The organism is Mycoplasma sp. 2248 (genome assembly GCF_034863245.1).
Classification (GTDB): domain Bacteria; phylum Bacillota_I; class Bacilli_A; order Mycoplasmatales; family Metamycoplasmataceae; genus Mycoplasmopsis.
Genome location: NZ_JAYFFC010000001.1, coordinates 1 through 115,343, shown reverse-complemented (window position 1 = coordinate 115,343; position 115,343 = coordinate 1). Strand labels below are relative to the sequence as shown.

Genomic DNA, 115,343 nt, shown 5'->3' with positions numbered 1-115,343 from the left:
TCAGTAGATGACTTTGAAAATCAAGTTTCTAGATTTGATAAACTTGCAAAATATCTTGAAAATAAAGTAAAGAATGAAAACCAAACTGAGTTATTCTACTTACTAAAAGCTGTGCAAAATGCAAATGATTCATATAAAGTTGTCAAAGAAAGATTGGCTAAAAAAAGAGATGAGGGTGAAACGTTTGCTGCTATTGAATATGAAAAATGAACAGCTACAATTAAAGCTAAAATTAATCAAATTAACGTACAAGCAGATCTTTTTAGAAAGCAACCAACTTCAGCAAGATCTGATGAATTTCCTGTTCTAGGACTTTATTTATATATTTATGGTATAAATCCAAGAGAATGAAACTATGTTACTGAAGTTAGTGATTTAATAAATGAATATGTAAATACAAATATTGAAGGTTCAAAAGCGACAGAGTTAATTAATAACATTGCAAATAACCTTTATGTTGTTTCTAAATTTTTAAATAATCAAGAGAACATTGATGCAGTTTTTGCTAATAATCCTGAAAACAAAGCTCAATTTGATCGAATTAATGAAGAAATTAAGCAAAAGAAATATTCACACAAAATTCTAAAAGACTTACAAAAGAAAGATGAACAAGAAAAATTTAATGAATATAACAATATGTTATTAAGTCAAACCAATTTATATTCGGCTTCATTAATTAATAATCCAAAAGAGGCTGAATATGCACCTATTATTGAAAAGATTAAATTCATTCTGAACTACAACTTAAATATGATTGCAGTTGTAAATTATTCAATTAATGATATTGTTAGAAAAATTTATTCTTCATTCTACAAGACATATGAATTCAATGAGTTGTTAGATGGTGAACATACAAATATCATTAAGGATAACATCATCAAAAAACCTTTAGATACATATAGGGAAATGAGTGTTCAATTATCTAAAGTTTCACTTAAAGAGATTGATTTAACTCCATACTATGATGGTAGAATCGATTTTGAAACTAATGAATATGTTCATCAAATAGATAATTACTTAGATAACAAAATCAATGAATTAGTTGCAAAAAGAGAAGAAGAGGAACGTAAAAAGCAACAAGCTTCAAACTCATCTTCAAACGAAATAACTGTTCCAGCAAATTAATAATAATTCAAAGTCCTGCACAATTTTATTGCGCAGGTTTTTTATTAAAAATTAAAAAATACGAACTTAAACTTTCTTTTTTAAACTTTTTCAAAGAGTTATTTATGATTCATTTAAAACAAGTTAAATTCATTGAGAAAATCGAGCAAATTATCAGAATTTTTTTCAATTTTCGATGAAAATCACGACTTATTATTAAGCTGAATATTTTTTTCTTAAAACTCCTCCCACTAATTGTTTAAATATTTGCAAATTTTGACTAATTTTCATCAATTTTGCTTAATTAATTTAATTTATTAAATTAGTAAAAAATGGAAAAAGAGCACTTTTTCCATAAAAACTATCAAAAATTAAAAAATCAGATTTGTGTAAGTCTGATTTTTTTGAATTTTTCACATTTATGAAAAATCTAAAAAATTTTGCTAAAAAAATAAATATTTTTTAAATGCTTGTCTAATTTGGTGTAGAATTATGGTGGATAGTGGGAGGAAGTGGTAAATATGTACGGCGAATACTCAAGAAACATAGATGATAAGAACCGTGTGGTCATTCCACCGGTCTTCAGAGATGAACTCGGTTCGAAAGTTTTTGTTACCATCGGTTTTGATGGTAATGCTGAAATTAGATCAATCGAAGAATACAAAGCTTACATCAGAATGATTGAAGAAAATAATCGTTTTGATAGAAATGCACGTATTCTTGCAAGATACATTTTAGGAAACACTTACGAAATCGACCTTGATAATCAAAACCGTATCTCATTACCAAAAATTATCATTGACAAACTATCCATCAAAAAAGAAGTTATTTTCATTGGTGTAGGTTCAATTGCTGAACTATGATCAAAAGAAAAATACGATGAATTCAACAACCAATACTCTCTTGATGATATAGCAAATATCGCTCAAACTCTTTCAGGTCATGGAACAAAGTAAATTACATTATTCAGTTCTATTGAACGAAACAGTAGATTCACTGGATATAAAACCAGATGGAATTTATGTTGATTTAACTGTAGGAATGGGTGGTCACTCATCAGAGATATTAAAAAAACTTACAACAGGTCACTTATACGCTTTTGATAAAGATGATTATGCTTTAGAACAATCAAAAGGAAGACTTGAAAAAATAAGTAATAATTTCACACTTATTAAAAGCGACTTTAAAGATTTTGTTTCAAAATTACACGAACAAAATGTCTTTAAAGTCAATGGAATTATTGCTGACTTAGGAATTTCATCACCACAAATCGATCAAGCAGAACGTGGATTCTCATATAACAAGGACGCAAAACTTGATATGCGTATGAATCAAGCACAAGAACTTGATGCTTATTATGTAGTTAACTACTATGATGAAGATAAATTGGCTGAGATATTATGAAAATACGCTGATGTAAAACTTAATAAAAAAGTTGCGAAAGCCATTTGTAATAATCGTCCAATTAATACTACTTTAGAGTTAGTTAATGTCATAAAAAGTGCATATCCAGCTGCATTACTTAGAGAAAAAAATCCAGCTAAAGCAATTTTTCAAGCAATCAGAATTGAAGTTAACAATGAACTTGATTCATTAAAACAATTACTTGAAAATGCACTTGGTATGTTAGATACAAATGGAACTTTAAGCATTATTACATTCCATTCTATCGAAGATAAAATGGTAAAAAATGCATTTGCAGAAGTTACCAAATCTAAAATACCATCAAAAATGCCAATTCAAGAACAAAAAGAATTTATAACTAAATCAATCAAAGCTTCTAGACAAGAAATTGAAGAAAACAATAGATCAAGAAGTGCGAAACTAAGAATTATTAAAAAATTAAAATAAAGGAGTAATTATGAGCAAGTACATAGCAAACTATCATATAACAGATACAAATGCAGAATTTGTACTTGTTAAATATCAAAATGATAATTACTTCAATGTTTTAAGTCGTACTTCAGAATATAACTCATTTGACATTATAACTTTTGATGCGTGATATCAGCAAGCTGCTGTAGCAACAAAAACAGTTGTAAATGATAGTGAGCTAGAGCTAAATGTAATTTTTGATGACAATTTATTTGAAAACTTATCATTTTCAAGATTTATCAATCAATTAGATAATAACAACAATCTAATTAACTCTTCAGAGGTTGAAAAATCACTTGAGAACTTAATGCAAAAACACATTAAATTCTCAAACTTAGAGAATTTCATCTCTTCACCAACAATTAACTGAACAACAGTTAAAGGTGATATTAGCAAAGAATATGCAAATGTACCTACAGATAGAGAGTACACAAAAATTAGTCAAGTATTTTCATTATTTGACACAGGTTTAGATAGAACAAACTTAGAAACATTAAAAGAAATGTTCACTAAACCTTATTCAGGAACAAACTTAAGAGTTACTTTCTATCTTAAGTCACAATTAATTGCAAGTAGAATTGCAGATACAGCTGTTCAAAGTATTGCTGTAGATTTAAACAAAAATTATTTATCACTTTTTGTAGTTAAAAATGGAAAAATTTTCAACTACAAAAAATATGACAATATTTCATTAAATTACTTAGTTAATAAATTAGCAAATAATCTTAAGGTAAATAATCAACTAGTTGCCAATATGATTGATTACCACACAAGATTAGATGAATTTTCAAATGGATTTGATGAAGATGCTGAAGTTTACAAATTTGTTGTAGCAAAATACAATGAATTTAAAAAACACTTATCAAACTTAGTTTTAGATTTTTACAATCTAAATAGAAAACATTTAGATTTACCAAACTTAAAAAGCTTAATTGTAAATTCAGAAAATGAATTTATCGCAAATGATTTAAAAGAATCATTTAGCAACAATTTCAATCAGCTACGTGTTCAAAATTTATTAGCTGACAACGTTTTTACTTTATTTACTTTAGAAAACAAATTAATTCAGCAAGCTATTTTACAAAGTAACAATATGCTTATTGAAAAAGATCAAAACAACACTATTATTAGTAGAATAGATTATTCAAGATCAAAAAGAAATATCTTTGCAAGAATCTTTACAAACCTTTTTAACCATAAGTAAGGAGTTAAAAAATGGATCAATTAACCCAAAATAGTCCATATAAAAAATGAGAGAACTTTAAAATCACCATCATTGGCGTTGGTGGTGCAGGAAATAATGCAGTAAATATGATGATTGATGAAAATTTGCCAAACATCAATTACATAGCTGCAAACACAGATTCTCAAGCATTAGAACACAGTAAATGTGAAAATAAATTAACTCTTGGAAAAAGTAACAATGGTTTTGGTGCAGGTTCAAATCCAGAACTTGGATTAGAACTTGCTAAAGAAAGTATTGAAGATATTAAAGAAAAATTAAGCGGTTCAAAAATTGTAATAGTAACTGCTGGATTTGGTGGTGGAACAGGTACTGGAGCAGCACCATTAATTGCTCAAATTGCCAAGGAGCAAGGCGCATTAGTATTAGGTATTGTTTCTACACCATTCACATATGAAGGTAAAGCAAGAAATAAAATAGCTACAAATGGTATTGAAAATCTTAAACAAAATACAGACGCATATTTAGTTTTATCAAACCAAAAAATCTCAGAATTGAACCCATCAGTTCCGAGTGCAGACTTATACAGATTAGCTAACGTAAGTTTAAAAAATATTGTAGTTGCAATTAATGACATTTTAAACAAAGTAGGATTTATCAATATTGACTTTGCTGATTTTAAAAATGCATTGACAAATTCAGGTAAATCAATCATTAACGTTACACAAGGTTCAGGAGAATCAAAAGTTTCAAAGGCACTTAACAAGCTTTTTGAACCAAACTATTATGATTATCCATTATTTGTACCTTCGAGATTATTAATTAACTTGCAATATGACCAGAATACGACATCAGCTCAAATTCAAGAAGCAATTATGGGTGTTTACAAAAAACTAAACATCGATGAAGCTAATGAATCAGAAGCTATCAAAATAGGTCAAGAAATTATCAATACACCACATAATGCAGGATTTTTCAAAATCACTGTAATTGGTTCAGGTGAAGATGAGCAAGTTGATAAAAACATCTATGTGCAAGAAGAAAAAGTTGAAGTTATAGAACAAATCAATGAGCTAGAAGACATCAAACAAGACACAATTATTCTTGAAGATGTCCAAAGTATTATTGAACAAGAAATCAAGTTACAAACTCAAGATACAGAAATTCTGAAAGTTGAAGAAGATGCTGCAGATGCATCAAAAGAAAATCCTTCTATAGAATTATTAAACTACTTCAATATTCCAAACGAAAACGAAGTAGATGATTCAAAAACAAAGGTATGATTTAATTAAAATAATCGATGTCTTTGAAGAATATTTTAATCACAAAATTATGCTAATTTTTCACAGTTCTAAAGAACTGTTTTTTTATGCAATTTTTGCAATTGCATAATTTAAATTTAGCTAATTTAGCTGATATCAAAATTAAAAATTAATTTGTCAATTAACTAAAACTACTTTCTGCAATGCTTATTTAACTAGTTTAAAAATTTTATTTTTAAAAAAAACAATTTAAAATTATATAAATTAAAAAAGTAAATATAAAAAGGAGTCAATATGGATAAGAAAACTAAAGAAAAAAGAAAATTCATTGACTTAGTTGAATTTAGAAAAAATGAGATAAATAACGCTCGTGTTAAAGCACAAGCAGAAAAAGAAGCGTTAGAACACAAAAAATCGCAAAAAGCTCTTCCTTGATACAAAAAAGATTTAACTTTTAACATTCTTGGAATAGTTTTCACATTACTTGTAATGGTGCTAATCATCCTAATCGCATATTTTGTTAAAGGTGCATAATGAATGTTGTTGCAATCATTTCATTAGTTATAGGTTGCTTAACTTTTATAGCGATCCTAGGGCTTTTAGGTTACTTCTTAAAACCAATGATTTCTACATTTGTTGGAAATAAAATCAGAAAATCAAAATATGAAAAATTAGGAAAAAGTAGTCAAATTCGTTTAATTAACCAATTAAGAGAAACAGTTGATTACTTATCAAAAAACAAAATTGGTGCTCTTATTACGATTGAAAACAATGACAACATTGATAACTTAAGAACTGATGGTGTTGTTGTTAATGCAAACATTTCAAGTAGTTTGCTTATTTCGATTTTTAATAAAACATCTCCATTGCACGATGGTGCTGTGGTTATTAGAGATAACAAAATCTACTATGCAGCTACATTTTACAAAATCACAAAAAGAAGTTTTGAAGCTAATTATGGCTCAAGACATAGAGCTGCTTTGGGAATTTCTGAACAATCAGATGCAACTACAATTGTAGTTTCAGAAGAAAATGGACAAATTAAAATCATCAAAAACGGAGCAATGATAGATACTGAATTAGATCATTTCCAAGAAGATTTAATTAAGTACTTAAGTGAGTAATATGAACTTCACAGAAGATCAAAAATTAGAGTTAATACAAAATTTAAGAACTCTCATTGCTGCTAAAAAAATTAAAGACGTTAGATTATTGCTTGAAAAATATCCTCTTGCAGACTTTGCTGAGGCACTTGGCGAGTTAACAATCAATGAGCAACTTTACATTTTAAGGGTGCTTAAAACTGAAGATGCTGCTGACGTTTTTGCTTATTTAGATGATGATACAAAAGTTAATTTAGCTCAATCATTCACTCAAGATTGAGGTATGGAAGTTTTACAAGAACTTCAAACTGACGAGTTAGCCGACGTTCTTGAAGAATTACCAGCTAACATTACAAAATACATTTTGTCTAAAACGGATCCAGAAAAAAGACAAAAATTAAATAACATTTTATCTTACGACGACGATAGCATCGGAAGTATTATGAGTGTTGATATGTCTATTCTTAAATCTGATTGAACAGTTAAAAAAGCTATTTCAAAAATCAAAAAAGACTATAGAAGCAACATTGAACTTACACACAACTTCTATGTTGTAGATGACCAAAAGAAATTACTTGGAGACATAACTCTTGAAGAATTAGTCTTTGCAGATGATGAAAAAGAAACTTTAGATGAACTTTACAACGTTGTTACAACAGTTCATCCAAATGATAAAAAAGAAAATGCAGCTAACATATTTGCTGACCACGATAGATCAACACTTCCGGTAACTACAGCTGATGGATACCTTATCGGTATGATTACAGCTGACGATGTTATTGATGTTATTCAAGATTCAGCAACAGAGGATATGTATAAGCTTGCCGGGATTAACCCTGAAGCGGCTGAAGAAAGTTATCTTAAAACAACAATTATGCAAATTGTTAAATCTCGTGTTTTATGATTAATTATCTTAATGATTTCAGCTACTTTATCTCAATTTATTATTCAAAAATTCACTGACGTTTCAGAAGGATTTGTTAACGGAATTAATGTTGCAATTTCTTCTGCTATCTTAGTTGGACTTATTCCGATTATTTCAGGAGCTGCTGGAAACGCAGGTTCTCAATCTTCCACAACAATTACTCGTGCAGCATCTTTAGGCGAAATTGGAACTAAAGATATGTGAAAAGTAGTTGGTCGTGAAGTATCCATTGGTGCTATTATTGGGGCAATTATGTTTGTAGTCAATGTAGCCAGACTTTATATTTACTTTGCAATTCCATCATTTAGAGAAAGTGATGGTAAAACAGCAAGTTGAGGAGTTCTTTCATTTGTTATTTTAGCAAGCTCATTATCACTATTTTTTGTAGTTATCTTTGCTAAATTCTTAGGAACAATTATTCCTCTTGTAGCTATTAAATTTAAAAAAGACCCAGCTGTTATGTCTGCTCCAATTTTAGCGACATTATCAGATGCTTTATCAACATTGATTTTCTTCGGTCTTAACATTTTAGTTCTTTTCATCGCACACAGTGCTGGTTGAATTTAAGGAGAATTTATGCAACACGAAACAATTGATATTGAAAAAATCGTTTTATTAGCAGAAAACTATGTGAATGCTAAAAAAGAAGCGAATGAAAACTTAAAATTAATCAAAGAAGAACTAAAGGATGTAGACATTGAAATTTCAAGAACACTATCAACTGGTGGAAAAATTTCATACGTGCTATATCAACCGGCTAATTCATTTGACTACAGAGGATATGGAAACTTCTTACATCAATCGATGTTAGAAGGAAGAACTTTTACACCTGAAGAATTAGAAGATTTAATCAAAGAATACGTAGTAGCAAAAGAACCTAAATGAAAATTAAAAATAACTACAAAATAGAAGGGAGATGTTATGCCTGATAATAAATTAAATATAGCAATTTGAGTTATCCTTGGTGTTGTTTTACTTGCTTTAGCATCATACATCTTATACCAGTTCATTAAGGATAAAATTGCAAAGAAAAAACAAAGACAAGCGCACTTTGAATTTACACAAGAAGCAATTGTGTATGTTTATGAACTTAACGTTATGGTTAACAAATTAATCAAACTTAACAAAGTAAAACACGATGAATTCGTACCATCAATTGGTGAATACACAATGTCAGAAATTAACAATAACACTAGAAATATTCTTGTTAAAGTGTTTAAATCACCTGAATTTAGAGAATTCTTATTCAAAAACCCTGCTCACGAAATTTTTATTAAAAACTTAGAACAACTTAGAGATTGCAACTCAAACTTATGAGCTAAAAAAATCCCTAATGTTTTAGAATACTTTAATACAAACCAAGTAAAAGCTTTCGCAGAAGTTAAAAAATACAATGAAGCTTCAATTAATCAAATTTATAAAGAAGAAGCTGAATTACACAGCAAAATGGAGGAGATTTTTAAAAATGAGTTCAACAAAGGAAAAGAAAATTAAAAAAGTAAAAGTTGTTAAAGAAAAGAAAAAAATCAGTTTACCAAACTTGCTTACATTAATCAGAATCATTTTAGTTGTTCCAATGCTTCTATTAATGTCAATTAGCATTTTATTAATTTACTTAGGAACTTCACAAGATGGTACATCATATTTTGCATTAGAATCTAGACCAAATACAGGTAGTTTTCTAGGATACAAAATCGCGCTTACAATCATTAATTTATTTATCTTAGCAATTTTCGTTGGAGCTATGGTCACAGACTACTTTGATGGAGCAATTGCAAGAAAACGTAATCTAGTATCTGTGTTTGGAAAAGTTTGAGATCCAATTGCAGATAAATTAATGGTTAACTTAACACTTGTTTATTTAGCCGTAATCAACGTTTTACCTTTCTGAACTATGGCACTTTTCTTATTAAGAGATATTATCGTAGATGGTGTTAGAGTATTTTTAGCATCAAAAGGATACGATGTATCAGCAGGTAAATGAGGAAAAATTAAAACATTTGTTTTAGCTATTGGACTTACAATCACATTAGCTGTTACAGTTGGATTACATTATGCAAGATTAAATGTAGAATCACACCAACAAATGGTTAGATACATTTTAAACATCACAATTTACGTCGCTTTAGTATTTGGAATTCTTTCAGGAATTTTCTATGTAAGAAAAGCATTTAAAGCTGTTAAATTAGTTACAACAACAGAAACAGTTACAACTACACAAACAAAAGCCGTTGAAGAAAAACAACCAGAACAAATTGAAAAATCAAAAAAAGAAGTAAATAAACAATAATTTAATTTAAATAAACTCAAATCAAATATCATTCAACATATTAAAGGTTTACAGTGGAATTTATATTAACAAAGAAGTTTTTATGAGAACTATTTGTTGCAGAGTTTTTAGCAGTTACATTTTTATCAACTATGTCACTGCTACTAACTTATGTAGGTAAAAAATATGTTAAATTAAAATTTATATTTCCATTTACATATGGTTTAGCTACATTGGCTGCTGGATTGCTTTCATACTTTATTCTCAGAGGAGTTGTTTACCAATTTGAAAATGATTTATACAATGACATTAGTAAAAACGTTCCTCCTGTTATAAACCCAGTTGTATCTCTTTTTTATGTTTTTATTTACTTATTTAACAAAAACTTAAATAATCAAACAATATTATTTCTTAACTTATTCTTGCTATTTTTAGCACATATGCTTGCTTCAATTGTTTCAGGAAACGTTTGAGGATTAATATCAAGAAAATATAAAAAACTCCAAGTTTCGAATATGAATAAGAGTTCAATAAAGACTTATTCAACTCTTAAAGATGTATCACAAATAATAATATTTGCATCAATCTTATTCGCTATTCAACATACAATAACGGAAAACTTAAACTCATATGTTATGGCTGATACAATAGCTGGATTAACAACTTATGTAGCCCTTTTAGCTTGCACACTAGTGTTTAAGGAATTTTCATTCCCGACAAACATTTATGTTTGTGCTGGTTCATTCTTTGCTTCATTACATACAAATAAAAAGAATTGACACAAAAACTTATTATATACAGGAATAGTTGCTTCAACATATATTCTGATTTCAATCATACTTTCAGGAATATATGCAATCGCAAAATAAAAATAGTCGCAAGACTATTTTTTTTCGATGAAAACAAGTGCTTCAATATGTGGTGTGTTAGGAAACATATCGAAACCTTGAATGTAAGTTATTTTATAAGAATTAGCTTTTAAAATTAATTGTAAATCTCTTATTAATGTCTTAACATCACAAGACATATAAACAATATTTTTGATTTGTTTTTCAATTATTCAATCAATGAATTCTTTACTTATTCCACTACGTGGTGGGTCTAAAATTAAAATGCTGTCCTCTAAATTAGAAACATTCTTAGTGAAATAAACATCAGAAGATATTGTTTTATATTCACCACTAACAGAGTTTAAAAGTTTGTTATTATTTGCATTTTTAATTGCACTTGAGACAATGTCAGAACCATATACATAATTATTTTTGTTTGCAACAATTTGACCAATTGTACCAACTCCACAATATGCATCTAAAATAGTTTTAATATTATTTTTGCTATTTACATACTCTTTTATCTTTGTAAACATCATTGATGCAACAATATCGTTTACTTGAAAGAAAGATTGAATGCTACAAATGAACTCTTTATCATTTAACTGCATTTTGAATTGCTCTTTTTCAAATAAGACTTGTAGACTATGCTTTTTGTTGATGCTTAGAGAAATAACTTGTGTAATTTCATTAAGTAACTTAACTAATTTATTAGGTAAATCATAATCAGAGTGAATTGACAAACAAACATCAACTTGATTTTTTGAATTTGCTCTTAATGTGATTTTTTCAAACATTTTCAAGTTTTTTAATTTGCTAGTGTTTTCCAGAAATGTTTGAATTGCATCCAAAATATGACAGATTGTTTCTTTTATGATTGGTTTAACTAAAAATAAATTATTAGCATCTGTTATTTCATTAGACTTTTGATTAATTTCATTGATAGTCAACTGATTATTTTGAACGCTTAATTTATAAGAAACTTTATTTCTATATTCAAATTGAATTAGAGATTGAGTAAATTGATAATAAACTTCATTTAAATTTATGTTTTGCAAGTTTCTTTTAAGCAAATTATAGAAATAATTATTTTTAAATTTGATTTGAGCAGGATATTTTAAAGTGACTAATGGTGCTGATGGAGTTCATTGAAATTCAGAGTTTCTATCATCAGAAAAAGTTAAATGTTTAACAATGCATCCAAATGCATAATTTTTATATAAGTTTGTTATCTTGATAATTGCTTCTTCATTAGGTAATAAATCACTTATGAAAATAGGAAAGTTATTTTCATCTCTATAAACGCCATAACCTTCGTAACTAATTTCACTACATTTAACCTTTAACTCTTGGTGTAAGGTATATTTGTTTATTTTAGACATATTTTTAAGATATAAACCTTTCCATATTTTTTTTCTTTATAAACTTGCAAATTGTCAGGTAAGACAATTAAATTAGGTTTATCAGTTTCTAAAATAATTTCACCATTTTCATTTAGTAAGCTTTTTTGTGAAATTGTTAAAAGTGAATTATTGACTAATTCATATTCAACAAATGGAGCATCAATAAAGATAAAATCATAAGTTTTGCTTGTCTTACTTAAAAAATGTAAAGCATCATCATTAAATAAACTTATTTGATTATCTGTTTTAGTTTTAGTAACATTTGCTTTAGTTACAGTAAAAACTTGTCTTTGTTTTTCAACTGCATCAACGTGTTTCGCGCCTCTGCTGATAGCCTCAATAGCTCAAGCTCCTGAACCTGAAAACAAGTCTAAACAAGTTGTGTCTTCAATTTCAAATTGAATTGATGAAAATACAGCTTCTCTGACTTTATCTCCTGTAGGTCTAGTGAATTTTGAATCTGGTTGTTCTATTATTAAGTGACGTAATTTACCTGCTATTATTCTCATTTTAGCTCCTTATAAAAATTCTTTTTAACTATTCATATAGTGATTTTTAAATTATACATTATAATAAAACCATGAGATTGAGATATGATAAAAATGCTGAAGCAAATTTAGCAAATTCTGACTTTTTAATTAAAGAATTTCCAGTTAACTTAAAAGAAAATGATGTTTTAGAAATTGGAGCAGGTAAAGGTGAAATGATTGCTCAATTAGCTCTTCAAAATCCTAATATTACATATTATGCTTTTGAAAAATACCCAACAGTAGCTAATAAAATTCTTAAGAAGATTAATGAACTTAATTTAAAAAATCTTTTCATTATCACTAAAGACGCAAGTAATTTAACTGAATTATTTACAGGTAAAATAGACACAATTTGATTAACTTTTTCAGATCCGTGACCTAAAAAAGCTCACGAAAAAAGAAGATTAACATATAAAACATTTTTAGACCAATATAAACAATTATTATCTGAAAAAGGTTGCTTGTACTTTAAAACTGATAATGATAAGTTATTTGAATTTTCAGTTGAATCATTGAACGAAAATAATTGAAATATCATTGATATGACAACTGATTTACATTCATCAAAGTATAATGAAACTAATGTTCAAACAGGATATGAGCAAAAATGATCTTCACTTGGTAAAAACATTAATTTCTTAATCACTAAGCCAAATAAATAATGTTTAAAATTATGAATACTATAATAGTATTCATTTTTTATTATTTTATTAAAGTAAGCTTTTTAGTTTGTGATTTAAATACATAAGTAATTTAAATTAAATTAGAGGTATTGATCAAGAATAATAGAAGAACAGCAAATAAAAAATAAAATTACATTTTTAATCAAGGTTAATGACAATGAATTCTACAGAGATGACAATAATTCTTATTTTTTGAATTATTTTTGGAATTTCTTTATCGTGACATAGTCAAAGATTTTTTTCAAAAATAGAAAAGGGTTATTGCTTTAGGAATATAATTTTAATAATAAATAGATAATTACTATTAAAAAAGAGGTAGAAGTGAAAAATAATTTACTTAATGCAACGATGTTATTTTCTTCAGTAACAAATGTTAATATTTCTGGAGAAAATTCAACAACATTAAATCAAATAGATATGAAAGCTGTTGAGGGGTTAAATAATGAAGTTATTAAAAAATCAGGTTTAATGAAAGTGTATGACAAGAGAAATGGTTGATATATTAAAACACTACCTAACAATAATAAAATTGATAACTTAGGTTAAAATGGACTTAATAGTGATTTGAACAATTTTTATTCTATGAATTGTTATTGGAGCTTTATTAACTCTATCTTCTCTGATTTTATTTTACTGTTTCTATTTACCAATAGGTAGAAATTTTAGCAAAGTTGAGAACTGCAGGTGAAAGCAATTAAAATATTGAAATCGCAATAATGCAACAATTAATAAAAAGTATTTAGATGGTTTTATAGCATTAAAAACCTTATACAAAAGATATGAAACATCATTGTCAATTCTTTCATTTTTTAGCTTAATTTATTTTCTAATCTCTTTATCATTCTTTTTTGCATGAATCTATCCTCCTAGTAATTTTCTTAAAAAAGAGGAGGCAGGTATCGGTTTTCCATTTCCTCTTGTATGGTTTGTTGTATCATCTATATCACTTGGAACTTCTTTCAGTTTCTCTAGAAAACGTTATTTATTCATAAAATATTCTAGTTATTGAAATGATTTTTTAAAACAAATAACCAATAATTTTAAAGATATAAATTGAACTTATGAATGTGAGTTATTCAAAAAAGATAACAATTTAAAAATAAAAAATAAAGTCGATATCAAATTAGAGAAGTTAAAAATAATTCCATCATGAGATGTAGATCTAAGTGATATTAATTTTGAAAATAAAAAGAAAACCAAGAAAAAGTATTTTTACATAAATAATACGTGACGCATTTATAAGGATGCAGAAGACATAGGTTATTTCTTGTATAACTTTGATGACGTTGAAGAATTTGTAGGAAATAAAAATAAAGAAATTTATAAAGATATCTACTATTACTACATTAATGAAATTGAACAAAAACGCAATAAAAAAATAAAGAGAAAATCTAATTCAATTTAACCTTAAACACCACAGGAGTGGTGTTTTTGCTTTTGAAAAAAGAAAACCACTTGCTTTCACAAGTGGTGTAATAGTATATAAATTAGTTTGATTTTTGAATACGTGGACGAACAACGTGGTAAGGCATTAAAGCGATGAAACGTGCTCTTTTAATTGCGTTAGCAACTTTTCTTTGGTGTTTAGCACATGTTCCAGTTGCAGCTTTAGCTTTAATTTGTCCTGTTGCTGTTACATATTTGTGTAATAAATCAACGTTTTTGTAATCAACATATGTCATTTTGTTATCACAGAATTCACATGATCTTCTTCTGTTAATAAAACCTTTTTTGTTTTTGTAAAAAGCCATTCTTATCTCCTTAATTTAAATCCTCAGGTGCTGCGAAAAGATCTTCTAAATCGTGTAATTTAGTAGCACCGGTTTTTGGATTAGTATTTTCAAATGTAGCATTCGCAGGTTTATTACGATTCACATCACTTTGTGATGCTTTATAAGTCGGAGTATACGTTTGGGGCGCAGACACCGGAGAAGGAGCTGCGTTTAAAGAACCACCACGAGCTTCTCTGACACTTTTTGACTCTAGAGCGACGATTTGATCTGCAGTAACATCTAACGTTCTTACTATTTGGTTTGTTTGGTTACTGTGATATTGATTCGAATGTAAAGACCCTTCAACTAAAACAAGAGACCCTTTATTCAAATATCTCGCTATGAACTCGGCATTTGATCTTCAAGCAACAACCGGGATAAAGTCAGTAACTTCATTTTGTTGTGCTGAAAAGTTTCTTCTATTAACTGCCACTGTGAAACGTACGTATGGAACACCTTGTGATGTATGTGCTATCGCATTATCTGATGTTATACGGCCTACTATTGTAATTTTATTAAACATAATACCCCCTGTGAATAACTAAACTTTTAAGCATTTAATTATTCAGATGCTTTTGCTTTAACTGTTCTTGTACGAGGTTTTGAAACTTTTTCTTCTGCTGATGCAGCTGATTTTCTTGTTCTACGTACTGGTTTTTTAGTTTCTTTAACAGATTCTTTTCCGTTAAGACCTTTTTCTGTGTCTAAATTAATTACTAAAGCTCTTCAGATATCTTTAATAATATTTGAACGACGTGTAAATTCAGTAATGTCTGAACCTTTAGCATTAACAAATGCTAAAACGTATTGTCCGTGTTTTGACTTGTTGATTTCGTAAGCTAATTCATTTCTTTCAAGTTTTTCAACTTTAGAAATGTTTTCTTTTCCAAAAACTTCGTTTAATAAGTCAACTAAAACTTGAACGTCTGCTTTTGGACTAACGATTGACATAATTTCGTATTTTTGCATTTTCTCTCCTTATGGTCGTTTCTGGGCTAAAAGTCTTATAGCCAAGGAGTATCTTTATATACTCTTGTATATTATACAAGAGTGTCAAAATCTAACTAAAAACTTTTAAGACTATTACACACCTTTAAAAATATTTTTTACACCTAGCAGACTAGCTAATTTAGTAAATTTTAGTTTTTTTGTGTCAAATTAAGCAAAATTTGAATTTTTAAACTATTTAAATGCAATTTTTTAATTATTTAATATAATTAAACAAATAATTTACTAAGGAGAATTTTATGATTAATGTTAATGAATTTAAACCAGGTATTACTTTCCAAGATGAAGGTGAAATTTTTGTAGTTTTAGATGCTCAACACTCAAAACAAGGACGTGGACAAGCAAACGTTAAAGCTAAAGTTAAAAACTTAAGAACAGGTTCAACAACTATAAAATCATACACAGGTGGAGATAAAGTTAAACCAGCTCACATTGATAAAAGAAAAATGAACTTCTTATATTCAGATGGAGAAAACATTATCTTAATGGACAATGAAACATATGAACAAGTTGAAATTCCTGTTACAGTAGTTGAATGAGAATTAAACTTCTTAAAAGAAGGTTCAGAAGTTCAAATTAGAAAATTTGAATCAGAAGTTTTAGATATCGAATTACCTGCTCACGTTGATTTATTAGTTACAGAAGCACCTGATGCAGTTAAAGGTAACACAACAACAAACCCTCAGAAAAAAGTAACTGTGGAAACTGGTTTTGAATTAGAAACACCTATGTTCATTAAAGAAAATGACGTTATTTCTGTTTCAACAGAAACTGGAAAATACGTTGGAAAAGCAAATAAATAATGAATTGAATTAATGTATCTTACAATTCAAATCAAAATTACATAGTTCAAGAAAGTGCAATTTTAGACGTTGTAAACATTGCGCTTAGTTCATACAAAAATATTAAAGCTTCAAACTCAATTAGATTAAGTTTTGACGATAAACATTCAAACGTTGAAATTTATGTAGATATTAAAATTAAAAACCAAAAAAATAAAGAACCATATTCAACAATTAAAGAATTAATCACACAAATTGAAAATGGTGTGAAATCTTTAATTGATAAGAAACCTAAAAACGTTCAAGTAGTGTTATTAGATTTTTATTAATGAGAAGAACTTATAAAGATTTGGATAAAAACTCTTATGCAATATACAGAAGAGTTTTTATTAACGAAGTTCGTGCTGAATTAAATAAAAAACAAAACGTCAAGTCATATGAGAAAAAAAACAAACACACTGTTGAATATTTTTTACAATTAAACAAATTACTGAAGGAATTAGAAACAGACAAAATTCCAGATCAATATTTACCTGAAAATAGATTTGTGTTCAATAAACTAAAGAAAAAATATTTAATGAACAAATATTCAAAATGATTTGTTCTTGGTGGAATTAGTTTTGTTCTAGTTATTATAGGTATTATTCTACTAGCTGCATTTAAAATAATTTAAATTTAAGGAGGTGTCGTGATTGGATTGAAAAAGTCTTTTAGAGTTTTAAAGGCAAAATTTAATTTATTTGATTGAAAAGATTGAATTACATTTTCAATAGGTTTAACTTTAATTCTTACTTATTTAGTTGTAACCTTACTTGAATGACACTTCAGAAGTATTGCAGTTGAAAAAGCATTCTTAGAAGTTAAAGGGACATTAGATGAATCTAATGTTGATAGTGCTAAACTTCAAAAATTAATTTACCCTAATGCAACCTTACTTTTCTGAGGTGGATCAACTTACTGATTTACATTTATGTCTAATGTGCTTATGGGTGTAACAATGTTCTTATATCCTTTTTATAGAACATCTAAAAAGGCACAAAGATTTTACTTTGCTTCAATGGTCTACATTATTATTGTAGTAGCAGTTTATTGAGGTGGTGTAGCAACTGATCCAACACTAATGAGTGACTCACAAACTTTTGAATGAGTTAAAACATCAATTATGCACGGTGCTGCTCCATTCTTGGGGCTTTTAACTCTTGTTGGTTGAGAAAGAAAACGTATCAGAATTTCAAATGCGTCAATTTGAAGTTTTATGATTTATCCAATTGCTTACTTATTTTTCACATTTGCAATTTATGCATTTGGGCACAAATTTATGCAATTTGGAGGAACCGAATTAGAACGTGGTGTTGCTATTTATTCAGTTGTTTCATATTTACATCCATTTAACTACAAAGGTAATTCAACATTAGTTATTGTAGTTTTAGATATTATGCTTTTACTCTTTGCTATGTTTTCAGCACCTGCCTTAGGATTCTTCTTAAGAAAAGTACTCAGAATCCTAAAACCAGGTCAAAAAGCTCTTTCTAAAATTTACTTTGTTTCTCCAAAAGTACGTGAAGCAATTAGACTTAAAAAATTACAATTAAACAAACAAAGAGAAGAATACAAAGCTAAAAAACAAAAAGTAAAACAACTAAGAAAAGAACAAAAACTTAATAAGCGAAAATAATTTAACAACAAACTATTTGTTGTAGTTTTGCTTTATTATACAGGTGGTAAAAATGCGCAAAGATAAAAAAGCATATATTGCATCTTACTTTGAAAAAACTAAACAAATCTTAGAAACTTTTAAACCTAACAACAAGATTGTTATGCAATTTTTTCAAAGAAAAGACAACTCAATTTTATGTGGAATTAATGAAGTTCTTGCTCTTTTAGAAGAACAAACGGACACATCAAAATACACAATTAAATACTTACCTGAAGGTTCAAAAATTAATAATTTAGATATTGTTTTACAATTAGAAGGGCACTATCAAGATTTTGGTATTTGAGAAGGTATGATTGATGGTATTTTAGCTAGAAATACATCAATTGCTACAAACGCTTACCACTGTGTGCAAGCTGCAAAAGATAAACAAGTCATCTTTATGGGAGACAGAGCAGACCACTACATTAATCAAGAAATGGATGGTTATGCAGTTAGAGTTGGTGGAATTAAAGCTGTTTCTACATTAGCTCAAAAAGATCAAAACGAAGTTAATGATGAAAATGTTTTTGGAAGTATGCCTCACGTTTTAATTCAAGGTTTTGCAGGTGACACAGTCGCTGCAACTAAGGCTTATCATAAACTTTTCCCTAAAAATAAACTTATAGCTCTTGTAGACTATCATAATAATATTATTAGTGAATCTCTTAAAGTTTGAAATGAACTCGGAAATCTTGTTTGAGGTGTTAGAATTGACACTTCAAAGAATATGATTGACCATATGTTTGATAATGATGAAGAAAAGCAATATGGAGTTAATCCAGAACAAATTAAAAGATTACGTGAAGCATTAGATAAAGCTGGAGCGACTAACTATAAAATAGTTGTTTCATCCGGATTTAATGCAGAAAAAATAGAATTATTTGAATCATTAAATGTCCCTGTAGACTATTATGGAGTTGGTCAAAGCATTTTCAAACTTAACAATTCTTTCTCAGCTGACGCAACTATTTTAAATGGTAATCCTGAAGCTAAAGAAGGAAGAGGGTACAGAGAAAATCCTAATTTAATAGTGTACAATTCAGATAAATAATTTATCAGCTTTTAAAGCTGATTTTTTTATACAAAAAAATATCCCTGATCAGGATATTTTAATTATCATTCTTATATGAAATTTTAACATTAGCCTTTTTAATTGTAAGTGGGTCTAAATAATCAGGTGCACCTTCATAAATAGTCTTAATGTTATTATTTGTGGCTAAGTTCACAATATTAAAACAGTTTAAAAATACCTTTGTATTGTTTAATTGTTTTGAAATCTTTTCTCCAATTACAATAGCTTGCAGTTTTGTATCGTTGATGATATTGATAAGAGATTTATCAATGGTGTCAATGTATAAAGCTGTAGGTATTTTTTTCTTGTAGTTGTTACTGATTTTTTGTCTTAAATGATATGTGTCAAATGTATTATTGTATGCATAAATAAGGCAAATTGGTTTCTTTTCTTCAAGAATGAAGTTAGATTGTAAAAATGTCTCTTGAGATATTTTTATCAATCTCTGCATATTTTTAACATTACCAGTTTCATCAAGTTTTTCAGTATTTTGTGTGATGAAGTCGTATCATTTTTTCTCATATAAGTAATTTAAATGTGGGATTTTTCGAAAGAAGTCAGTTCAATATTTGTCTTCGTCGTCTTTAGTTATTTTTTGCAATGAGTTGATTACAATGTTTGAAGCTTTTTTAGTTTCATAAACAAAAATGTTTGTACTCTTAATTGTTGCGTTTTTAGAACTTAAAGTATTGTTTCATTGCACATATTCATTTAATCTCTTAACAAATTCTGAGAATTTAGGATCTTGAGAAATTGTTGCAGGAATATTTGAATATGTTGATTTTGTTTTAGGATTAATCGTTAAATTAAATAATGAGAATTTGATTTTATTTATTAATTTAAGTCTATCAGCTTTATTATTTAGTTTATTTTCGCTAATTAATGAAGCACATAAGAAGAATTTATTAATCATCCTATTATCATTAATTTCATTAATCATTTTAAGATACTTTTTGTGTCCAAATTTTGATAATTTATTCTTAACAATAAACAAAATTCCATCAATAATATAGAAAGGCGTTTTTGATATTGAAATGTTTAAGTTATCAAAAATTGATTTAATTTGGATGCTGTCAAATTCTTTGTTTATAAAGTAAGGCTTAAACGCAAAAGCTAAAACAGAATGTTTGTTGCTTTTGAAGTTTTTTTGTTCGAATTCTTTTAATGATTGCTCTGAATTATGATGATTAAATTTGTATTTAAGTCGATTTTTTTCTCACTTAATAGTACAAATGAATTTTTTATTTTCAATAGGTTTGATTTTAAGAATATATGATGAATTAAGTCTTTTATTTGATTTATCAAGCAAGTAAGCTATTTTTTCAAATAACGTAAGGTTTGATGTGTTAAATTCTGGATTCAGTTTAATTTCAAAAGAAGTTTTAACAGAATCACTAACTAAGTCAAAGAATTCATTTAGTTTTTTTCTACTTCCTTCATCAAGGAAGCTAAAAAAGGTTTGTAATGTAATGAAATTAAATGTTCTGAAACCTAATTTTTTAGCATCAAATAAAGTTGATAATGCTTGATTTCTTTTTGAAAATCTAAGAACTTTTTTATTAACTGAATCAATTTCAAACAAAATTATTCCGGCTGTCGATCTTATGTAATATAAGTAAATAATTAATCAAAATCCCATTAATAATACAAAGAGTAATATTAATGAGATTATTGAAATTGCAATAATAGCTGTTAAATTCATTATCTTGTGATTACTTTGATTGAAGGGTGATTTTTATTAAGGGTTCTTATTTTTCTATCTTTAATGAAGTCAATAACAATTTCAGTTCCTTTAACTTCAACAACTTCACCTTCACCGAACATAACGTGAGAAATAATATCTCCAACTACAATGTTAATGTTTGTAGGTGTTTCATCATCAGGTGAGAATGTAGGATCATCAAATTTTCTTCCGTGGTAGTTGATAATAAAGTCTGAAATATCAACCCCCATTTCTCCAATAAATCTTGAAGGTTTCTTATCAATATCAGATGAAATAAGTTTTCCACGTGAGTCACTTAGGAATAAACGTTGTTTCGCTCTCGTTACTGCAACATAAGCTAAACGTCTTTCATCTTCTAATGTATCGTTGTATTTATCAATTAATGGAGATGATGATTGTTTTTTATTTTTCTCTCTATCTAAAGCACGCTTGTTAGGGAAAACTCCCTCAGACATACCGATAACAAAAACGTTATCAAATTCTAATCCTTTAGCAGAGTGAATTGTCATAAGTGAAACGTAGTTAGAAACGTTATCATATTCATCTTCAATTGATGTTAGCCCAACTTCGTTTAAGTAGTCAATAGCAGACTTATCTGGATTGTTGTTTTCTCAGTTTTGAATTGAGTTAATTAATTCCTTAACGTTATCAATAGCTGACCCTCTAAGGTTTTTATTCATTTCGATGTGTTCGTAGTATTTGATTTCTTCAAGGAATTTGTTTAAAGTTAAGCTTATTTTATTTGTTGATAAAGCTTTTTGGTATTTACGAATAGTTGATAAGAATGGGAAGATTGATTTAACAATTAATTCTTTTGAGATAGGTAGAATTTTAATATCTCTAATCATTATGTTGAATAAACTATCGTGAATGTTTTCTGCGTGGTCTTTAAGTTTTTTAAGAGTAGCAGGACCAATTCCTCTATTAGGAACATTAATAACACGTTCGAATGAAATATCATCCTTAGGGTTTGCTAAAACTTTCAAGAATGCAAGTGCATCTTTAACTTCAGCACGTTGGAAGAATTTAATTCCATTAAAGATTTTGTAGTTAATGTTTTCTGCGATAAGTGCATCTTCAATTGGTCTTGATAAGTAGTTTGCACGATATAAGATTGCAATTGATTTTAATTGTTGTTTTTGTTTTTTAAGTTCATTAATTTTTTGAACTACTCATCTAGCTTCAGCTTCTGAATTGAATCCGTGGTAGTACTCAATTTCTAAACCTTCTTCGTTTTCTGTAATTAAATTCTTATGAACGCGGTTTGAGTTATGAATAATAAGATTGTTTGCTGCATCTAAGATTTTCTTACTTGATCTGTAATTTGTATCCAGCACGATTGTTTTAACGTTTTCAAAATCTTTATCAAAGTCTAAGATTAAGTTAACATCAGCACCACGTCAGTTGTAGATTGTTTGATCAGGGTCTCCAACAATTGTAAAGTGTGTATTTGGACCAATGATTTGTTTAATAACTTCATATTGAAGTTTTGATGTATCTTGAAACTCATCAACAAGCATATATTCAAATAATTTCTTAAGTTCTTCAACTACTTCAGGATGTGTATCGAATAAAAGTTTTGTAAAGATGATTAAGTCATCAAAGTCAACAGCACCTTTTGAAGTTAATTCATTTAAGTAATCTTGATATACAACTGCAAGGATGTGTTGAGGTGACTTGTTTAGCATTTTTGCTAATTCAGGCCCTGATTGAATTTGGAAGTTTTTAGCTCAAGAAATGTACTCAATCATTGTTTTATAGCTAATATCGTGAGATGTGATTCCTCTTTTTTCATAAATACCCTGAAGTATTTGGATTTTGTCAGGGTCATCTACGATAATAAAGTTTTCTCTAAATCCAATTAATTTACTTTTTCTTCTTAATAATTTTGCACAAAATGAGTGGAATGTTGAGATTTTAAGTTGATCGCTATCAACTGATTTTGAACAATATTGTAAAACACGTTCTTTCATTTCATTTGCAGCTTTATTTGTAAATGTTAAAGCTAAAATGTTTTTGTAGCTTACACCTAAGTCATTAATTAAGTAAGCTATTTTTCTTGTAAGAACTCTAGTTTTACCTGAACCAGCACCTGCGATAATTCTTAAAGGTGAGTCAAAATATTCAACAGCTTCACGTTGCTGTTCGTTTAAGTCACTTAATAAATCAGGTTTAATTAATCCCATAAATGCTCCTCCTTATTAACGTAACGATATTTACGTCCTTTATTATAGAAAGGTAAAAGCACAATTTCTTCTTCAAGCACTTGTTGTATTTGCTTATCTTCAACAATTCTTGTATTAAACATTAAGTCAAGTAATGTTAGTTTTTTCTTGTAAAAAATTAACATTGTGTAACCTATTGTGTGAATTGCTAATCACGCAGTCATTAGTGCAGATATAAATGCACTGGATGATTTAAATTCATTTGTTTTTTCAAATTCCTTGATTGTCATTTCTTTTTGAAGACACATTGGAATAATTGTAAGTAAGAAGATAACTTGCAACATAAATATTCCTATTATGTTTCTTTTGAAAATGAGTTTATAACTAAACTGCTTTGAATTTGTATTTATGAGCTTGAGTTTAAATAGTTTCATTCCTAGCGTTTTGCCTTTTAGTGATAAAGGTAAAATCAAGAAATAAACATTCATTCAAACGCAAACTAAGACAACAGAAACAATTCTGTGAGTTAATGTTTGATTAGCGTGATCTAGCATTATCAAAAAGATAACTGCAGAAAATGCTATAAACAAAAAGTTGTCGAAGACATTTGAAAAAAATCTCTTGAAAAAAGATGCATTTTTATACATTTGTGCTTGATTACAATTTGAATTGTAAATTCTCCTTTATATATATTTTTAATATATATAAATTTTAGCACATCTATTGATAAATAAAATTTTTAGTAATTTTATGGTGCATTTTTGACTTTTTGCATTAAAAAACCATATGAGAAAGCCCATATGGAAAGTTAATTATTCAAGTCCTTTTAATAATTTATCTGCCTTTAATTTAGAAAATTTAGTTTTTAGTAATTTAGTTTCATCATTATCAAGTAGAACATAATAGTTGGTTGTTAAAAATGTTTGAAAATCTGCTGTATCTTCGATTTTCTTAATTGTTTCAGCGTGCTTATCATTTAGGAATGAACTACGTTTTTCGCTAACTTCATCATCTTGAACATTGAATAATTTGTAGAAGAAGTAGTTTGCTTTTAAAAAACCTGAAAGAAGTAATTTTAAGAAGTAGTATTTTGCATATTCTAATTCTTCATTAATCTTTAAGTTCTGATTCTTTGCTATTTGTTTAATTATGTCAAATGATTTAACATAATTTTGTGTGTTTAATCAAATATCTGATGAAATAAAATCTCTTTTAACCTTATAGTCAAGGTACTTATATTTTTTAGCATTCATTAAAAGACTGTATGTAACTTCAATACACATAATTGAATCGTTTGAAATTTGAGGTCTATATTTAATGAATTTTTTAATTAATGATTTCTTGAAAACTTTGTTGAAGATGAAAGGGAAACTATAAGCTAATGGTAATGAATTTTTAGTTAAATCAAACATTTGGCTCATTTCAGCTCTTTCTTTTGGTTTGAATCTAACTGAACCGATTAGTTTTGGTTTGAATTCTAAAACATCAACATTTCAACGTTGTGCTTGTTCTAAAATGTTTTCAACATAACTATCTCTAAATGTTGAATCTGAATTTAAAACAGTAATAAATTCACCCTTTGCAACTCTAAATGCACTAATTAAATTGTGTTGATATGAAGTGCTTTTTGTGTTGAAAATCATAATAAGTCTGTTACCGAAAAATTGGTAGTAATCTTTAGCAACTTTGAAAATTGCTTTTGAGTTTTCAGTTAAACAAAGAATAACTTCAAAATTTTGTGCACTTTGATCTTTTAATCTTTCTAAGTATTCTCTTACTTTTTCGACTGAGTTATTTTTTAATGAAATTAATGATAGTCTCATCTTACACCTTCTTGTCTTAAATTTATATTTATATAAATTTTAACACATTCAGAGAATAAAAAAACAAGGCGTTTAAGCCTTGCGCATTGGATTAAAACTAAATGATGTATCCTAATCCTAATAAGATTGTTAACACGATTAAGATTGAGTATCCTAAAACAATTAAGAAAATTGCTAAAAGACTAGCTCTTGAACGTGTTGTAACAACTTGACCTTCACCTGAAACAACACCATCTGATAATACAGATTCAAATACTAAGAAGTGTTGTCTTTGAGCTTCTTCACCTAAGAAGATTGAGTAGTCGTAGCTGTCTTTTTTAACAAATCCAACGTGTAAGTTGTTGAATAATACGTATGAAGTTTTTTGTGCTAAAGTAATGTTTCCAACTAATTCACATACTGAGTAAACTTCTGTTTCAGCGTTGAATTCGATTTCTTCGCTTCCTTTAACTTTGTCAGCAAATTCTTGCATTGCTTTAGAAATAGTAGCAACAATAGCAGCTAATAATTCTTTGTATTCTTCATTTCCTTTAACATCTTTTTTAAGAGCTTTAGCAGCTTTTAAAACGTTTTCAAAGTTTGTTTCAATACGTTTGATGTCTTCTATTGATGTTAATGTTTCTGGTAATGAAGCAGCTGTTAAACGAAGTTTTCTAGCGTAGATTGCTAATACTTTGATTTGTTCAGAAATCATTAAGTCTCTAATGTATGCATATTCAGTAATTTTATCTTCACACACTGGTAAAACTTCAACATCTTTTTCTACAAATTTTTCAACTAAAACTTCTTTTGTAACTGAATTAGCTAATTTTTCTTGAAGTTCGTTAACTTCTTTTTCTAATTGTTCTTTTTTGCTTAATTCATTTTGTAATTTTTCAATTTCTAAGTCTTTAGCAGATTTTTTTCTTTCGTAAACGTAATCATCATCAGCTGGGAAGTATGTTTCGTGATCTTTAATGATTTTGAAATCAACTACTTCTTTGAAGTTTCTTTTAGCTGTTTTGTCATCACGTTTCATTGATTTTGGATCAATAGCTAATTCTTCTATTGTTTCTTCGTAATCTAAACCACCGTCGAATTTATCAACGTTAAGTTCGAATTCAGGAACGATATTTCCTTTTGAATCTTTATCATTGAATTCGATAACGATTCCCCCTCAGATTTTTTTATCTGTTTGGAATCAAGTTGCACACTCGTAACCTAATGATAAGAATCAGGTCATAGCGTCTTTACGAGTTTTGAATAGAGCTAAAGGACTTTCAACTTTTGGGTGTTTAAGAGCTCAAGGGTAGTTTTTATCCTTGTTAGGTCTATATAAACATTGTAAACGTTTCATATATCTCCTTTGTTTAAATAAGTAATTTTGTATAACGTTATATAAAATAAACTTTCGTTCCTCTTAATTATAAATGCTTTTTATAAATAATGATGATATATTTGTCTACTTATATCCCTATAATTTAGGAAAAAACGGTATTTTTTTGCTTTTTTTTCATAAAAATTAAGAAAAAATAGCTATTTTTTGATGTTTTCCATAGTCTGTAAGGGATAAACATATTTTAAACTTAATAGTAAATTGTAAAAATCAAATGTGTAACAAAATTCAAAAATTTTTGCTTTTTTCTTTTTGTTTTCATCAAATTATGATAATAAAAAATAAATTTTTTATTAAGCGTTTAGTGATAAAATTACAATTATGCTAAATAATAGAGAAAATAAAATGAATGATATTGTTAATCACTTGAAGAACTCTGGATTTGTTTTTCAAGGAAGTGAAATTTATGGAGGATTGTCAAATACTTGAGATTATGGGCCACTTGGTTCACTTTTAAAAGATAACATTGAGCAAGCTTGAAAACGTGAATTTGTTATCAAAGAAACTAACAACTACTTAATTGACTCAAAAATTTTAATGAACCCACAAGTTTGAGTAACAAGCGGTCACGTTTCTAACTTCTCTGACCCTCTAATCGAAAACAAAGTTAATGGAAAAAGATATAGAGCAGACAAATTGATTCAAGAAGTAAATCCTGATTTAATTCCTGAAAAAATGAGCTTTGATGAAATGGTTGTTTTTGTAAGAGAGCACATCAAAGAATATGAGGGAGATAAAACAGATTGATCAGACATTAAGAAATTTAACTTAATGTTCGAAACTTCTCAAGGAGTTGTTGAGGGTGCTAAATCAAAAGTTTACTTAAGACCTGAAACAGCACAAGGTATTTTTATTAACTTCAAAAACGTTCAAAGAACAATGAGAGCTAAATTACCATTTGGTGTAGCACAAGTTGGAAAAAGCTTTAGAAATGAAGTTACGCCAGGAAACTTCATTTTCAGAACAAGGGAATTTGAACAAATGGAACTTGAATTCTTCACAAAACCTGAAGAAGCACAACAATGATTTGACTACTATGTAAACAAAGCTTATAACTTTGTGCAACAATTAGGAATTTCAAAAGACTTAATCAGAGTTAGAGCTCACGATCCAGAAGAGTTAGCTCACTATTCAGCAGGAACAAGTGATATTGAATTTAATTTTGCTTTTGGTTGAGGTGAATTACTTGGGGTTGCTAACAGAACAGATTACGATCTTAAGTCACATATGAATGCAACAGGAGAATCACTTGATTACTTAGATCCTGAAACTAATACAAAAGTTATTCCATATGTTATTGAACCAAGCATCGGATTAGATCGTTTAATGTTAGCTGTAATTACAAGTGCTTATGATGTAGAACAATTAGAAAATAATGATTCAAGAATTATTTTACGTTTCCCTTACGAAATTGCACCTTATAAAGTTGCTGTTATGCCACTTGTTAAAAAGTTAAATGAAAAATCAAAAGAAATTTTCAACAATTTAGTTGCTGCTGGAATTTCAGTAACTTATGATGAAGCTGGTTCAATCGGAAAAAGATATCGTCGTCAAGACGCAATTGGAACGCCTTGATGTTTAACAATTGACTATGACACATTAGAGGATAATGCAGTTACTTTAAGAAACAGAGATACTATGGAACAAGTCAGAGTATCAATTGACCAAGTAATTTCATTTATTCAAAAATAAAACTAACTAAATTAATTCAAAGGAGGAAATAATGTCAGCAAGATTAACTTCTGAAATAACAAATCAAATTAAGCATGAAAATGATATTGTTGATGTTATTTCTGAATTTATTCAATTACATAAAAAGGGAAATAGTTATGTTGGACTATGTCCTTTTCACCAAGATACCAAACCTAGTTTAAGTGTTGTTCAAACTAAGCAAATTTTCAAATGCTTTGTTTGCGAAACTGCTGGTGACGTAATTGAGTTTGTGAAAAGATACAAAAGCATTTCTTATGTAGACACATTAGAATATTTAGCTAAAAGAGCAAATATTGAACTTGATTTTGAACAATATAAGCAAACTGAAACAATAAATTATTCTCAAGAAGCAATTGAAATAACTGATGTTTTAGACATTGTTAACTCATTTTACAAAGTTCAATATTTAACCAATCAAGCTGCTAAAGAATATTTAGCTAAACGTAAAATTGACAATCAAATTAGAGAAAAATTCAACATTGGTTATGCACCTAAAAATGTTTTGGTTAATTATTTAACTAATTTAAATTATTCAACACATCAAATGCAACAAGCAGGATTAGTTAATGCAGATATGCACGAGTTATTCTGGGATAGAGTAACTTTTGGTATTGCTAATGAACACGGACACATTGTTGGATTTAGTGGAAGAAAACTAAATAACAATGATCCTAATTCGCCTAAATACATTAACTCTCCAGAAACTGCTGCATTTAACAAATCGAGAATTTTATATAACTACCATAATGCTAAAGATTCAATTAGAACTAAAAAACAAGTTGTAATTGTCGAAGGTTATATGGATGTTATTGCTTGTTATAAAGCAGGAATTGAAAACGTAGTTGCAATTATGGGGACTGCTCTTACTAAAGAACATTTAGCACTTATAAAAAACACAAAAGTTTTAATGTTCCTTGATAATGATAAAGCAGGAATTGAAGCAACATTTAGAAGTTTAAGTAGATTATTAGAACACAATTTTGATGTTTCTATTATTAATAACACTTATTCAAAAGACCCTGACGAAATTTTAAATGAATATGGTGCACAAACTTTAGTTGACTTGATTAACAATTCACAAATATCTGCTATTGACTTTCTTTACAATCGTTTAAAAATCAAACATCAAATCAGCAGTGATAATTATGATTTTAATCACTTTAACTTGTTTATCATTGAACTTAATAAATACCTTGATTTATTTAGTGAAAAAGAACAACAATATTTAAAATCACAATTACAAAGAGAATTTAATTACGAACTAAAAATTGTTCCTAAAAGACAAATCCAAGAACAAGTCAAGTATGATGAATTTGTTGCAAATGACCCCTATGCACCTATTGATCCATATGATGGGTTCGTTCAAGCACTTAACAATGTTAGGTTTGATGAAAAAGATTTTTACAGCAAGCTCACTACTTTAGGTATTCAAAATAGATTGAAAATCTTAACTCAAGCTATGATGAACCCTCATATTTTGGATATCCTAAAACAAACTGAACATATTGGTGCTGTTTTTAGCTACCCAACTCAAATTGGTAAGCTATACAAAGAAGTCATAAAAAACACTGCACAATATTTAAATGAAAATTATTTAGACATATTCAAGCAATATTTACTTAAAAATTGTGGAATGACTGAAGCTGAAGTTAATTCAGAAATTATTGAAAATTATTTACACGAGTTATATGAAGAAACAACTTTCTTTACAGAGACAAGCATACTTTCGTTTAATTCATATATAGTAGAACAAGAACCATTTATACAACAAACAATTGCAGATTTACCTAAGGGAGATGCATTGCCACCATATCTTGTTGACACAATAAATAACTTGAAAAAACTTAACTCAAATAAACCTGATAAGAAGAGAGGGAGATAATTTATGTATAAATTTGAAGAGATTATTAATTATATGAAGAGAGAGCTTAAAAAGCACCACAAAGATTACTTAACTCAAGAAGAAGTCTTTGATATCTTAAGCTCAAAAGGTTTATCTATTGATGAAGACACTATTGATGATTTTATGTCAGAATTAAAAGATAACAATATTATTATTGATGATGTTGACTTTGGCGACAATGATGACTATACAGAAGCTGATTTTGAAGATGTAGCACCTGCAAAATCAAAAAAATCTAAGAAAACAAAAGAAAAAAGTCTAGATGACTATGATTTTGAAAAATTAACTGACCTTGATGATCAGGAACCTGACTTTGACGGTGGCTTTGATTCTGATGATATGGATGATGATGAGTATTATGAAGATGACGAAAACGAAGATTACTACACAATTCCAGATGAAGAAATAGAAGCTGATGAAGAAGAAGAGGAAGACGAAGAAAAAGAAACTGAAGTTCATAGATTAAGCGATGAATTCTTTGATGATGCAGGAATTGATTCAGGTTTTGATGATATGGATTTAGTTTTTGAAACTTATGATGAACCAATTGAATTAGCTGACGATACAAAAATTAAATACAACTTATCAAACAAACTTACTGAAACAAATGACATTGTTAAATGATATATGCGTTGAATCGGTAAATATGGAGAATTACTAACTTTAGAAGAAGAAAAACACTTAGCTAAATTAATGGAAAAAGGTGGTTTCAGAGGAAAAAGAGCAAGAGATAAACTTATCCAAAGAAACTTACGTTTAGTTATTAACAATGCTAAAAAATACAAAAACAGAGGGCTTACATTTATTGACTTAATTTCTGAAGGTAACTCAGGTATCTTAAAAGCTGTTCAAAAATATGACGTTAACAAAGGGTTTAAATTCTCAACATATGCTACTTGATGAATTAGACAAGCTATCACAAGAGCTGTAGCTGACCAAGCTAGAACAATCCGTGTGCCTGTTCATATGGTTGAAACAATTAACAAAATTTCAAAAATTGAACGTGAGTTACAACAAGAATTAGGAAGAGAACCATCTGATGAAGAAATTGCAGAAAGATACCAAAATGGATATGATGCTGCTAAAGTTAGATACATTAGAAAAATTAATATCGACCCTATTTCATTAGATAAACAAGTCGGAAAAGAAAACGATTCATCATTCAGTGACTTTGTTAAAGATGACAACATTGTTTCGCCGGTTGATTATGCTTCACAAGAAGAATTAGAAGAAATCTTATTAGATATGGTTAACAACCTTGATCCAGAAGATAAAAAACTTATTTGTAAACGTTTTGGTATCGGTGTTGATGAAAATGGAAATAAATACAGAGTGCACTCATTAGAAGAATTAGCGCTAGACCGTGGAGGAGTTTCTAAAGAACGTGTAAGACAAATTGAAAACAAAATCTTACGTAAACTTAAATCAGATCCAAAACACGGTAAAAACTTAAAAGACTTTATTAGAAACTAAAAACAACAATTAAACAAAATTAGGAAAATTGATATTATGAGAGAAAAAAGTTTAAAAATTAAAGATTTTATTGAATTATTAAACAAAATGTACCCATTAGAAAACAAAGAAATTTGAGATCCATCAGGGTACTCAGTAAAAACAGTTCAAGCTAAAAAATTCAAAGGTGCAGTTTTAGCAATCGACCTTACAAAAGAAGTGCTTCAAGAAGCAATTGACAATGATTGCAACGTTATCTTAACACACCACCCATTCAAATTCGAAAGAAGATGAATTGATGAAGATTACAAAGCACCATACAAAAGAGAAATCATAAATTTACTTAGAAAACACCAAATTACAGCATTCTCAATGCACACAAATTACGACTGCGATCCAAAAGGTACTTCATACCAAATTGCAAGATATATGGGTATAGAAGCAAAACAAAATGAAGAATTAACACAAAAATTCTCATCAGTTGTTGATGCTAATTTATCATTAAACCAAATTAAAGAATTATTAGAAAAAAGATTAGGATTGCACTCATTTAGAACTAATGTTGCACCTGAAAACTACGATAAAAAATTCAAAACAGTTGCAATCTTAAGTGGAAGTGGATACATTGGACAAATTAATGATTTAGCTACAAAATGTGACTTAATCATTTCAAGTGACTTTAGATGAAGTGACTGAATCGTATTTGACCAAACAAACACAAACATTTTAGAAGTTCCACACTTAGATGAAGAAGTATTTGCGCTTGATATGTATGAACAACTTCAAGAAATACTTCCAAATCATAAATTCATTTTTGTTAAAACTAATGTACCATATCACAATATGTAATTGACTAAATTTAACTGCTACAAAGCAGTTATTTTTATTTTTATAATAGTGTGCAAGCTTTAAAAGTTTTGCTACTTTAAACTTTTATTACTATAAACTAAACAACAAAGTGCAATCTTTAAAAAAATAAAAATGTATAATTAATAAAATTTATTTTATTAATTAACTAAAAGGGTGTTATGAACAATAAAAATCTAGCAAATTTAATTAGACCAACTAAATTAGAAGACATTGTCGGACAAAAGCACGTTGTTAAATTACTTGAAAAAGTTATTGCAAACAAAATAACAACAAGTTTTATTTTCTTTGGTGAATCAGGAACCGGTAAGACAACAAGTGCAATGATTTTGGCTAACCAATTAGGTCTTAAGTATGATTTGTTTAACGCATCAGTTGATAATAAAGATAAATTAATTAATATTTTGAAAAATAATGATGTAATCATCATCGATGAAATACATAGATTAAATAAAGATAAGCAAGACATTTTGTTATCTTATCTAGAATTTGACAAGATTATTGTTTATGCAACTACAACAGAAAACCCTTACTTTAAAGTTGTACCTGCTCTAAGAAGTAGAATGCAAATTGTGCAGTTTTTTAAGATTTCAGAAGATGAAATCGCAGAGAAACTTAATCAAATTGTTAAGGAAAGTTTTCCTAACTATTTAATTAGTATGGATGTTCTAAAAAACTTAGCTAGATTTTCTTCAGGAGACTTAAGATTAAGTATTAACAATTTACATATGCTAATTTTATGTTCAGATCCAGGTGTAGAAATTACCAAAGAGCAACTGAAACAAGTTATTCCGAATATTAACTTCTACAGTGACTTAAATTCAAGCGCACATTACAACAATTTATCTGCATTTCACAAATCTCTTAGAGGTTCAGATGTAAATGCTGCACTGTATTATGGGATGTTAATTTTAAAAAGTGGAGATGTTGATGGATTATTCAGGAGAATGATTTGTGCATCATATGAAGATATTGGTCACGCTTCACCGAATGTAAACTTAAGAGTGCTCAATGCAATTGAAGCTTTTGAGCGACTTGGAATGCCCGAAGGAAAATTACCAATTGCTTTTGCAATTATTGATATTGCACTAGCACCAAAAAGTAACTCAACATACATTGCAATCGAAAACACAGAGCAAATCTTAGATTCAGGACAAATTTATCAAATACCAAAACATTTAAGAGATTCACATTATGCATCAGCGGCTAAATTAGGTGATGGAATTGATTACAAATATCCACATAACTACTGAAACAATTATGTTAATCAGCAATATTTACCAAAAGAATTATCTAAAGCAGAATTTTATTTTGCTGGATTAAATGAAAACGAACAAAAATACAAAAAATATTGACAAAAAATCAAGGAAGCAATTAAGGAGGATTAGATGAATTTAAAATTAGAAAACATTAATTCATTAGAAGATCTTAAAGTAGCAAAAGCAAGTGTATTTTCAAATGAAGGAGAAATTTACAAACTTCAACAAGAATTAAAAACAGCCCCAGTTGAACAAAAGAAAGAAATTGGACAAAAAATTACAGTTCTTAAAAAAGAATATGAAGATTTCTTTAAGTTAGCTGAAGAAAGAATTCAAAAACTTGAAATTGAAAAGAAAATTAATTCAGAATTTATTGACGTAACAATTCCTGTTTTAAAACCTGGAGCATTACACCCAATCACACTTGTAGAAGAAAGATTAAGAGATTGATTTTTCCAACACGGATACTATGAACGTAAAGATGGTGAAATTGTATCTGATGAATATAACTTTAAACGTTTAAATATTCCAGATGATCACCCAGCTAGAGGAATGCATGACTCACTTTACATTACAGAACAAACTTTATTAAGAACACATAATACAGGTATTACTGCAAAAGTTCTTGAAGAAAATCCTAATAAGGAATTTTCAACTTTTGCTATTGGTAAAGTTTACAGAAATGATGAAGATGATGCAACTCACTCACACCAATTTACTCAAATTGACTTTGTTACAGTTGGAAAAGTTTCATTCTCTAACTTAATTTGAACTCTTAAAGATTTACTTTCATATGTTTTAGAAGAAAATGTTGAAATCAGATTAAGACCAAGTTACTTCCCATTCACTGAACCAAGTGTTGAAGTTGATGTATTTTACAAAAATAGATGAATTGAAATTTTAGGTGCTGGTATGCTTCATCCAAGTGTGTTAGAAATGGCTGGTTTTGATTCGTCATTTAACGGTTTTGCAGCTGGTATTGGAATTGAACGTATCACAATGATTAAATATGGTTTTACAGATATAAGAGATTTATACAGAAATGATTTAAGAATAATGGAGCAATTTAAAAATGAAAGATAGTTTTTTAAAAATATTACAGTCAGAAGGTCAAAAACCATACTTTACAAAAATTTTAGATAAATTAAAAGAAGAAGAAACAAATGGAGTTAAAGTTTTTCCACACCAAATGGATTTATTTAAACCATTTGAATTCTTCCAAGTTAATGAAACTAAAGTTATTATCTTAGGTCAAGATCCATACCACACATTAGGTTTAGCTGATGGATTAGCATTTTCAACATACGATGACAAATTTGCTCCATCACTAAATAATATGCTTAAGGAACTTAAAAAAGATTATCCTAAAACAAAATTAGAAACAACTTCACTTGTTTCTTGAGCTAAACAAGGTGTTTTATTATTAAATACAGTTTTAACAGTTGCTCAAAGCAAGCCTGCTTCGCACTTCAGAATAGGATGAGAAACTTTCACACACAAAGTAGTTGAGGAAGTAGTTGCGCAAAACCCTAATGTCATTGTAGTTGCGTTAGGTAAAAAAGCACAACAATTCATTAAAGATATAGCTATTAATCCTAAGAACTTAGTTGAACTTGCACACCCAAGTCCATATAGTTACAATAAAGGTTTTGCAGATTCACACTTATTTAAAACTATTAATAAAAAACTTAAACAAAACAATGTAAAACCAATCGAATGAGATTTAACTAAAGGAGGAAAGTAATTTATGATTTTATCTTTAAAACATTTAAATAAATATTTACCAAATATTAAGTTAGATGCAAAAGAAGTAGAAAAAGCATTAAACAACTTAGGTTTAGAAGTTGAATCGGTTTCACCTTTCTCTGACGTTAAAGGTTTAGTATTTGCAAAAGTTTTAGAAGTTTCGGTTAACCCTAATTCAGACAAATTAGATGTAGTTAAAGTTTTAACAAAACAAGGTGAATACACAATTCAAACAAATAATAGAATTTTAAAACCAGGTGACCTTACAATTTGCTTCCCAACAGGTGCATCAAAAGGCGATTTTGTTTTAGCAGACAAAGAAATTAAAGGTGTTTTATCACAAGGAATGTTCGGTGCGTGATCTGAAATTGAATATGATAATTCACTTTTATCATATACTGACTCAATTTTAGTTTTACCAAACGATTTTGCTACACTTGAAGATGATGCAATGGAACTTTTAGGTCTTAATGATACACTTATTGAAATTTCAGTAACGGCAAACAGAAATGATGCGAACTCATATTATGTTTTAGCTAGAGAATTAGCTTCATATTTTGATACTGACTTTATAAGCGTATTAAAAGAAACACCAAGTTCATTTACAACACAATTTACAGTTAATAAAAACAAAGCACAACATTTATCATTTACAGAAGTTAAAGGTAAAAAAGAAATAACTTTATATGAAAAAATGTTACTTGCAAAACACGGTATTGATACAAAATTTGACTGAGCAGTTAATTTAACAAACTTAACATTAATTAACTATGGTGTTCCTGCTCACGTTTATGATGCTACAAAATTAGAAAACAATTTAAGTGCAGATTATTATTCAGGAAAATTAGTTATTTTAGGAAATAAAGAAGTTGAATTAAATAATGTTTTAACAATTTTTGCTAACAATAAACCTGTTTCAGTTGCTTGCGCTATGGGTCTAGAAGACACGAAAGCTACAGAACAAACAAATGATTATTTATTTGAAGTTGGAGTGTTTAAGTCTACAGATGTTAGACATTCATCTAAAGAACTTAAATTAATTTCAAACTCAGCTGCACAAGGTGCAAGAACAATTACACCCGAATTAGCAAGTTTAGCAGTTAAATTCATCAGATCATACTGCAATGATTTACAAGTCTCAAATACAATTGGTGAATTTGAATTTGATAGCTACAAAGAAATAAAAATTGATAATGAAAAATTAAAAGTTTACTCAAATAAATCAGACAATCAATTAGTTGAATTTAACAAAGCTAAAGATCAATTAAGTAAATTAGGATTTATCTTTGAAGCAGACATTGTTAAAGTCCCTAACTATAGATATGATGTTAACTTATTTGAAGATGTTATGGAAGAATTATTCAGATTCTATTCATACAGCAACTTTAAAGAAGAAGTTGTTAAAAACGTTCCATTAATTACACAATCAAAAGATAGAACAAAAAATATTATTAGTGGGATGGGTTATTCAGAAGTTAGAACATTTACACTTGTTTCTAAAGAAAAAGCAAACTTTAAAGTTTTAGACTTAAAAGAAACTGTTAGGCCTTTATTAACATTCGTTTCTAAAGAAAGAGAATACGTACGTAATTCAATTATTGTTTCATTGCAAGAAGTTGTTGAATACAATCAAAAACGTAAATTAAACTCAATTAACATTTTTGAAGTAGGAATGATCGGGAACTCTAATGAAGTTTTAGGTCTTGCTTCAACAACTAAATCATTCTTTGAAATGAAACAAGATATTATTAATTTTGCAAAATTAGATTTAGAATTTGTTCCTTTAAAAGACAATGCTTTAGTTCATCCAAATGCATCTGCAAAAATTGTTTACATTGACCAAAACACAGGTGCACAAGTTGAATTAGGTTGATTAGGTAAAATTCATCCATCAATTGATAAGACAAATGCATTCTATGCCGAATTATTTACAGATGTGATTAAAAACATTAGAAACAAAGAAGCAGCAACTAAATTCCAATCAGTTAATACTGAACCATATAAAACACTTGACCTTACATTTGAACTTGGAAACGGTGAGTACATCAAAGATAAAATTAATCAAATTAAATCAGTTTCAAATTGTTTCAGCATTGACCAAATTGATGATTACAAAAAAGAAAATTCACACAATGTAACACTTAGAATTACAGGTTCAAGTGAGCAAATTGAAAAAATAGATTCACACTTTAACAACTAGGAGACCTATGTATTCAGATATTAGTTTAAAAGATAAATTAGTTCAAGATGCAATTAATAATGAACTAAAAAGACAAGAAGATCACATTGAATTAATCGCTAGTGAAAACTATGTTTCAGAAGATGTACTTAAAGCTCAAGGTAGCATTTTAACAAACAAATATGGTGAAGGTTACTCAAATAGAAGATATTATGGTGGATGTGAAAATGTTGACGTAGTTGAACAAGCTGCTATTGATAGATTAAAAGCTATTTTTGGTGTTAAATTTGCTAACGTGCAACCTTATTCAGGTTCAGTTGCAAATGCTGCTGCTATTGCATCGGTTGTACCTAGTGGAGGAAAAATTATGGGACTTTCACTTAGTTCAGGTGGACACTTAACGCACGGATACAAAATCAGTTTTAGTGGAATTTTCTATGATTCAGTTTCATATGATTTAGGTAAAGATGGAATTTTAGATTATGATGCAATTTTAGAACTTGCTCTAAAAGAAAAACCACACTTAATTATTTGTGGTTATTCGGCTTATTCAAGAACAATTGACTTTGCTAAATTCAGAGAAATAGCTGATAAATGTGGTGCAAAATTACTTGCTGATATAGCTCACATTGCAGGACTTGTCGCTACTGGAGAACACCCATCGCCAGTTGGCTATGCAGATATTATTACTTCTACAACACATAAAACATTACGTGGAGGCAGAGGTGGGATCATTATGACTAATGATGAAGAAATTGCTAAAAAAATCGACAGATGAGTATTCCCTGGATACCAAGGTGGTCCATTATTCCACGCTATAGCTGGAAAAGCTGTAAGCTTTTATGAAGCTATGCAACCTATGTTTAAAGAATATGCAAAAAACATTAGATTAAATGCAGCTAAGTTATGTAATAACTTCATTAACAAAGGTGCAAAAATTATTTCAGGTGGAACAGACAACCACTTATTTATGATTGATGTTTTATCAACATACAACATTAGCGGTAAAGAAGCTGAAGAAATCTTAGGTAAAATCAACATTACATTAAACAAAAACACAATTCCATTCGATACACTTTCACCGTTTGTAGCAAGTGGTATTAGAATTGGAACTGCTGCTATGACAAGTAGAGATTTCACAGAATGAGATAAATTAGCTGACATAATTGATTACACACTTAGAAATTATGAAATGTTAAGTTCAGAAAATGGAATCGATAAACTAAATGAACTTAAACAAGAAGTTTTAGAATTGACTAAAAAATTCCCAATCAAAAAATCATATTTATAAGATGCAATTGCATCTTATTTTTTTACTTTTATAATATTCTCCTAGACTTAAAAGTAAAAAATGTAAATCAAATTTAAATAAGCTAATAAATCTTGAAATTTAACAATCAGATATTGTGTATAGTGTTTAGAATTTGTTAAAATAGACAGATAAAATATAATAAATTTATTTATAAATTTATTATGATTACTCAAATTTCGAGTAGGTTGGTACATTTATGAAAAAAAGAAATAAGATATTAATAACAAGTTTAACTCTCGGAGCAGCTCCGATCCTTTCATTGACTGCAATTTCAGCAATTGTTCAACAAAGTGTTTCTTGAACAGATGAAAATAAAGCTTATTCAAATGATACACAAACACGATTGAATTTAAGTGATTGAATGGCTGATGTTGATGGGGATAAATTACTATCAGAGCTTTCTATACCAGGAACTCACGATAGTGGTATGTATGATGGTAGAGGTGTTAAATGATTCTTCGGTTCTGCTTGAGCTAGAACACAGTACAAAAATTTACCTACCCAATTGAAAATGGGTATCCGTTATTTTGATATTCGCTTAGATAGAAGCAATTTAGTTAATCACGGTGGAGCATATTCGAATAACTTATATCTACAAAATGTGTTAGATGAGTGTAAAAAATTCTTAACTGCACACTCAAGTGAAACAATCATTTTACGTATAAAAGATGAAAATGTAGATGTTGGTAATTTATCTGCTACAGATTGTATAAAATGAAGAAACTCAATAATCGATAATCTTTATAAATTCAAAGATATCCTCTTCAAAAATTATTCTCGTAATAATAATCTGAACCCAACACTTAATGAACTAAGAGGTAAAGTTTTTGTTGTAAATAACTTTCACCACAAAGTTTATTCAGATAATAACTACGGAACTTTCATTGATCACGGTAATAACTGAAATATCTGACAAGATGCATATGATTCAACAGAAGATGTAAAGAAGAGAACATTTGAGTCTATGGCAAACATGTATCAAGATCTAAATGATTTTCACAATGACATAATGACCAACTTCATTTCAAGATCTAACGGTGAGCAACCTTGAAGAACTAGCGAACCTTTAAATAAATGACTTGTTAAAAAACTTCGAGAAAAAGAAGATCAATGAGAACATTTAGGAATTGTACCAATGGACTTCCCTGGAGATGCTCTTGCATTAGCTATAGTGCGTAAAAACTATATGTATAGTCAAAGAGTAATTAACCGTGGAATTTTAGGAAGACAATTAAATGCAATTCCTGTTACTAGATTAGTTGACAATACATCAATTATTGAATTAAACCAACCTATGAAAGATTACTTTGTTGAAGTTTACAAAGGTAATAATCTTTTAGAAAAGAAAAAGATAACTGATACAAATACAAGAATTCAGTTAGCTAATAAATTTGTTTTAGGTGATTCAATCAAATTAGTTTTCTACAAAGAAACTCCAACAAACATTTACTATCCAACTCCAAAAAGAATTTTAAATGTTGAAGGAACACTTACAGTTTCTAGAAACCAAGAATATGTAAATAAACTTCTTAGCATAGGGAGAAGTTATGTAGCATATTCGGATACTCTTGCTAATAGAACTTACCAAAATTTCATTAGATTTCATATTCAAAATGAAATTGTAAGTGTAGCTAATTCATATATCATTCAACCAATGACTGACCAAAGAGGTGAATGAGCCAACTTATTTGATTCAGATAAAACTGAAGTTCAAAATAAAATTACAAACTTAAAAAATGCTTATGAAGCTTTAAAATCAGATATAAAAACATTTAATTCATCAGTTCCATTTAGAAATTCTCAATTAAGTTTTATAACAACTGCTGACAAATCTAAATTATCAGAAGATAGTTATCAAGCATTTCAAGATGTAATTACAACAATTCCTAAATTACCTGAATATCAAAATGTTCTTAACATTTACATCAAGAAGAAAAATAAATTAGCCGGATTAAAAACAATCTTGAATGATCTTCAGGATTATTTAGGACTGTTCAATCAAAAAGTTACTGACTTAGATTTAGATAATTTACAAATTAACTACCAAGATAAAAAAGCAGAATTAAACCAAAATATTCAATCTATTCAAACTATTATCAAAGAAACAATTAATAATGATGCAACTATTGATTTTGCGAATGTAAAAAACAGATTACAAACTCATTATGATAAATGCGCTCAAATTATTAAATCACTTGAAGACTCAAAAAAACAACATGATCAAAACTTATATAGAGAAAGATTAAGAGTTGCATTACAAAAATGTGAAGAACAAAAAACACAAATCAATTACTTACTTGATAACAGTGGTTGAGCAACTAAAGTTGATCAATTAATTACTGAAATTAATGATCAATTAACACTTTCAGAAATTCAAGAAACAAACGTTAATGATATTGAACAACGTATGCAATCTGCTATTTTGATGTTAAATGGACAATCTAATTTAGATTCAATTAGACAATCTATTTTGTCATCTAAATATTTAGAACAAAGCGTTATTGATCAAAAAGTTGCTGAACTTAACCAAAAAAGATCTTATGCAGATGCAATTGCATTGCAAAATGCAGTTGAGCAATTAAATAATTTAGAACATCAAGCTATTAATCAAACAATTGATAGTTTATCTAACTTAACTGATACACAAGAATCAAGTGCAAAAACTTCAGTTGAACAATGTGCAAATAGAGTTGCGATAAATTCAATAGTTTCAAATGTAATTAAATTAAACAACTTTAATGCTCAACTCAAGAATTTTGATTCTGTAAAGTCATCAATTAACTATATAGAAGCATCGACAGATCTTAAAAAAGCTTATGATGATGCAGAAATAGTTGCTAATACAGTTAAAAATTCAAATACATTTGATAGAGGAATTGAGAATATTGATTCTGCAATACAGAACTTGCAGATAGCAAAAAACAACTTAGATGGTCAAAGAAGATTAGATACTGCAAAAGCAGAAGCTAACAAAAATATTGATAAGTTAACTTACTTATCAGACAATGTTCAAAAACCAGCTGCTAAAACCTCTATTAGTAATGCGCAAACTGTAAATGATGTAAATTTAACTGTTTCTAATGGTACAAAATTAAATGCTGCATTAGAACAAATTTCAATTGCTGATTTGAAATTAAATCAACCAGCATATACAGAAGCTGCGAAGAATAAAAAGCAAACATTTGATTCTGCTAAAAGTGCAATAGACAATATCAAATCAAATTCAGACTTTACAAGATCAATTTCTAATATTGATAGCTTAACAGTTAACTTAAAAAACGCTATCGAGGGTCTTGATGGTGAATCTAAATTATCATCTGCAAGAACAACTGCATTAAACGAGTTGAATAAATTAACTAATTTAACTGGAGAACGAATAAAGGCTGCACAAGATGCAATCAATGCTGCTAACACAATTAATTTAGTTAATTTAAAATTACTTGAAGCTCAAAAACAAAATGCAATCAACAAAATAAATTCATTATCTAACTTAGGACAAACCCAAAAAGAAAAAGCAGCTGAATTAATTAATATTAAAACTACAAAAACTGAAATTGATGCAATTCAATGAAATTATTCAAAAGTTGATTATGCGCTTCCAAAAATAAAAGAAGCTGAATATGAAAAATCAACAATAAACTACACTGAAGCTGAAGATTCTAGAAAAACAAACTTTGATACTATATTAGACAGTTTATTACCATTAAAATCACAAACTGATTTTTCAACATTGCCTGCTAACTTTGATGCAAGTGTTATAGCTCTTGAGAATGCAAAAGGTAACTTGAACGGATTAGAAAGACTTAAAAAAGAAAAAGAACAAGCTAACATTTTCATTTCTAATTTAAGTGAATTATCAAATCAACAAAAAGATACTTTTGCAAATAGCATAACTTCAGCTAACTCAATTTCAGAAGTTACAGATATTAAAAACAATTCTGAAAAACTTAATAATGCTTTAATTGAATTAAAAGCAGCAAGACAAGCTGCAAAATCTGAATTGACTAAATTAACACACTTATTAGAAGAACAAATCACAGAAGCAAATAAGCAAATCGATGCTGCAATAACAATTCAATTAACAAAGGACATTGTTACAAACACAACAAATGTTGATGCTGCAATTGAACAAGTTCAAAGATTTAATGATGTTAAATCAAAACCACAATTTACAGAAGCTGATTCAGATAAAAAACAAGCTTCTCAAACAGCGTTTGACAACTTACGAGGTGTAGAAGCAGTAACGGACTTTACAACAAGTCCTATTGCTGACATTGCAGAAAAAACGGAAGCTCTTAATAATGCAATCAACTCACTTAATGGTCAATAAAACTTAGATGCTGCAATAGCTGCTGCTAAATCTTCTATTGATGCGTTGGTTAACTTATCAGATGATGAGAAAAGAGACGCAAAAACTGAAGTTGAAAAACAAACAACTATTGCTAATGTTGCTGATAAATTATTAAATGCTGAAAAACAAGATGCATCAAATAAAATCGACTCATTATCAAACTTATCAGATGATGTGCAAAAACCAGCTGTTAAAGCTTTAATTAACTCAAAAGCAACTAAAGATGAAATTGATGCAATTGTTGCTAAGGCAGAAAAGGTTAACAGTGGTATTTGAACACTTAATGATGAAATTGTGATAAAAGAAGAAGTTCAATATAAACAAGCATCAGATGATGTTAAAGCAAACTTTGATAATGCTATAACTGCATTAGATGGATTATCAAGCTACACAGACTGTGAAACACCGTTTGACCAATTAGATATTAAATTACAAGCTGTATCTGAAGCTAAGAGTTCATTAAATGGTAAAGATAGATTAGATGCTGCAAAAGGTGAAGTAATTAAAGCTATTGAGGGACTTGAAAACTTATCATCAGTTCAAAAAGATGCTGCTAAAAATGAAGTTGAAGCTAAAACATCAATTGTTGATGTTGAAGAAAAATTACTTGAAACTCAAAAAGAAGATGCTATAGCTAAAATTAACTCATTACCTAAATTATCAGAAACTCAAAAAGAAAAAGCTATCAAATTAGTAGAAGCTGAATCAGATAAAGCAGGAATTGATAAAGTAGTTTCAAATGCTTCAAGCATTGATGTAGCAATTGCTAAAGTTGAATTTACTAGAGGAATTGAGTCAGAAATCAAATATACTCAAGCTTCAAATCAAGATGTATTTGATGATGCAGTTACTGCTTTAAACAACTTAACAACAACACTTGACTTTGATGAACCATATCCTAACTTAGATAACAAGTTAGATACATTAAAATCAACTCACGATGCTCTTGATGGTGCTGTTAGATTAAAAACAGCTAAAGAAGAAGCACTTGCTGCTCTTGAAGTTGCTTCAAACTTATCAGATACTCAAAAAGAAGCTGCTAAAAACGCAGTAAACAGCTTAGATGAAGTTTCTAAGATTAAAGATATTAAGAATAATGTAAAAGAAGTTAACAGTGCATTTGATGTTGTTGAGAATGCTGAAGCGATGAAAGAAACAACACAATACATTCAAGCTGACAAACAATTTAAAGATGCATTTGATAATGCATTAGCTGCTTTTGAAGAACTTAAAGCAAAAGAAGACTTTGCTACAGGAATTACTAATTTATCTGAAAGATTAGTTGTACTTCAAAAAGCTACAGAAGCTCTTAATGGTATAGTTAAACCAGAAACTAAACCTGAAGACGATGCTAAAGAAGAAGATAAAAAAGAAAACACAAATAGTGGTTCAAACTTAGTTGGTCCAATTGCAGGTGGTGTATCAGGATTACTTGCATTAATTGGTTCAATCTCTGGATTTATCTTCTACAAAAAACGTAGAAAACTTAATAAATAATTTTCAAATTTAAACTTTCGTCCTAGTGATGAAGGTTTTTTCTTTTGTTTTTTGCTAAAAAAGCAAAAGAAAAGAAGACACCATAAGGTATCTTCTAATTATGTGATTACATCTTATTTAGTTAAAATGTAGTTAAAGAATAATGGTTTATTTTCTTTATTTACAATCTTCATTTTGTGATCTTTTGTTAAATCATATTTTTCAGGTGTAAATAATGTTAATAAACAGTGGTTGTATGTTTCTTCAGCTGTAACTGCTGAAACATTTTCAAGAACTAATTCATCATCGATGTATACGTCAAATGATGACATATTTGACCCTGTTTTTCCAAATAAGTCAATAGCGTCTGAGTTGAATGTAAATTCAAAGTATTCGTTAGCTTTTGAAACTTTAGCTGAAACACCATTGATTGCGTTGTTGATTTGATCATTTTCGTTTGTTAAAAATTCTCAAGATGTTCCATAGAATTGAATTTCAGGGTTGTTAATTGGTAATACTCTCTTGTTTTGAGTATCAAGACCAAATTTAATTTCTCTAATGATTGTAACTTTAAGCTTTCTTGTTTTTTCGTCGTCATTGATTGGTTCTCTCGTTGTTGTAATGTGAACTTCTACAATTCCATCATAAATAGCACCAAAGTCTAATCTATTAGTTAATGGAAGACCTTCTGTATCTTTTGTAGGGTCAACTACAAAGTTTAATGTTTTAAACACAACCGGCATATCAAAAAATTCACCTTTGAATACTTCGACTTTTTCAGTTCTCATAAGTTCGATCGTGTAATGAGTTGGACGGTATTGTTTTTGGAAGTCAGCTTTAGCAACGATATCCATAAAGCTTAATGTAGCAGGTTTTTGAAACTTGATATTAAAGTCTAATTTATCTATTTTTCAAGTTTCAATTTTTGTGTCGTAAATTTGATCGTAAATTGGTTTATATCCTGTATTACCATCAATAACTGTATTACCATCAACATCATTTTTTGTACGTCCTCTAACGCTTAATGCAATAGGGTTTGTAACTCGAGCTGAACCAGCGAATTTTGTAATTTGAAGGTCGCTCTTAGTATCAGTAGGCATAAATCTTGGTTTGTATTGTCATTGTTCACCGGTTAATAATTCTTGGATTTTTTCTGGTGTATCGTATCAATCTGCTGGAAGATTTGGACTTAATGCATAGTTGTTAATTTCGTAGATTGTATTTGAACCTGTATCATTGATTTTTTCCAATCAGAATGTTCTTCTTGGGTACGCACTATCATTTCAAGCAGCGATTGTAAGGTCGTAAACTTGTCCTTTTTGTAATGTTACTGTACCAAAATCTTTTAGTGCATTATTTGATGAGTTAATTTCACCTTCGAATGCATCACCAATCTTAATGTATCCTCAGTTAGAGAAGTAAGCTTTAATATTATATGATCCTGTTTCAGGTGCGATGAATTTTGCCTTAGATTCAACTAATTGTTTTTTACCTGTGAATGGGTTTTGAAGTTTTCTTTGTTCAAAGTCTTCAACAAAAGTATCTTTTGGTTGAATGTTATTTGTTTTAACGTAGTTCATAATTTGTGAAATTGTTCTTAATCCTTCAACTTGAACATCTGTAAGTTGGTAAGTTGTTAAGATCGGACGGTTAACTACGTTTCTAAGTTTAATTTTGTATCTGTAAGCAGGTACATATCTTTTTGGTTTGTTTTCAAAGTCAGCCGGAATAACTTCCATATCAAATTCATCAATTTCAGCAAGTTTATCTGGATTTGCTCTATAGATAACTTTCATTCTTGTAGGATCTGATGGATCAAATTCTAAGCTTCCACCTAATTTTGTTCTTGCAGGGAATTTAAGTTCTTTAATTCTAAAGTTAGAGTTAAGTGAGTTAATTCCATTAGCAAAGTCAAATGTAAAGTCTTGTCCTGCTGGAATTTGGTAAGCTGGAGCTGTATCTGAAGTATATTCAAATCTGTCTAGGTCACTGTTGTATAAGAATTGACCACAAGCATAAATGTTAGCGACAAAATCGAATGATGGTCATTGGAACATATCAAGCATTCTTTCGATGTTTTCTTGATCTGGATATTTAGCCATAAGCTCTTTGATTTTATCTCCAGTTGCTCTTAATTTAGCAATGGCGTCTCTTTCTTTTTGAGCTCATTGTTTATCCATTTCTATTAAGTTTCGAGGTCTATCGGCATCATTATATCCATAGTAACCTTTAGGATCAATTTCTTTACTTCCATCAAATCTTCAGTCATTTCAGTCAGCTTGAACTTTTTCAAATTCAGCTGCAGCTTTATTAGCTTCAGCCATAGCTGCATCAAATTCTGGTTTATGGTCGTTTGCAATATCGACTGTTGGTACTGATCGTTGTAATGATTCAATTGTGCTTGCGTATTGTTTTAATGCGTAGTAGAAGTTTAATTTGAAGTATTTAGATAAGTATCAAGTTGTCTTCAATTTCTTATCGTATAAACCATTTCTTCCTGATGATTTAACTCATTCAATAAAGTTAACTGGTCCTAATGTGTAAATCATATTTGAGTAAAGTGCGTATCAGTCAGCTTTTGTTTGGTTAATTGAATATGAGTTAGCTAATCTAGCTCAGTATACATCAAAGTCTCCTGATGGGTTTGTGATTCCACGAAGTCTTGTTTTATCATTAATAAATGATAAGTTAATTACTGATGGAATGTTTGTTCATCCGTGGTCTCTTACATTGAATGGATCTTGGTGAGGTTGAAAGTTATGGTTAATTTCGTGGTAGTTTCCTCAATCATCAAATCCAAAGTCAGAAGCTCCCTTTAAGTAAGGTGACGCTCATCCGATTGGAGCTCAAAGGTTGTATCCACCACCTCAAGCACCAGCTCCTCCTCAAACGTCATCACAGTAGTTAAGTGCTAACTTAGGTGCGTTGTAGTCAAATCAGAAGTATGACATTTCATAGAAACTGTCTCATTTGTGCATTTTTTCTTCAGGGAAGATAATATCATCAAATTTAACATGAGCAATAGCACTTGATGATGTATAAGGAATTGCTATACCTGTGTAGTTTGATTGAATTGTCATAATAGGTGCATTAATTGTACCTGCTTTAACAGCGGCCATTTGTGCATCTCATTCTGCTTTTGTTGTTTGTCCATAAACGTAGTGAAGTTGTTCAACTGCATTATAAACTTTAACGTCAAATGGAGCAGGGTTACCATTTTGATCTCTAAGAGTTACACCAACGTTAATTGATAATGCTCCACCAAATGGTGAACCAACTTTAACTCTTCTTGTGACTGGGTCAATTTCGTTAAATCTGAATCTAAATCTTGATAGAACAAATGGGTAACGGTTAGAAATTTTCCCTGTGTTGTTTGCTGGGTAGTTGTCTCAGTAGCTTTTGTTTACATAGAAATCAAATGGAACTTCACTGTAAATACCTGTAGTTTCATTTGGTGTTCCATATAATTCTTTAAGAATTTTGTATGTGTCTTCACTAATTTCAAATTCAATAACTTCTCCAGCTGGAGCATATAAACCAATAACGTTGTATCCTGTCATTGATGTGTTAATTGAAATTTCTTTTGTAACTGTTTGAGTTTCCTCTGTAACTACTCTTTCGAATCATTTATCTGCAGCAGGGTGTTTTTTAAGACGGTTATTTGCTATTTCTTCTTTAATGAAGTTTGCATCACTATATTTACGTGCACCTTCACCTGTGAAACCATCTATACCAATAACACCTTCAACTCTTTCGTTGTAAACAAGTTCACCCATACTAAGTTTTTGACCATTTACTTCAAAGAAAGCGCGATCAGCAAAGCTTGAACCATTTTTTTCGTAGTTAAAATCGTATCCAGGGTATCTGAATCCATAACTTGAATACATTTGGTTTAATTTTGTATCATAAACTTGTTTTTGGATTGTAGGTCTAGTTTTTCTATCAATGATTTTATCTGTATATGAAACAATGTCTAATCTATTTGAAAGTAAAGATCTGAATGGTTGAGTATTATTTGCAAGTGGTAATGCTGAAATAGTAACTGGTTTTAATCTTCACATTACATCAGCTGAATTTTTAACTACTAATGAATAGTCTCCATCTCTGTTTACATTTAATGTAGCTGAATGTTCATTTTCAATTAATGTTGTATATCTGTATCAAGATGAGTTAGCTCAATCTACGCCATCAACATTACTTGCTGTAACTGTAGCTGCGTTATTTATCAATAATCCATCATTTGATGCAGTTAATTTTACATTTTGTAATGGGTTAACTTTGTGAACCATTTCCACATTAAGTTTCTTAACGTATTTTTTACCATTGTATGTTCCGATAACTTCAAGTTGGAAGTTAGAATCAATACCGATTTGGTTATTAAATACTTCTAAAGTACCTTTATCAGTAACACTAAATTCACTATCATTTGAATATCATTTGAATTGTTCTGGTTTTAATTCTTCATTTCCTGTGACAAATTGTAATACAACTGGTTTACCTTCTTCTGGGAAGTAACCTTGGTTTGTGATTGTGAATTTAGCATTTTCAGTTAAACGGTTTGTTTCTTCTTCGCTTAACATATCAACTGGTGGATATTCAGGTTCTAGAATTCTTTCTGATGAAGTAGATGAACTTAATTTTTCTTCAGCAACATTTAATGCATCAATTAAGCTTTGTTTGTTTTCTACTGGTGTAGTTAAATCAGTTTTAGTAGCAATAGCATCTTCAAGAGCCTTTTTAGCTTCGTTAAATTTTTGTTTTTGCTCAGCTGATGCATTTGTGTATGCTTCAGATTTTTGCTTTTCATTAGCTTCATTTAATTTAGCAGCTAATTCATTTAAGTCTCTTGAGTTGTTTATAATATTATTAATTGCAGTTTTATCAGCAGCATCATTAATTTGTTTATAAATTGCATCTTTTTGTACTTGAGATAAGCTTGATAAATTAGCAACAATATTTTTAGCAGGTTGCTTGTCAACTGGTTGAGCAGGAGTGGGAGCTTCTTTTTTGCTTAATCCTAATCCGACTCCAGTACCGATTAATGCTGCAGCACCAACACCACCAAGTATTAGACCAATAATGAGTTTTCTTTTTCTATTTTTGCCAGCCATAATCATCCTTTCTTTTTATTTATGACTAAAATAAAATTAAAATTTTATTTTATAAGTATTTTTATTTTATTTTAATCTAGCTTTTATTTATCAAAATAGTTATTCTATTTTTTGTGTGTAAATTTTATATGAATTATTTCTGTTTTTGTTAGTGTGATTAAGCACTAAAATTAACTAATTTAATCAAATAAAAAGTACATTTAGTACCTTTAAGATTTGTAGTAAATGTACTTTTAAGTGGGTTATATAGGTGTAAAAGTTTTATTAAGATTACTGAGTATATCTAATTATAGACATAACAATAGAGTAGTTAATTAAACTTTTTTAATTTAATTATTTAACTAATAAAGATTCTTCATCCATTTCTTTAGGTTTAGAAATATTGATGTAATCTAAAACAGTAGGTGCAACGTTAGCTAATTTTCCATCTTTTAATTTAACGTTTTTATCTGTACAAATTAACATAACTGGACTTGATGTATGTTTTGTAGCTGGTTTACCATTTTCATCTTCTGTGATTTCAGCATTTCCGTGGTCAGCTGTGATGAATACTGTAACATCATTCGCTTCAGCTCATTCAATAACTCTTTTAATTTGTGAATCTAAGAATTCAACTGCTTTGATAGCTGCTTTTAAGTTCCCTGTGTGTCCTACCATATCAGGGTTTGCATAATTCATAATTGTTACATCATAATTTAATGCGTTTGCTAATAATTCGTCTGTAATTCCTTCTGCAGACATTTCTGGTGCATCAGCATATGATTCAACTTTAAGTGAGTCAACCATAATACGTTTTGAATTTTTAAATTCAATATCGTTTCCACCATCCATAAAGTATGTAACGTGAGCATATTTTTGAGTTTCAGCAATTCTTAATTGATTTAAGTTAGATAATTCTAAAACTCTACCAATTGGCATATTGATTTCCATTTCTTTGAATGCAACAATTGTGTCAATTCCTTCATATTTCATCATTGAAACAAATTTGTTAATTACAACTGGATGAGCTGGTTTGTTTGGATATAATGGTGAACCAATAAATAAGTGTGTTAATTGTCTTGCTCTGTCAGGTCTGAAGTTAAAGAAGATAATTGAATCGTGATCTTTTACAAAGTCACTTTTTGGAAGTGTTTGATTAATAGCAGGTACAAAGAATTCATCTGTAATTCCTTCTGCATATTGTTTGTTTACATAATCAATTACATTGTCAAATTTAACATCTGATAAACCTAAAATAGCATCGTATGCTTTATCAACTCTATCAAACATCGAATCTCTATCCATTGCATAAAATCTTCCTGAAATAGATGCGATGTGGTATCCATATTTGTCACATAATGCAACTAATTTTTCAAGTGAAGGAATAATTGATTTAGGAGCAACGTCTCTACCGTCTCCAAAAACGTGAACTGAAACATTTTTAACTCCGTGTTCGTGTGCTGCTTCAATTAATTCAAATAAGTGGTTTTCAAGTGAGTGAACCCCACCAGGTGATAAAAGCCCCATTAAGTGTAATGTTGAATTATTTTTCTTAACATCATCAAATGCAGTTACAAAAGCTTCATTTGATTTAAATGTATTATCATCAAGAGCTTTTTGAATTAATGAAAGCCCTGTGTAAACAACTGTTCCAGCTCCAATGTTTAAGTGTCCTACTTCAGAGTTTCCCATTTGTCCTGCTGGTAATCCTACATATTGACCTGAAGCTTGAATAAGTGAATTTGGATAATTTGCAAATAAGTTATCAAATGTTGGTGTGTTAGCTAATGCAAATGCATTACCTTGTGTTTGTTCTCTTAAACCTAAACCATCAATAACAATTAATACTGTTTTTTTCATTTTTTCTCCTTTTAGTCAAATTCTATAACAGCAAACCTGTTTTTAGAACTCATATCTTTATGTATAGTAATTTTATATTTTTCTTTTAATTTTTCTCAATATTTAATGTGAAATGGATTGATTTCAAAATAGATTTTTCCACCTGGTTTTAAGTAATTTTCTGCATCGTTAATTATTAAATCATAAAAATAAAATCCATCATCTTTTGCATATAATGCATGAAGCGGCTCTCAATCAGTGACTGATTTATCTAATATTTCAGTTTCCTGAATGTAAGGTGGATTTGAAACAATTAAATCAAATTTTTGATTGATGTTTTCAAACATATCTGATTGAACGATGCTGATTGCAACATCGTTTTTTTGTGCATTTATTTTAGATTGCTCAATTGCTTCATAATCTATATCTGATGCAGTTATATTTCAATTTGGATTTGCTTTTTTTAGAGCAATTGCAATAAAACCTGAACCAGTACATAAGTCTAAAACATCTAAATTTTGTTTTTTATTTTCTGAATTAACTAATATAACTAGTTCTTCTGTTTCATATCTAGGGATTAAAACTTTTTTAGAAACATCAATAGTTACATCTGCTAATTCAACATAACCCATTATTTTTTGAACTGGCATTCCTTTTTGAAGTTGTTCTAATTCAAAAGAAGATACAGTTTTTTCTAAACCATATCTTCTTTTTTCTAATAATAAATCTTCTCTTGTAGGCATTAAATTCCAGCTTCTTTGATTTTTTCGTTTTGTTCTTCTGTAAGTAATGCATCAATAATAGGATTAAGTTTTCCTTCCATAACAGGAAGTAAACTTGTAGAGTATGAAATTCTATGGTCTGTAACTCTATCTTGAGGATAGTTATATGTTCTGATTTTTTCACTTCTAGCGCCAGAACCAGCTAATTTTCTGTAACCTGATTCTTCTGCTTGTTTTTTCTGTAACTCAATGTCGTAAAGTTTTGATTTAAGAACTCTCATTGCGATTTCTCTGTTTTGAATTTGGTTTTTACCTTCTTGACAAGTTACAACAATTCCAGTTGGGAAGTGTGTAATACGAACTGCTGAGTCAGTTGTGTTAACTGATTGACCACCGTTTCCTGATGAACGGTAAACGTCAATTCTGATTTCTTCAGATTTAATTTCAACTTGAATATCATCATCGATTTCAGGCATAACTGTAACTGTTGCTGTTGAAGTATGGACTCTACCTTTAGTCTCAGTTGCTGGAATTCTTTGAACTCTGTGAACACCTGATTCAAATTTAAGTTTTGAATATGGTCTGTCACCTTTTACAGCAAATGTAACCAAAGTAAATCCACCAGCTTCAGATGCTGATGCATCTAAAAGTGTGATTTTCATATCATTTTGTGAAGCTCATTTTGTGTACATTCTATATAAGTCACCTGCAAAAATGTTAGCTTCATCACCACCGGCTGCTCCACGAATTTCAACAATAACGTCTTTTTCATCGTTTTCATCTTTAGGAAGAATTAAGATTTTAAGATCTTCAGATAAATCTTCCATTGTTTTTTCAGCTTCATTAATTTCCATTTTTGCAAGAGCAACTAATTCTTCATCTGATTCACTTAACATTTCTTTTGCATTTGCTAAGTTAGCTTCAGCTTCAAGGTATTTATCAAATGCTTCAACAATATCTTTAATTGAGTTAATTTCTTTATTAATTTTTGTGTATTTTTTAATGTCAGAAATTATTTCCTGATCTTGTAAAGATTTTTCTAATTCATCGTGCTTATTTTTAATTTGCATTAAAGAGTTATACATAGTTAATTCCATAGTTAGTATATTTTAACACATAAAAAATCTAAAGTTTTAAAAGATTGGTCTATTGTTGTGTGATGTAAAAATTTTTACATTTCCTAATTATTAAAATATTAATAATTAATATAAGCAGAATAATTTAAATGCTTTTGATTTTCTAAAAAAAGTATATATTTTCCAATATGAGTGCAACAACCTTGAAGAAAAAATTAATTATTGTCGAGTCACCTACAAAGGTTAAGACAATTCAAAAATACGTTGGAGATGAATACAGTGTTATTGCATCTGTAGGTCATTTCCTTAGAATGAAGATTTCTGGTCTTTATTCGTTAGGTATCGATTTTGATACTTGAGAACCTCTTTATACAGCTGATAATACAAAGAAAAATATTATCAACGAGCTTAAAAAAGCAACAAAAGAAGCAGAACACGTTTATATAGCAACTGACCCTGACCGTGAAGGAGAAGCTATTGGGTACCAATTAGTTGATTATTTAAAAATACCCAAAGAAAAATACTCACGTATTAAATATAATGAGATTACTAAAGATGCTATTTTAAGATCCTTAGATAATCCAACAGGTATTGACGATGCTCTTGTTAATGCTCAAAAGAGTCGAAGAATGCTTGACAGAATTATTGGATTTAGATTATCTTATTTATTAAGATATAAATTCAAAAATACACCAGGTCAACCTACAGCAGGAAGAGTTCAATCAATTGCTCTTAAATTAATAGTTGATAGAGAAAAAGAAATCAGAGCATTTATTCCTGAAAAATACTTTACCCTTGATGCTAAATTAAATAACAATCCTGTTTTAGCTGCATATCACAATGAAGCTAATGAATCAGATAGAAAAAACTGAATTTACAGTTCAGAAGTTGATGTAATCAAAGAATACTTTGAGTCAGCTCCTAAAGTTTTAAAAGTAACTAACAAAAAAGTTTCTGATAGAAAAGTTGGAGCGATTCAACCGTTCAAACAAGCTGTTTTATATAAAAAGTCACCATTTTCATCTAATTCAACAACAAATATTCTTAAAAAACTTTTCGAAAACGGTTTAATTACTTATCCAAGAACAGATTCAACACGTTTATCTCAATCATTTATTGATGATGCACATAAATTTATCAAAAATAAGTGAGGTGAAGATTACATTGCCGATGAAATTAAAGGATTTAGTGGAGATCAAGATGCTCACGAGGCTATTAGACCATCAGATGTTTCATTAACACCTGAACAAGTTCAAATTCACTATCCAAAAATGGAAGATAATGATGTAAGAATTTACAAATTAATCTATGATACAACACTTCAAGCTCTAATTAAGCAACCAATTAGAACAAGTGTTCAATATACTTATGTAAATGATAAATACACATTTAAAAATTCTTATTCAACAATTAAATTTAATGGTTACTATGTTGTAACAGGTAAAGAATCTGAACAAGTTGATCCAAATTACGAAATTGATCAAGAAGTTAAAGTTGATGAGTTTATCTTATGTGATCACGAAACAAAACCGGCACCAAGATATAATGATGGGACACTCATTGAAGCGCTTGATAACATCAAAGTCGGCCGTCCATCAACATTTGCTTCAACAGTTCAAATTGTTAAAGACAGACGTTTTGTTGAATTAAACAATGGTGCATTACATCCTACTGAATTTGGTGAAATTATCTTACAAAACTTGATCGCAGCTTTTCCTAATATTATTAATGAAAGTTATACAGCACACGTTGAAGAAGAATTAGACCAAATTGCTGAAGATGAAATCACTAAAAATGAAGTTATGCAAGATTTCTGGGATAACTTCCTTGTTGAATTTGATAATGCACAAGGTAAAATTACACCTTACACATTCAAATTAGAACAATTGGACACAACTTGTCCTGAAGATGATGGTATCTTAGTTAAAAGATATAACAAGAAAAATCAACCATTCATTGCTTGCAAAAACTTCCCTAACTGTAAATTCACAAGAAACATCGAACCAGATGATTTTCCGAGCGAATCAGATGATGAAGAAATCATCGATGAGTATGATGATTAATTAATTAAAATTATTTAGATGAGCAGATTTAAAAGTCTGTTCATTTTTTAATTAATTTTGTTATTTTAATTGCGCTATTTAATCAAAAACATCAATTTAGACCATAAAATAAACTAATTTTATGATTTTTAAAAATTAAAAAATAAATTAAAATTATGAAACTATGAATAATAAAGGTATTTTAGAGAACAAAAAAGAATTTGAAGCAATAGTTATAGGTGGAGGCCACGCTGGTGTTGAAGCAACTTTTGCTTTAGCTAATATGGGTCACAAAGTAGCTCTTATCACTTTTGATCTTTCAAAAGTTGCTATGATGCCTTGCAACCCATCAATTGGTGGACCTGCTAAAGGAATTATTACACGTGAAATTGATGCACTTGGTGGAGTTCAAGGTTACTTTTCAGATTTAGCAATGATTCAAATTAAGATGCTTAATGAATCAAAAGGACCTGCAGTTAGAGCTATGAGAGCTCAAATTGATAAAGAAAAATATTCAGCACTTATTTTAGATGCATTACAAAATCATAAAAATGTAAATTTAATTGAAGGAGTTGCTGAGGATATTCTTGTTGATGATAATAACGAATTTAAAGCGATCAAAATGGAAGATGGTTCAATTTTAGATGCTAAAGTTTTAGTTATCACAACTGGAACGTATATGAACTCAAGAATTCTTAGAGGTGATGAAATTAAAATTTCAGGACCTGATAATCAAAAAACAACACCAAAATTATCACAATCACTTGCTAAGTTAGGTTTTGATTTACAAAGATTAAAAACTGGAACACCTGCCAGAGTTTATGCTGATTCAATCGACTTTTCAAAAGTTGAAAAAGAAGAACTTAATGATACTTATTTAGCTTTCTCATCGCGTTCAAATGTTAAACTTGATAAGCAAATTTCTTGTTATTTAACTTACACAAACGAGAAAACACACGAAATTATTAGAAATAACATTGATAAATCAGCTATGTATTCAGGACTTATTGAAGGGATCGGTCCAAGATACTGCCCAAGTGTTGAAGATAAAGTTATGAGATTTGCTGATAAAGAAAGACATCAAGTTTTCTTTGAGCCAGAAACTGCTGATGGTTCAATTATTTATGTAAACGGAATGTCTACATCAATGCCTATTGAAGTTCAAGATTTAATGTTAAGAACAATTCCTGGTTTAGAAAATATGAAGGTTCAAAAATGAGGATATGCAATTGAATATGATGCATTAAATCCATTGCAAATTACACCTACATTAGAATCTAAAGTTATCAAAAACATCTTTACAGCTGGTCAAATTAATGGAACAAGTGGATATGAAGAAGCAGCAGCTCAAGGTCTTATTGCTGGAATTAATGCAGGAAGAAAACTTGAAGCTAAAGAACCATTGATTCTTAAAAGACACGATGCTTACATTGGTGTTTTAGTTGATGATTTAGTTACAAAAGGGACTAAAGAACCTTACAGAATGTTAACTTCAAGAGCTGAATATCGTTTATTATTAAGAAATGATAATCCTGATATTAGACTTGCAAAATATGGAAATGAAGTTGGTTTAGTTTCTGATGTAGATTACCAAAACATAATTAATAAATACCAAATGATTGATGAAAAAATCAATGAATTAGAAAACACATACTTATCATCTAAATCAGAATTAGCTAAGAAACTTGGAGTAGAAAATGGAGTTTCAATGTTAAGAGTTTTAGCTAGACCAGATGTTGATCCGGTTGATGTTTTAGCTGACTTCCCTTACAAAAATGAATTAACTATTATGGTAAGACTTGAAGGTTACATTAAGAAGCAAAAATCTGATGCTCAAAAAATGAATAAATTAGAAGACTTTAAAATACCTAAAGATATCGATTATTCAAAAGTTCAAAACATAGCTACAGAAGCTAAACAAAAACTTGAAAAAATTAGACCTTTAACAATTGGGCAAGCATCAAGAATTAGTGGAATTAACCCGGCTGACATTCAAATGCTTATGTTCCATATTGAAACTAGAAAAAACAAATAATGAAACTGAATATAGTTGCAGTAGGTTCATTAACAAAAGATTTTCAAGTTTTATATGATGATTATGTTAAGAAAATTAACTTCTTTGCAAAGATTAATTTAATCGAAATTAAAGAACAAAAGATAGATAACATTCAGTTAAAAATTAAAAAAGAAACTGAAATGATTTTAGAAAAGATACCTAAAAATTCAAAAGTCATCTACTTATCATTACAAGGAAAACAATTAAGCTCTGAAGAGTTTGGTTCAACATTTTTAGATATTGATAATGTAACTTTTGTAATTGGTGGTTCAAATGGAGTTGATGAAGAAATGTTCGCTAATAGAATTAACTTCTCAAAAATGACCTTTCCACATCAATTATTTAGAGTTATGTTAGTTGAGCAAATTTATAGAGCGTTTACAATTAGAAATAATATTACTTATCATAAATAAACTCTGTAATGGAGTTTTTTATATACTCCCCAAGACATATTTGATAAATAAAGTTTGATCAATTAGTAAATTAACTTGAATTTGTCTAATGTTATTTTCATTTACAAATAATTTCAGTTCATTACTTTTAATAAGAACATCAGAGTGATCTTGATTAGAAATATCGATATTGAATTTATAAAATTCATTATCATAAACAAAACTAACATAACAGGTATCTAGTTTTTGATTATCAATGTTGAAGTTGTATAAATATAAATCATCACCTTCTGCAGTTATTAAAACTGGTTTATATACATTTACTTTAGTTGAACATAAGACTAAAATAAGCGCTGCGAAAACGAAAAACAATATAAGTAGTATGCAGAAATTTCACTTATGTTCTTTAAGATAAGTTTTCAATATTCACTTCCTTGGAATCATCGAAAATATATCTATTATTGTGTGAAATTTCTACAACTAATTTGTTTTGCAAATTATTTTTAATAATAGGTTTTAGTTTTTCAAACATTGATCTATCGATATTTGCAAAAGCTTCATCTAGTATCAATAAATCATAGTCATTTAAAAATATATTTAGCAAATTAACAAATTGAACCTGACCACTAGATAATTGGTCCAGTGATGAATTTAAATTAATGTTTAATTCATCAATGAATTTATCTAATTTATTGTTTTCTAAAATTGACTTGAAAATACTAATATCACTTAAACATAGGTATTCTAGTGTTCTAATCTTTAAATTTAGCATCTGATTTGAAATATATAAAACTCTTTGTTTGTATGTTTCATCTAAGAATGGATTGAGCTTTTGATCATTAACTTTAATAATTCCGGATAAACTCTCACACGAGCCGTTCAATACAGAACAGAGTGTGCTTTTTCCTGAACCATTTTTACCGACTAAATGTATGTTCGAATCAATCAATAGTTTTCTGATTTCTAAATCTTTATTAACTTTTAATGAATTGTATGAATAACTTATATTAGAAAGTTGAATTTTAATTATTCTTTCCTTCTGTAAGCTAGTTTTAGGTATTTTTAAGTCTTCAAAATTTAATAATGAAATCAAATCTAAATCCTTTTTATATTGACTATAACTAGTTATTAATGGGATTATATTTTTAATTGGCTTAGTGAATAAAGAAACACCGGTTAAAAAGAAAATTAAATTGATAACACTTAAATTTTGATTTCAAATTTGAATAGTTCCTATTATTAAAATTAATAAAGGAACTAAAAAGTCTAAAAATGAACTTAAATAATTAATTAAGCTTTGTTTATTCTTAAAAATAATTGAATCACTACGCAATTTCTCATTCACATAAGTAGATTTAAGATTTAAATTATTAAGCAGATTTTCATTATGTGAAGTTTGATTTAATTTGTAAATATTAAATAAGGTATCTTCAAACATAATTGACTTATTGAGTAATTTATTGAAGTTATTATCAAAATTAGTTTTATTAATAAAACTTAAAATCAATGTAATTACTGAATAACAAAAAATTATTAAAAGCAACACTCAATTTATATTGATTAGTAAAATAAATGAAACAGCAATCGAAATAACTGTGCTGATTAATTCAGGAATAAAACACAATTTAAATAAACTTAAATTATCAAGTGCAATAATTCTGTTTTTAAAATCTGCAAAAGTTAGCAAATTAATTACTTGCTTATTTTTAAATTTCAATTCATTTATTAAATTATTAATTAAGTCACTTTTATATTTAGTTGATATTTTATACATCAGTTGTCTGGTCAGTAAGTTAAATGTGAAATTTATTAAAAATAACACACTAAAAATCATTCCTAAGAACATAAGAATTTGATCATCTTTATTTAAAACAATATTATTTAGGATAATTTTATTCAAGAATGGAAACGAAATATAGATGCTTATTTCTATGAGTAAACAAAATAAGTATAAAAATGAGAAGCTAGACCATAATGAAATTTTTAAACTTCTGGAGTTACTTATCAATGGATTTGGTTTTATATTTTTCTTGTTTTCTTCATCTTCATTATCAATTTGCTTTTTGCTTTTACTAAATGCAACAATAATGTTAGTGAATTTAGTTTTAAATTCATTTTTACTCAATTTAACATCGCCATCAATCGGATCATAAATATAAAATTTATTGTTCTTGATTTTCCTAATTACAATCATATGGTCTGAAGTATTATTTTTGATAACTGTTGCAATAGGAAAAACTTGCTTTTCTAACAAAAGCAATTGTTCACAATTAATTTCATAAGCATTAAGCTCCAAATTTACTTTTGAAGCAAGGAGTTTGATGTTTTCTAAACTTATACCTGCTGTACTGTATTGAATTTGCAATTTTAGATTATTAATATCTAAATTTTCTTTGTAGAAAAACTCGTGAAAATAATCTAGCACATATAATGAGCAATCTCTTTGATCTACTTGTGTCTTCATCTCATTATATTTAGTAATTTTTGTCAAAAAGGAACTAAAGCACGATTTTTCCACTAAAGTTTTCGCAAAATTGAAAATACAAAAGTTTTTAAAACTTTGTATAATTAATTTATCAATAAATTTATCAATAAATTAATGTTCAAAATTTAAAAGGAGGACTAATGAGCAAAAAAGTAGTAGCACTTGCAAGTGACCACGCAGGTTACAAATTAAAAGACGAATTAGCATCATACTTAAAAGAACAAGGGTTTGATGTTGTAGACTTAGGACCTGAAACAGATTCAGTTTCAGTGTCATATGCTTCAAAAGGTAAGGAATTAGCTAACTATGTAGATGAAGCACACCCTGATTTTGGTATTGCAGTTTGTGGTACAGGTTTAGGTATTTCATATGCACTTAACAGACACAAACACATTCGTGCAGCTAGAGTTACATCTGTTGAAGATGCACACTTAGCAAAACAACACAATAATGCAAATGTTCTTGTATTCGGTGGAAGACAAGTAACATTTGAAGAGGCTAAAGATATGTTAAATGAATATATGACTACACAATTTGAAGGAGGAAGACATCAATCTAGAATTGATGAGCTTGACGAATAATTATGGCAAAAGTAAATGAAGTTCAAGAAAAAGAAGTTAAAGAATTAGACGCTGTTTGACACGTTTCACAACACAATGATGGATGAAAAGTTATCAGACAAGGTGGAGTAAAGGCTATTAAAACTTTTGAAACACAAAAAGAAGCAATCGAATTTGCTAAAGAATTAGCAAAAAACAACAAAGGTAGAATGTTAATTCACAGTACAAAAGGTAAAATCAGAGGTGGATCAAACTACCAAGAAAAATAATTTAAGTTATTTAAATTTACATAGACAGAGTGAAATCTGTCTATTTTTTCATCTTTTTTTACATAATTTCAGGATTTTTGACTTTTTACTTCCGTTTTTTTTTTTTTTTTAGAATAGAGTTGAAATACAACAAATATTTACATATTTTGATGAATATTAGCCTTGTATTTAATAGATTAACAAACATTTAAGGATTAGGAGAAAAATGGCAAATTTATATTCACATAATGAAGAACAAAACCAAAAAGGTTTTGAACCAACAGCTTCAAGTGTTGAAATCGCAGCTCAAGCTTCTACAGCTGCAAAAATATTTTTATACATTATTATGTCTATTCCACTATTTTTAGGTTGAATTTGATACTTCAAAAGAAAAAATAGTTTAAATAGAATGCAAAATGATATTAACAACAGTGCATCAAGCATTGATGTTCAATTGCAAAAGCGTAACGATACACTTGTTAAATTAGTACAACAAGTTAAATCATACAAAATTCACGAAGCTGAAGTTTTCGAAAACGTTACAAAAATGCGTTCATTAGCAGCTGGTGGTAGAGGAATTGAAAACTCAGCCGAAATTGAAAACTTAAATCAATCAGTATTCGGTCGTTTAATGGCTATTTCAGAAAGCTATCCAGAACTTAAAGCAAGTTCTTTATACACTGAATTAATGGATGAAACAACATATATTGAACGTGAAATTGCAGCTGCTAGAAGAAATTACAACGCTCAAGCTAACACATTCAATAAAGAATTATTTACAATCCCAACAAAAGTTGTTGCTGCAAATATGGGATTATCAACAGTTAGATTATTCCAAGCATCTTCTAAAGCTAGAAAAGATGTTGATATGCAAGAATTAGGTTTATAAGATGAAAAGAGTTGAAGATTTTGTTACTATAGAACAGTTCAAAGAAAAAACTGATCAAGTTGTGCTTCCAATTATCCAAAATGCAGTAGATGATGCTTACAAATCGCCTTTATACAAAAAATATAAAAGTATGAAATATGGAGCTTTAGGTTCAATTGCAAGTATGATTTTATCTGCTTTAATAGCGATAATATGTTTTATTGCAGTAAAAGATGCAATGGCTAAACTTGTTTTATTTGGTATTTTTGGTCTTGCCGCTTTTATTTGTTTCATATTAACACTTGTGTTTGTGCAATTAGCTAAAAAGAGAAACTTAATTTTTAGAAGCTTTATTGCAAACAAATTAAGAGAAGATAACGTTTATGGAAAAGCAGTTAATTCAGCTGATACAAGATGAAAATATAGAAATGATGATTTTGAACCTAGTTCAATGAGACATAACTATGATTTTTCAACAGAAAGATTCACAACCAAAGAATATGAATCATTCAAACCTGCATTTGTTCCACGAAATGCTTGATTAGAAAGTGCATCACCAGTTCAAACAATTACAATTGATGATAAATATCACGCACACGTTTCAGTTGCTGAATGACTTTTAGTCACAAGAGACAAAAAAGGACACGAAACAAAACAAACTTGATATTCTACTTTACTTAAAATTGATGCTAGAGCACTTAAAGAAAGAGATAGAGCAAACTTTACATACTTTAATAATAAAAATGGTCTTCAGCCAGTAGAAATGGAAAACAAAGAATTTAACAAAATTTTCAAAGTTGCAAGTGATAATTCAACAAAAATGTACCAATTATTCACACCACTTGCAATGGAAGAATTAGTTAAATTAATCAATCAAGGTTTACAACACACAAACATTAAAAAAGCTAAAGATTTTGAATATTGAGCAAACAATGATATTGTTTACTGTTCATTTGTAACTCCATCCGGATTTATGAATATTGATATTCCGGTTTTTGTTGGTAAAAAAGACAAATTTGTTGCAAAAATTTACAAAGATGTAGTTACTGATATTTACACTTTATACTTTGTATTAGCATTAAGTTACATTCCTGTTTACTTATATTAATCAAATCGATTACACAACAAGAAATTGTTGTGTTTTTTATTATTTTTTTACTCAATATATTTAACTTATTTTTATATAAAATTATAGATAAATAAAAAAAAGGAGATTAAATATGGCAAATTTATATTCACATAATGAAGAACAAAACCAAAAAGGTTTTGAACCTACAGCATCAAGTGCTGAAATTCCTGCTAAAGCATCTACAGGACTTAAGATTTTTATGTACATTTTAATGACTTTACCTTTAGGTTTAGGTTGATTATGATACTTTGCAAAGAAAAATGAATTAAACAGAATGCAAAATAACATTAACAACAGTGCATCAAGCATTGATGTTCAATTGCAAAAACGTAATGATACACTTGTTAAATTAGTGCAACAAGTTAAATCATTCAAAATTCACGAAGCTGAAGTTTTTGAAAACGTTACAAAAATGCGTTCACTTGTTTCGTCAGGTAGAACACTTGAAAATTCTGAAGAATTAGACAAATTAAACCAATCAGTGTTCGGTCGTTTAATGGCTATTTCAGAAAATTATCCAGAACTTAAATCAAGTGCTTTATATGCTGAATTAATGGACGAAACAACATACATTGAACGTGAAATTGCAGCTGCTAGAAGAAATTACAATTCACAAGCTAATATGTTCAACAGAATGTTATTTGAAATTCCATCTAACCTTGTTGCTGCAAATATGGGATTATCAACAGTTAGATTATTCCAAGCATCTTCTCAAGCTAGAAAAGATGTTGATATGGTTGCTCTAGGATTATAAAAAATATGAAAAGAGCTGAAGATTTTATTAGCATAGATAAATTCTATGAAAAAGCAAATCAAACTGTATTACCAATCGTTAAAAATCGTGTAAATGAAATTACTCAATTACCAATCTATGTAGCTTATAAAAGAACCAATAAATATGCACTTAGGGTGTTTTTAGCATCAATAGGTGCTTTCTTGTTTTCTGGTTTTTTTCTTGGATTAGAAACTACAAAAGAATATGGTGGTTTTAGAACGCTTTCGGTATTTACTACCTTTGCAATTATTTTTGCACTTGTATTTGTAATATCTATACTTGTTGCTATTGGTTTTTGAATCAAAGCATGAAATATTAATAGAAAAATTAAAAAAAAAATCATAAGTCAGCTTCATAAATCAAATATTTATGGAGTTGCAATTGAAGCTCTAATTGACAGATGAAAATATGAAGGCACAAACTTTACACCTACATCTATAAAACATAATTTTGATCCTAATACAAATAAGTTTACAAAAGAGGAATACTTAAGTACTAGACCTAAATGAATACCAAATGATTCACAACTAAGAGGTGTAACTGAAATTCAAACAGTTACTATTGATAATAAATATCACGCACATATATCAGAAGCACATTGAGTCGATTTCCACAGAGATAAAGATGGCAATACTCACGAAGAGCATTACTATAGTGCTTTAATAAAAATTGATGCAAGAGCACTTGCTCAAAAAGACCAAGCAAACTTTACATTCTTTGGAGATAAGTTTTCTAATTTAGAATCAGTAGAACTTGAAAACATTGAATTTAACAAAATTTACAAAGTTAAATCTAATAATCCAACTAAAATGTTTCAATTATTTACTCCATTAGCAATGGAAGAAATGAATAAACTTTTCCAATTTGGTATTAAAAATACAAGCATTATAGCCAAAGGTATGCGTTATTGAGCTAATAATGATGTAATTTACGCCTCATTTCAATGTTCATCCGGATTTATGGCTATAAATTCATCTAGATTTATTGGTAATAAAGAAAAATTAATCAATACAATCTACAAAGATGTTATTAAAGATATATACTCTTTATACTTTATTTTAGCTTTAAGTTATATACCTGTATATCTTTATTAAACCTTAAATTTCACAACAATAAATATTGTTGTGTTTTTATTTAATACTTTATAATATATACACTTTATTTTATTTGTTATATTTACATAGGAGATACAATGAAAAAAGTTTTAAATGAACTTAGTTTGAAAAATAAAACAGTTTTAGTTAGAGTTGACTTTAACGTACCGTTAAAAAATGGTGTTATCACATCTGCTAAAAGAATTGTTGCAGCACTTCCTACAATTCAGTACATCATCAGAAAAGGTGGAAAAGTTGTTTTATTTTCACACTTAGGAAGAGTAAAAACAGAAGAAGATTTAAAAGACAAATCATTAAGACCAGTTGCAGTTGAATTAGCTAGATTACTTAAAAAACCAGTTACATTTGTTCCTGTAACACGTGGAAACGTTTTAGAATCTGCAATCAAACAAATGGAAAGTGGTGATGTTATTTTAGTTGAAAACACACGTTTTGAAGACTTAAATAACAAAGCTGAATCTAAAAACGATCCATATTTAGGAGCATACTGAGCTTCATTAGGTGATGTATTTGTAAATGATGCCTTCGGTACAGCTCACAGAGCACATGCATCTAATGTTGGTATTGCTTCAAACATTGCTGAATCAGCTTTAGGATTCTTAATGGAAAAAGAAGTTTCATCATTATCTAAAGTTTTACAAAACCCAGAACACCCTTATGTAGCTATCGTTGGTGGAGCTAAAGTTTCAGACAAAATCTTAGTGTTAGAAAAATTAGCAGAAATTGCTGACAAATTAATCATTGGTGGAGCTATGGCTTACACATTTATGGTTGCTCAAGGACAAAAAGTTGGAACTTCATTAGTTGAAAATGATTACATTCAATTAGCTAAAGATTTCTTAGCAAAATACTCAGACAAAGTTATCTTACCAGTTGACCACGCTACAGCTGAAATGTTTGCAGACGTTGAACCTACAATTCAAGAAGGTTCAATTTCAGATGGATTTATGGGGCTTGACTTTGGACCAAAATCAATCCAAAACGTTAAAGAAGCTCTTGAAGGAGCTAAAACAGTTGTATGAAACGGACCTATGGGAGTTGCTGAATTTGAACACTACAAAAATGGTACATTAGCAGTATGTGAAGCTGTTTCTAAATTATCAAACGCTTACACAGTTGTTGGTGGTGGAGATTCAGTTGCTGCTGTTGAAAAATTAGGAATGGAAGATAAATTCTCACACGTTTCAACAGGTGGTGGAGCAAGCTTAGAATTATTACAAGGTCAAAACTTACCTGGTGTTGACTCAATTCAAGACGCTGAATAATTAACCGAATATTTTACAAATAGCACCAAAAGTGCTATTTTTTACACATTTTGTGAAAAATTAAGGAGTTTACTTTACTTTTATTTGATAAAGATGTATAAGTAAAATATATTCAATTTTTTCAAATTAAATATATTTAATAAATTAACAAACATTCTTTTTTTAGACAAAAGAATAAAAGAGGATAAATGAAAAAATGAAATTCTTTCTTTTTGTTACAGGTGTTTTATCAGCGGCATCAATGCCGCTTATTGCCGGTCAATGTTCTGCAAAAGAACAAAAATCTGAAGAACCTAAAACACCAACCAATTACGAAAATGCATTCGTATTGCAACCGGCTGGTACATTTGAAAATGTAAATGCTAAGGTTAAAGAAAAAGCTAAGCAAATTAGCAGATATAGTCTTTTAAAACGTTACAAAAGTTTCAATGGTATAGGGATTTTTGGTGGTATTTTTGGTAGTGAAGGAAATGATAATAAAATTCTTCTCCCTAAAGAAGGAATTACAATTGATCAAATCCTTTCAACTATGGATGCTAAAGATAACATGTGTTTTGATGGAACTTGAAACCCAGAAACAAAAATACTTACAATTAAATACAAAATCAAAGATAATGGTGACAAAGTATACAAACAATCATTTACTTTAAGCTAGAAAAATTACGAAAATTTCAAAATTAAATTAATCAAAATAACCAAAATATATTAGCATCTTGTGAAAAAGATGCTATTTTTTACACATTTTGTGAAAAATTAAGGAGTTTGCTTTACTTTTATTTGATAAAGGTGTATAAGTAAAATATATTCAATTTTTTCAAATTAAATATATTTAATAAATTAACAAACGTTCTTTTTTAGACAAAAGAATAAAAGAGGATAAATGAAAAAAATCAAATTCTTTCTTTTTGCTACAGGTGTTTTATCAGTGGCATCAATGCCACTTATTGCCGGTCAATGTTCTGCAAAAGAACAAAAATCTGAAGAACCTAAAATACCAACCAATCCAGAACCACAGCCAGTTCCTGTTAATCCAGTAAATGGTGGAACTGATAATCCAAGAACTATAGCAGCTCCAGTTGACCAATACGAAAATGCATTCGTATTGCAACCAGCTGGCACATTTGCATATGTAAATGCTAAGGTTCAAGAAAAAGCTAATCAAATTAGCAGATATGGTCTTTTACAACTTTACAAAGGTTTCAATGGTATAGGAATTAAATCTGGTGGTCAAGGCGATGATAATAAAATTCTTCTTCCTAAAGAAGGAATCACAATAGACCAATTCCTTTCAACTAGAGATACTACGGATAACAAGTATTTTGATGGAACTTGAAATCCAGAAACAAAAATACTTACAATTAAATACAAAACCAAAGATAATGGTGACAAAGTATACGAACAATCATTTACTTTAAGCTAGAAAATTACGAAAATTTCAAAATTAAATTAATCAAAATAACCAAAATATATTAGCATCTTGTGAAAAAGATGCTATTTTTTACACATTTTGTCAAAAATTTAAGAAAATTCTTACATTTTAGGGTAAAAGGTGTATAAAATAGTTATAGTTATATTTATATATATTCAATAAGAAAGAAAGTATAATTTAACTATGAACGAAATTAGTTTAAAAAGAAAAGAAGCAAGATTACATCAATTGATTGCTGACATAGTGACTAATGATATTACAAATTCAAATGTAATAGACCCAGTAGTGATGGATATTCAACTATCACCTGACTTATCACACGTGAAAGTGTTTGTATCATTATTCAAAAACGAAGAAAAAGGTATTGAAGCATTAAACAATGCAGCAGGTTATGTTAAAAAAGTGTTATCCAAATCACTCGATTGACGTAAAGTGCCTTCAGTTCATTTCCACTTAGATACAGTTTCTAAGAATGGATACAAAATTGATGAAATCATTAGACAAATTAAAAATGAAAATTAGTTAAATTATTTTTCAATTTTCAAAATTGAAATTGAAAAGGAGAAATTATGAAAAGATCTTGAAAAGTTGCATTCACCATTTTAGGAGCTGCAGCATTAGGAACAGCTATTGTTACAATTCCTATGGCGGCTTTAGGAAAATTCAATAAAGGCGACAATAATAAAGATTTAAAACAACCTGCAAACCCAGGAACAGGAACTTCAACTAACCCTAAAGATGGTAATCAAAATCCAAACACAGGTAACCCTGGAGATGGAAACGGAGGAAACGAAACTCCTAATCCGGACCCAGTGACACCGCCAGTAGAAGAGAAAAAAGTATCAGTAACACTTAATGCAGATGTTACAGGAAAGAAAACAGCTTACGTAGCTGATATTAATGACTTTACAGTTGATGTTCCAGAAGGTGTTACACTTGTTGAAAAATCAGTAGTTGACTTATATGAATTATCAAAATCAGATACAGATGAAGGTAGAGCTGCTAAAGAATTATTATTTGCTGGAAAAGCTAAAGTTACTGTTAAAACAACAAAAGAAGGTCAAACAGAACCTACATCAGAAGACTTCGAAGTTGCAGGTTACATCTCAAAAGAACAAGCATATGAAAAATTCAGAGCAGTTTTAGCGACAATGTCAACAACAGTTGATAAAGAACAAGAAAACAACCTTGCAATTCAACCTCAAACTGCTAAAGGTGTTTCAGCTGGTGCTAAATATTTAGCTGGTTCGTATACAAACAAAACATTAGAAAATGTAATCAAAGTATCAGTTCCAGGTGAGGATTTAGTTAAAGGAGCATTTACAGTAGTAGATGCAAGCACAAACCTTAAAGAAGGAAAAACTAAAGTTATTCCGTACTTATACTTAGATGATAAATCACACAATGATATCTTTATGTACAAATCAGGAAGTACACAAGCTACATCATTAGAAGATGAAGTTGAAGTTACACAATTGCCTGTTTTAGCAATGAGTGCTGCTGGTATTGCTAATACATACAATGTTCAAAAAGCATTTACAATTGACGAAGCAAAATTATTAGAAGCATTAAATAAACAAAGTATGAGTGAAGTTTCATTTAGTGACTTAACAGTTGAAAACGTTACAGCCGCATTAAAATTCACACCAATGACAATTCTTCCAAAAGCTGGTGGTGAAGAATATGGGTATGTATTAGATGCAAACTTCAAAGAAGCATCTAAATTCAAAGTTGCAAAAATCGAAACTATTCCGGGTGATGCATCTGAAACAAGTGCAAAAATTAGTTTTGAATTTGAAACAGTTGTTCCTACAGTTGCAGAAGGTCAAAAAGTATTCTACTTCGTAAAATCAGCTGAGCCAAAAGCTACAGAATTAACAGAGGCAATGAATGGAAAATTCTCACAAGTTCTTAATGGATTAAAAGCTAAAGAAACAACACCAGCTACAGCAGATGGAGAGGAATCAAGAACTGATACTGGTTCTACAGTATCAGACCAACCTGTTGCAGAAGCTGAATCAGCATACAAAGATGCATTCGTTGTATTATCAACAGCTACATATGCTAACGCTAAAACTACATATGATGCTAAACAAGGAAAAATTCAAACAAACGGTTTATTACAATCATACAGTAAAGGTGCATTCTTCGGTATAACATCTGGTGGTAATGGTGATAACAACAAATTATTCGCACTTAAAGAAGGTTTAAGCGTATCAAACATTGTTTTAAAAAATAGTAAATTCCTTAATGGAACATTAGATGAAGCAAACAAATCAGTTACAATTACATATCAAGTTTCAAGTGAAAATAATAGAGAATACACACAAACATTAGTATTACCTGAATAATAAATGATTAATTTAGAACCCACTATTTTAGTGGGTTTTATTTTGCGATTTTAATCTTATTTTCAAAACAAAATTTTTGGTTCATTTTCCTTATTTTTCTTAATCATTGTCCTGAAAAATAGAAGCAAACGCAAGGTTATTTAATGGATTTATAGTAAAATTATCTTGCTAGCTTTTCAATGAATTTATTAGCCCAAAATAAATGACTGAATAATTAGTAAACATTTGATTAAATTAGGAGATAAAATGAGAAAACTTTTTACAAGTGAATCAGTTGGAAGAGGTCACCCAGATAAATTGTGTGACCAAATTTCTGATGCAATCTTAGATGCTTACCTTGCTTTAGATCCAACATCAAAAGTTGCTATTGAAACAATGGCAAGTGGGCATAATATTTTCATAGCAGGAGAAGTTAAATCATCTGCTGATATTGATGTTATAGAAATAGCTAAAAACATCTTAAAAGAACTCGGATACTACACAACAGAAACAAGTTTCATTACAGACATCAAAAAACAAAGCGAAGATATCGCTATGGGTGTCGAAAAAGGACACGAAATCGGTGCTGGGGACCAAGGTTTAATGTTCGGTTATGCAATTAACGAAACACCTGAATATATGCCTTTAGGAATTACATTAGCTCATGCTTTAGTTAAAAGAGCTGAAAACTTAAGACAAAATATGGAATTCAAATGAGCTAAAGCTGATATGAAATCACAAGTTACATTAGATTACACAGACAAAGACAATGTATTTGTAGACACAGTTTTGTTAAGTATTCAACATTCTAAAAACTACAACGAACAAGAGTTTAAAAAATACATTAAAGAACAAATTATCTTACCTGTATTAAAAGAATACAACTTAGATGCACCTAAACACATTTTAATCAACCCAACAGGTCAATTTGTTATTGGTGGGCCTATTGGTGACACAGGTCTTACAGGACGTAAAATCATCGTTGATACATATGGTGGTTCAGCAAGACACGGTGGAGGAGCATTTTCAGGAAAAGATTCAACTAAAGTTGATAGATCAGCAGCATATGCTGCTAGATGAATTGCTAAAAACATTGTTGCAGCTAATTTAGCAGACAGATGTGAAGTTCAAATAGCTTATGCAATCGGTGTTGCTAAACCAGTTTCAATTATGATTGAAACATTTGGTACATCTAAAAACATTCCAGACAGTGTAATTGCTGACTTTGTAACTCAATTATTTGATTTAACACCTAAAGGTATCATTGATGCTCTTGGTCTTAGAAAACCTATTTTCTTACAAACAGCATACTATGGACACTTTGGTAGAAATGATTTACACTTACCTTGAGAACAACTTAACAAAGTTGAAAAACTTAAACAATTAGCTACACAATGATTGGAAAATCAAAAATAATGGATCAAAAAGTATCTGAATATTCGTGTGGCGCAATTGTTTTCAAACAATTCAAAAAACAAATTAAAGTTTTATTAATTAAACAAATTAATGATGTTTGAAATTTTCCTAAAGGACATATGGAAAATAACGAAACAAAACTTGACACAGCGCATCGTGAAGTTTTTGAAGAAACATCAATTAAAGATATAACAATTTATGCAGACAAATTTTATGTTGACACATATTTTGTTAATCGAACAGGTAACTGAAAAGAAGTAACTTACTTCTTAGCAGATACTAAAACCACTTCTTGTCCTAAGAAACTGCTCTCAGAGGTCAAAAAAGTGCATTTTTACCCTATGAAAAGAGCTTTGAATATTCTTACATATAACAAGTCAAAAGCATTCTTAAAACACGCTTATAAACAGTATTTAAATATTACAAATAGCAAGATTAAATAGTCTTGTTATTTTTTATATCTTTATTTAATTAATTAACTTAAAAAAGATATAAAAAATCAGCACTATTTGCATAGCACTGATTAATTGTCAACGAAATGTTTATTATTGTGATTTGTTAAGCTCTCTATTTTTATATATAAAAATAGCAAGAAATTGTTTTTTCCTGCTATTTGTTTGAAGCATATTCTCATAGTTGAGCATATAGATTTTTATTTTTTATAAGTTCATCGTGAGAACCTTGTTCAATGATTTGTCCATCATTTATAACAATTATTTTAATAGCATTTTTAACTGTGCTTAATCTGTGAGCTATGATAAATGATGTTTTGTTTTGAAGCAACTTATCGGTTGCTTTTTCTATTTGGAATTCTGTATGTGTATCAATATTAGATGTCGCTTCATCTAATATTAAAACTATTGGATTTTTATAGCTAGCTCTTGCTATAGAAATAAGTTGTTTTTGTCCTTGAGATAAATTAGAACTTGAATTAGTTAACATAGTTGAGTATTTATCATCTAATTTTTCTATATGTTCAACTAAATTAGTTGTTCTTGAAATATTAGATAGCATTTGTTCGTCATATAAATCAGAACCATATGTTATATTGTTTTGAATTGTGTCTGTAAACAATTTTGTTTCTTGAAGCACATAACCAATAGATTTTCTAAGAGAATGTTTATCAATATTCTCAATAGGTATATTGTCATACAATATCACTCCATCAGTTACTTCATAAAATCTAGTTATTAAGTTAACTATTGTTGTTTTTCCGGCACCAGTTGGTCCAACGAATGCAATTTTATCTCCTGGATTAGCTACAAAACTAATATCTTTTAATGTGTATTTTTCATCATTTTCATTGTATTTAAAATATACATTTTTAAATTCAATTTTACCTTGTGCTTTTTGGTAAATGATTTGATTTCCTACTTGTGTTTTTCAAGCATAGAAACCATCTTTATCATTTAAATTAACTTCAGTGTATTTATCATTTTCATTAATTACTTTAACTAATTTGATAGTTCCTTGATTAATTTCGCTTTTTTGAGCTAATATATCGAAAACTCTTTTTGAACCAGCTAACGCAAGCATAAATGAGCTTACTGTTTGAGTCATTGTTGAAATTGGGCCTGAGAAACTTTTAGCTGATTGAGAAAATGAAACAACAATACCGATTGTCAATCCTAGAGCAACTCCGTTACCTGATTGGTTTGTGATAACAACAATTGCTCCAATCATAATAACAAGAGCATAAGCGATGTTGCTTAAGTTCTTTGATAAAGGTCATATGATTGAAGAAATAAATTCAGATTTAAAACTGTTTTTAGTTAATGTTTTATTAATATCAGAGAACTTCTTAACTACATTAGCACTTTGACCATACATTTTAATAGTTTTAAGTCCTAAAATAACTTCTTCTGCATAACCTGTTATTTGACCGTTATTTTTTTGTTTATTAATAAAGTACTTACTTGATTTTTTACTAATAATGTATGCACTAAGTGCTATTAGTATTGTTAAAGCAACCATTATCAAACTAAGTAATCAGTTAAGTACAAATAAGATTGTAAGTGATACAGTTAAAGTTATAAAAGATTGAATAATTGTAATTATTGTTCTTGATAGAAACATTCTAAGTGTATCTATATCTGAAGTAAATCTAGATACTAGATTACCTTTAGATTTTGAATCAAAGTATTTAATAGGTAAAGTTTGTATATGCTCATACAAGTCCAAACGTAGTTTAGTCATTGTTTTATAGGTAATAGATATCATTATTCTATTAGCTATGAAATCACAAATAATACTTGTTAAGAAAATAAATGCAGATACACAAATAATTATGTAAAACTTATCTTCATTAAACGGATTTGTTCCTAACAATAATTTGTCAACTATTACATATCCTAAAAATAGTTGGTTATATATATTACCCATCGCACTAAATATAACTAAAGTAAAAGCTAAAAGCAATCATCCTTTATTATGTTTTCATAATAAAGAAACTAACTTCTTAAATGAATCTAACTTTTCTTCTTTAGTTAGTTTTAAATTAAGATTGTGATTAGGTGATTTAAATGATTGCATCGACCTCATCTAAACCTCCTGCATTTTGTTGTGATTGGTATAGTTCATTATAGTATTTACTATGTTTAAGTAAATACTCGTGATTACCTTGAATTTGGATTTTTCCATCTTGTAACAAGATGATATTATCACAATCTTTGATTGAACTAATCTTTTGTGCGATGATAATTTTGGTGCAATTTTGTAATTTTGACACAGCATTTTTCACGTGATTTTCTGTTTTAGAATCAAGCGCTGATGTTGAGTCATCTAAAATTAAGATTTTAGGTTGTTTAAGTAATGATTGAGCAATTGCTAATCTTTGTTTTTGACCACCAGAGAAGTTTCTTCCTCTTTGTTCTACTACGTGATCTAATTTATCTTCTAATCCATAAACATAGTCGTAAATGTTTGCTTCTGATAATGCTTGATAAATTTGCTCATCAGTTGCATCAGGATTAGCAAAAAGCATATTTTCTCTAATAGTTCCTTTAAATAAAGTTGGATCTTGAAACACAACAGAAATCTGTTGTCTTAGATTATCTTTTTGAATCTTATTAATGTTAATCCCATCAATTAAAATAGCTCCATCTTTAACTGAATAAAATCTAGGAATTAAGTTAATAAGTGTAGTTTTCCCTGAACCAGTTTGTCCAATAATTCCAAATGAACTATTAGCTGGAATTCTAAGATTAATATCTTTGAGTGCTTGATGACTTGAATTTGTATATGAAAATGAAACATTCTTAAATTCAATGTCACCAATTACATTGTGTTTGATTGCGTCTGTTGTATCTAATATAGTAGGAACATAATTTAAAATTTCTTTAATTCTTTTTGAAGCAGGAATTGACATTAAAATTTGACTTAAAACGTTCATAATTCCCATTAGGGAACCTGAAACCATTCAGATGTATGAACCAAATGCCATAATTGTTCCAATTTGATTTTTTTGTCCTAAATACAATTGTGTTCCAACTATTGCAAGTGTAATAAATGAACTATAAATTATTCCATTAATTAATAAACTGTTAAAAGTTAAGTACTTATTAACTTTAATATTAGTATCTTTGAGTGTATTAGCTAAAGATGCAACTTTTTTGTATTCTGAGTTTTCAGTTACATATGATTTGATTGTTCTAATGCTGTTTAAGTTTTCTTGAATTTTTTGATTGTATAAATCATATTGTTTATACATTAGTTTGAACTTAGGAAAACTAATAAATCAGATTAAAACAAAGAAACTACATAATATTGGTAATGTTACTAAGAATATAGATGATAAAGTCAATGATAGTTTAATTGACATTATAAGGGATAATAAGAAGATAATAGGTAACCTAATAAAAGTTCCGATTATGTTCCCAAATGACATTTGAACATTATTCACATCTATATTCAGTCTATTTAAGATAGAACCATTTGTAAAATGGTCGATATCTTCAAATGAAAATTCATTAACTTGTTTAATTATTGCGTTTCTAATGTTTTGAGCATATCTAGTGGATGCAATATTTAAAAAATATACACCTAATATACCTGTTAGAAGCGCAATAAGAGCAAGAGCTATTAGAATAGCTCCTTTTTGCAGTACAAAATTAATGTCAGCTGTATTGTTTTGCAATGCATTAATTACGTCTTTTGAAACATCAGGTAAAAATACCTCCATTAAAACTCCTGCTGAAATTGTAAAAATAGACAAAAGACCATATATTCTAACGCCTTTTGTTAATTTTCAGAAAGTAATTTTTGGAATTGGTTTTTGCATATTATTTTTTATTTACGCTTGAAACGTATTTTAAGTTGTGGTTGTGTTCTCCAACTTCCATTACATGTCCATCTGCAAAACATTTGCAAGCCATTTTGTCAAGTAAAGCAGGATCTGAGTGTTCCATAATTTCTTCAACTAAGTAACCATATTGTTTTTTAAATTCATTTGTTACATAGTATTTTGACTTTTTACCTTGTTTTGTTCTAGCTACCACTTTGTCTCTTCTTAAATCACCTAAGTGTTTTGAAACGTTAGCTTGTTTTTCCTTTAAAAGATCAACTAAATCTAAAACGTCACATTCTTTTTCGTGACAAGTAAATAAGTGAATAATTAAATTTCTTTTAACGTCCTTAGACATAAATGTTAAAAATTTTTCGATTGTCATGATAAGTTCTCCTATCTATTAAAAGTCATCGTATTGTCCATCATAAATTCATTCTTCTGTTTTATCTTGCATCGTTGGATGAATTATATGAGATTTTTTCTTATTTAACACTTCTTCAGCTTGTTCAACTTTATCAAGTGTTATTTGTTCTTCTTTTGTAACAGCTCTTGGGTTAAATGATTCAAAATTTAATACAAAATTATCATCATCTTCATCACTGTAATCTAGGTCATCTACTTGTGATTCTTGTGAATCTGTAGAAGTTTGTTGTTCTTTAGTACTGTCTGCAACAAATTCTTGTGTTATTTGTTCTTCTATATTTTCTGGTTTGATTTGGAAAATGTCATCAAATGATGAATCAATTTCACTTTGGTTAATGAATGGTTCTTCTGTTGGTTGTTCTTCTTTGCTTACTGTTTCTTCTAAAGCAACAGGTTCTTCATTAACTTCTTCATTTTGTATATCTTCTATCATTTGTTCAGTTTCAATATTATCATTTGAAACTTCATTGTCTTCAAATATTCAGATTTCTTCGTAAACATCTGAATCATTTTTATTTTCTATTTTATTATCATTTTCTAAGTTTGATTCATCAACTAATTCATCTTCTGAATTAATTTCTTCTTCAAGTGTGTCTTCGACTTCTTCATGTTCATTTTGTTCTTGAATACTTTCTGAAGTTTTGCTCTCCATAACTTCTTCTACTTCATCTTCATCAGATGAATCAAAGTAAAAGATTTGTTCCTCTACAACAGTTTCTGTTATAGGTTCAGCTTTTTCTTCTGAGTGAATTACAACTTGTTCTGCAGGTTGTTCTTCAGCTTCGTTTATTTGTTCATCATTAATATTTAAATCAACTTCATCTACTTCTTCAGCAATTGGTTCAATTGTGATTTGTGCAGTTAAAATTTGATTTTGTACTTGTGGTTCTTTAGTAACTTCGTGTTCTGCAGTTTTATTAATTGTGTAAGTATTTGTTACTTGACCTTTTGAAGTTGATTTAAACTCTTTTGTTTTTTCAGGTGTAAATCAACTATTGATTTGATTTTGAATTCAAATTCAGTTAATAGGTGTAACAACTTCCACATCATATGATTTAGATTTTAAGAATTTAACTGCATCATATAAAGACACGAAGTTTTCTTTTGAATTTGCATAGTACATTGTGTCGAATGAAATACATTTGAATGGTATTTTGTTGTATGTAACTACAATGTCTATATCTAACGAACCAACTATGTAATCTTTGAACACTTCAAAGTTTGGGTCATATGCAATTGCACTTTTAATTCTATTAAATACTAAGTTTTTAAATCAGTCGTCCTTGAGTTTAGTATTTGAAATTGAATAATGGTTTTGATCAAATGATTCTTTGATTTCAATTCTTCTTTGTTCTGATTCTTTTTCTAAGAATTGAAGTCAAGATTTGAACACTCTAATATCGTCAGATATTTCAGGTGTTAAAATGATATCTTCAGATTTGATTGTCTTAATGATGATCATTTTCTCTTTAGCACGTGAAATCGCAACGTTAAGAGCGTTTTTACCACCTGGACGTGAAACGTATGTAGATGATAATTTTGTGTTCTTATCGTAAGCAATTGTTGCAATAACTAAGTCAGCTTCGTCCCCTTGGATGTTTTCAATGTTTCTGATTAAAAGTCTCTTGCTGTGAATTGCTTTTTCAAGTAATGGATATTGATTGTAAATCAATTCTGTTATGTAATTACTTTGTTTAACGTTAAATGATAAAAGAATTATTTTCTTATATTTATCTATATTTTCTATTACTTTGTCTATAGCTAATTTAGCTTCAACGATGTTTTTGTTTTGGTCTCAAGAACCATCTACTTGGTAAACTTCAATTGGTTCATTATTTCAAGCATTAGCGGCATCTAAAACGTTAAGTTTACTTTGGTAGAAAGTTTTTGATGAGAACCCCATAAGTTCAGCGTGATTTGAACGATAATTCTTATCAAGCATAACATTATGAACCCCTAATGAAAGTGCATAATCTAGAACTGATTCAACTTTACCAAAAATCGAATCATCTGTAATACGTTGCACGAATCAAGAAGTCGGTTTCATTTGCTCTGTGTCACCAGCAAAGATTTTGAATTTTGCTAAATAAAGAATTGGAATGGCATTTTCAATGAAAATCTGACTTGATTCATCAAGAATTGCATAATCAAATTCTTCTTTAGATCAACCTGATAAATCTGTGTTAGGTGTAGCAACTACAATCGGGAATAATTGTTTAATCATTCCAGTGAATTTTTTAACAAATCTGTAAGGTTCTAAGTTTTGAATTCTTACTGATTGAGCAAATTCTCTATATTCTTTTTTAAGTTTTTCGTCAAATTTATTAATTCTAGCCACTATTAAGTGAGCTACAAAGTCTCTGACTTCTTCTATACTCATTCTTTGTGGTCTAGGTTGAATGTTCTTGTAAGCTGTAATTAAATTATTAAGTTTTTTAAATGGACTGTGTTCTGAATTAATGTGCTCAAATCCAATTGTGTTTACAAATTTCATTAAATCATTTAATGAACCATTGAATGTAGGCATTTTTTCGTCAATTAAGTTACCTAATTCTTTTAGTCTTCTATATTCTTTTACAAAAGGTAAATATTTATATTTACTTAATTTAAGTAATTCTTTAGCTGTTTGATGGTTTGTTGGTTCAGTCGGATATTTAACATCTTTCGGAAGCAATAATAGAAACTCGATGTCTGTTAAATGATCGAAATCTTGCTTTTGTGATGCAAAGTAGTAGTAAGTTAATAAAACATCTTTTGCAAGTGAATCATTTAGATATTCAGAAGCAGCATCTATAAAGTTAATTTCGCTTTCTGAAATAACATTCAAGGGATGGAATCCATTTGTTCCACTAAAGTTCTCAAGCATATCTAAGTATTTTTTAATAGGTTCATAGAATGATTTTCTGTTTGTATTCTTTGTATTTAATATAAATAAGCAGAATGCAGATAAATCATTTAATCTATTTTTAATAACTTCAAGTGCAGCTCTCTTTTGTGAAGCGACAATTGCTGTTTTCTTTCTTACTAAGATGTTAGCTAATATATTAACTATTGTTTGAGATTTACCTGTACCAGGTGGACCTCAAATAACAGTGTTTTGAAGCATTGAACTTACGATAGCCTTATCTTGAGATAAGTTTGAATCTGTTATCTTGATTAATCCTGTGTTATCTCTATATGTATTATGCTCAACTGTAGCTTTATAAATGTTTTTATTAAACTCAACTTTGATGATGTTATCAATTTCATCTTTTTGAGCAATCTCTTTCATTCTGTTTCTAGCATACCCACCTCAAGGTTGGTAAATTCCTAAAACAGCACCTGGATGGAATTTAATGTTTTCATTAGTAATTTCTTCCTCAGGATTTGAGATTTTCTCAAAAGGCTTTTTAAGTGAAACTGGTAAATCAAATAAATCATTTCAATCTTCTTGTAACTTATTAATTAAAGTAGAAATCTTGTAATCTTTAAATTCTGCGTCAATAGAAATCTTGAAATCATTATTGTTTAAGAAGAATACAAGTTTTTCATTAACTTTAATATCTCCATCTGATTTAATAATTGGTTTACCATTTACAAAATCAATTGAAGCTTGTTTTAAGAATAAAGGAGCATAAATGAATTTGTCATCTTTCTTAAGCGAAATAAATAGGAAACCTATATACAAAGGTCAAATATTTGTTTCATCAAGAATGTTGGTTACTTTGTCATCTAACAATTTTCATTGTGTGATTGACTTTTGTAACATTAACTGTAAGTCATTTAAAATCTTTTTCTTGTAGTATTCTCAATCTTGTTGTACATTTTCTAAATTAACTTTAATTTTTAAATGATGCAATACATCAAGTTTGCTTTCTAAATATAAGACCAAGTTATCAGGTCCTGTTATATTAGAAATCTTTTCAATCAAAGTAATTACATTATTGTCTAGCGCACTTATTTGAAATGTTTCATTGTTATAAAACGTATCTCAGTTTTTATCTCCTATAAGCGAATACAAGTCATAAAAATATTTATTTTGTATTTTAGTAAATATAGAAGAGTCAGTCTGCGAAATATCTAATAAGTTATCTAGAATAATCTTATATTTGTTTTGTTCTTTACTCATTTTGTAACCTCATTATTTTACTTGTTGTTCTAATTGTCTTAATGTTTCATTAGCATACTCACCAAGTGTTATAGATACTTTAGAACTAGATAATAAAATTCCACTTACACCTTTTAATTCTTTTAAAGCTTCTGTATCGACTTTGTTGTTTGATTTAACTGTTACAACTAGTCTACTTATTTTAACTTCTAAGTTATCAATATTTTCTTTAGTACCTAGAGCACTAACTAATTGTTCAACTTTGAAAGGCAGCTTGTTGCTTTGGTAAATAGTATTCTTAGCTTTCTTTTCTTTTTTTCATTTAATTCATATGAAACCTAACGTAATAATAGTTAGAAAAATAATCTTTGTCATTTGTTTAGTCATAGTAATAATTATATTGTAAATATAATTATTATTAAATATTTTTTATATTATATATACATATAATATACATATACACGTGTGAAAATACTTTTAGCATAGTGTACAAGGCATTTTAGTCAAAAAATAAAACTAAATTATTACTAAAAATGCATATATTTTTATATATACATTTTATGTATATATAAGACTTTTTTTACAATAAATTGCTATATAATTTACTTCATGGAAAAAATAGGTATTATTATCGATTCCTTTTCAGGAATCTCAAAAACCGAAGCAGAAGCTTACGGATTTTATTATTTACCATTACAGATAGAAATTGATAAAAAAGTTTATCAAGATGGTATAGTTGACCCCCTTGAAGTTTTAGAGCAGCTTACTGCTGCTACGAATATTAAAACTTCATCACCAAAATTAGATATCCTTCAAAGCACAGTTAAAAAAGCTGCTGAGGAAAATCAAGAAGTTATTTATTTAGGTATATCATCTAAATTGTCTTCTACACCAAATCACGTCGCAGCTATGTCTAATGAATATAAAAACATTCACGTAGTTGATAATCACTTCGCAGGTGTTCAATTATTATATGCAGCTAAATATGCTAAAAAACTAAGTGAGCAAGGCTTAGAAGTTCAATCTATTATTAATCATCTTGCTAAACTAAATCACAAATCACACACATTCTTACTCCCTATGAACTTAAAATATTTAATTTCAGGTGGTAGATTATCATCAGTTAAAAAGTTTATCGCTTCAAAAGTAAGTATTTACCCTGTCCTTTCGTATGATAAAAATGACGCAGTTTCATTTGTTTCATTCAAATTAACTTCATCGGGTGCTATTAAAAAACTATTTGAAAAAGTTATGGAAGTAGTTGATAAGCCAGAAGATTATGTTTTCACTTGAATGCACGGTATAGACGAAAAAGTTAATAAATTAGTTCAAGAACAAGCGCAAAAACACTCAATTAAACTTGTTAATGAACAACTTACTTCAAGTGTTATTTCAGTTCACACAGGTCCTGAAGCTTTCGCTATTATGATAACTCCAAAAGAAGGTTACGATGCCTAGACAAAAGAAAAATGCTAAAAAACCAGGTTACTCAACAATTAAATCAGAGAAAAAATATACTCAATTAGTTGATTTAGTAATCGAAGAGAATGTTAAAGATGAAACATCTGTTAAAAGATATAAGAAAAATAGACTAGCATATATACTAGCTATTTTCTCTTTAGTTCTATTAATTGCATTAGTAGCTGTCTTAATTACAGCTATTGCACTTAAATGAATATAGTTACATAATCAAAGACATCTTAACGTAGTTGTTAAGATGTTTTTTGATCTGATTTTAGTGTTTCTTGTGTTTAACTTGACTAAATTTAATTATTTAATCGATTGATTTGAATTACTTTTACATTTCTTAGATTATCCATAACCTTATCGTGAATGATTTGTAGAATTTCTAATTCATTAAACTCACTAATTTTCTTATGTAGCACTTCGTGATTAATGTTGTATGAATTCTTAAATAAGATATCTTCTTTAATTTTAAATATTGTGTTTACATTAAGCTCATAATCAGTTAGCCCATCTGCAGTATATAAAAGTACACCCATATCAGTGTCTAATTTGAATTTCTTGTGTTTGACCTCACAGAATAAGTATTCATTACCCACTTGTAAGATTGGCATAATTAATTTATCAGTCATTTTCGATTTTTTAAATAAGAAGTCGAATAAATCATCACTAATTTCATGAACTTCAAATAAATCTATAAGTTTTTCTTTATTTTTCATTTTGTACCTCATTTATTTAGTAAATTTAGTCAAATTTGAACTTAATTTGAATAAAGCGCATTAAAAAATCACCATCTTATGATAGTGATTTAATAATTATTAAAGGATTAGTATCCTTCTTTAGAAGTTTTTCCTTCAACAATAGCGATTGAACGACTTGTTCCAAATCTTGTAGCTCCAGCTTCGTACATCGCGATTAAATCATCAATGTTTGCAATTCCTCCAGCTGCTTTGATAAGTAATTTGTCTCCACAAACGCTTTTCATAATTTTAACATCTTCCAATGATGCACCACGGAAGCTTGTTCCTGTTGAAGTTTTGATGAATTCAGCACCTGATTTCATAACGATTTCAGTTGCTTTTCTGATTTCTTCTTCTGATAATAAAGCTGTTTCGATGATAACTTTGAGAACTTTATCTCCACAAGCTTCTTTAACTTTTTTCATGTCGTTAAGAACGTATTCGTAGTCTCCTTGTTTGAAACGTCCGATAGCCATAACCATATCAATTTCTGTAGCACCGTGTTCGATAGCTAATTTAGCTTCATGTGCTTTAACTGCTGTAATGTTAGCTCCTAAAGGGAAACCAACAACTACAGTAACACCAATTCCTGTTCCTGCTAATCTTTCAGCTGCGTATTTTGCTCATCCTGAGTTAACACAAACTGTAGCAAAGTCATATTTAATAGCTTCATCGATTAATTTATCAATGTCTTTTTTTTGCGCTTCAGCTTTTAATAAAGTATGATCGATTAATTTGTTGTAATTCATTTTATCCTTTGTTTAAATTTAACTATTTAAATTAAGTGTTTAATGTAATTATTGTAATTTGGCAATAATAATTTTGTTTTCAACTTTTTCTTTATTGAATTTGTATCCTTGTTTAAGTTCGTTAACTAATTCAACATCGATTGGGTTTGATGAATATAATGTGAATAATACATCACCTTTTTTAACTTCTTCATTTGTTTTCTTGTTCAATGTAATTCCAGCTTCATTGTCAATGCTGTCTTCTTTTGTTTTTCTTCCAGCACCTAATTTCATTGAAACAATACCAAATGTTAAAGCGTCAAAGATTTCTAAGTATCCTTCGTCTTCTGAAATAACTTCTAATTTGTATTTAGGATTTCAGAATGTAGGTGATTTAAGAGCTTCTACATCACCATGTTGTACTCTTACAAATTCATAGAATTTTTCAAGAGCTTTTCCGTTTTTAATAACTTCATCAACCATTTTAAGTGCTTCATCGTGTGATTTAGCAATTTTAGCTTGTTCTAAAATTGTTGCACAAGATGAGTAAACTAATTCATTGAAATCTTCAGGTCCTTTTCCTTCAAGAGTTCTAATAGCTTCAAGAACCTCATTTTTGTTACCGATTTCACGACCAATTGGTCTTGACATATTTGTAATTTCAGCTCTTGTGTCTACATTAAGTTCTTTACCAATGCTAATCATTGTTTCAGCTAATGCGATAGCGCTTTTTTCATTTTTCATAAAAGCACCATTTCCACATTTAACATCAAGTAAGATAGCATTTGAACCTGTTGCTAATTTTTTAGACATAATAGATGAAGCAATAAGTGGAATAGATTCAACTGTTGCTGTAACATCTCTTAATGCATATAATTTTTTGTCAGCTGGAACAAGTGATGCAGATTGTCCAATAACTGCAATACCGTGTTCTTTAACTTGTTCGATAAATTCTTTTTCTGATAATTCAACTGTGAAACCTGGAATTGTTTCTAATTTATCGATAGTTCCACCTGTGTGTCCAAGTCCTCTACCACTCATTTTAGCAACTGGAGCTCCTAAAGCAGCAACGATTGGTCCTACTGCTAAAGTTGTTTTATCTCCAATTCCACCTGTTGAGTGTTTGTCAACTTTAATACCAGGAATAGCTGATAAGTTCATAACTTCACCAGAATGCATCATATATTTTGTCATTGTTGCAATTTCTCTTGAGTTCATTCCATTGAACATAACTGCCATTAAGAATGCACTCATTTGGTAATCTGGCGCTTCACCTCTAACGTATGAATTAATTAAAAATTCAATTTCTTCATTTGTTAGTTCGTGATTTAAACGTTTTTTCTCAATAATATCTACTACACGCATATTATTTTGCTAATTCTAAAGCAATCTCCATCATTTTTGTAAATGCTGTTTGACGTTCTTCAGCTGATGTTTCTTCGTGTGTAATTAAGTTATCTGAAATTGTTAATAAACAAGCAGCTTCTTTTCCTGTAGCTTCAGCATTTGTGAATAATGCAAATGATTCCATTTCAACACAAACTGATTGTGTTTCTTCAATTCTTTGTTCAAGTGGAACAACTGAGTAGAATATATCTGATGAATGTACTCTTCCTTCAGTAATTTTTGTTCCTTGTGAAGCAGCAATAGCTTTAATTTCTTCGTTTAATTTTGCTGAAGGTAATGAAATGTTCCCTTCTTTTCCTAAAGCAATTCTTCTAAATGCATCAGCGTCAGCAAAAGCTTCTGATGCTAAAACAACTTCGTAAAGTCCTAAGTCAGCTTTGTATGATCCGGCTGAACCAATTCTAATAATTCTATCTACATCATAAAATTTGAATAATTCGTATGAGTAAATCCCGATTGAAGGACATCCCATTCCACTAGCTGCTACAGTGATTGGTCTTCCTTTGTATGTACCTGTGTACATAAACATATTTCTAACTGTATTAACTAATTTGAACCCTTCATCTAAGTATGTTTCAGCAATAAATTTTGCTCTTAATGGGTCACCTGGCATAATAACTGTTTTAGCTATTTCACCTTTTTTAGCATGAATGTGTGGTGTCATTTTTTCCTCCTAAATTTAATAATTTAAAAACATCAAAATATTAAGTATGATGTGGACTATTTTTAGTCAAAAATATTTTAACACTTAAAACAAAAAGTTTAACAAATTATTAATAATATATTATTAATAAGGAAAATAAAAAAGTTAGCCAAGCAGACTAACTAAAATATGCACAAAATAATTTAATATATAAATTCATTTAATGGAAGCAGTTATTATAAAATGCAAACCAAAAACAAAACTTTGACAAAAGTTCTATTTTTGAGTTTTTTATAGACGTTTTAACGTCTTATAGTTTCTCTAGTATCTAAATTATAAATTGTACTTGGTGTTCCTGTTCCTTCACAGAAGTCAATAACATTTTGGATCATTGCGAATTGTGCTTTAGCTTCTTCTAAAGTTTTCGAAGCTGGTTGTCCTGATAAATTAGCACTTGTTAAATACATTGGCCCATTTTTGATTAAGAAATCTTGAAATGCTTTGCAAGCTGGCATTCTGAAACCTTGATCATTTACAATAATTGTATTTGCTCCAGGTCATTTATGAATAGCAAATGCATTTGCTTCTTCATTTCATTGTGCAAATCCTTTAGCTTGTTCTAATGATCCTACAACAATTACCATCTTTTTATCTAATGGTCTTTGTTTAAGTTCATAAAGCGCTTCTAATGTTTCAGGAGAAACAAAACCACCAAGTCCAGGTACAGTATCTGTAGATACTAGGAAAATATCTTTATATTTTGATCTTTCCATATTTTAATTTTACTCTTATAGAGTAAAATATATATACTAAATTAAATTTTTTTTAAATTTATTTAAAAAATTTTTAACCCTAAAAAATGGAGGTAAAAATGCCAGAATATCCTGAAGTGACTATAATCACAGAACAATTAAATGAAAAAATATTAAACAAAACTATCAAAAATGTACAAATTAATGTTTCTAAGATTATTAAAAATGTACCTTTAGATGAGTTTGTAAAATCAGTTACTGATAAGAAAATTATCCAAATTCAAAACTATGGTAAATTCATAACAATTTATTTAAATGATAATTCTAAAATGGTTATCCATTTAAGAATGTCAGGTATGTTTTATGTTGTAGAACAACAACATTTAGCCGACTTAAAGAAAATGGTAAATCATATAATTGTTGAATTTTATTTATCTGACAACTTATGTTTTGTTTTTGTTGATCCAAGAATGTTCGGATCAATTGAATACTTTGCAAACACTGATAAAAGAAGTGTTTATGAAATTAAAAAGTTAGCTAAGTTACCTAAAGATGTAGATGTTAATGCTTTATATGAAAAATTACAAAGAAAAAACATTTCAATTAAAGCTGCGTTATTAGATCAACAACTTGTTTTAGGTATTGGTAACATTTATGCAGATGAATCTTTATTTGCATCTAAAATTTACCCAATGACTAAATGCAACAAAGTAACTAAAGAACAACTTAAAGAACTTTTAAAAAATGCACAAATCATTATGGACGACAGTATCAAAGCAGGTGGCAGCACAGTTCACACTTATGCTTCAGTTAATGGTGTAGTCGGACATTATCAAAACTATTTAAGAGTTTATAGCAGAGCTAATAAACGTTGCTTAGTATGTAAAGAAGGAATTGTTCAAAAAGTTAAATTAGACTTTAAACCAAATGGGAGAGGAACATCATTCTGTCCTGTTTGTCAAAAAGAACAATAAGATGAATAAAAAAAGTTTATTAATAGTAATAGATATGCTTAACGGTTTTGCTAAAGAAGGAAAATTATCTTCAAGTAGAATAAATAACATTATTCCTACTATAGAAGATATGTTGCAAAACTATGAGCATAATATTTTCATATGCGACCATCACTCTGAAGATGATTTGGAAATGAAGACTTATCCAATTCACTGTTTAGCTAATGATAAAGAATCACAAATAGTTCCTGAATTACAAGAATATGTTCAAAAAGTTTATTATAAAAATACTACAAATGGGTTTTACGATATTCCAATGAACTTATGAGATCAATATGATGAATTTGTGCTTGTAGGTTGTTGCACAGATATTTGTGTTATGCAACTTGCTTTAAGTTTAAAAATTTACTTGAATAAAATAAATTCAGATAAAAAAGTCATAGTTTATTCAAATGCAACTGATACATATGATACTCCTGAACATAATGGAGATAAATTCCACAACTTTGCTCTAGACATAATGAAAAACGCAGGAATTAAAATTAGAGTATGAGAGTAGTTGATTTACACGGTTTATTAGCTGAAGAGGCTCTAATTGTGATTACAAACAATTTGTTTGATTATAAAACTGGTAAAGTTGATCAAATTATGTTCATCACCGGTAAGGGTACTGGTATTTTAAAAACTACGTTAGAAAACTACTTACATTCTAATAATATTAGATACTCTATTTTTAATGACGATGGAGCTTATTTAATAAATAGATTCAATGAATCATATTCAACATATGACTATGATTCATATGAAGATGATGAAGAATTTTCAATGTCACCATTAGATGTAGATAATTTATTTAATAACTTCAAGAACGAAGAAGAAGAATAAATTGCTTTAAATTTAGATTTATCAGGATTATCAAAATCTAAATAAAGCAGGAAAAACCTTTAATAATTGACCACTAGTTAAAGACTTTTAAGTCTATGTGCTAGTGGTTTTTGTATTTTGTAGCTTAAAAATATTAAATTTAGCAAATCAGGAACAAAAGGTATAATTATTTAACTTATTTATAATTTAAATTACATAAGAAAGGAGAAAAAATGGAAAACTTAACACAAACTGATTTAAAACTTGGTTTAAGTTCTGAAGAAGCACTTAAAAGAAATCAACAATTTGGTTTAAACACAATTGAAACTAAAAAGAAAAAGAACATCTTTTTAATTTTCTTAAATCAATTTAAAGATTTTATGATCATCATTCTTTTAATCGCTGCTGCATTTAGTTTTGGTGTTACTATTTGAGAACACGTTGATGGTAGATTAAAAACAACTAGTGAAATAGTTATTGCATATATTGAACCATTCATCATTTTAGTAGTTGTGGCACTTAACTCTATGCTTGGAACTTATCAGGAAATCAAGAGTGATCAAGCTGTAGCTGCATTAGCTAAATCTAATGAGCTTATGGCTAAAGTTATAAGAGATGGAAAAACAGTTGTTATTCCTTCATCACAAGTTACAATTGGTGATTTAATTGTAGTTGAAGCTGGAGATTACATCTCTGCTGATGCTGAATTAGTTGAATCTTACTCACTTAGTGTAGTTGAATCGTCATTAACTGGTGAATCACTTGCTGTAGATAAAAAAGTTGGAACTATTGAAAACATTGAATCTTTACCATTAGGTGACAGATACAATCAAATTTACTCAAGTACATACGTTGTAAATGGTAGAGCAATTGCACTTGTAAAAGCAATTGGTGCTAACACAGAAATCGGAAAGATTAACTCATCTATCCAAGAACAAGAAGTTCAACTTTCGCCATTACAAATTAAATTAAACAAATTAAGTAAAATTTTCGGAATTGCTGGCGTTGTATTATTGTTCTTAACAACAATCTTACAAATTGTTTTAACAAACACAATTTCAAACACTTGAAGTGAACCTCAAGTGTACTCAAACGCTGTTGTTATTGGTATTTCACTTGCAGTAGCTGCAATTCCTGAAGGGTTAATTACTTTCACAACAGTTCTTTTAGCAATCGGTGTTTCAAGAATGACAAAACAAAATGCAATTATCAAAGCATTCCCTGTTGTTGAAACATTAGGTTCTACATCAATTATTTGTTCAGATAAAACAGGAACATTAACTGAAAACAAAATGACAGTTGTTAAATTCTTTGAAGCAGCTGATCCAAATAATAAAAACTTAGCTAAATCACAAACATTAGCATCATTTGTTGCTTGTTGTGATGCAGAAGTTACAAAACTTGAAAATGGTTACAACGAAGTTGGGGACCCTACTGAAACGGCTATCCTAAGATTTGGAATTGAAAATAACAATTCAAAAGATAGTTTCTATTCTAGATACAAAAAGATTTCTTCACTTCCATTTGATAGTGACAGAAAAACAATGTCAGTATTGATCGAAACACCTGAAGGTGGTAGAGTAATGATTACAAAAGGTGCTCCTGATGTAATCTTGGCTAAATCAAAAAACAAAGCTGATGAATATTCACACATCAATGAACAATGATCAAACGATTCAATCAGAGTTATTGCTGTTGGATACAAAAAAATGAAACCTGATACAACTTCAATTAGTGTTGAAGATGAAAATGATTTAGTATTCTTAGGATTAATCGGAATGATTGATCCACCTAGAGCTTCAGTTAAAGCTTCAATCGAAGAAGCTACTGCAGCTGGAATTAAAACCGTCATGATTACAGGTGATCACTTGACAACTGCTATTTCAATTGCAAAAAGCTTATCAATTTTCAAAGATGGAGATATTGCAATTGATGGAAAACAATTAGCAGAAATGAGTGATGAACAATTATTAGAACAAGTTAAAAACATTTCTGTATATGCTCGTGTAAATCCATCTGACAAATTACGTATTGTTAAAGCTTGACAAGCACACAATCAAGTTGTTGCTATGACAGGAGACGGTGTTAATGATGCTCCTGCTCTTAAAGCGGCCGACGTTGGTTGTGCAATGGGAATTACAGGAACAGATGTTTCTAAACAAGCTGCTGATGTTATTTTAACTGACGACAACTTTAACACCATTGTGCACGCTGTAAAAAGTGGTAGAGAAACATTCGACAGAATTAAAACAGTTATCTTAAACTTACTTATTTCTTCATTAACAGAAATTATTGTTATGTTATTTGGTTTATTCATATTTAGATTTATTTTTAAAGATGCAATCAATACAGCTGAATTTATTGTTCTTACAGCTGCACAATTATTATGAATTAACCTTCTTACACACGGACTTCCTGCTATTGCACTTGGAATGGTACCAAATGAAGAAGATGTTATGAAACGTAAACCATTTAATAAAAATGATAGTATCTTCGCAAATGGAATGGGTATTAGTTTAATTATCCAAAGTTCAATCTTAGGACTTGTATCATTACTTTCATACTTATTTGTTGGGTTATATGCTCAATCGCAAGGTATTACAGGTGAATGATTTGTAAAACTTACATCTTCTGCTACATTCATTACATTAGGTATTGGTTCAAGTATTAACTCACTTAACTTAATGTCTTCAAAAAGCATTTTTGTAACAAACATTAAAAAATACTACTTAGTTTACTTAGCTTCAGCATTTAGCTTTATCTGTGTTGTTGCTTCAGCATTCATCCCTGGACTTGCTTCAGTGTTTGGGAATGTTGATATTGTTGAGTTTGTAAACGATGCAAAATTAATTGATTTAAAAGCATCATACTCAGTTGTTTACTGATTAATTCCATTATTACTTGGATTTGTGCTTACAGTTTCATTTGAATTCTACAAACTTTACAAATTTATTAAATTTAACCCTAACAATCACATCAAAGCTAAATTAGCAAAGAAAAACTAATTACCTTACAAATCATATAAACAGTTAAATTAATCAGTTTGACTGTTTTTTTTTACAATTTTTGCATAATTTTACACATTAGAGTATAAAAAAACAGTACCATGTGAGTGATACTGAATTTTCTTTAAATTAAATCATTATTTGTTTTTGTTTTTTCTTCTAGCAGCAGTTGCAATGAAAATACCACTTAAGAAGGCAATTAATGAACCGGCAACAACATATGGTCATACTAAGCGTGGAACTCTGTTAACTAATGATTTTTTAACAGCGGTTACTAAAACATTAAGATCTTTGATTTTTGAAACATCAAGAGCTAATTGTTTCATATTTTTAACATCATCTGATTTTATGTCGCTTCTGTCTTTAAGTTGAATGTTGAAGTAATCGTATGTTGTTAATAATTTTTTAAACTCATTTAAGTTAGCTAAATCTAATTGTTTAGCTGTTTTATTAAATTTGTATTCTGAAACTTTTGATGTTAAGTAGTCAACTAAGTCAAGTAAGTTTTGAGCTTTAGCAACTGCTTTTTCTCCAGATTCTTCTTTGTATGATTTTGAATTGAACATAGCAATTTTATTTTCAATTTGTTTTCTTAAAACATTTGCTTTTTCAGTTCCATATGTACTTGCTAAGTATTGGTTTGTTAAGCTTTCTAACTCAGATACTTGTGCATCATAGTTAGCCTTGTTTAAAGCTTTAGCATCTTCAATAGCTTTTTGTAGTTCTTCAATTGATTTAGCAGATTTAATAGCTTCAGAAGCTTTGAATTTTTCTGAATCATATGGATATGGTTCATCTGATAGGAATGATAAGTCGTTAAGTGATTTAACTGCTTCATTCTTTGTATCATTGAATTTTGTTCTTCCTTCAAGAGCATTAGTTTCAGGATTTGTAGTTGTTACAGTTTCAGTTGTTGCACTTACTGTTGTAAGTAAAGCAATTGGAGCTGCAACTCCTGCGCTTAAAGGTAAAAGAATTCATTTTTTCTTGTTTTTTAAGTTCATAAAATTTCCTTTTCAATAAATACTTAAGGAAGCTAAAAATGTTAATTTTTAAGCTAGAAAAGCACTTATTTTATTCTTTTCTTTTTTATAAGTCAAATATTTATATTAATTATACTTATAAATATCATAAAATCAACTTTGAAGCATCTTTTTTTTTTTTTTTTTGCAAAATGTAATTTTTTACATATTTTTAGCCTTAAAGTTTCACATTTATGAAATTTATAGATTTTTAAAAAATACAAAATCAATCAGCACTATTTTTATCTAGTACTGATTGATTTTGATTGTTTATTAATCGTTATTTAATTTTTTATTTCTTTCTACCAAACACAAAGATTAACATACCAATTAATCAAGTTACAGCTGAAGCAGCTACAAAGTATGGTCAGATTAAGATTGGTGATGTTTCTTTTAATGATTTTACAATCGCTGTTGTAAGCACATTTAAGTTGTTAATCTTTGCAATATTAGAAATAATTTGTTTTAAGTTTTTAACATCATCAGCTTTAATTTGTGATTTATCTTTTGTGGCAATGTTAAAGTAATTATTATCATTTAAAGCTTTTGAGAACTGGTCAATGTTGCTTAATGATGAAGCTTCTGATGACGTGTTAAATTTAGGTTTAGATACATCTGTTGTGATGTAATCAACTAAACTAAGCAAGTTTTTAGATTTAGCAATAGCTTCTGTACCATTTGTATCTTCAAATGATTTAGCAGCAAAGTTTGCTAATGATTCTTCTATTTTTTCTCTTAATTTGTTTGATTTAGCTGTCCCATATGTACTTTGTAAGTATTCATTAGTTAAATTATCTAATTCACTTACTTTTGCGTCATAGTTAGCTTTGTTTAAGGTTTTAGCATCTTCAATAGCTTTTTCTAATGATTCAGCATCTGTAGCGTTTTTAATAGCTTCAGAAGCTTTGGATTTTTCTGAATCCGATAAGTATGAAAGTTTAGCAAGTTCTTTAAGAGCTTCTTCTTTAGCAGCATCTAAGCTTGCACTTCCATCAAGAGCGGCAATTGCGTTGTTTAATTTATTTGTTAAATCAACGATGTTATCTACTGGCTCATTAAAGTTATTAATATCTTTAATTGCTTCTACATCAGCTTTAGCTGCATCAAAGTTAGCTTTTGGTTGTTCTGAAGCTTTTGTGTAAGCAATTGTTTTTTGCGCTTTAGAAGCTTTATCTAGAGCTTCTTTAGCATTATTCATTAAAGTAGCATTGTTTACAATGTTATTTACATCTACAATAGCTTCTTTAGCATTAATATCACCTTTAGCAGCATCTTTTTGTGCTTCTGATAAGTAACTTAACTTATCAATAGCAGCAATAGCATCTGCTTTAGCTTTTGCTAAGTTCGAATCTCCATTTAATGCTTTGTGAGCATCTTTAAGAGTTTTCACTTTATCTTGTAAGTTTTCTACAGCGTTCCCAAAGTCTTCTTTGTTTTCTAATGAATTTAAATTATTTAATGCTGTAGTTAATGCATTTTGTTTGTCTGCATCAGCTTCTTTGAATTGAACTTTTTCTTTAACTGGGACAATGTCTTTAATTGTTCCTAGAGCATCATCAACTGCTTCTGTATTTGAAACAATGTTATTTACATTGTCTATTGTGTTTTGTTTTTCAACTTTAGCTTTAGCAGCATCTTTTTGTGTTTCTGAGATGTTTTGTAATGCATCAATAGTTTTCTTAGCTTCTTTTTTATACTTGTCTAATTCAGTTAAGAAGCCACTTAAAGTAATAGTTTTAGATTGTTCTGATTCAATATCAGTCAAGTTTTCTTTAGTTGAAGCAATTTTATATTTAAAGGTAATTGAGCCATCAGTATCATCAGCGCTTAACTCAATAATTTTTAAATTAACTTGATTAATCGATTCATTATCTAAGTTCATATCAAAATATGTACTTAAATTATTTAATACTTCATCTTTATTAGCTAATAATTCTGAAGGTAAAATTTCAGCTTGATTATCTAATTTATATTCAACATGAGATTGAATTGTATCATCTGCTAATAAATTATTAATTCTTTCTTGTTCAGTTAAAAATCCGTTAATAGTGAATTTTTTATCATCAACATGAATGTCATTTAAACCATCTCTTGTTGAATAAATGCTATAAGTACCATTTAAAGTACCATTTCTATCATCACGAGTTTTATTACTAATTGTAATATTGGCAGTTTTAGCATTGTTTTGACTTAAATTACTGATAGTAATTGTAGTATCTGAAGCTTGTTTTTGATTTTTATCACTAACACTATTATTAAAATCAAAAACTAGACCTTCTAATCTTTGTAATTCAGTTTTGAAACCACTTAATTTATTAGTATTAGCACTTCTTGTTTCATTAACAACAATTTCTGCACCTTCTAAACCTGGTTTAGTTGATTGCAAGGTATAACTTACTTTGATATATCCTTCACGATCATCACGTTCAGTAATAGTTAATGAATTTTCTTTAACTTTAATGTGATTTTGTTCTAAAGTTTCATTGTTGTTTAATTTAACAATTACTTTTGAATCAATTACATCATTTTTATTATAAAGCGGTAAGTATTGATCACGATTTGCAAAATCAAGCGTAATTTTTGATAAGAAGTTTTCAATTCTTCTTTTCTCTTCTTCGATATTAGTTAAGAAGCCATCAAAATTAACAGGGGTTGATTCCTTAGAAATTACTTTTTGTTCATTGAATGATTCTTTTCAATTGCTTACTAATTTTTTCAAATCAGTTTGGTCAGTATTTACTTGTCTATTTGAAATTAATTTGTATTTAACTCCAATTTGACCAGTATTATCATTTGCATCTGTTAGAAGTAAATCAGAGCTATGATCGCTTGTATTGTCGGCATTTTCTTTAATTGAAGCACTAAAATCATCTTTATTTAATGTTGAAGCTTTTTTATTTTCTTTATTAACAGTGTTATTTAATGAAATATTATATGGATTAGTATCAACTAATTTATTTAATCTTTGTAATTCTGTTTCAAATCCACTAATAATAATTTCTTTAGTATCAGAAACTACAGAAGTAAAGCCTGGTTTAGTCGATTTAATTTGGAAACTTAAACGAATTTCACCAGTTAAATCATTGTAACCAACAATTTTTTGATTAATAAATTCGTAATTATCTTTATTTAATGTATCTCAAGTTCAATTAGTGGTTGCATCTGTTAAACTTGAAGCTTGTTCATTTGCTTTATTTTGATAATCAATACGATAAAGAACACCATTTTCAGCTTTGTCACTAAAATCAATAGAATCTAATCTTTCTTTTTCTTTTTGCGCTAAAGTTTTAAAACCACTTAAAGTACCTGATTTTTTATATTGGTCGCTTGAAGTTACAGTATTCAAATTTTGTGAATTAACTGTACCTCTATTAGAAATAATTTGTCAAGTATAACTAATTTCACCTGTGTTATCATTAGGTGTTTTATCTACTACTTTTAAGTTATAGCTTGTATCTTGATTAGTTGCTAATTTATTTAAAATTAAGTCTTTTAATAATTGTGATGCCGTTCATTTATCATATTGGTCGCTTGCAATATTTTTAATTCCAGCTTCAATTGCTAAGTTTTGGATAATTTCATCGAGACGCATTTGCTCAGTTTTAAAGCCTTTAATTTGTGCGTATTTATTATCTGAAGTTACATTTTGATAAACTTCATCGCTTTTTTGAGAAACTAAATGGTATTGGATTCTAATAGAACCTTCAATTTCATTTCTTGCATCAATACTATCAATTACTACTCTAGCTTCTGGATTAGTTTCTTTAATAGTTTTAATTACTTTTTCAATAACTGTACTTGAAGGTAAAGTTGTAGTTTTGTTTTCATAATCTAATGTAACAGTTAAATTATTTAAACGTGTTTTTTCTGCTTCGCGATCTATTTTATCTTGCTCTTCTTTAGTTCTAAAATCATCAATTACTGAGTTTTTATTATTACTTTCAGGAGCAACAAAATTATCAATTTCTCAATTTGAAACTAATTCATTTTGTGTTTTAGTTGAAATTAATTTGAGATTTAAAGTATTTTCTCCAGCTTGATTATTTGGAGTAATTGAATTAATTTCTATATTAGCTTTGTTGGTAGTTTTTTTAGCTTCATCATAAGCATAATTATTTTTATTATTAGCTGGTGCAACTGAAGGTAATTGATCCTTTTTAGTTCCATCAAAACTAATATCTTCTTTGCTTAAAGTATTTAAAAGTTCATTTAATCTTTGACTTTCAGTTTTAAAGCCACTAAGAATAATTTCTTTGGTATCAGATTCAACATTGCTTTGATTACTTTTTAGTTTATATGAAAGTTTAATTTCACCAGTAATGTCATTGTAACCAATAATTTTTTTATCAATTACACTAATGTTAGAATCTTTAGCACTTAAAGTAATTTCATCGGCATTATATTCAGAAGCTAATTTATTTTTAGTTACATTTATTTCTAAATCATCAATTCCTTTAGCTTTTAAATTTTCTTTTTCTCTCTCATTTTCTTTTTCTCTTTCACCATCAGTTTGAAAAAGACTTAAAGAATAAGTTCTTGACTGAGAAACAATTTCATTATTCGGAATATCTGTTCGAGTAGATAAGAGATGATATTTGAAAGTAACTGAACCGTTTTGATTATCCCTTGCAGTAATTTCATCAATTATTAATTTAACTTTATTATCTGGTCCTGCTAAATAACCTGATAATTGTGCTAATTCAACTTCATCTACAGTAGTTTTGTTTTGTGGTTTATCACCATTAAATTCAAATTTTTTAGATCTATTTGTTAATAAATCGTTTAATCTTTCCTCTTCAGTCATATAGCCATTAATAGTTATAGTTTTAACATCTGAAGTAAGAACTTTACCGTTTTTATTGCTTTGCACCACAAAATTAGCTACTAATGTTCCAGTTCTATCATCTCAAGATTTAATTGATTTAACCACAATGGTTTCATTTGAATGATCAACATTATCATGAGCATCAAAAGCAATATTAACTTCTGATAATTTATTTACAAATTCTGATGCTTGAGTAAGGGGGTCAGGAGTTCCTAAAAAATTACTTGCATTATAGCTATTAATAGTTTTTTGCTCTTTTTCTTCGCTAGTCATAAATCCAGTTATTTTAGTAGTTAAACTTTTGCTTGAAACAACTTTTTGATTATCTAAATTGTCTTTGGTTGATTCTAGTTTATAAGTTACAATTACTCCTCTTGGATCATCTGGATCAGGTTCAATTTTATCGATAATTACTTTGGCATTATTATTTGGAGTAATAGAAGTTGTGAAATTATCTTTGTTTAAATCACTAACAGCAAAAGATTTTAAATCTGTGCCATTAAAATCGACAGTTTTAGTAACGGCTTCATCTTGAACTAATTGATCTAATCTTTCTTGTTCAGTTAAAGTACTTAGAGCATTATCATTATTTAAGGTATAAGTTTCACTTGATTGAACACTTTCAAGATTTTCTTTAGTTGATTGATATTTGTAAGTTAAGTCTAATTTACCTGTTACTTCATTTCTATTAGTAATATTTAAATCAACTGGTTTAGCATCTTGTGGAATAGTATCATTATTAAATTCAATTTCATCATTTGAAATTTCACTAGCTGTATTTGTAGCTTGTGTTGCATCTTTAACTTTAGCAGTTACAGTACTTAATCCATTTAATCTTGCGACTTCTTCTTCATAACGTTCTTGTCCATTTAAAGCTTCAATTACGCCTTTAATTTTTTTGTTTAAAGCATCAATTGTTTCTTTATTCATTAAATTATCATTATTGTCAGTATTTAAAGCAGTTACTAAATCTTCCGCTTCTTTAATCGCGCCACCTTTTACATTGTTATTTTTAGTTGGGTTACCATCATAAGCGACTCTTAAAGCATTAGTTGTATAAATATAATCATTGCTTGAAGTAACTTTTGCTTGATTAGAAATATAGTCTTTTAAAGTCTTCATTGAAGAATCCAAAGCTTTATTGGTTGCATCTTGATTATTAACATCTTCAATAGTATTTTGACTATTAATTAATTCAATTGCTTTTTCTTTTTGTTTTTCTGTTAAATATGAATATTCTGAATTAATTTTTCTAATCGCTTCATCTTTAGCAGCTTTTAATCTCTCTTCACCATTTAAAGCAGTAACTGCATTATTAAGTGCTGTAGTTTTTTCTTTTACTTGCTCTAAAGTTAAATTAGGTCCACTTGTTTTATTAATGTCATTTTCTTTAGTAGTAATTAAATTTTCTAAAGTATTTTGATTATCTGCTTGAGTATAATCAGTAGTTGTTCTAATTGATTCTATATCAGCTGGACTTTGACTATAACTTTTCATAGCATCGTCAAGCTTTTTATTTTCAGCATCTTGATTATTAACAGCATTTACAGTTGTTAATTCTTCAATTTTATTAATTGCATCTTCTTTTTGTGCATCATTTAAATATGTGTAAGCAGTATCTAATCTATTTTTTGCTTGTTTTTTAGCTTCTGCTAGATTTTCATCACCGTTTAAATCTTCTTTCGCTTGTTTTAAAGCTGCAATTTTTTGATTAATTTGTTCAATTGTTAAATTATCAGTTGAACTTGATAAATCAGTGTTTCTTTGATCTAAAGCATTATCAAAAGCGGTTTTTTTATCACTATCTGCTTCAATATAATCAGTGCTTTTCTTAATTGTTGCTACATTGGTTGCATCACTGTTTGAATCATCTTTGAATGTATTTTTATAATCATTCATTTTTTGATTCACTGTTTCTGCTTCAGTTAAAATTGCATTTAATTTTGTAGCATCATCATTGTTTGAATCATTAATTTTATTTTTGAAATATTCTTTTGTGCTGGATTTAAACTATCTAAATTATCTATTTTAGCTTTTGTAATTGTTTTAAGTAGAGGGAAATCATATGGATTAATATTTTTATCCATATTTTCAGAATTAATTAAAGTTTTATATGCGTTTTTTTCTGTGTTTCCTAAAGAAGTTTGATCAATTAAATTATTAGCATTTTCTTTCATTTTGCTAAAAATTTGTTGTTCAATTTGTTCAATTTTGGCACTTTTAGCTTGTTCGTTCAAATTTGAATCTTTATAAACGTTTTTAATTTGTTCACGATAAGGATCTTTTTGTTGTTCGTTAGTTCATAAACTAAATTTATTTATAATTTCTTCTACATTTGAATCTGCTTCAATTGAATTTTTGATCTCGTCTCCAATAGTTTGCAACTCAGCATAATTATCTGCATTATCACCCAAACTATCGATTCTTTCAGTATAGTGTTTTTTTTGCTCATCAGATAATGAAGAATCTGAAAGTATTTTTTGTAATTCTGCAACTTTTTCTCTATATTTTAATAAACCTTCTAATTTATCTTCAGCAACTATATAAGTACTTAGACCTGTCGCTAACTCTTGATTAGTAGTAGTTAAATTTAATATTTCTTGTTTCTTCTTGTCTCAACCTGTACTACTAATTGTTCCATTAATAGCTGTGTTCAATTCATTTAATTTTTTTTGTAATTCTTGCAATTGAGTTGTTAATTTTTCTTTTTCACTATCAAAATCTATTTTTTCAGGCTCATCAGGTTCAAATTTATAATCAAAAGAAGCTTTTTTCCCTTGATAAGTAGCTAATTTGGTTCTAATTTCAGCAATTTTGTTATTTATTCCAATTAATCCATTATCCCCTAATAATTCCAAAGCTTTGCCATGGTTTCCACCCTTAGCTTTTTCATCAGCATTTAAGTTTTGACTATTTTTTAATCAATTCAATAATGTATTACTTAAATCCTGTGGAATATTTCTATTTAAATTATCTGGATCACTTGAATCTACAGTTGCATTTTTTAAAATAGTTACAAAATTATCATAATATGCTCGTGGAGTATTATAAACTTCTTTTTTTAATTCTGATTGAAGTTCATCTAAAATAAACTTTTCAAATTCTTGAAAAGTATTAAATCTTCCGTGATATTCACTAAGTGTTTTAAAAGTTGTTAAATCTTTTATTTTTTGATCAAATACTTCAATTGCATTTTCAGCTGCATGATCTTCATCAGTAATGGCTTCGTTAGGCATAAATCTTCATTCGAGTGAACCTCTTTTGTTTTCGTCGTAATTATCGAAATATAAATGAGGCTTATTTCAAAATCAATTTTTAATTTCTTTAATTCACTCATTTTTAGAGTTCTCATCATTAATTTGGTTAAAACTTGGTAATTGAATAAAAAAATCATAAACTGATTGCAATTCATTTTCATCAATTGCAAAATCTATTATTTTTTTTCTATTCGCTCTTGAATTTTTGTATTCAGATGGAACATGCAAATTATTTACAGTGGTAGTAGAATCAGCAAGCTTTTTTTGTGATTCGATAAAAGTTTTCAAGTCTTCAGCTGCTGTTCTTTGAAACTCATTTCAATTTTCCTGATTGGCAGCAGTAATAGCTGAAACTAAAAATAATGATGATGCTATTACTCCACCAAAAGAAAGAAAAATTTTTCTACTTTTCTTCATTTTAATAACACACCTTTCCTATATATATATATATATATATATATTATATACCTATGGAAGAAATGTGAAAAAATTAAAACTTATTTGAAAATTGCATTAATTTCAGGTATGACATTAATCCCTGTTGCATTTGTTGCTTCTTGTGAAAATTCTAAACAAAAAGAAATAAACTAGGAAACTGAAAGTGGATTGAAGTGCTAATTAGACATAATAACACCTCAATGTTGTTGAGGTGGTTTCACATTTATGAAATTTTTGGTTTTTAAAAAATACAAAAAATCAGCACTATTTTTATCTAGTACTGATTGATTTTGATTGTTTATTAATTGTTAATTAACTTCTTATTTCTTTCTACCGAATACAAAGATTAACATACCAATTAATCAAGTTACAGCTGAAACAGCTACAATGTATGGTCAGATTAAGATTGGCGATGTTTCTTTTAATTTTTTATCGATAGTTGTTTGTTTAACTACATCTTCGTTGTTATGAGAGTTAAGATTATTTAAAATTTCATCTGAATCAGCAATTGCTTTATTAATTGCATCTTGTTTAGCTTTAGTTAATTTTTCAAATTTCTTAGATTTGGTTAAATCCACTAAATCATTTTTAGCTTTAGCCAATTCTTCAGCATCAACATATAATTGAGCAATTTGATTATGTTTATTATCAAATTCTGTGCTTGTAGCATTATTATCCAAAATGTTATTGATTAATGTTGCTTTGGTTGTGTCATTAAGCACATCGCTCGCTTTAACTTGTTGAATTAATTTGTCTTTGGCTTTAATGTTATTTAATTTATTTATAAAGCTTGAATCATTAGCTAAATTGAGTGTTTCGCTAATTAATTTATCTCTGGTTTCATCAGAAATTTTATTGTCTTTAGCTTCTTGATGTAATTGATCAATTAAGTCTAATCTAGCTTTTTCATTGGCTAATTTATTAGTAAATTCTTCACTTGTTTCATCTAATTCTCTAATGTTTTGAGAAATTGAATCTTTTTGTTCTTGTGTCAAGTTTGGATTTTGTCTAACTTGATCAATTGCTTCTTGTTTCTTGTTAATGTTTTTAGCTATTTCATTGTAGTTTTGTTCAGTTGGATTGTTAGCTAAAACATCTTCAACTAATTTGGCTTTATCATTGTCACTTAAAGTTTGATCATTATTAATTTTGCTTAATTTATTTAATTGATCTTTGATGTTGTCAAAGCTTACTAAAGCATTTTCGCTATTAGCATTAATTGGGTCTAATTCAGCAATTAACGCATCTTTTTGAGCTTGTGGCAAGTCTGATTGGTTAATTTGTTCGTAAAGTTCGGCTTTTTTATCGACATTACTAATTTGATGATCAAGACTTGATTTGGTTTGATTGTTATCTAAGTCAATAATTTCATCAATTAGATTTGCTTTATTTTCTTTAGTTAACTCATCATTTGCTTTAATTTGTTCAATTGCTTTAACTTTAGCTGAAATATTATCTGCTTCAGTAGCAAAATTATCTGAATCTTTTGCTAAGTTATGAACTTGATCAATTAAAGCTTCTTTATTATTTTCATCTAAATTGGTGTTTTGTTTAATTTGGTCAATTAAATTCAATTTAGATTCAATGTTGTTTAATTTATCAGTTAATTTACTGTTATCATGAGGCACATTAATTACTTCATTTACTAATTTGCTTTTGTCTTCATCGCTAATGTGTTCATTAGTTTGAATTTTTTCAATTAGTTTAGCTTTTTGATCAATTTTAGCGATTTGATCAGCCAAATCAGATTCTTTATTGTCTAAGTTAGCAACTTCATCAATTAATTGTGCTTTTTGATCATCAGTTAAGTTAGGATTGCTTCTGATTTCTTTAATTTTATTTTCTTTAAGTTCTTCATTAGCTAATTGATCAGCAAATGTTTTATCTCTAGGGTCTAATTGACTGATATTATCACTTAATTTTGCTTTATCTTCAGTGTTTAATTGAGAGTCATCAGTAGCGTTAATTCTTTCATAAGCTTTTTCTTTAGCTTTAATGTTGTTTAATGTATCACCATATGAATTTTTGTTAACTTCGCTGTTTAATTTATCATCAACATTAGCTTTTTCAATATCGTCTATTAAATCTGCTTTTTGTTCAGGTGTTAAATTAGCATTGTTTTTAACATTATTAATTAAGTCTGTTTTATTAACGATTTTATCTAAATTGTCTTTGAAGTTTTGAACTTCATCAGCATTATCTGAATTAGAAGGAATAGCTAAGTCTTTAACTCGATCTATTAAAGCTTGTTTTTCAGCAGGAGTTAAGTTGTTATTTTCATTAACTTTTTCAATCGCTTTTTGTTTAGCATATTCAAAGTTCTTATCACCGTCAAGAGCATTTTTTGCATCAATTAATGCTTTTTCTAATTCTAATACTTTAGCAACGTCTTCATTTGAACCTTGTTTACTGATTAATTCATCAACTTTGGTTTTAGCTTCATCGTAGTTCGCTTTTGGTTCTTGAGAAGCTGCGACATATTTAGGATTGTCTGGTTGAGTTAATTCATCATTAATTGCCTTAGCTGTTTCTTTTAATTGACCCATAGCATTGTTCAATGTTTGAGCCTTATCAACCACTTTATCAACATTAGCTAACAATTTAGCTTTATCAACTTCTTCAATTAAAGCTGTTTTTTGAGCGTCATTAAGATGTTCAAGACTATTAATTAAGTTTCTTGCTTCAGCTTTTTTGTTATTGATTTTTTCATCACCGTCAAGGTTTTGAGCGGCAACATTTAATTTTTCAATTAATGAATCTATGTTGTCAATACTTAATTCAACGCTTCCATTTTCTTTATCAGCTAAATTGCTTGCATTATTAAACGCTTTATCAAATTCACGCATTTTTGCTTCAGTTGCATTTTTGTAATCAACACTATTAGGTGTGTCTTGATTGTCAGCAACCGCTTGTTTAAGATCAACCATTTTTTCATCTAATGCTTCTGCTTCTTCAGTTACAGCTCTAACATCTTCAGGAGTTGTAGCCTTATCAACTTTAGCAATTAAAGCTGATTTTTGAGCATCATTAATGTTATCTAAAGCATTAATTTTAGCAATTTCTTCAGCTCTAACTGTTTTAATGTGTTCTTTACCATTTAAGTTATTAATTGCTTCATGAACCGCATTGATTTTTTCTTGAATCTTGTTATTGCTTAAGATGTTTTTTGTGTTATCACTTGGTTCGTTTAAAGCTGTTTTATAGTCTTTTAAGGCTTGAATAGCACCATCATATGCTTTTCTTAAATCTTCTTCTGAACCTGTGTAATTAATATCACTTTTAATCTTAGTTTCGTTGCTTAAGTATTGACCAAGTGTAGCCATTGTACCATTAACCAAGGCATTATTAGCATCGACAGAATTTACATCGGCAACTGAATTTTGCTCATTAATTTTAGCAATGGCTTCATCTTTTTGTTGAGCAGTTAAGTTAGTGTAAATTGGGTTTTCACCATTAATTTTAGCAATAGCATTTTCTTTAGCTTGAGCAACTTTTTCATCACCATTTAAGCCATTAATTGCGTTATTAAGTTCAACAATTTTAGCATCAATTTGCTCGACACTTAAATTAGTTCCATTATCACCTAAATCTTCAGTTCTAATTGCTACTTGATTATTGTATTTAACTTGACGATCTTCGTCAGCTTCAACATAATCAACACTTGTTTTGTCAACTTCAGCAATATCTTTGTAAGCCTTCATTTTGCCATCAATTTCTTTAGCTTTTTTGACAATATTATTAGCTTCACTTGCTAGGTTATTTTTGACTTGCTCAGTTAAGGATGATTTTTGAGCTGGATTTAAGTTAGTTAAATTATTAATTGTTTTAATAGCTTGGACTTTAACTGCTTCATCAGCTTTGGCTTGATCTAAAAGATTTTTAACATTAATGGCAAAATCTTCATTTGTTTTATCTAATGTGGTGGCTTCAATTTTAGCAATATATGTATCTTTTTCAGCTTTAGTTAAATTATCTAGTTTAGCTAATTCGTCTTTGGCATTGGTTTGTGCATATTTAAGAGCCTTGTCATAAACAGCTTGTGTTTCTTCTTGTGTTGGAACTTTTGGTAATTTTTCAATTTCGGCTATTAATAAGCCTTTTTGGTTTTCATTTAAACTTGGGAAATGATTAATAATGTCATTTCTTAATGCTTCTCTATTTCCATCAAGTGCTTCATCAGCAACTTTTAAAGCTTCTTTGTTTTGGTTTGCTTCACCAGCTAAATTATTTAATGAATCAGCAGTTGCATTACTTAAATCTTTAGCTTTTAATTCTGCTAATTTAGCTTTAGCATTTTCTAAGGCTTGATCAACAGCTTCTTTTCTATCTTGTGCATCATTAGTATAAATACTTGTTGCAACTTTAGTTTCTGTAGAAGTAATTTGTTTTTCTAAGTCGTCAAGAGCTAAGTTTAATTTTTGAGCTTTTTCTAAGATTTTTTGTGCAGCTTCTTCATCAGTAGCATTATTTAATAAGTCTTTAATCTTATCTTTTTGATCATCTGATAAATTGTCAAGTTTATCAACTGCTTTAGCTTTTTTGTTTTTGTTTTCTTCACCATTAAGTGCGTTGTAAGCTTTTTCTAATTCTTTTAATGCTTCATCAATTGTTGTTTTATCTGTGTTTTGGTTTAATAATTCTTTAATTTTTGCCAATTTAGCATCATAATTAGCTTTAACATCAGAAGAAGCAAATTGATAGTTGTCTAAAGTTTTTTCTACTGAATAAGCATCATCATTTAATTCTAAATCAGCTTTTTCAGTTAATGTTTGCAATTCTTCTAAAACTTTATCTTTAGCATTTTTCATAGAAGCTTCTAATTCATTTGCTTTAGTTTTAAGTGCTTCAGCTTCGCTTGAAGCTGCTGCTTTAACTTCTTGAACTAAGGCTTCTTTTTGATCATCATTTAGATTATCCAAACCATTGATATGCTCAATTGCAGCTTGTTTAGCATTATTTTGAGCTTTAGCTTCGTTTAAGATAGCACTAATATTTGAATCAGGTTGATTGCTTGCACCTTTTTGAGCGTCATTAATTTGTTGTTTGAATGCAGCTTTTTCCTCATTAGTTAAGTTAGTTAATGCATCAATTTGATTTTGTGCATTTTCTTTAGCTTTATTTAAAGAATCGTTCAATATTGCATTTGCAGCTTCTTCATCTCAATTATTTTTATCAAGTTGATTAATTCTATCTAAATAATCTTGTTTATTATCTAATAATTCAGAAGCATAAGCGTTAATTTCATTTCTTAATGCTTCTCTTTTACCGTCTAAATTAGTAATAGCAGTATTTAATGATTCTTTTTGGTTTTTAACTTCAGTGGTTTTAGCGGTTATTTTATCATTGCCATTTGTTGCTAAATCAAATGATTCTAAGTCTTTTAATAATTTTTCAGTTGCAGCAATTTGATTGTCTAAAGATTTTTTATTTGCTGTTGTATCGTTAAGATAAACAGGTTGTTCTTTAGTATTTTTAGCTTCATTAAGTTTAGTTTTTAAATCACTAATTGCTTGATCTAATTGTTTAGCTTTTTCAATAATTTGATTTGCTGTTTCTTGATCAGATGCATTGTCAATTTTTTCTTTCAACTGTTCTTTTTGTTTAAGAGTTAAGTTATTTAATTTTTTAATAGCACTCTTTTGTTCTTTGGCTTTTTCATTACCATTTAATGCTTCATAAGCAGTTACAAGAGCAGCTTTGGCATTATCAATTTCTGTTTTTGAAACATTGTCTTTAACAATTAAATCATTTAAAGCTTGTAATTTTTCATCATATGTTGCTTTTAATGATGAATCAGCTAATCTATACTTGTCAGCAACTTTATTTGCTGATTTAGCTGTTTCATAGGTTAATTGGTTGTTATTAGCTAAAACTTTAATTTGATTTGTCACTGCTTCTTTAGCTTGTTTAATTGCTTCGTTTAATTCATTCGCTGTGTTTTGAATTGTTGATGCTTGTGAAACAGGTGTAGCTTTAATTTGCTTAGTAAATTCTGCTTTTTGTTCAGCTGTTAAATCACTTAAGTTTTCAATGGCACTAATTGCATTAGCTTTAGTTTGTTGAAGATCATCAGCTTTAAGAACAATATCGTTAACATTTGCATCAAATTTATGGTCGGCTGTTTCATCAAGCGCAGCATTTTTAACTTTTTCTAATAAATCATTGATTTCAGTATCTGAAAGATTACCGTAATTTGTTTTATTAATTTTGTTAGTTGCAATTTCTTTACTTTTATCTAAACCTTCTTTAAGTAAAGCAGCTTTTTGTTCAGTTGTTGGTTGCTTATCTAATTGAGCAACTTTATCTTGAAGTTTTTTAACATCTTCTTGTTCTAACAATGCTCAATTATTAAGGTCTTCTTTGAATTTGTTTCTATAACCATCTAAGGCAACAATTGCATCATTTAAGGTTGACGTTTGAGTGTTAATTTCGCCGGTTTTTTCAGCAATTTGATCTTTGTTTAAATTACTTAAATCAGCTGTTTCGTAGCTTTTTAAGGCTTTTTTAACAGTCTTAATAGCTTCGTCAAATTTGGCTTTATTTTCAGCTGTATCGTTTATGTATTCAGAATCATTTTTCTTAGATTCAGCTTCAGTTATTTTAGCTTTAAGATCAGCTATAGCTTTATCTAAGTTCTTAGCAACTTCAATAATTTTGTTTGCTTCTTCTTGATTCGTAGAACTATCAATTTTATCTTTTAAAGCTTGTTTTTGATCAGGAGTTAAATTATCTAAATCATCAATTACGTCTTTTTTATCTTTAGCTTTACTTTCACCATTAAGAGCATCATAAGCAGAAATTAATTCACCTTTAGCATTATCAATTTCAGTTTTTGAAACATTGTCTTTAGTAATTAAATTATTTAAAGCTTGTAATTTTTCATCATAAGTTTGTTTTAAAGCAGTATCTGCTAATCTATACTTGTCAGCAACTTTATTTGCTGATTTAGCTGTTTCATAGGTCAATTGGCCATCTTTTGCTAATTTTTGAATTTGTTCTTTCACAACGTTTTTAGCTTCTAAAATGGCAGTATTTAAAGTTGTAGCAGTTTCTTGAACTGTTGAAGCTTGTGATGTTGGCAATGATTTAACTTGATTTTCAAATGCGACTTTTTGGTTTTGTGTTAAATCACTTAAACCATTAATTGCGTTAATAGCTGCTTGTTTATTTTGATTTAATTGTTCAGCTTCTTTAATTACAGCTTTAACAGCAGCGTCATATTTGTGACCTTGAGTTTCATCAAGTGATGCGCTATTAACTTTTCTTAATAATTCAGTAATTTCTTCACTTGAAAGATTTGCATAATTATTCTTATTAATTTTGTTTGACGCTTTGGTTTTACTTAAACTTAATCCTTCTTGAAGAATGCTTGATTTTTCTTCCTGTGTTGGTTGTTTCTGTAATTTATCAACTTTGTTTTGTAAAGCTGTAATTTCACTAGCGTCTAATAATTCTCAATTATTAAAGTCTTCTTTGAATTTGTTTCTATAACCATCTAAGGCACCAATTGCATCATTTAAGGTTGATGTTTGAGTGTTAATTTCACCAGCTTTTTCAGTAATTTGATCTTTGGTTAAATTACTTAAATCAACTGTTTCATAGGTGTCTAAGGCACTTTTAGCATCTTGAATTGCTTGATTAAATTTGCCTTGGTTAGCTGTTGTATCAGCTGTATATTCAATTTTATCTTTTTTATCTTCAGCTTCAGCTATTTTAGCTTTTAGATCAGCTATAGCTTTATCTAAGTTTTTAGCTGCTTCAACAATTGCATTAGCTTCATCAACTGTAGTGGCATTATCTATTTTGTCTTTTAAAGCTTTCTTTTGATCTTCGCTAAGATTACTTAAATTGTTAATTGCTTGTTTTTGTTCGTTTGATTTTAAGTGACCATCTAAAGCAGCAAAAGCACTTTCTAAGGTTGATTTAGCAGAATTAATTTGTTCCTTAGTTGCTGTAGTAGAAACTACTAATTCATATATTTTGCCCATCGCATTATCAAAATCTTGTTTTGCTTTATCGCTTGACAATCTATATTTATCAGCTGTTTTTTTAGCTGTTTTAGCTTGTTCAAATGTTAAATCAGGAGAAGCTAATTCATGAATTTCATCTACAACTACTTTTTGAGCATCTCGAATAGCATCATTAATACCTTTAGCTTCTTCTAATATGTTGTTTGCTTGATCAGATGTATTGTCTTTAACTTTTTTAACAAATACTTGTTTTTGATCTGATGTTAAGAAATTCAACTTATTAATTTCGTTAATAGCATTTTGTTTAGTATCATTTTGCGTTTTAGCGTTATCTAAGACTGCTTTTACAGCTGAATCATATTTATGATCAGCGGTTTTATCAAGTTTCGCAGAATCAACAGCTTCATTTAATTTGGTTAATTCAGCAGTTGATAAATTAGGATAATTATCAACGTTTAAATCACTTTTTGCTTTTTGTTTACTTAAACTTAAACCTTCGCCTAATATTCTTTCTTTTGTTTCTTCAGAAGGTTGTTTTTCACTAATGCCATCAACTTTTGTTTGAAGTTCTTTGATTTGAGTTTCTGTTAATAGTTCTCAGTTTTTAAGTGATTTTTTAAGTTCGTTTTTGTAACCATCTAATTTATTGATTTCAGAATCTAAAGTAGATATATCTGAATTTATTGCCACGCTTTGAGCATTTAATTCGCTTGCTCCTAAATTAGCTAAATCTTTTGTTTTATATCCATTTAATGCTGTTTTAGCATCAGCAATTGCTTGATCAAAAGTAGCTTGTTTATCTTTAGTATCTTTAGTGTAAATACCATCAGTTTTTTTGGTTTCTGCTTCAGCTATTTTAGCTTCTAAAGCAGCTATTTTTCCATCTAAGGTTTGGGTTTTATCAACAATGTCTTTTAAGTCTGTTAAATTGGCACTATTAGCCATTTGTGTTTTAATAGCATTCTTTTGTTCTTGACTTAGCTTATTTAATTTGTGAATTTCAGCATTTTGAGTATCAAGATTGGTTTGACCGTTAAGTGCATTATATGAAGCAATTAAATCAGTTTTCGCGTTATTAATGTTATTAACAGATGCATTATCAAGATTGATTTCATTTATTAAATTAGTTGATTTTTGATTGTAATCTTGTTTTTTATCATTATCAGCAAATTTATAAATTGCAGCTGTTTTGTTAGCGTTTTGAACATCTTCATAGGTTAGTGCGCTATTTTCGCTTAGTACTTTGGCTTCATCTAAAATGACTGTCTTAGCATCGGCAATTGCTTGATTTAATTGTCCGGCTTGTAATTTTATAGCATTAGCGTTCGCACTATCTTGTTGTTTGATGTTTTCGATAAATGAATTCTTTTGATTTTGAGTTAAGTTGCTTAACTTGTTGATTGCATCAATTGCATCTTTTTTAATTTTTTGCTTTTCTGTTGCAGTATTTAATACACTAGTTAAGTTTTCGTCAAAATGTTTACCTGCTGTTGTGTTAATTGATTGTAAATCAACTTGTTCTTTTAAGTCGTTTTTCTCAGTAGTTGTTAATAAGTTATAAGAATCGATTTTACCTTTTACTTCACTTTTACTTTCATTGAATGCTTCATCTAACAATTGACTTCATTGTTCATCAGTTGGTTTATTAGGGTATGTTGGAAATTCATTTTCAATTTTATCTTTGTAATTTTCAACATTAGTTAAATAAAGTCAATTGTCAATAGCTTTTTTAAGTTTATTTCTATAACCATCTAGGTTAGAAACAGCCGATTCTAATTCTTTGATTTTTGTTTCAATTTTAGCTTTAGATTCACTAGAAAAATTAGCTTCGTTCTCTTTGGTTATGCGAGTATTTTTTAAGCCTGTTAAGAAATCTTCAGCAGCTTTAATAGCGGCATCAAAGTTTTTTTGTCTTTCTTCTGTATCTTCTGAATAAAGTTCATCGCTTTTTGCACGTTTTGTTTCAGCAATTTTATCCACTAATTTTTGATATGCATTATTTAATGATATTGTGATATTTGTATATGCGTTGGCATCATTGAAGTTTTGAGAATTTACAATTAATGTTTTGTAGTCATTCTTTTGTGCTTCTGATAAATTAGTTTGACTATCAACTGTTTTAAAGAATTTTTGTTTGTTAGCTTCACCATTTAATTCATTATATGTATTAGTTAAGTTTTGAATGATTGTATTAATTGTTGCTAAATCTTTGTTTTCACCTGATGTTTTATTTAAAAGGTTTTGAGCTTTTAATAAAGCATCGTTATAGTTTTTATTTTTATCAGTATCAGCTAAGGTATAGTTAATAGCTGTTTTCGCACTATTATCCTGATCATCTGTAATGTTTTGATTATTAGTTAACACTTTAAGTTGTTCTAACACTTTGTCATGTAATTCACTCATAGCATCATCTAATTCGCTTGCATCATTAAATAATAATTGCGCATCATCAAAAACAGTCTTTTCACGCATCTTGTTAATGATATCTTCTGCTTGATTATTATTTAGATTAGTATAAGTTGTTTTAACTGTATTAGAAAGATCATGAATTTTTACTTTTGTTGCTAATTCGTCTAAACTTTGAATAGTTTGAGTTGATTCATTAGTTTTGTTTCTAAATTCTGTTTTTTCTTTTCCATTTAAGTTCTTGCTATCATTAATTAATTGTAATACTTCGCGTCTTTTCTTTTCAAGTTTGGTTAAGAAACCATTAACTGTAAGACTATTTTGTTCAGTTGATCGAACATCTTTTAAGCCTTTAACAGTTGATGTAAGAGCATAATTAATTGTTAAAGTACCATTATCATCATTTTTAGTAATGTCAATAATTTTTACTTTTGCATTTTGATTATTTATATCAGCAAAAGTTATTTCATCATCTTCAACTTCTGAAGGCAATCTATTTGCTTGGTTATTGATTGAATTATTTGTAACGGTTAAAGTATTCTTTTTAATGTTAGTAACTACATCATTTAATCTATCTACTTCAGTTTTGAAATTATTTACTGTTGCCTTTCTTTGGCTAGTTTCAAGACCATTAATTCTTTTTGATCTGATTACATAATCAAATGTTAATGTTCCTGTTTTATCATTAACTACAAATGATTTGTCTTTAAGAACAATTTCTTCAGTTTGGTCATTAATATCATTTACATTAATATATTGAGCAAAATTTTCTTTAGTAATTTCACGAGCTAATACTGATTTAGGTGTTTTAAGAGCAAATGTGACACTTAAAGCATGAATTCTCTGTTTTTCTTGAGCCCTATCAGCAGCAAAGCCTGTTATTCAATTAGAAGTAGTTACGTCACTTTGAATAGTAGTGCTATATAATTTCTTGGTTGACTTAACAACATAAGTTAATTTAGCACTACCGCTATCAGTTAATTGTTCAGTTTGTGCAATAGATTTAATTTCAACAGTCGCGTCAGTTAATGATTCTACTAAATAGAATTTGCCTAATTGCGCATCTTTAACTAAAGTATTAGATTTAGTTTGACTATTTGCTTGATCATAACCAAATTTATTTTCAGTTGTTGCTAAAGATTTAGCAATAGCATTGATTCTATCTTGTTCTTTGGCTAATTCTAAAGTTTTAGTAAAATCACTGTCATTTTTATACACTACATTTAATTTATTTGTAGCTGAATTTGTATCAATTAATTTGTCGATTTCGCCTTCAAAACTTTGTTTTTGGGCATCTGATAAGTTTTGTAAATCATTAATTTTAGTTTTTACAACATTAGCAGATTCTTTGTAAACGGTATTAGAAATTTGTAATAAATAATTATTGATATCATTTTGATATGGTTTAAGCAACACAAACTCTTGATTTGAGTTAGTAGCAAAATTATGACGATTGCCAAATTGGTTTCCACCAACTTTTATTTTGCTTATTTTTCCAAATCAGTCTTTTAAATTGGTATCTTCGTTAGCAACATCATAATATTTTTTAGTATCGATGTAGTTATATTGTTTAAATTCTTCAGCTAATTTACCACCGTTACCAAAAATATTGTCTAATGAAGAAACTAAGTTTTTAAATCCTATTAAATAATTTTGTTTTAAATTAGCATTCAATAAATTAGTTTCTGAAGCAAATACATTATTTGCCTTATTATTTTCTTGATCTGAACCAATTAATTGATCCATCAATTTAGTTCAAGCAGGTTCATTTACATTAACAAATTGTTCTCTAGCATTTTGTCCGTTTCAAACAAAAGAATCATTTGTTGGATTTTTATCGGTTAATGAGTTACCACCTGTAAATAAATCAGTAATTTTAATTGTGTTTAGTTCTTGATTAAATGTTTTAGTTTTTGTGTAAATATCATTAGCTAAAATTACAGCTTTTTCAAGTTTTTGAACTTCACCTAAGTAATCATATTTTCAATTGTTTCTTCAAGCATTTGCTAATGTTGTACTTGATTGGCCTTGATCGTCTTTAACTTGAATATTCACAAAATTATTTAATGCTTTTGTTTTAATATTTTTAATAAAAGTCTTTATTTGTTGTTTGTTGTATTCTGAATTAGCAATAACTGCGTAGTTGTTAATTTTGTCTTCTAAAGCTTTTAAGTTTTCTAAACCATTTGGAGCGCCTAAGTTTACTCTATTTCAATTTGCTAGTGTTAATTCAAGGCTTCTATAGTTAACAGTTGTTGGAGCATTTGATCTATCAAATAATTTTTCACTTCGATTAAAATCATCGCTCTTGTAAGTAGCATATTGTCAATAAGAAAATTTGCTAGAATCAATATTATTTTTGTAATCAGAAGTTGAAAATAAATAATCTAACTTTTTAGTTCCTTCATAACCATCAACAGTTAATTCATCATCACTTGAAGCATAATTAACTGTTTCGAAGAACTTTTCTTCAATTTGTTTTTGTAAGTCATTATATGTCTTAACATAAGCAATTCATTCATTAAGATTTCTCTTACCTGTTCCACCTGGCAAATTATAATCTTGATCTACTTGCTTTTCTAGTTCTGTCGTTAAATGCGATTTTTGAAGACTCGTTAGTCATTTAGCTTTTTCAATTTCAATTTTTACTTTTCTATAGTCTGAATAATCTCAAGTAACACTTCTTTCCATGTAACCAGAAGTTGTTGAAGGAACAAATTCCGGACTGAAAACTGCTTTTCAATTTTTCTTATCTTCAGGATTGTCTAATGTCACTTCAAGAGAAATATTACGATTTGATCAACCAGAACCAGTCAAAATTGCGCTGTTTTTAGTATTAAATGATCTTTTTGAAGCTAATGGTGTATCAGCTTTGAATAAATTTGATCTGTCAATAACTACTTGACCAGCATCTTTGTTATCTGTTCTAAACAATTTGAAAGTTGATTGAGGAATTATGTCAGCGTCTTGAACATATTCATTATTAGCCATACTTTCTCTTGTAATGTATTTAAGATTAGTACTTTGCGTTCTTTGACTATGTCTAATTAAACCACTTGCTCAGAATTTATCCCCTCATCATCCTTTTTCTCTAATAGTTGTACCTAAACCTAAAAATGATTGTCCACCACTATTAAAATCACTTGAAACAGTTCCGTCAAAATAAATATTAGGTTTAAGTTCAAATTCAACTTCTAAGAAATATTTTAAATATTCTCCACCTTTGTCTGTGAACATAAATAATGCAGCTCCACCATCATTGGTAATTGGACCTCATCCACTATTATTTGCTGAACCTTGAGTCGCGTTTGAACCTTGACTGTTTTTATCGTATCAGGTAACTGAACCTTCTCAATCTAAAAATTTATGTCCAATACCGTATTCACTTTTGTTTGCATATCTGTTATGAACTAAAGGGAGGTTAAATGAATTGTTTTTTCTATCGTATTGTGAAAGAAAGCTATTTGGGATTTGTTGATAATTTTGTACATAGTGAGATTCTCTTAATGTGGGTCTATCTGTTGGTAGTGACTTACTTGAACTTCGATATGTACCAGACATGTATGGGTTAATATTCGCATTGTCTGTAACATACGTTTCGTGAATATTTCTACTTACTCTATCGTAAATTACGTCTGGGTTATCTATGCTTCTTAAACTGATTGTAACAGTACCAGTTAGAACCATATCTCTAGAAAAGTAAATTGCTGATGAAAAATAATTACCATTTTTAGACTCGTTTCATTGATTGAATCTGGCAATGAATCTTTTTGAAGTTTTATTTGATTGAACATCAGCGCGTTTTCATCATGAGTTCACATCAGAACTATTGTTTGAATCTTTTACACTTCAACCAAAAGGTAATGCTGTCATGTCGCCACGGTCATCAAGCTCATATAAAGCAACATCGCTATCAAGACTATTTAAATCAGTATTTGTTCCAGGATATTTATTACCATCTCAGTCTGATTTCAATGACATACGATATTTACTTGTTCAGAAATTGTTGTCATTATATTTGTTATCATCTATATAATCATTAATCTGTTGAAAAGCAGGCTCGTTAGAAATATCTAGTGATGTGTTTCCAGAAATTGGTAAAAGTGCCAAAGCAGAAGTTACTGGCAAACCTAAACCAAGAGCCAATTTCATAAGTTTTTTCTTGCTATTCATAAAAAATACTCCTTAAAATTAGATTTTTCATTAGTATTTAAAACAAAAAGTAATTTCTAAATTACCATTAGACATTAAATATTTAGTTTAATTATTAAAATTTTTATTATTTTACATTAAAAAAAAAAAAAAAACTAGCATAAGAAAAGTAGACAGAAAAATAAAAAACCTGAGTTTCCAAGTTAAAAGAGGCTAAAAAACGAAAACACCTATAAATAAGGCG

At 28.7% G+C, this 115,343-nt stretch carries 83 protein-coding genes (1 of these 83 running past the window's edge); 53 read left to right on the top strand and 30 right to left on the bottom strand.

From position 1 onward, the window contains the following. The 12 genes from VBM91_RS00415 to VBM91_RS00360 all read left to right on the top strand — a co-directional run. Nucleotides 1-1,125, top strand: partial view of a hypothetical protein gene (locus tag VBM91_RS00415; RefSeq protein ID WP_323188924.1) — the 3' portion only. Its footprint begins 87 nt before the window's first position; the window shows 1,125 of its 1,212 coding nt (coding positions 88-1,212); the start codon falls outside the window, past its left edge; it ends in the stop codon at nucleotides 1,123-1,125. A 500-nt stretch (nucleotides 1,126-1,625) separates the two neighbouring features. Further along, a complete protein-coding gene (locus VBM91_RS00410) occupies nucleotides 1,626-2,060 on the top strand; it encodes a division/cell wall cluster transcriptional repressor MraZ (protein WP_257089633.1) in 435 nt (144 codons plus the stop codon). Beyond that, nucleotides 2,047-2,955, top strand: a complete 909-nt coding sequence (gene rsmH, locus VBM91_RS00405) for a 16S rRNA (cytosine(1402)-N(4))-methyltransferase RsmH (RefSeq protein ID WP_323188923.1) — start codon at nucleotides 2,047-2,049, stop codon at nucleotides 2,953-2,955. Before VBM91_RS00410 ends, rsmH begins: the two co-directional genes overlap by 14 nt. A gap of 10 nt (nucleotides 2,956-2,965) precedes the next feature. Continuing rightward, complete coding sequence (locus VBM91_RS00400; protein WP_323176437.1) at nucleotides 2,966-4,183, top strand: MAG3720 family protein; 1,218 nt, start codon at nucleotides 2,966-2,968, stop codon at nucleotides 4,181-4,183. A gap of 11 nt (nucleotides 4,184-4,194) precedes the next feature. Further along, on the top strand, nucleotides 4,195-5,454 hold the full coding sequence (locus VBM91_RS00395; protein WP_323188922.1) for a cell division protein FtsZ: 1,260 nt from the start codon (nucleotides 4,195-4,197) through the stop codon (nucleotides 5,452-5,454). A 264-nt stretch (nucleotides 5,455-5,718) separates the two neighbouring features. Further along, nucleotides 5,719-5,958 carry a hypothetical protein gene (locus VBM91_RS00390; RefSeq protein ID WP_323176435.1) on the top strand — a complete coding sequence of 80 codons (240 nt, stop codon included), beginning with the start codon at nucleotides 5,719-5,721 and terminating at the stop codon, nucleotides 5,956-5,958. Beyond that, nucleotides 5,958-6,548, top strand: a complete 591-nt coding sequence (locus tag VBM91_RS00385; protein WP_257089643.1) for a diadenylate cyclase — start codon at nucleotides 5,958-5,960, stop codon at nucleotides 6,546-6,548. Before VBM91_RS00390 ends, VBM91_RS00385 begins: the two co-directional genes overlap by 1 nt. Before the next feature lies 1 nt (nucleotide 6,549). Further along, complete coding sequence (mgtE, locus tag VBM91_RS00380; protein WP_323188921.1) at nucleotides 6,550-8,019, top strand: magnesium transporter; 1,470 nt, start codon at nucleotides 6,550-6,552, stop codon at nucleotides 8,017-8,019. A 9-nt stretch (nucleotides 8,020-8,028) separates the two neighbouring features. Next, a complete protein-coding gene (locus VBM91_RS00375) occupies nucleotides 8,029-8,361 on the top strand; it encodes a hypothetical protein (protein WP_257089647.1) in 333 nt (110 codons plus the stop codon). Between the two features lie 12 nt (nucleotides 8,362-8,373). Continuing rightward, nucleotides 8,374-8,946 (top strand): MHJ_0274 family protein, encoded by a 573-nt coding sequence (locus VBM91_RS00370; RefSeq protein WP_323188920.1) that lies wholly within the window; start codon nucleotides 8,374-8,376, stop codon nucleotides 8,944-8,946. After that, nucleotides 8,918-9,742: a CDP-diacylglycerol--glycerol-3-phosphate 3-phosphatidyltransferase gene (gene pgsA / locus VBM91_RS00365; protein WP_323188919.1), complete on the top strand. Its 825-nt coding sequence runs from the start codon at nucleotides 8,918-8,920 to the stop codon at nucleotides 9,740-9,742. Before VBM91_RS00370 ends, pgsA begins: the two co-directional genes overlap by 29 nt. A 53-nt stretch (nucleotides 9,743-9,795) precedes the next feature. Next, a complete protein-coding gene (locus tag VBM91_RS00360; protein WP_323188918.1) occupies nucleotides 9,796-10,590 on the top strand; it encodes a hypothetical protein in 795 nt (264 codons plus the stop codon). Between the two features lie 14 nt (nucleotides 10,591-10,604). On the opposite strand, the gene rlmD is transcribed toward VBM91_RS00360, so the two are convergent. Both rlmD and rsmD read right to left on the bottom strand, forming a co-directional pair. Beyond that, complete coding sequence (rlmD, locus tag VBM91_RS00355; protein ID WP_323188917.1) at nucleotides 10,605-11,933, bottom strand: 23S rRNA (uracil(1939)-C(5))-methyltransferase RlmD; 1,329 nt, start codon at nucleotides 11,931-11,933, stop codon at nucleotides 10,605-10,607. Further along, nucleotides 11,921-12,463: a 16S rRNA (guanine(966)-N(2))-methyltransferase RsmD gene (gene rsmD / locus VBM91_RS00350; protein ID WP_323188916.1), complete on the bottom strand. Its 543-nt coding sequence runs from the start codon at nucleotides 12,461-12,463 to the stop codon at nucleotides 11,921-11,923. The genes rlmD and rsmD overlap by 13 nt, the downstream gene beginning before the upstream one ends. Before the next feature lie 71 nt (nucleotides 12,464-12,534). Here rsmD and trmB point away from each other — a divergent pair, with 71 nt between their 5' ends. The 3 genes from trmB (at nucleotide 12,535) to VBM91_RS00335 (ending at nucleotide 14,572) form a co-directional block, all read left to right on the top strand. Then, nucleotides 12,535-13,146, top strand: a complete 612-nt coding sequence (gene trmB / locus VBM91_RS00345) for a tRNA (guanosine(46)-N7)-methyltransferase TrmB (protein ID WP_323188915.1) — start codon at nucleotides 12,535-12,537, stop codon at nucleotides 13,144-13,146. Nucleotides 13,147-13,488: 342 nt separating this feature from the next. After that, nucleotides 13,489-13,713: a hypothetical protein gene (locus tag VBM91_RS00340; RefSeq protein ID WP_323188914.1), complete on the top strand. Its 225-nt coding sequence runs from the start codon at nucleotides 13,489-13,491 to the stop codon at nucleotides 13,711-13,713. 1 nt (nucleotide 13,714) lies between these two features. Beyond that, on the top strand, nucleotides 13,715-14,572 hold the full coding sequence (locus VBM91_RS00335) for a hypothetical protein (RefSeq protein WP_323188913.1): 858 nt from the start codon (nucleotides 13,715-13,717) through the stop codon (nucleotides 14,570-14,572). Between the two features lie 82 nt (nucleotides 14,573-14,654). On the opposite strand, the gene rpsR is transcribed toward VBM91_RS00335, so the two are convergent. The 3 genes from rpsR to rpsF are packed head-to-tail and all read right to left on the bottom strand — an operon-like array spanning nucleotide 14,655 to nucleotide 15,908. Continuing rightward, the gene (gene rpsR / locus VBM91_RS00330; protein WP_257089673.1) at nucleotides 14,655-14,918 is read right to left on the bottom strand and encodes a 30S ribosomal protein S18; all 264 of its coding nucleotides are present in this window, start codon (nucleotides 14,916-14,918) and stop codon (nucleotides 14,655-14,657) included. A 10-nt stretch (nucleotides 14,919-14,928) separates the two neighbouring features. After that, nucleotides 14,929-15,462: a single-stranded DNA-binding protein gene (locus tag VBM91_RS00325; protein WP_323188912.1), complete on the bottom strand. Its 534-nt coding sequence runs from the start codon at nucleotides 15,460-15,462 to the stop codon at nucleotides 14,929-14,931. A 38-nt stretch (nucleotides 15,463-15,500) separates the two neighbouring features. Further along, nucleotides 15,501-15,908: a 30S ribosomal protein S6 gene (gene rpsF, locus VBM91_RS00320; protein WP_323188911.1), complete on the bottom strand. Its 408-nt coding sequence runs from the start codon at nucleotides 15,906-15,908 to the stop codon at nucleotides 15,501-15,503. A 278-nt stretch (nucleotides 15,909-16,186) separates the two neighbouring features. Here rpsF and efp point away from each other — a divergent pair, with 278 nt between their 5' ends. From efp to VBM91_RS00295, 5 genes are read left to right on the top strand one after another with little or no spacing between them, the layout of a single operon-like run. Continuing rightward, the gene (gene efp, locus VBM91_RS00315) at nucleotides 16,187-16,750 is read left to right on the top strand and encodes an elongation factor P (protein WP_257089679.1); all 564 of its coding nucleotides are present in this window, start codon (nucleotides 16,187-16,189) and stop codon (nucleotides 16,748-16,750) included. Further along, nucleotides 16,750-17,058, top strand: coding sequence for an MMB_0454 family protein (locus VBM91_RS00310; protein ID WP_257089681.1), 309 nt, complete (start codon nucleotides 16,750-16,752; stop codon nucleotides 17,056-17,058). The genes efp and VBM91_RS00310 overlap by 1 nt, the downstream gene beginning before the upstream one ends. Then, complete coding sequence (locus tag VBM91_RS00305; RefSeq protein ID WP_323188910.1) at nucleotides 17,058-17,402, top strand: hypothetical protein; 345 nt, start codon at nucleotides 17,058-17,060, stop codon at nucleotides 17,400-17,402. Before VBM91_RS00310 ends, VBM91_RS00305 begins: the two co-directional genes overlap by 1 nt. Nucleotides 17,403-17,417: 15 nt before the next feature. Further along, nucleotides 17,418-18,404, top strand: a complete 987-nt coding sequence (locus VBM91_RS00300; RefSeq protein ID WP_323188909.1) for an MAGa3780 family membrane protein — start codon at nucleotides 17,418-17,420, stop codon at nucleotides 18,402-18,404. Nucleotides 18,405-18,456: 52 nt separating this feature from the next. After that, a complete protein-coding gene (locus tag VBM91_RS00295; protein WP_323188908.1) occupies nucleotides 18,457-19,476 on the top strand; it encodes a nicotinate phosphoribosyltransferase in 1,020 nt (339 codons plus the stop codon). Nucleotides 19,477-19,534: 58 nt separating this feature from the next. On the opposite strand, the gene VBM91_RS00290 is transcribed toward VBM91_RS00295, so the two are convergent. The 5 genes from VBM91_RS00290 to VBM91_RS00270 all read right to left on the bottom strand — a co-directional run bounded on the left by VBM91_RS00290 (nucleotide 19,535) and on the right by VBM91_RS00270 (nucleotide 26,544). Beyond that, a complete protein-coding gene (locus tag VBM91_RS00290; protein ID WP_323188907.1) occupies nucleotides 19,535-21,199 on the bottom strand; it encodes an MHO_4530 family protein in 1,665 nt (554 codons plus the stop codon). Continuing rightward, nucleotides 21,199-23,406: an ATP-dependent helicase gene (locus tag VBM91_RS00285; protein WP_323188906.1), complete on the bottom strand. Its 2,208-nt coding sequence runs from the start codon at nucleotides 23,404-23,406 to the stop codon at nucleotides 21,199-21,201. The genes VBM91_RS00290 and VBM91_RS00285 overlap by 1 nt, the downstream gene beginning before the upstream one ends. Continuing rightward, on the bottom strand, nucleotides 23,397-24,032 hold the full coding sequence (locus VBM91_RS00280) for an RDD family protein (protein ID WP_323188905.1): 636 nt from the start codon (nucleotides 24,030-24,032) through the stop codon (nucleotides 23,397-23,399). The genes VBM91_RS00285 and VBM91_RS00280 overlap by 10 nt, the downstream gene beginning before the upstream one ends. A 165-nt stretch (nucleotides 24,033-24,197) precedes the next feature. Then, complete coding sequence (locus tag VBM91_RS00275; protein WP_257089694.1) at nucleotides 24,198-25,208, bottom strand: glycosyltransferase; 1,011 nt, start codon at nucleotides 25,206-25,208, stop codon at nucleotides 24,198-24,200. A 97-nt stretch (nucleotides 25,209-25,305) separates the two neighbouring features. Next, nucleotides 25,306-26,544 carry an MAG3090 family protein gene (locus VBM91_RS00270; RefSeq protein ID WP_323188540.1) on the bottom strand — a complete coding sequence of 413 codons (1,239 nt, stop codon included), beginning with the start codon at nucleotides 26,542-26,544 and terminating at the stop codon, nucleotides 25,306-25,308. A gap of 360 nt (nucleotides 26,545-26,904) precedes the next feature. Here VBM91_RS00270 and VBM91_RS00265 point away from each other — a divergent pair, with 360 nt between their 5' ends. The 11 genes from VBM91_RS00265 (at nucleotide 26,905) to VBM91_RS00215 (ending at nucleotide 44,862) form a co-directional block, all read left to right on the top strand. Then, nucleotides 26,905-28,275, top strand: coding sequence for a glycine--tRNA ligase (locus VBM91_RS00265; RefSeq protein WP_323188904.1), 1,371 nt, complete (start codon nucleotides 26,905-26,907; stop codon nucleotides 28,273-28,275). 31 nt (nucleotides 28,276-28,306) lie between these two features. Next, nucleotides 28,307-30,178 carry a DNA primase gene (dnaG, locus tag VBM91_RS00260; protein ID WP_323188903.1) on the top strand — a complete coding sequence of 624 codons (1,872 nt, stop codon included), beginning with the start codon at nucleotides 28,307-28,309 and terminating at the stop codon, nucleotides 30,176-30,178. 3 nt (nucleotides 30,179-30,181) lie between these two features. Beyond that, a complete protein-coding gene (locus tag VBM91_RS00255; protein ID WP_257089700.1) occupies nucleotides 30,182-31,672 on the top strand; it encodes an RNA polymerase sigma factor in 1,491 nt (496 codons plus the stop codon). 36 nt (nucleotides 31,673-31,708) lie between these two features. Beyond that, nucleotides 31,709-32,500, top strand: coding sequence for a Nif3-like dinuclear metal center hexameric protein (locus VBM91_RS00250; RefSeq protein ID WP_323188902.1), 792 nt, complete (start codon nucleotides 31,709-31,711; stop codon nucleotides 32,498-32,500). Nucleotides 32,501-32,679: 179 nt separating this feature from the next. Beyond that, nucleotides 32,680-33,906, top strand: a complete 1,227-nt coding sequence (locus tag VBM91_RS00245) for a replication-associated recombination protein A (RefSeq protein ID WP_323188536.1) — start codon at nucleotides 32,680-32,682, stop codon at nucleotides 33,904-33,906. Further along, a complete protein-coding gene (gene pheS, locus VBM91_RS00240) occupies nucleotides 33,907-34,860 on the top strand; it encodes a phenylalanine--tRNA ligase subunit alpha (protein ID WP_323177504.1) in 954 nt (317 codons plus the stop codon). It abuts the gene before it with no gap. Then, complete coding sequence (locus VBM91_RS00235; RefSeq protein WP_323188535.1) at nucleotides 34,850-35,521, top strand: uracil-DNA glycosylase; 672 nt, start codon at nucleotides 34,850-34,852, stop codon at nucleotides 35,519-35,521. Before pheS ends, VBM91_RS00235 begins: the two co-directional genes overlap by 11 nt. A 3-nt stretch (nucleotides 35,522-35,524) precedes the next feature. Beyond that, nucleotides 35,525-37,723 carry a phenylalanine--tRNA ligase subunit beta gene (locus VBM91_RS00230; protein ID WP_323188534.1) on the top strand — a complete coding sequence of 733 codons (2,199 nt, stop codon included), beginning with the start codon at nucleotides 35,525-35,527 and terminating at the stop codon, nucleotides 37,721-37,723. A gap of 7 nt (nucleotides 37,724-37,730) precedes the next feature. Further along, nucleotides 37,731-38,993, top strand: a complete 1,263-nt coding sequence (glyA, locus tag VBM91_RS00225) for a serine hydroxymethyltransferase (RefSeq protein ID WP_323188901.1) — start codon at nucleotides 37,731-37,733, stop codon at nucleotides 38,991-38,993. Nucleotides 38,994-39,210: 217 nt separating this feature from the next. Beyond that, complete coding sequence (locus VBM91_RS00220) at nucleotides 39,211-43,344, top strand: phosphatidylinositol-specific phospholipase C domain-containing protein (protein ID WP_323188900.1); 4,134 nt, start codon at nucleotides 39,211-39,213, stop codon at nucleotides 43,342-43,344. A gap of 3 nt (nucleotides 43,345-43,347) precedes the next feature. After that, nucleotides 43,348-44,862: a hypothetical protein gene (locus tag VBM91_RS00215; RefSeq protein ID WP_323188932.1), complete on the top strand. Its 1,515-nt coding sequence runs from the start codon at nucleotides 43,348-43,350 to the stop codon at nucleotides 44,860-44,862. A gap of 113 nt (nucleotides 44,863-44,975) precedes the next feature. Here the strand turns inward: VBM91_RS00215 and VBM91_RS00210 are convergent, their stop codons facing one another. From VBM91_RS00210 to prfA, 4 genes are all read right to left on the bottom strand, one after another. Further along, a complete protein-coding gene (locus VBM91_RS00210; RefSeq protein WP_323188899.1) occupies nucleotides 44,976-49,952 on the bottom strand; it encodes a M60 family metallopeptidase in 4,977 nt (1,658 codons plus the stop codon). A 333-nt stretch (nucleotides 49,953-50,285) separates the two neighbouring features. Continuing rightward, on the bottom strand, nucleotides 50,286-51,791 hold the full coding sequence (gene gpmI, locus VBM91_RS00205) for a 2,3-bisphosphoglycerate-independent phosphoglycerate mutase (protein WP_323188898.1): 1,506 nt from the start codon (nucleotides 51,789-51,791) through the stop codon (nucleotides 50,286-50,288). Between the two features lie 11 nt (nucleotides 51,792-51,802). Further along, nucleotides 51,803-52,513, bottom strand: coding sequence for a peptide chain release factor N(5)-glutamine methyltransferase (prmC, locus tag VBM91_RS00200; RefSeq protein WP_323188897.1), 711 nt, complete (start codon nucleotides 52,511-52,513; stop codon nucleotides 51,803-51,805). Continuing rightward, the gene (gene prfA, locus VBM91_RS00195) at nucleotides 52,513-53,577 is read right to left on the bottom strand and encodes a peptide chain release factor 1 (protein WP_323188896.1); all 1,065 of its coding nucleotides are present in this window, start codon (nucleotides 53,575-53,577) and stop codon (nucleotides 52,513-52,515) included. The genes prmC and prfA overlap by 1 nt, the downstream gene beginning before the upstream one ends. A gap of 179 nt (nucleotides 53,578-53,756) precedes the next feature. Here prfA and topA point away from each other — a divergent pair, with 179 nt between their 5' ends. The 3 genes from topA to VBM91_RS00180 all read left to right on the top strand — a co-directional run bounded on the left by topA (nucleotide 53,757) and on the right by VBM91_RS00180 (nucleotide 58,079). After that, entirely contained in the window at nucleotides 53,757-55,631 is a 1,875-nt protein-coding gene (gene topA, locus VBM91_RS00190) for a type I DNA topoisomerase (protein ID WP_323188895.1), read from the top strand. Between the two features lie 163 nt (nucleotides 55,632-55,794). After that, entirely contained in the window at nucleotides 55,795-57,645 is a 1,851-nt protein-coding gene (gene mnmG, locus VBM91_RS00185; protein ID WP_323188894.1) for a tRNA uridine-5-carboxymethylaminomethyl(34) synthesis enzyme MnmG, read from the top strand. Beyond that, complete coding sequence (locus tag VBM91_RS00180) at nucleotides 57,645-58,079, top strand: 23S rRNA (pseudouridine(1915)-N(3))-methyltransferase RlmH (protein WP_323188893.1); 435 nt, start codon at nucleotides 57,645-57,647, stop codon at nucleotides 58,077-58,079. The genes mnmG and VBM91_RS00180 overlap by 1 nt, the downstream gene beginning before the upstream one ends. An 18-nt stretch (nucleotides 58,080-58,097) precedes the next feature. Here the strand turns inward: VBM91_RS00180 and VBM91_RS00175 are convergent, their stop codons facing one another. Continuing rightward, the gene (locus VBM91_RS00175; protein WP_323188892.1) at nucleotides 58,098-58,481 is read right to left on the bottom strand and encodes an MAG1140 family protein; all 384 of its coding nucleotides are present in this window, start codon (nucleotides 58,479-58,481) and stop codon (nucleotides 58,098-58,100) included. Then, nucleotides 58,465-60,522 (bottom strand): Mbov_0121 family peptidase domain-containing ABC transporter, encoded by a 2,058-nt coding sequence (locus VBM91_RS00170; protein WP_323188891.1) that lies wholly within the window; start codon nucleotides 60,520-60,522, stop codon nucleotides 58,465-58,467. Before VBM91_RS00170 ends, VBM91_RS00175 begins: the two co-directional genes overlap by 17 nt. Nucleotides 60,523-60,683: 161 nt before the next feature. Here VBM91_RS00170 and VBM91_RS00165 point away from each other — a divergent pair, with 161 nt between their 5' ends. The 13 genes from VBM91_RS00165 to VBM91_RS00105 all read left to right on the top strand — a co-directional run bounded on the left by VBM91_RS00165 (nucleotide 60,684) and on the right by VBM91_RS00105 (nucleotide 72,121). Beyond that, nucleotides 60,684-61,124, top strand: coding sequence for an RpiB/LacA/LacB family sugar-phosphate isomerase (locus VBM91_RS00165; RefSeq protein ID WP_257089734.1), 441 nt, complete (start codon nucleotides 60,684-60,686; stop codon nucleotides 61,122-61,124). A 2-nt stretch (nucleotides 61,125-61,126) separates the two neighbouring features. Further along, nucleotides 61,127-61,372 (top strand): DUF2188 domain-containing protein, encoded by a 246-nt coding sequence (locus VBM91_RS00160; RefSeq protein ID WP_257089736.1) that lies wholly within the window; start codon nucleotides 61,127-61,129, stop codon nucleotides 61,370-61,372. Between the two features lie 205 nt (nucleotides 61,373-61,577). Then, a complete protein-coding gene (locus VBM91_RS00155) occupies nucleotides 61,578-62,240 on the top strand; it encodes a LemA family protein (RefSeq protein WP_323188890.1) in 663 nt (220 codons plus the stop codon). A gap of 1 nt (nucleotide 62,241) precedes the next feature. After that, nucleotides 62,242-63,327, top strand: a complete 1,086-nt coding sequence (locus VBM91_RS00150; protein ID WP_323188889.1) for a DUF3137 domain-containing protein — start codon at nucleotides 62,242-62,244, stop codon at nucleotides 63,325-63,327. A 112-nt stretch (nucleotides 63,328-63,439) separates the two neighbouring features. After that, the gene (locus tag VBM91_RS00145; protein WP_323188888.1) at nucleotides 63,440-64,102 is read left to right on the top strand and encodes a LemA family protein; all 663 of its coding nucleotides are present in this window, start codon (nucleotides 63,440-63,442) and stop codon (nucleotides 64,100-64,102) included. 5 nt (nucleotides 64,103-64,107) lie between these two features. Then, complete coding sequence (locus VBM91_RS00140; RefSeq protein ID WP_323188887.1) at nucleotides 64,108-65,217, top strand: DUF3137 domain-containing protein; 1,110 nt, start codon at nucleotides 64,108-64,110, stop codon at nucleotides 65,215-65,217. 98 nt (nucleotides 65,218-65,315) lie between these two features. Next, nucleotides 65,316-66,503, top strand: a complete 1,188-nt coding sequence (locus VBM91_RS00135; RefSeq protein ID WP_323188886.1) for a phosphoglycerate kinase — start codon at nucleotides 65,316-65,318, stop codon at nucleotides 66,501-66,503. 196 nt (nucleotides 66,504-66,699) lie between these two features. Further along, nucleotides 66,700-67,158: a hypothetical protein gene (locus VBM91_RS00130; protein ID WP_323188885.1), complete on the top strand. Its 459-nt coding sequence runs from the start codon at nucleotides 66,700-66,702 to the stop codon at nucleotides 67,156-67,158. Nucleotides 67,159-67,383: 225 nt separating this feature from the next. Beyond that, nucleotides 67,384-67,923 (top strand): hypothetical protein, encoded by a 540-nt coding sequence (locus VBM91_RS00125; protein WP_323188884.1) that lies wholly within the window; start codon nucleotides 67,384-67,386, stop codon nucleotides 67,921-67,923. Nucleotides 67,924-68,115: 192 nt separating this feature from the next. Beyond that, the gene (rbfA, locus tag VBM91_RS00120; RefSeq protein ID WP_257089750.1) at nucleotides 68,116-68,454 is read left to right on the top strand and encodes a 30S ribosome-binding factor RbfA; all 339 of its coding nucleotides are present in this window, start codon (nucleotides 68,116-68,118) and stop codon (nucleotides 68,452-68,454) included. 47 nt (nucleotides 68,455-68,501) lie between these two features. Beyond that, a complete protein-coding gene (locus VBM91_RS00115; RefSeq protein ID WP_323188883.1) occupies nucleotides 68,502-70,283 on the top strand; it encodes a hypothetical protein in 1,782 nt (593 codons plus the stop codon). 246 nt (nucleotides 70,284-70,529) lie between these two features. Next, complete coding sequence (metK, locus tag VBM91_RS00110; RefSeq protein WP_323176389.1) at nucleotides 70,530-71,678, top strand: methionine adenosyltransferase; 1,149 nt, start codon at nucleotides 70,530-70,532, stop codon at nucleotides 71,676-71,678. Next, nucleotides 71,678-72,121, top strand: coding sequence for an NUDIX domain-containing protein (locus tag VBM91_RS00105; RefSeq protein WP_323188882.1), 444 nt, complete (start codon nucleotides 71,678-71,680; stop codon nucleotides 72,119-72,121). The genes metK and VBM91_RS00105 overlap by 1 nt, the downstream gene beginning before the upstream one ends. 166 nt (nucleotides 72,122-72,287) lie before the next feature. Here the strand turns inward: VBM91_RS00105 and VBM91_RS00100 are convergent, their stop codons facing one another. The 5 genes from VBM91_RS00100 to VBM91_RS00080 are packed head-to-tail and all read right to left on the bottom strand — an operon-like array spanning nucleotide 72,288 to nucleotide 80,860. Further along, a complete protein-coding gene (locus VBM91_RS00100; protein ID WP_323188881.1) occupies nucleotides 72,288-74,210 on the bottom strand; it encodes an ABC transporter ATP-binding protein in 1,923 nt (640 codons plus the stop codon). Beyond that, complete coding sequence (locus VBM91_RS00095) at nucleotides 74,197-75,957, bottom strand: ABC transporter ATP-binding protein (RefSeq protein WP_323188880.1); 1,761 nt, start codon at nucleotides 75,955-75,957, stop codon at nucleotides 74,197-74,199. Before VBM91_RS00095 ends, VBM91_RS00100 begins: the two co-directional genes overlap by 14 nt. A gap of 1 nt (nucleotide 75,958) precedes the next feature. Then, a complete protein-coding gene (locus VBM91_RS00090; RefSeq protein WP_323188879.1) occupies nucleotides 75,959-76,345 on the bottom strand; it encodes a transcriptional regulator in 387 nt (128 codons plus the stop codon). A gap of 18 nt (nucleotides 76,346-76,363) precedes the next feature. Next, nucleotides 76,364-80,494 carry an AAA domain-containing protein gene (locus VBM91_RS00085; protein WP_323188878.1) on the bottom strand — a complete coding sequence of 1,377 codons (4,131 nt, stop codon included), beginning with the start codon at nucleotides 80,492-80,494 and terminating at the stop codon, nucleotides 76,364-76,366. A gap of 12 nt (nucleotides 80,495-80,506) precedes the next feature. After that, entirely contained in the window at nucleotides 80,507-80,860 is a 354-nt protein-coding gene (locus VBM91_RS00080) for a PTS transporter subunit EIIB (RefSeq protein WP_323188877.1), read from the bottom strand. Nucleotides 80,861-81,082: 222 nt separating this feature from the next. Between VBM91_RS00080 and VBM91_RS00075 the strand changes: the two genes are divergently transcribed. Both VBM91_RS00075 and VBM91_RS00070 read left to right on the top strand, forming a co-directional pair. Then, the gene (locus VBM91_RS00075; protein WP_323188876.1) at nucleotides 81,083-81,931 is read left to right on the top strand and encodes a DegV family protein; all 849 of its coding nucleotides are present in this window, start codon (nucleotides 81,083-81,085) and stop codon (nucleotides 81,929-81,931) included. Further along, nucleotides 81,924-82,154 (top strand): hypothetical protein, encoded by a 231-nt coding sequence (locus VBM91_RS00070; protein ID WP_257088624.1) that lies wholly within the window; start codon nucleotides 81,924-81,926, stop codon nucleotides 82,152-82,154. The genes VBM91_RS00075 and VBM91_RS00070 overlap by 8 nt, the downstream gene beginning before the upstream one ends. A gap of 85 nt (nucleotides 82,155-82,239) precedes the next feature. Here the strand turns inward: VBM91_RS00070 and VBM91_RS00065 are convergent, their stop codons facing one another. The 5 genes from VBM91_RS00065 to VBM91_RS00045 all read right to left on the bottom strand — a co-directional run bounded on the left by VBM91_RS00065 (nucleotide 82,240) and on the right by VBM91_RS00045 (nucleotide 86,228). Then, nucleotides 82,240-82,656 carry a hypothetical protein gene (locus VBM91_RS00065; RefSeq protein ID WP_323188875.1) on the bottom strand — a complete coding sequence of 139 codons (417 nt, stop codon included), beginning with the start codon at nucleotides 82,654-82,656 and terminating at the stop codon, nucleotides 82,240-82,242. Nucleotides 82,657-82,763: 107 nt separating this feature from the next. Beyond that, the gene (deoC, locus tag VBM91_RS00060; protein WP_323177473.1) at nucleotides 82,764-83,426 is read right to left on the bottom strand and encodes a deoxyribose-phosphate aldolase; all 663 of its coding nucleotides are present in this window, start codon (nucleotides 83,424-83,426) and stop codon (nucleotides 82,764-82,766) included. Between the two features lie 48 nt (nucleotides 83,427-83,474). Next, complete coding sequence (locus tag VBM91_RS00055; protein WP_323177472.1) at nucleotides 83,475-84,770, bottom strand: pyrimidine-nucleoside phosphorylase; 1,296 nt, start codon at nucleotides 84,768-84,770, stop codon at nucleotides 83,475-83,477. A gap of 1 nt (nucleotide 84,771) precedes the next feature. Further along, on the bottom strand, nucleotides 84,772-85,476 hold the full coding sequence (deoD, locus tag VBM91_RS00050; protein ID WP_257088632.1) for a purine-nucleoside phosphorylase: 705 nt from the start codon (nucleotides 85,474-85,476) through the stop codon (nucleotides 84,772-84,774). Between the two features lie 281 nt (nucleotides 85,477-85,757). Then, nucleotides 85,758-86,228 (bottom strand): L-threonylcarbamoyladenylate synthase, encoded by a 471-nt coding sequence (locus VBM91_RS00045; protein ID WP_323188874.1) that lies wholly within the window; start codon nucleotides 86,226-86,228, stop codon nucleotides 85,758-85,760. Nucleotides 86,229-86,326: 98 nt separating this feature from the next. Here VBM91_RS00045 and mutM point away from each other — a divergent pair, with 98 nt between their 5' ends. The 4 genes from mutM (at nucleotide 86,327) to VBM91_RS00025 (ending at nucleotide 91,029) form a co-directional block, all read left to right on the top strand. Further along, the gene (gene mutM, locus VBM91_RS00040; RefSeq protein WP_323188873.1) at nucleotides 86,327-87,181 is read left to right on the top strand and encodes a bifunctional DNA-formamidopyrimidine glycosylase/DNA-(apurinic or apyrimidinic site) lyase; all 855 of its coding nucleotides are present in this window, start codon (nucleotides 86,327-86,329) and stop codon (nucleotides 87,179-87,181) included. A gap of 1 nt (nucleotide 87,182) precedes the next feature. Then, nucleotides 87,183-87,719, top strand: coding sequence for an isochorismatase family cysteine hydrolase (locus VBM91_RS00035; protein WP_323188872.1), 537 nt, complete (start codon nucleotides 87,183-87,185; stop codon nucleotides 87,717-87,719). After that, nucleotides 87,710-88,045, top strand: coding sequence for a Smr/MutS family protein (locus tag VBM91_RS00030; RefSeq protein ID WP_323188871.1), 336 nt, complete (start codon nucleotides 87,710-87,712; stop codon nucleotides 88,043-88,045). The genes VBM91_RS00035 and VBM91_RS00030 overlap by 10 nt, the downstream gene beginning before the upstream one ends. Before the next feature lie 212 nt (nucleotides 88,046-88,257). Beyond that, a complete protein-coding gene (locus VBM91_RS00025; RefSeq protein ID WP_323188870.1) occupies nucleotides 88,258-91,029 on the top strand; it encodes a cation-translocating P-type ATPase in 2,772 nt (923 codons plus the stop codon). Nucleotides 91,030-91,166: 137 nt separating this feature from the next. Here VBM91_RS00025 and VBM91_RS00020 read toward each other — a convergent pair whose 3' ends face one another. The 4 genes from VBM91_RS00020 to VBM91_RS00005 form a co-directional block, all read right to left on the bottom strand. After that, a complete protein-coding gene (locus tag VBM91_RS00020; protein ID WP_323188869.1) occupies nucleotides 91,167-92,033 on the bottom strand; it encodes a hypothetical protein in 867 nt (288 codons plus the stop codon). Nucleotides 92,034-92,343: 310 nt separating this feature from the next. Next, nucleotides 92,344-98,787: a lipoprotein 17-related variable surface protein gene (locus VBM91_RS00015; protein ID WP_323188868.1), complete on the bottom strand. Its 6,444-nt coding sequence runs from the start codon at nucleotides 98,785-98,787 to the stop codon at nucleotides 92,344-92,346. A 26-nt stretch (nucleotides 98,788-98,813) separates the two neighbouring features. Next, the gene (locus tag VBM91_RS00010; protein ID WP_323188867.1) at nucleotides 98,814-100,550 is read right to left on the bottom strand and encodes a hypothetical protein; all 1,737 of its coding nucleotides are present in this window, start codon (nucleotides 100,548-100,550) and stop codon (nucleotides 98,814-98,816) included. 341 nt (nucleotides 100,551-100,891) lie between these two features. Beyond that, the gene (locus VBM91_RS00005) at nucleotides 100,892-115,120 is read right to left on the bottom strand and encodes a hypothetical protein (RefSeq protein WP_323188866.1); all 14,229 of its coding nucleotides are present in this window, start codon (nucleotides 115,118-115,120) and stop codon (nucleotides 100,892-100,894) included. Nucleotides 115,121-115,343 lie beyond the last annotated feature (223 nt).